Origin of the sequence: Capnocytophaga sp. ARDL2 (assembly GCF_041530365.1) — a bacterium.
In the GTDB taxonomy this organism is placed as follows: Bacteria; Bacteroidota; Bacteroidia; order Flavobacteriales; family Flavobacteriaceae; genus Flavobacterium.
Genome location: NZ_CP168034.1, coordinates 749729 through 865071 on the forward strand (window position 1 = coordinate 749729; position 115343 = coordinate 865071).

The following is a 115343-nucleotide window of genomic DNA, read 5'->3' on the forward strand; positions in this document are numbered from 1 at the left end:
TGGAATATTTGTAGTAAACTGTTTTTTTAGCTCCATAATTTCTTGAAAAGCACCTACACAATGCACGATGATTGGTTTATTTACCTGAATTGCCAAATCGATTTGTTGTAAAAAAACTTTTTTCTGAAGGTTAAAATCAACGGAGATTTTTTTATCCAAACCACATTCTCCTATTGCTAAACATTTTTCTTTTTTTAAATGTAGAAAAAGATTATGAAGATTTTCTTCAGAAAATTGATTTTCAATATACCAAGGATGAATTCCTATTGAATAGTTTTCCTTTGATGAAAAAACGTCTTTAGGATAATGATTAATCAATTGAAAATGATCACTGTTTTCAATAGGAAAATGTGTATGAATATTGTATTTCATTTTGAAATATTATTATAAAAATGATTTATTCTATCATTTTTTCTAAATCTTTCCAATCAATACCTCCGTAATTACCCGAACTCATAAATAACCAAACGATATTTTCGCCTTTTTGACTGTTGAGAAAATCGTACAATGGAGTTGGAGAGGTGAACACTTTCAAATCATTTCTTCCAAAGGCTTGATAAATTTCCTCTGCCGACATAGGTTCTAACTTTTTGATTTTTACGGTTTCGTCATGGAAAAATACGATAGGTAGATCTGCCTTGTCCAAGGCTCCTTTGTATTGCGAAATAAACTCTGGATTCAAACTCGAATAGGTGTGCAATTCCAAACAAGCAATGACTTTTTTGTTTGGATATTGAGCTTTTACTGCCTGAACAGTAGCTGTAACTTTACTTGGTGAATGTGCAAAGTCTTTGAAAATCACACTGTGAGTATTTTCTCCGATTTTTTCCAAACGCTTGGCAGCACCTGTAAAAGTGGCGATGGCTTCGTAAAAATCAGCTTCGTCTATACCCATGTTTTGGCAAATCCATTTGGCTCCTGCAAGGTTGCTCAAATTGTGTTCGCCAAATACCTCAATTGGCATTTCACCATCGGGAGTATGCAACAAGGTCTGACCGTTTTCTATGCTGTATTCAGGCAATTGATACGGCATTTTTCGGATAGGTTTGTCGGTATTTTCTACCAAATCTTTTACTTCGGCATCGTCGCTGTTGTAAACCAAAATACCACCGTTTATGATTTTGTCTATAAAAATAGCAAACTGCTCTTTGTAGTTTTCAAAAGTAGGAAATACATTGATGTGATCCCATGCAATACCGCTAATTAACGCAATATTAGGTTGGTAGAGATGAAATTTTGGTCGTAAATCCAAGGCTGAAGAAAGGTATTCGTCGCCTTCGATTACGATAAATTCGTTTTCGTGGGTTAGTTTTACCATATTGTCAAAGCCTGGTAATTGAGCCCCCACGAGATAGTCAACAGCTACACCGTGGTAATTCATCACATGGAGTATCATAGAAGTAATCGTAGTTTTTCCGTGCGAACCACCAATGACTACACGTGTTTTGTTTTGCGATTGTTGGAAAATAAACTCAGGATAAGAGTAGATTTTTATCCCCAATTCTTTGGCTTTTAGCAATTCGGGGTTGTCTGCTTTAGCATGCATTCCCAAAACGATAGCGTCTAAATCGGTTGTGATTTTTTCGGGAAACCATCCCATTTTTTGGGGCAATAAACCTTTGGCAGCTAAACGCGAACGCGAAGGTTCGAAGATTGCATCATCGCTTCCTGTGACGATTTCTCCTTTATCGTGAAGAGCCAAAGCCAAATTGTGCATTGCACTACCACCAATTGCTATAAAATGTATTTTCATGTTGTTTCTTTTTAGTGTTATTAAATTTTCAAACTCATAACCAGCATACTCAAAAAAGGCATGGCTTTTTGGTAGGTTAAAGTTTAGCATTCGAAATCATTTATTTTCTAAATACAATCAATTTTGCATTAATGAGCTGAGCAGGGTTATTCGGATTTTTTACTAGAACATTTGAAATATTAAGTGACGAGCTGACCAATTGCTCTATTTTATTTTTGCTTTCTGTAGGAAAACTTTGGTATTTCTCAGTCGGAATAATGACAACTAATTCAAATGTATTTGTAGAGGTTGTATACAAATAATTGAATACTTTTCGTGGGTTTTGTATTTGCCACATTCCTCGGATTCGCAAATTGGTAATTCCCAAAGGGTCTACGCGGTTTACTCGTCCCAGTTCATTGGTTTCTGCCAATTCTACATTTGGAATTTCATTGATTCCCGCGGTGATTTTCTGTTTGATAATCTGATAGGTTTCGTGAGTGGCGGCGTAAATCGTTCCGTAAACCATCCATAAAGATTTGAGGGCATCATCTGAGGTGTGTCCTACACAATATATTAAATCTTTTTCTGTCCATTCTTCGCAAGTTTTACAAGCCTGTGTTATCATTTTGCTATCGGCTTGAACACTGGCTTTGGGATAAGAGCTCTTAAGAGCTAAATCAGAATTGGCACTTTGTGTCTTTTTTACCTCAATAGCATCGCCTACTTTTATCATTATATTGGGGCGATGATTCTGATTGCCTAACTACGAAAATACTTGGTTGTAGGCTTTCATTTTTTCTTGTTTGTTTTCTACAAGAAAAGCATTGGCAAAGGCATCTTTTACAAAGGTTTCTAATGCTTCTCCTACATTATTCATTCGGTTTCGTCCTGAATAATGAGCTTTTAATATCATAAATAGGATGCTGAATAATATTTGCAATTGCTTCTAATATATTTGTTGTCATCATAGTACCTTTTCTAAAACTTGTTGTTTAGGTTCGTTGGCTTTCAATTGTTTTTTGATACTTTCGGCTAAAAAATAGGCCAAATTTACAGGCACTGCATTTCCAATCATTTTGTATCCTGCTGCGATGTTTTGGTAATGAAAAATGAAATCATCTGGAAAAGTTTGGATTCTTGCACATTCTCTCACGCTTAATCTTCGGTATAAATGTTCTTTTCCTGGAACAAAAATTCGCACATTCTGCTCTATAAATTCCATTTTCGGAGCTTGTGGATGGATGGGTGCGTGACGACCTCCTGCCTGAATGGTAAAGGATTGTTCTTCCCAACTTCTTACGCGGTTTCTCGACATATAAATGGTAGAAAATCCGCCAGTCATATATTCGTGATTTGGAAAAAAACAATCCGAGCCGTTAGTTTTATTGGTTTCTTTGGCTGGTAAAACATTTTCTTGTAAATCGAAAATCGTATCTTGAAGCGTCTGTTTAGGAAAATTGGGCTTTTCAAACTGATAGGTAAAGCCTAAATCTTTGCGTATTCCCACAAAAATAACTCGTTTGCGGTCTTGGGGGACATTGTAATCACAGGCATTGACCATCTCAAAAGACAATTCATAGCCAATACCTGCTTTTCTAAACAATTCTTTGATGTTTTCCAAGGCTTCGGAATGCCGACCGAGTAGCATTCCGCTCACATTTTCGGCAAGGAAAAATTTAGGTTGTTTGGCTTCTAAAATTCGGATAAAATCAAAAAATAACTGTCCTCTTTTGTCTTCGATGCCTTTCATAGCTCCTGCCTCGCTCCAGCTTTGGCACGGTGGTCCTCCGATGATTCCATCACAATCTGGTACTTCTTCTGAGGGAATGTTTACAATACTTCGCTTATCCAGTTGAGTATTTGGATGATTTTTTTGGTAAGTTTCCCAAATTTCTTTATCGTATTCATTTGCCCAAATGACATCAAACCCTGCTTTTTCAAATCCAAGGTCTAATCCTCCAGCCCCTGCAAAAAATGATACTATATTCATTGTAATTTATTCGTTTTTTTGAATGTTGAAAGACAATTGATTCTTTCTTTAAAAAGTTTCGCAATTTACGACTTTTTACTTGATGTGTTTCTTTAATTGTTTACCATCGCTTTTTTAACAGATTTTAGGAATTGAAAAAAAAATCAGTGCAAAAAAGTCCTAGAGTTGCAATGCCCCCAAACAGATTTACAGCAGGCTTTCACAAGATAAGAATACTTTAGGGTTGGGAAATTTTGCGTTTTTCTAACTCCCTTAAAACCATTTTTTCTCTGAAAAACAAAAAAAAATCAGTGAGTTACAGAGAAGACAGATTAAGTTTTTGAATGTACCTTTGTGTGATAATAGGATTATTGAGTTCTATTTTTCTGTTTTTACTGATTTGTAGATATTCTATTTCTTTCTCGATGCCTACGAATTTTCGGTTTAATAAATTGGCAGCAATGCCTGTGGTAGAACTTCCCGTAAAAGGGTCAAGAATCCACGCATCAGGGTGGGTAGACGCTAAAATCAATCGCGTTAAAACTGATAGGGGCTTTTGCGTAGGGTGTTTGCCACACGATTTTTCCCAAGGGGCAATGGCAGGGAGTTTCCAAACATCTTTCATCTGTTTGTTGCCGTTGAGTTGTTTCATCAGTTCGTAATTGAAATAATGTGGAATTTTTTCGTGTTTTCTCGCCCAAATGATTTGCTCTGTAGAATGGGTAAAGTAGCGACACGAAAAGTTGGGTGGCGGATTGGTTTTTTCCCAAGTAATGATATTGAGGATTTTAAAGCCCAATTCGGTAAGGATTTGCCCCACCGAAAAAATATTGTGCATTGTTCCGCTAATCCAAATGGTGGCATCATCTTTCATTTTATCACGAACGAGCGAAAGCCATTGGCGATTAAAATTGTTGATAAATTGAAAGCCTTGTGATTTGTCCCAACGAGAATTTTAATCTTTACAAACTTCTATTTCTTTTGAAACAAAGTCATCGGAATCCAAAACGATTTTCTCTTTTTTATAAAGTTTCTCAATTTTTTGTACTGCCTCTTGTTCGTCTTTTGCCTCAATCGAAACAATTCTTGATAAGGTTTCTTTTACTTCTATTTTATAGGTTTTCATAATTTATTTTTTTGTATTTTCCTCTTCCTGTAAATTCTATAATTCCTTTGTCTCTTAAAATTTGTAATTGCTGACGAATTTTATCTTTAATAAAATGATTATTAGGATATTTTAGTTGTAATTTTTCTTCAAATTGATAAACTTCTTCAAGTGTAAAATTATCTTTTTTTATTGAATCTACACAAGTCATAATATCTAAAATCCAACCTTTTGAAGCCTTACTTTGTTGGCGTAGAAAAAGGGTTTTATTGAATGAATCTTTTACAATTTTTTGATTGATTACTTGTGAATTTTTTACCAAAAATACTTTTCCAGCGTCTGAAACTTTTGAAATATCAATATTACAACCGACCCAACCCGCACGCCTTGCAGTGTCTTTTAAAGGCGGTCTTTTAATGATGATTTCTGATGTGAAAAATTGCTTTGGAATGATTAAAAAATCGTTTACTTTCCAGTCTTTTGTATATGTTAAAAAGAAAAAATTCGGATTATTTTCTGAATTAATGCGTTCAATCATAACAGAATATGCTCCATCAGTGATGCTATTCGTGAGTTTTCCCCTTTTGCTTTTTAGTTCAAATTCTTCGTTACATTTCTTGCAATAGAAATCCGCTACTGGACGATTGTTTTCAAACTCCATCAAAGGATTTTCTCCACAATTTGGACAATATGAATTGTGTAAAACCCAATTTTCTGTTAATACTCTTGCAATTTGGGAATTACTCGTATAGCCTTGAATTAAATTGGTATCGAATGATAAATTCATTTGTTTAAGTTACTTTTGTATGTTTGCTCAAAATCGCCACATAAAATTTCTACTTTCTGCAACGCCTCACTGACCGCCAAAAGATTTTCTGTATCGCAAATGGTGGGATTTTTGTAGCTTCCCATCGGTACATTAAATTCATTTTTACGATTTACACGATACAAGCCATTGAAACAAGTTCGGTTTAAGAAAATAAACAACGCCGACTGACTGGTTTTTTCTTCCTTTCGAGTATTGTACAAAGCTCTTTTGTCGTAATAATATTGTTTTTTCTTTTCGTCGTTTCCGTCTAAATCGTGGTACTCATTTTGCAAAATTTCGAGAGTAGAAATCAATTCGTTAGGATTCGAAGCTATTGTTTTGTAGGTATTGATAAGGTCTTGGTTAATATCATTAATCACCGCCTTTTTCAAATTCGGAAAATTGTTCAACATCCAAAACAAAACCGCTCCGCTCCCTACAAAAGGTTCGATATAGGTAAAATTACCTTGCACAAGTTTTGAAGGTAAATTTCTTTCTATTTCCGAAATCAGTTGCGTTTTGCCTCCTGCCCATTTTAGAAAGGGCTTGGCTGTTTTGGTATTTTGCATAGTGTCTCTCTATTGTGTGGGCAAAAATAGAACTTTTTGATAAATTTTAGGTTCATTCGCTTTTTAAAATAAAAGAATTGAAAGATATTCTTCCCTCCTTGGAAAAGCCCCCTCTACTTGGGAGAGGGTTGGAGAGAGGATTTGCAGGAGGCTTTTGCAAGATAAAAATACTCTGGGGTTGGGAGAAATTTCACATTTTTTCTAACTACTTAAAAATTAACCTGTTTTTTTTCTTCAAAAGAAAATGAATCTTTTGCTTGTTTGCAAAATTTTTTCAGAATAAATATTTTTGCCATTGCTCAACAAACTTGAAAAGTAGATAATGAAAGACAAAAACACAACCATCAAACCCTGCTTTTTCAAATCCAAGGTCCAATCCTCCAGCTCCTGCAAAAAATGATACTATATTCATTGTAATATTTTTTGATTGAATCAGCACCTCGCAATAAAGCAAGGTGATGGTTTAAATTCTACAATTTCTCAAAAAACTCTTGCAACATTCTCACACCAGTACCCGTTCCACCCTGTCCTTTGTAGTTTTCTGGAGATTCGGTAAAGGCAGGTCCTGCTATGTCGATATGTACAAACGGAGCTTTGGCAAAATGCTCTAAAAATTTACCAGCGGTAATCGTTCCAGCATAGCGACCGCCAATGTTTTTCATATCCGCCACTGTCGATTTTAGCAATTCTTTGTAATCGTCCCACAGGGGCAATTGTATCATACGCTCGTGAACTTTGGCTCCTGCATCAATGAGTTGCTTGTTTATCGATTCGTTGGCATTACTCATCATACAAGCCGTACGCGTTCCGCCTACGACTAAAGCCGCTCCAGTCAAAGTCGCTGCGTTGATAATCAATTTTGGATTGTAGCGAGTAGCATAGCTAATCGCATCTGCCAAAATCATACGACCTTCGGCATCGGTATTTAATACTTCGATAGTGGTTCCGTCCATCATCGTTATCACATCGCCAGGGGTATAAGCCTCACCACCAGGACGATTGTCCGTTGCAGGAATTAATCCGATAATGTGTACATCCAATTTATTCAACGCCGCAGCATACATTGCACCAGCCATCATAGCCGCACCTCCCATATCCGATTTCATCAAATCCATAGAACCTGCGGTTGGTTTCAACGAAAGTCCACCTGTGTCGTAAACCACACCTTTTCCTACCAATACAATTGGTTTTTCGTTTTTAGGTTTGGCTGGTTTGTATTCCAAAATTGTGAAAGTTGGCGGTGTAACCGATCCTTTGTTTACTGCCAATAATCCCCCCATTTTTAGTTCTTCGATTTCAGATTTTCCAAGAACTTTTACACTAAACTGAGCCTCAGCACCCAATTCTTCGATTTCTTTAGCCAATTGCGGAGCTGTTAAATACGAAACAGGTTCGTTTACCATATTTCTTGCCCAAAAAACCGCTTTGATGATATTGTTTAATTTGTTGATTTGCTCCTCACTAACATCTCCTACAATGCCAACTGTTTCCAAGGCATATTTTTTTTCATCTGCATCGGAAAAATATTTCAAAAATTGATAGTTTGACAAACACAAACCTTCAGCTATAGCTAAAACTTTTTCACCATTTCCAATGATTGAAATTTTCTTTACTTTCTTGTCGATTTTCGTGCGAATGTTGTGTCCTACCAAACGCATTTTTTCCAAACAATCCTGTTCTTTTATAAAAAAGTAGTAATCATTTCCAATTTTTACAAAATCTTCTTTGTCCTCCGAAGATTGAAATTGAGTGAAAGAATCTTTCAAAAAATCAGGTAAATCAATAGTAGTTGGTTCGTTTTGAAGTAAATATACTTTTACGCTTCCTTGAGCTTGTTGAAATTTATGTATCATGATAATTTTTTAATCAATAAAGTTAAAGCTACAAAAATAGTGAAAAATTAAAGTTGGAAATAAAGCGAAAAATAAAAAAGCTGTTTTTTTGTTGAAATTGAGTTGTTTAAAATATTTTTATTACCTTTGCATACTTTTTCTGGAGAATAAGGATTGAGAAAAGGTAGAACTATTCATTAAAATTAACAACTTCTATTTTCATTCTTCATTACAATCCTGCTGAAAATAGAATACAAATTAAATCAGACATGTCTGAACAAAACACAAACTCACAAGAGTTTTTAGATTCTTTCAACTGGGAGAATTACGAAAACGGAATTGAGGCAATCGATGTTCAAAATCTTAAAGAATTTGAAGATTTAGTAGAAAAAACTTTCATCTCTACAGACGAAGAAGAAGTTGTAGAAGGTGTAGTTGTAAGAATCACTGAAAGAGATGCAATCGTTGACATCAACGCAAAATCTGAAGGTGTAATTTCTTTGAACGAATTCCGTTACAATCCAAACTTGAAAGTCGGAGACAAAGTAGAAGTTCTTATCGATGTAAGAGAAGACAGAAACGGACAATTGGTACTTTCTCACAGAAAAGCTCGTACAATCAAAGCTTGGGATAGAGTATTGGCTGCTCACGAATCTGGAGAAATCGTAAACGGATTTGTAAAATGTAGAACGAAAGGTGGTATGATCGTAGATGTATTCGGAATCGAAGCATTCTTACCAGGTTCTCAAATTGATGTAAAACCTATCCGTGATTACGACCAATTTGTAAACAAAACTATGGAGTTCAAAGTTGTAAAAATCAACCACGAATTCAAGAATGTTGTAGTTTCTCACAAAGCATTGATCGAAGCTGATATCGAAGAGCAAAAACGCGAAATTATCGGTCAATTGGAAAAAGGTCAAGTATTGGAAGGTGTGGTTAAAAACATTACTTCCTATGGTGTATTCATCGACTTAGGAGGTGTTGACGGATTGATTCACATCACTGACTTGTCTTGGTCTCGTATCAACCACCCATCAGAAGTATTGGAATTAGACCAAAAATTGAATGTTGTAATCCTTGATTTCGATGACGAGAAAACTCGTATCCAATTAGGATTGAAACAATTGAACGCTCATCCTTGGGACGCTTTAGATGCTAACTTGAATGTTGGTGATAAAGTAAAAGGTAAAGTAGTAGTTTTGGCTGATTACGGTGCCTTCATCGAAGTAGCAGAAGGTGTAGAAGGATTGATCCATGTATCTGAAATGTCATGGTCAACTCACTTGCGTTCAGCTCAAGATTTCGTAAAAGTAGGTGATGAGGTTGAAGCTGTAATCCTTACTATCGACAGAGATGAGCGTAAAATGTCTTTAGGTGTGAAACAATTGACAAACGATCCATGGGCTGATATCGCTGTAAAATACCCAGTGGGATCTAAACACACAGGTACAGTTCGTAATTTTACAAATTTCGGTATCTTTGTAGAATTGGAAGAAGGAATCGACGGATTGGTGTACATTTCTGATCTTTCTTGGACTAAGAAAATCAAACACCCATCTGAATTTGTAAATGTAGGAGACAAATTGGAGGTTGTAGTATTAGAATTGGATGTAGAAGCTCGTAAACTTTCTTTAGGACACAAACAAACTACAGATAATCCTTGGGATGCACATGAGGCTGTTTACGGTGTAGGTTCTGTACACAATGGAACTATCGCTGACTTGAACGACAAAGGTGCAACTGTAAACTTTGAAGAAGATGTAGTAGCTTTCATTCCAACTCGTCACTTGGAAAAAGAAGACGGTAAAAAGTTGAAAAAAGGTGATGCTGCAGATTTCAAAGTAATTGAGTTTAATAAAGAATTCAAAAGAGTAGTAGCATCTCACACAGCTACTTTCCGTGAGGAAGAAGAAAAAGTTGTAAAAGCTGCTGAAGAGAAAGCTGCAACTACTGCAACTGAAAAGACTACATTAGGAGATATCGACGCTTTGGCTGAATTGAAAGCTAAAATGGAAGGTAAAAACTAATCAGTGAGTATAAGTTTTAAAACAAAGGCTGTTCCAATCGGACAGCCTTTGTTGTTTTATCCTTTATGTTGATTGAGCAATGCTGGGTTTGTATTTTGTGGATAGACAAAAAAGATTTTGTGATCTTCTACTTCTCCAAAGTTTGCTGGAGCAGTTGGGCTTGTATATGTTTCGTTTTTACTAAAATAGCGTAACCTTGTATAAGTAGTTTTTGGCTTGACTGATGACGGAATTGTCCATGAAAGTGTAACAAATCCGTTGTTAATGTCTTGATAGGTCAATTGTTTGGTTTGTCTTTCGCTTTCGTCAAAAACACCGTTTAGATTAAAATCTATCCAGCCTGAGATATAATCGTTGATTTCACCGTTTTTGAATGGAATATTTACGATGATTTGATTGTTCCAGGCTCTGATTTGATTGTTTGAAATTCTGATGAAGTTTTCTGGCCAAGCATCTTCTTCTTTTATACCAGCACTTCCTGTGATATTATCCCCCATAGCATCATCTGAATCATAAGTAACGTTGTCATGGTCAGGTGGACTTGAACCTAAATATTTTCCGTCTGTCAATTCCAAACCACCTGGATTATATTCTTTTGTGTTGATATTTACTGACGTATTTGTAACAGGAATTCCGTCGGATTTTATCTTTAAATTTTGAATCAAATGCATTGGGGATCCATATGATTGAGGAGCGTCTCCTAAATCAGATAAAGGGGTGAGTACACCTACAGCTAAAGCGGTTTTTCCAGAACCTTTTAAATTTACTTTAAACGAGACGCTAAAGTCATTGGCTGCATAGGCATCTTTTGTAAATTCTAAAATGGCAACTCCTCCTGTATTAGTGTTGTTTCCCTTCGAGAAAAATATTTGTTGCAAATTGTGAGTAATCATTTTTTTAGATATTAAATATTGATTAGAAGCTGTGTTTTTTCTAATATCGATAATATTCCAATTTCCAATAGCTTCTGCTTTTAAATGTTCGTTGGTAGGTGCTAATGATTCTGCATCTGCAAATGCTAAACCTGTCAAACGAATGGGGTTATTGTTTAAAGTAGCTTTGGCTGAAAAGGTAACTTCAATTTCATATTTTTCTAATCTGTTTACTATTCCTGCTATTAATTTATTATTTGCTCCAATTCCTCCAATGTTGTACAATTTGTCCATCGAGTCTCCAGTATATGTTCCAGGTTTGTAGCTTGCAATCAAATTGTTTTTTTGGGCAAGAGATAAATTAAAATTCGGTCTATTGATTTCGGTGATTTCAACTTCTATACACATATAGTTATTACCTTCTAAATGTAAAGAAGCTCTTGATTTGTCACCAATTTTGATAGGTTGCCCATGATTCCCATAAGGAAATTGAGAAACATTTGCTAAAGTAGAACCCCATGTAAGCCAAACAATGTCCTTCTTATAAGGACTGTCACCTCCTGTTGCATACGATGCTGTTACTACTTGATTTGGAAAACAAGGTTGAGAGTAATTTTTTGTTGAAAAAAGTGAAATTAACAAGAGATATGAAAATAAATTTTTCATAATAATTAGCTTTAAGGTTTTACAGCAAAAACAATATTCATAAACGAAGCATTGGTTGCATCTGAGGTTGCAATTACTTTATATCTTAGTTTTCCATCGTTGGTTACACTTACATTGCTGTAAACAGTGTTGTCAAAATAAGTGATGTAATAATCCAATTCATTGGCTGGTAAAACAGGTAATGTGGTTGTTCTGTTTGGGTTTGCAACGCTATTTGAACCAGTGAGTTCGAATTGCTCTTTGTAAATTTTATATAAATCTACCGTAAAAGTAGCAGTAGAATTATTGTAAGTAATTAGACTCGGATTTGTAATATGGTCAGGATGTAAAGGCAATACAACCGACGGCATATAGAAAAATTTTGGCATAGGTGTTTTCAGCGAATTTATCAAATCAGTCGAATTGATCAATCGAGTCCATTTTCCTGATGTCGTAGCTGTTGCTTTTTCCCAATAATAAAAACCTGGAGTAACGGTGGTATTTCCAGAGCCCGATGTTGTTGTGTTGTAAACAATCAGAGAGTTTGCTGTGTGAGTGGTATTATTTGGTATCCCTGAAATAGGTTGAAAAGTTGTAGTATTGATCAAAGCTACTCTTGGAAATAAAACCCCTTTTGAAGTTGAGGTCATATCTAAAACGGTAGCTTTGTTGGGTTTGTCGGTTCCAAAACCTTGTTGAGCATACGAATAGTGAGCACTTAAAAAAAGAGCTCCTATCCATAATACTCTATTATTTATGAAAGATTTTTTCATTGATAAAAATCATTTGTTAATTTCTACCTAATATAATCCAATTTGTCCCATTTGATTTGATAATCCAACCTTGGTATGGTAGAGAACCGTAAGTCAATATTTCGTTGTTGTATTTGATGTTTACATATCCATCAACTTCAACTGTATTAGTCAATTTGATATTGATTACTTGACCTTTTGCGGCTGTTGCAGGTGGTAAAACAATGTCGTAATCAGTATTAGTTGCCGTTGCCGAAATGTTTACTTCTTGTACATACGCAGAATAATCTGTGATAGAGACAACATTTAATGTGTTGCTTGTAGTAGCAGCTATAGATTGAGCTATAGTGCGAACTTTGTTTTCACTATCAACTACCAAAATGCTATTTTCTGTATCAACTTTTTGTAATCCAGCTAAAGCCAATGTATTTGTTGCATCTGTAATAATTGTAGTAGCTTTGTTTAATGTTCCACCCAATTCGATTATTGTTCCATTTTTGTTTAGACCATTGCTGGCAGTAACAGTGTTATTCAAAGCTGTTTGGTCAATCCATCGAACTATTCCGTCAGCACCTGTAACCAATACTTTTGAATTTCCAACAGATTTGATGTCTTCTGCTTGGATGGAGCCGTTGGTTATTTCAGTAGAACCGATCGATTTAGCTTTTATTTTGATGTGAGTGTCAATCAAAACAGCGTTTGCCAATGAAGAATCTTCATTGTTTCCAATAACGATTTTTCCGTCAGTTGTCAATGTTTTTCCCAATGAAGTAGAAAGTGTTTGGTAGGTAACATTTCCATTTGCGTCAGAAATTGCCACACGACCAGCTTCTCCTGTACCACCATCCAATTTTGTAGCTGTTACCGCTTTGTTTTCAATTTTAGCAGTTTTTACAGCGTTATCAGCAATTTTTTCTGCAGTAATACCGCTATCGCTAACTTTGATAGAAGCGTCTTTTAACACAGAACCATCGCCACCAGTAACAGTGATAGAAGTGTCTCCATTTGAAAGGTTTTTACCTGTAATGGTTTGGTTTTCGATAGCGTTGCTAATAATATCAGCTACATTTGCTTGTTTCAATGTTCCATCAGGATTCAAAACCATGATTTTGTCTGACCAAGTGTTAAAAGCACCAGTACCTGTCTTTGGCATATCTGTCAAACCTGTGATTTTGATAGAGCCGGTGTTTTGAACATTCAATGCAACATCACCAGCGATGTTTCCTCCTAAAGAGATTTGGTTTTCATTTTTAGTCAATCCGTCACCAACAACGATACCTTCAGCAATTACTTCGTTTGGGTCTACCCAAGTGGTAGTCAAAGTTCCGTTTGAGGTTTGTTTTGTAACCAAAACTTGATTGTTGGTTCCTGATTTTATTTGACTTGGATTTAATGAACCACCGATGTTTTGCAAATGTAAAGCACTTTCTACCACTTCTACTTTATATTCTGTATTGTTTGGGTTGTTTGTAGAAGTAGCAGATGTAACAGTGGTAGTTGTACTATTTACTACAGAGCTTGTTTTGTCAATGTTGCTCGACATGATGCGTACCCATTTGTTTGTTTCCCAATAGTAGAAACCTGGTGTAACGTCATTTGCAGTATTGGTGTTGTAAACCAATAAAGATTGAGCGGGCTCGGTTACAGGAGCAGCAACAGTTGTAGCTGTCAATTTCAATCGAGGGATGAGTAAACCTCTTTTTGTAGAAACGATATCTACAGCCGAAGATTTATCTGGGGTGTTTGTACCAAAACCATGTTGAGCAAAAGTTTCAGTAGAATATATTGTGAAAAAAGCTACTGTCGCCGTAAGTATAATTTTTTTCATAAAGTAAAATATGTGATATAAGAATTATTATTTGATTAAAATTTATTTACTATTCGCCATTGAGTACCATCGGAAACAAATTCCCATCCTGAAAAAGGAAGAGCCGTATATAATCCCTGAGGAACTCCAAATATATTACCTGTTACGGTAATGTAATAGTCTTCGTTTGTGTCTTCTTTTTTGATGATTAGTCTTTTGCCTTTATTGTTGATTGCACTTGGTAAAGTAAGGTTGACATTAGAAGTACTTGCGTTACCCAATAAAATACTATCTTCGAAAGACACAGTATAGTTGTTGTTGATGATTTTTATATTATTGATGTTTTCAATGTTCAAATCCAATTCTCCTGATTGACTAACTGAAATAGTAGGTGCGATTTCTTTTTCTTTTACTACACCATATTTTGCCGATTCGTTGTTGAGAGCACCTTTTGCAATGTCAACATTAGTTTTCCAGGTAGTGTGATTTAAATTGTTTGAATCTATGGCAGCAACAACTTGAGTGAAATTTCCATTTTCAAGAGCAATTGTTTTTTGATTTTCCAAAATCAATTGTTCAATAACTTCTGTAGAAACCTCGGTTTGAGTTATGATTTTATGCCATTTGTCCTCATACCAATAGTAGTATCCTGGAGAAATGTTTTCATTGTTGGTTGTATTGAAAACTAAAAGGCTATTTGCATAAGTACCATTGCTTGCAGTTTGTACAGTAGTAATATCTGTTGTGTCTTGAAGCGTTACTCTTGGTATTAAAATACCTTTATTGTATGCAACCACATCAAGTATGGCAGATTGATTTGGATTGAGTGTGCCAATACCCACTTGGGCATAAGTCCCCAAAGTCGTCATAATAAATACGATAACAAGTAAAGATTTTTTCATACGACTATTTAAAATGTTTACAATTAGTAAATTTCTGAGTGCAAAATTACTGATAAATAATTTAATTGAGGTGAAATGTTTAAAAAAAGTCAAAAAATATTTTTTAGCAATGACTTTTTTACTTTATTTTGAAAATTTATTGATAAAATCCTATATTTGCACACTAATTTAATTTCTCATTACAAAAGAAGTATGATAAAAGTTACACTACCTGACGGTTCTATAAAAGAAGTTGCCTTTGGAACTACTCCGCATGAGGTGGCTCTAAGCATTAGTGAAGGGTTGGCTCGAAATGTGATTTCGGCAAAATACAATGATATCATTGTAGAAACCAGCACTCCTTTGGTGACCGACGGAAGTTTGGTGTTGTTTACATGGAACGATAAAGAAGGAAAACAAGCTTTTTGGCATTCGACTTCGCATGTAATGGCACAGGCAATTCAAGAACTATTTCCTAATAGTCAATTGACTATCGGACCAGCGATTGAAACAGGTTTTTATTATGATGTGGACTTTGGTGATGACAAAATCACTGAGGCTGACTTCAAAAAAATCGAAGATCGCGTGTTGGAAATTGCAAAAGAAAAACACGATTTCAAAATGCGTTCGGCTACCAAAGCAGAAGCCTTGGAATTGTACAAAAACAATCCCTACAAAACCGAATTGATTCAAAATTTGGAAGACGGAACGATTACATTTTGTGATCACTCTACATTTACAGATTTGTGTCGTGGAGGGCATATTCCAAATACAGGAATCATCAAAGCATTCAAAATCATGAATGTGGCAGGTGCGTATTGGAGAGGAGACGAGAAAAACAAACAATTAACTCGCGTATATGGTGTTTCATTCCCTAAGCAAAAAGATTTGACAGAATATTTGCAATTGTTGGAAGAAGCTAAAAAACGCGACCATAGAAAATTAGGAAAAGAATTGGAATTCTTCCATTTCTCACAGAGAGTAGGGCAAGGGTTGCCATTGTGGTTGCCAAAAGGTGCCGCTTTGCGTGATAGATTGGAGCAGTTCTTGAGAAAAGCAGAAAAAAGCGGGTTACGAACAAGTAGTTACACCACATATCGGACAAAAAGAATTGTATGTAACTTCTGGACACTATGCAAAATATGGAGCCGATTCTTTCCAACCGATTCACACGCCAGCAGAAGGTGAAGAATTTTTGTTGAAACCGATGAACTGTCCTCACCACTGTGAAATTTTTAACGCAAAACCTTGGTCATACAAAGATTTGCCAAAGAGATACGCAGAATTTGGTACAGTATATAGATACGAGCAATCGGGAGAATTGCACGGATTGACGCGTGTAAGAGGATTTACTCAAGACGATGCACACATTTTCTGTACGCCAGACCAATTGGACGAAGAATTCAAGAAGGTAATTGACTTGGTGTTGTATGTGTTTGGTTCTCTTGGGTTTCAAAACTTTACAGCACAGGTTTCTGTAAGAGATTTAGACAATCCAGACAAATACATTGGTTCGGTAGAAAACTGGGAAAAGGCAGAAAATGCAATCATCAATGCGGCGAAGGACAAAGGATTGAACTATGTAATCGAATCGGGAGAGGCAGCGTTTTACGGTCCAAAATTGGATTTCATGGTAAAAGATGCATTGGGTCGTAGTTGGCAGTTGGGAACAATCCAAGTGGACTACAATTTGCCAGAGCGATTTGATTTGACATACAAAGGTTCAGACGACAAGTTGCACCGTCCAGTGATGATTCACAGAGCACCATTTGGATCAATGGAACGATTCATTGCCATTTTGTTGGAGCATACAGGCGGACATTTCCCATTGTGGTTGATGCCAGAACAAGTAATCATCTTGTCTTTGAGTGAAAAATATGAAAAATATGCTCAAAAAGTATTACATTTGTTGGAAAATAACGATATTCGTGCCGTAGTTGACGATAGAAACGAAACTATCGGTAAGAAAATCCGTGAAGCCGAGCTAAACAAATTCCCATATATGTTGATTATCGGAGAAGAGGAGGAAAACTCTCAAACAGTTTCGGTAAGAACACAAGGAAATGCAGGAAAGGCAAATACAACTATCAGTACAGTAGATTTCATCGATTTGATTCAAGAAGAAATCAATAAATCCTTGAAATCGTTTTAATAAGAAATAAATGTTTAACCGCTTGGAAACAAGCATAATACTTTATCACCATAGCTTTAAATAGTAGAAGAGGTAATAATCCTCGCGAAGAAAAGAAAGATTTGCATAGAATAAACAATGCAATCAGAGTTCCGGAAGTACGTCTTGTAGGCGACAATGTAGAACCAGGAGTTTACAAATTGGCTCAAGCCATGCAACTGGCAGATGAGCAGGAGTTGGATTTGGTAGAAATTTCTCCAAATGCAGAACCACCTGTTTGTAAAATTATCGATTACAAAAAATATTTGTACGAGCAGAAAAAACGCGAAAAAGTACTAAAAGCTAAATCAGCACAAATCACTGTGAAAGAAATTCGTTTTGGACCTCAAACGGATCAACACGATTATGATTTTAAAAAGAAAAATGCTGAAAAATTTCTGAAAGAAGGTTCGAAAGTAAAAGCCTATGTATTCTTTAAAGGGCGTTCGATTATCTATAAGGAACAAGGGCAAATTTTATTGTTGAAATTGGCTCAAGACCTTGAAGAATTTGGAAAAGTAGAGGCAATGCCTGTATTGGAAGGTAAAAAAATGACTATGTTCATTGCACCTAAAAAGAAAAAACAATAAATTTGCAAAATATTTTAGTAAGTAGAACATTAATAAAAGTAGGAAAAGATGCCTAAAATGAAAACTAAATCTAGTGCTAAGAAGCGTTTTACCGTTACTGGCTCTGGAAAAATCAAAAGAAAACACGCTTTCAAAAGTCACATCTTGACTAAAAAATCTAAAAAGCGTAAATTAGCTTTAACTCACTCTGGTTTGGTACACAAAGCAGATGAAAGAAGTGTAAAAGAACAATTGAGAATCGTTTAATCTTCAATTATTCTTTGGTTAACAAATTTTAATTAATAACCCTGGAGTGGGCGTGTAAAAACAAAAGTAGAGTCTTACTCTCGCCTTACTACAAAAAAAACAGAAAAATATGCCAAAAGCAAATAATGCAGTTGCCTCAAGAGCAAGAAGAAAAAGAATTCTGAAACAAGCTAAAGGTTTCTTCGGAAGACGCAAAAACGTTTGGACAGTAGCTAAAAACGCGGTAGAAAAAGCAATGCAATACGCTTACCGCGATAGAAAACAAAAGAAAAGAAATTTCCGTTCATTGTGGATCATGCGTATCAACGCAGGTGCTCGTTTACACGGATTGTCTTATTCTCAATTTATGGGTAAAGTAAAAGCTAATGGAATCGAGCTAAACCGTAAAGTTTTGGCTGACTTAGCAATGAACCACCCTGAAGCTTTCGCAGCTATCGTAAACAAAGTAAAATAAACCATTCGTTAAACCTGTTTCTGACTTACTAAATATACAAAACCACCTCGAAAGGTGGTTTTTTTGTCTCTAAGAATATTACTTTGCTACCGCCATACACAAGATGCTGACTTTGCAGTCGTTTTCACTTTGTAAAACATTTACAAAATGGGTCAATGTAGTACCCGTAGTCACTACATCGTCAATCACAATTACGTGTTTGCCATTCAAATCTATTTTGTTTTTTATTTCGAATAAATCTTTGTTTTTTAATCGCTCTTTTTTATTTCTCAACGCCTGAGCCATAGTGTTTTTTGTACGGATGATATGATTTTCTAAAATAGGAATATCAAAGTGTTGACTGATTTTTTTGGTAAAACCATCCAATTGATTATAACCTCTTTTTTTTAATTTATCAGGATGAAGTGGTATTTTGATTAGATAATCCGCTTGTTGAAAAATGGGGTGATTATCATACAGCTCAATCGTTTTGTCTGAAAACAGTTCTCCAATTTTTGGCAGATTTTTATACTTTAAATGATGAATAAGTATTTTAGAATTTTCATCATGATCATAAGTCATCAACCCTATCAAATATTCAAATGAAAATTTACCAAAAAAACGTTCTTTTAGATAGACGAGATTGTCGTTTGAAGACGGAATCCAATTAGATTCAGAATCACATTTAGGGCAAATAAACTTTTCATTAGCAAACAAATGATTGTCACAAATTATACAAGTATTTGGGAAAAATAAATCATGTATTATATGTAAAAAGCGGGCAATCATTGAACAATCATTTTTATATTGAAAAAAGAGATTTATAAAATTACTCAAAAAACGATTAATATTGTTGAAAATCCAAAGAAAAAAGACAGATACATTGCTTGTTGTAAAAAAAATAAATATATTTGTTCATTAAATATTTTGCAATAGAAAACGTTTATCTAATGAAATTTATAGTATCAAGTACATATTTGCTAAAACAATTGTCGGTTTTAGGAAGTGTAATCGCAAGTAATAATACATTACACATTTTAGATAATTTTTTATTTGAATTGAATGAAAATCAGTTGCATGTGTCTGCTTCAGATTTGGAAACAACGATGACAGCAACTTTAGAAATAGAATCTACAAGTGTCGGAAGTATCGCAGTTCCAGCAAAATTATTGTTGGAGACTTTGAAATCTTTCCCAGAGCAACCGTTGACATTTGTAGTAAACGAAGAGACAAATGATATCGAAATTAGTTCGTCTTTTGGTAAATATTCATTGAAATATTTGCCTGGAGATGAGTTTCCTAAAGCAGAAATTATCGAAGAGCCATTGAGAGCTACTATTTCTTCTGAGATTTTGGCTACAGCTATCAGCAAAACGATTTTTGCAACAGGAAATGACGATTTGCGTCCAGTGATGTCAGGGGTGTTTTTCCAGTTTTCACCAGCAGGAATGGTCTTTGTGGCTACTGATGCTCATAAATTGGTAAAATATTCAAGAAAAGATGTGGTTTCAGAGCATGAAACAAGTTTTATTATGCCAAAAAAACCATTGAATATTTTGAAAAATAATTTGGTTACTGAAGATGAAGTGGTGATAGAATACAACGAATCAAATGCGAGATTTTCATTTGACAATTACACATTGATTTGTAGGTTGATTGATGGGAAATATCCAAATTATGAAACAGTAATTCCAAAAGAAAATCCAAACAAAATGGTTATTACTCGTTCGCAATTTTTAGGATCAGTACGTCGTGTAGCAATTTATTCAAATAAAACAACTCATCAAATTCGTTTGAAAGTAGCAGGTAGCGAATTAAATATTTCGGCAGAGGATTTGGATTATTCAAACAAGGCAGACGAACGTCTCACTTGTAGCTACAATGGAGATGATATGCAGATTGGATTCAATTCAAAGTTTCTAATTGAAATGTTAAACAACCTACAATCAGACGATATCCAATTGGAAATGTCGTTGCCAAACAGAGCTGGAATTCTTACACCTGTTGACGGTTTGGACGAAGGCGAAGAGGTGTTGATGTTGGTAATGCCAGTGATGCTTAATAATTAACAATAAAAAAGCCTTGTGAAAAACTCACAAGGCTTCTTGTTTATATCCATTTTTTTATATGAAAAATATTATTGCAGCCAGTACCTCTACTGTATATGGGTCGGGTTATTTGGAATATTTGTTGCCAGAAATAGAGTGTCATTTTTCTGGAATAGATGAAGTGCTTTTTATTGCATACGCTCGTGCGGGTGGAGCTACTCATGATGAATATACTCAAAGGGTGCAAAATGCTTTGAATGTTATTGGAAAAAAAGTTGTTGGATTACATGAATTTCATCAACCAATAAAAGCAATTCAAAACGCACAAGCTATTTTTGTTGGAGGAGGAAATACATTTTTATTGGTTCAGCAATTGTATAAAAATGATTTGATTGCACCATTGAAAGAAAAATTAACATTAGGTACGCCCTATGTAGGATGCTCAGCGGGAAGTAACATTGTTGGTTTGACAATGGGCACCACCAATGACATGCCGATTGTTCAAGTGCCAAGTTATCAAACCTTAGGAATGTTGCCCTTTAATATCAATCCTCATTTTTTAGACAAACCGATTGATAGTAAGCATAAAGGAGAAACAAGAGAAGAAAGAATATTTGAATTTCACAAACATAATATTCAACCTGTAATTGGTTTGAGAGAAGGGAGTTGGATTGAAATAAAAGGAGATGAAATACAGTTGAAAGGCGAATTGACTGCCAAATGGTTTGAACAAGGAAAAGAACCTATTGAAATATCTCCTGGAAAAATCACTTTATAAGAATTAGAGATATGATCAAAGCAAAAAACATAAACAAGCACTTTGGAGACAATCAAATTTTAAAAAACATAGATTTGACGGTTGCAAAAGGAGAAATTGTCAGTATAGTAGGAGCGTCAGGGGCAGGAAAAACGACTTTGTTGCATATATTAGGAACATTGACCGAAGCAGACAAAGATACTCAGACAGCGTTGGAAATCAACAATCAATCAATAGTAGGATTATCAACAAAAGATTTGTCTGATTTTCGCAATAAACATTTGGGTTTTGTCTTTCAATTTCATCAGTTGTTGCCAGAGTTTACAGCATTAGAAAATGTACTTTTGCCAACGATGATAGCTGGAAGAGAACAAAAAGAGAGTAAAGAAGAGGCAATGAAATTGCTTGCTCATCTGGGATTGGAGCATAGAGCAAACCATTTTCCGGAGCAATTGTCGGGTGGTGAACAACAAAGAGTTTCAGTAGCAAGAGCGTTGATCAACAAACCAGCGGTGGTGTTTGCAGACGAACCATCAGGAAATTTAGATACACAATCGGCTGAAAAATTACATCAATTGTTTTTTGACCTACGCAATCAATTGGGTCAAACCTTTGTGATAGTAACACACAATGAAATTTTGGCTAATATGGCAGACCGAAAACTCGTAATGAAAGACGGTAGAATTATAGAAGAAGTAAGAAAATAAAAAACCTCCTAAAATAGGAGGTTTTTTAACGCACTAATAAACTAAGATAATAGGTTTTATCGTATTCTATCGGCAGATTTTACAAGATCTTCGTCCTTCTTTATGGCTCTGTTTGCAAAGGCTAACAGAAAGATAGAAACAAGAGGAAGAAGCATCCCAATACCCTTCTCAGAAACTTGTGTTTCTCCGGATAAATTTAGCGATCGAAATACAAACAATCCTAGTAAAATAAAGTTCAATATCATGTTCAATCTGTTTACCACAAATTGAGTCTGTCTCTTTTTATATTGTAAAATGGCATACATTGACAAAGCAGCCGAACTCGCAAATAGCAAAGTGTACCACGTATTCATTCCAGCTATATAACTAGTGCCATCTGCCAAAGTCCATAAAGGAATAACCAATGAAAGGCCTCCAGCAACAGCAAATGCCAAAAACATATAAACAGTTTGTATCCTTTGTATCATATTTTTTTGAATAGAGTGCAAATATATTATTTTTTTTGTGTAAATTGTGATAGATATGCAAAAAAATTGTAATATTGCAATGTAAATAAAACGGAAGCGATTTGTTTTGAGTTTTTTACATAATCAAAACTAATGTGATTAACGTAAAACAGACTTCTGTGTATAACTTCTATGTCAATTTTTAATCTGAATTTACTATAAAAATTTGATTTTGATAACTAAGGTCTTAATTAGACATGCTATTTTGTATCTAAAAGATAATTTTACCTAAAATATAGTTTAGTCAACTTTGATAGTTTTAAAGATAAATTGACTTCATAAAAAAGAAAAATAGTTCAATAATATATGTTTGATATATCAATATTAAATGATAAAAAACGCGATGAATTAAAAGAAATTGCGAAAGTGATGGGATTGAAAAACTTTCAAAATTTCTCAAAAAGCGTTTTGATAGATCTGATTACTAAAGCAGCAAACGAAAATTCTACGCAAACAGAGCAGAAGGTTGAAAAGGAAGAATCATCTTCTGAAAACCAGCGTCCTAAAAAAGAAAAACGCACAAGAATTAATCGTGAGCAAAAGACAGATACCAAGCGTCGAGTAAGAAAAGAAGCGGAAGAGAAAGAAGAACAAGAAGTAGAAGAAGAAAAAGCTTATGTCAGAAAATCATTACCTGTAGAAGAGGAAGATGAAAATGCTTTTGACGACATAGATGCTGATTTGTTTGATGTAGAGGAAGAGTCAGAGCAAGAAACAGACGACGATACTGAACATAATGACGAGGAACAAGAAGATCGCTTTGGTAAAAACCCAGTAAAAATCAATTATAGAGATTCAGCGTATGAGTTTGAAGGGCTTATTGAAACTGAAGGGGTACTTGAAATTATCAAAGACAAAGTGCAAAAAGACAAAGAAATAGGATTTTTGCGTTCTTCGGATTATAATTATTTTACTTCACCAGATGATATTTATTTGTCTCAATCTCAGATACGTAGAATGGGGTTGAAAAATGGAGATACAGTACGTGGTATCGTGCGTCCACCAAAACAAGGAGAAAAATTCTTCCCTTTATTGGAGGTAAAAACCATCAATGGACATGCACCTGATGTAATCAGAGATAGAATAGGATTTGAACATCTCACACCAATATTCCCCACGGAAAAATTCAACTTAGGAGCACCAGGAGCGTCGCTTTCTACACGAGTGATTGACTTATTTGCACCGATAGGCAAGGGACAAAGAGGAATGATTGTGGCACAACCAAAGACTGGTAAGACTACTTTACTGAAAGAAATTGCCAATACTATAGCAGCCAATCATCCAGAGGTTTATATGATTGTTTTGTTGATAGACGAGCGTCCAGAGGAAGTCACAGATATTCAAGAATCAGTAAAAGCAGAGGTAGTAGCATCTACGTTTGACGAGTCAGCAGAGCGTCATGTGAAATTAGCTGAAATGATTTTGGAAAAGGCAAAACGTTTGGTAGAAACAGGATTGGACGTTGTGATTTTGTTGGATTCGATTACGCGTTTAGCTCGTGCATACAATACGGTACAGCCAGCTTCTGGAAAAGTGTTGTCAGGAGGTGTTGATGCAAATGCGTTGCAAAAACCAAAACGCTTTTTTGGTGCCGCTCGAAATATAAAAAATGGAGGTTCCTTGACGATTATAGCAACAGCTCTTACAGACACGGGGTCTAAAATGGACGATGTGATTTTTGAAGAGTTTAAAGGAACAGGAAATATGGAGTTGCAATTAGACCGTAGAATTTCTAATCGTAGAGTATTCCCGGCGGTAGATTTGACATCATCTTCTACACGTAAAGATGATTTGCTGTTAGACAAAGAAGTGCTTGACAAAATGTGGATTATCAGAAAACATATTGCAGATATGAATCCAGTAGAAGCAATGAATTTGATTTTTGATAAATTGAAAAAATCTCGCACCAATGATGAATTTTTTCAAACAATGAATGAATAAATAATTAAACACAGACCTCCCAAAAAGGAGGTCTGTTTTTGTTTTATGTCAAGACGAAATTAATCGTGTTGCAAAATAGTTGACATAATGCACATAGGAAATTTATTGTTTGAATGAAAATATAATATAAAACAATTGTAATTTAACTTTTTACTATAAATTTTATCAATAATTTATTCAATAGGTAAAAGAACGAAATGTCCATTATAGATAATTTCGGTTAATGATTTTGTACTTATAATTTGAATTATTTTCTGAATAAGAGAATATTTTTCATATATTTGAAAAAACAATTATAGTCAAAAAAACAAACTCATGAAACGATTTCCTTTAATAGCTTTTGCTATGGTATTGGGAAGTTGTCTTTTTGAAACAGAAACCACACTTCCCGAGTATAAACCATTACTATTTTTTGAAGATTTTCAATATGAAAATGTTGAAAATTTTACCAATTCCTCTTGGGAGTCAATTTCTACTCAAGGTAGTAGAATGTGGACGTTCAAAACATTTTCAAACAATGGGTATGTAGAATTTTCAGCGTATAATAGTGAAGAAAATACAAACGAAGCTTGGCTGATTTCACCAGAAATAGAACTCAACCCTTCAAAAGAATATTTTTTAACCTTCAAAACAGCCCAACATCATTTAGTCGATACTACACAAAACGGCATACATTTATATATAGTACCCTCCGTAGAACAAGATTTACAACAAATTTCAGTAAAAGAAATTCCGTTCAACAAGCCATTGCCTGAAGATGCCAATTATCAATGGAAAGCATCAGGGATTATATCAATAAAAAATCATACAGGAAAAATTAAAATAGCTTTCAAAGCCACAGGGGGAACCTCTTCCACCATGTCTGGAGCCTATATGATAGATGAATTAAAATTGTTTTAACCATGAAAAAGCTAATATTTTTATTTTTTATCGTAGTGTCTATATTGTATAGTTGTCAAAAAGATGAGCAATATTCACCAGAAGGAATAGATTTTCAAGAATGGGAAACCAATTTTTCGATACAAGAACTCAATCAAAACGCTTCGGACACTATACAAACCGTTACAAATGATGTAATTATCTCTGGATACGTAATTTCTACGGACAAAGACGGAAGTTTCTATAAAACAATTGTATTACAAAACCAAGAAAAAACACATGGAGTTTCCCTGTCTGTAGATGCGTATAGTCTATATACGTACGTAGATTTTGGAAGAAAAATATATGTCAATCTCAAGGGGATGAGTTATGTAAAACAAAATGGAACTTTGCAAATAGGAACAGAAAATTCTGGTAAAATTTCTCCAATAGCAAGTGAAATTTTTCAGTCTCAAACAGCAATTTCAACTAAAAAAAAATCTCAAGAAGAGTTGATAAAAGTAGTCAAACTCTCAGATTTAAAGACAAATGAACATCTCAATCAACTTTTTAAAATAGAAGATGTACAATTTTCGGAAGAGTCGATAGGGCAAAAATATTACGAAGAATCCAAAGCTTACATGGGCTATCATACACATAAAATTGATCAAATAACCACAGAAGGAACCTCGTTTGTCAACACACAAATCAATCAATATGTCAAATTTGTAAACGAGACAGTGCCTATTCAGAGAGGGGAAATAGTTGGGGTACTTACCAAAAGAGGATCGTCATACAATTTTGTGCTCAATCAGTTGGAAGATGTACAACTCACACGAGGGCGGTATTATCCGTTTTCTATGTTAAAATCAGAAAATGAAGAGTTTGCAATATCAATCAACGAGTCATTCGAAACATATTTAAACAATCAAACACTATTTGCACCCTATATCAATGCCTATGTACACGGCGGAAAATATTGGCAGTTACGCAGTTATCAAGGCAATAAATATTTACAAAGCACAGCCTATGGCAATAGTGAGTCGATTACTGAGAGTTATTTCATTGTTCCAGTGTATTTTAATGGAAGCAATACCCTATCATTTCAGACCAAAGACGGCTATTATAGAGGAGATGTTTTAAAGGTGTATTACGTCAAAGCAGCCGAATTTCAATGTCAGCAACCTGTAGATTTTGAAAATTTGATAGAAATAACAGACCATTTTACCATCTCCAAAGACAACGAAAGTGGGTACGGAAGCACTTTTGTCGATAGTGGTACCTATCAATTTCCGTCGCAGTTGGTAGGTGAGGGCTACATAATGTTTACCTATAAAGGCAATCCCGAGCTGACCACGACAATGCAAATTGACAATATAATATTTCAGTAAGAAAAAGGTTATTTGGGCGTGCCACTCCGCCCGTTCCTCCTCGTACCTCGTCGGCACGAGCTAGGTGTCGCGTCGTCCGCTATATCTTTTGTGTCGGCATTCGCCACCACAAAAGGATGCCGCTCCCACCGCTCACGCAAATAGTTGCAAAAAGGAATATTTTTTTACAGTATATATTGTAGAGTTAAATCCAACTTCGCCAAAGTTGAAACCACTGAGTTAATATTTTGACGAAGTTTTTTTAATCCGATAGATACATAGACTACATAGGTTATTCTATACGCAAAGGTCTCTGTTTCCTCCAAAAGCATAGCATCTCTGTTTTTTTGTTGTAAAAAGAAAAGAAACAGCGACAATCCGTGTAATTTGCGAGAGAATTCACAAAGCGTATCGAAAGTATCCGTTGAAAACCAATTGTTTAAAAAATATTTCAAAATTTTTCTTCAAAACATTTGGAAGATAACAAAAACTTGTTCTATCTTTGCAATCCGTTCAAAGAGATAGGGGGCGATTAGCTCAGCTGGTTCAGAGCACCTCGTTTACACCGAGGGGGTCGGGGGTTCGAATCCCTCATCGCCCACGAAAGAAAAAAAACTAAAAAAAAGTTTTGTGTTTTAGAAAAAAAACTTTCTACTTTTGCATCCGCTTTAGAAACGAAGCGTTTTGTAAGTAGGGGGGGGGTAAAAACTTTAACAAATTTTTTAACAAAATAAATTTTGGTAGTTTTAAAAATTCTTTCTACTTTTGCACTCGCTTTCTGAGAGGGGAGTGAAAGTAAAACAAGAGACGATCATAGAAAATATTTTATTGAATTAACAGCATACCTGAGAGAACAAGTAAAGTTGGGATAAAACATCATTAATATAAAAAATATACGATGAAGAGTTTGATCCTGGCTCAGGATGAACGCTAGCGGCAGGCCTAACACATGCAAGTCGAGGGGTAGAGCTACTTTAGTAGTTTGAGACCGGCGCACGGGTGCGTAACGCGTATGCAATCTACCTTATACAGAGGGATAGCCCAGAGAAATTTGGATTAATACCTCATAGTATATTTGAGTGGCATCATTTAGATATTAAAGATTTATCGGTATAAGATGAGCATGCGTCCCATTAGTTAGTTGGTGTGGTAACGGCATACCAAGACGATGATGGGTAGGGGTCCTGAGAGGGAGATCCCCCACACTGGTACTGAGACACGGACCAGACTCCTACGGGAGGCAGCAGTGAGGAATATTGGTCAATGGAGGCAACTCTGAACCAGCCATGCCGCGTGCAGGAAGAATGTCCTATGGATTGTAAACTGCTTTTGTACGGGAAGAAAACGTGCTATGTATAGCAAACTGACGGTACCGTAAGAATAAGGATCGGCTAACTCCGTGCCAGCAGCCGCGGTAATACGGAGGATCCGAGCGTTATCCGGAATCATTGGGTTTAAAGGGTCCGTAGGCGGGATTATAAGTCAGTGGTGAAAGTTTGCAGCTTAACTGTAAAATTGCCATTGATACTGTAGTTCTTGAATTTTTGTGAAGTAACTAGAATATGTAGTGTAGCGGTGAAATGCATAGATATTACATGGAATACCAATTGCGAAGGCAGGTTACTAACAAAGGATTGACGCTGATGGACGAAAGCGTGGGTAGCGAACAGGATTAGATACCCTGGTAGTCCACGCTGTAAACGATGGATACTAGCTGTTTGGTTTTCGGACTGAGTGGCTAAGCGAAAGTGATAAGTATCCCACCTGGGGAGTACGCACGCAAGTGTGAAACTCAAAGGAATTGACGGGCGCGCACAAGCGGTGGAGCATGTGGTTTAATTCGATGATACGCGAGGAACCTTACCAGGGCTTAAATGTAGATTGACTTATTTGGAAACAGATATTTCTTCGGACAATTTACAAGGTGCTGCATGGTTGTCGTCAGCTCGTGCCGTGAGGTGTCAGGTTAAGTCCTATAACGAGCGCAACCCCTGTTGTTAGTTGCCAACGAGTGATGTCGGGAACTCTAGCAAGACTGCCGGTGTAAACCGTGAGGAAGGTGGGGATGACGTCAAATCATCACGGCCCTTACGTCCTGGGCCACACACGTGCTACAATGGCCGGTACAGAGAGCAGCCACTTGGTGACAAGGAGCGAATCTATAAAGCCGGTCACAGTTCGGATTGGAGTCTGCAACTCGACTCTATGAAGCTGGAATCGCTAGTAATCGGATATCAGCCATGATCCGGTGAATACGTTCCCGGGCCTTGTACACACCGCCCGTCAAGCCATGGAAGCTGGGGGTACCTGAAGTCGGTGACCGCAAGGAGCTGCCTAGGGTAAAACTGGTAACTGGGGCTAAGTCGTAACAAGGTAGCCGTACCGGAAGGTGCGGCTGGAACACCTCCTTTCTAGAGATGTCCGACTTTACCTCTCGCTGTTGGTTCAAATAAATGGATAAAATAGAAGGATATACAGAGTCTCGTAGCTCAGCTGGTTAGAGTACTACACTGATAATGTAGGGGTCGGCAGTTCGAGTCTGCCCGGGACTACTAGTATTAAATAGGAAATTCTAGAAGTTGAGCAGTTATGCGGTAGATAAGGCAAAACAAATAACTCGTAGAATGTATGGGGAATTAGCTCAGCTGGCTAGAGCGCCTGCCTTGCACGCAGGAGGTCAAGGGTTCGACTCCCTTATTCTCCACAAATCCGAGAGGAAGACAAGTTCATAGACATATTGGGAAAACACAAATAGATAGAAAAATAAAAAGCACGATTTTTTGTGATAGAGATATTACAAGAGATAAAAAGAGCACAATAAGCAAAATAAGGGCGTATGGGGGATGCCTAGGCTCTCAGAGGCGAAGAAGGACGTGATAAGCTGCGAAAAGCTACGGGTATTGGCACATACGATTAGATCCGTAGATATCCGAATGGGGCAACCCACTAGTTTGAAGAACTAGTATCCGATAGGAGGCGAACCCGCTGAACTGAAACATCTAAGTAGGCGGAGGAAAAGAAAACAAAAGTGATTCCGAGAGTAGTGGCGAGCGAAATCGGAAAAGCCCAAACCAAAGTTGTTTTGGCAATTTTGGGGTTGTAGGACCACGATATTTTAATCAAAGGGAACTAGAAGTATCTGGAAAGATACACCGTAGAGAGTGATAGTCTCGTATAGGTAAACGATGTATTAAATAGTGGTATCCTGAGTAGGGCGGGGCACGTGGAACCCTGTCTGAATCCACCGGGACCATCCGGTAAGGCTAAATACTCCTGAGAGACCGATAGTGAACCAGTACCGTGAGGGAAAGGTGAAAAGAACCGTGAATAACGGAGTGAAAAAGAACCTGAAACCATACGCTTACAAGCGGTCGGAGCCCATTAGTTGGGTGACGGCGTGCCTTTTGCATAATGAGCCTACGAGTTACCGTTGCTGGCGAGGTTAAGTGATTAAGTCACGCAGCCGAAGCGAAAGCGAGTCTGAATAGGGCGTTATAGTCAGTAATGGTAGACGCGAAACCGTGTGATCTACCCATGGGCAGGTTGAAGTTTGGGTAACACCAAATGGAGGACCGAACCGTTTGACGTTGAAAAGTCTTCGGATGACCTGTGGGTAGGGGTGAAAGGCCAATCAAACTCGGAAATAGCTCGTACTCCCCGAAATGCATTTAGGTGCAGCGTTTATTATAGTTTATTAGAGGTAGAGCTACTGATTGGATGCGGGGGCTTCACCGCCTACCAATTCCTGACAAACTCCGAATGCTAATAAATGATTATAAACAGTGAGGGCATGGGTGCTAAGGTCCATGTCCGAGAGGGAAAGAACCCAGACCATCAGCTAAGGTCCCGAAATGTATGCTAAGTTGAACAAACGCGGTTTGACTGCCTAGACAGCTAGGATGTTGGCTTGGAAGCAGCCATTCATTTAAAGAGTGCGTAACAGCTCACTAGTCGAGCGGTCGAGCATGGATAATAAACGGGCATAAGTATACTACCGAAGCTATGGACAGATATACTGTGGTAGGGGAGCATTCTAAACTGGGTAGAAGAAGTACTGCGAGGTATTTTGGACTGTTTAGAAAAGAAAATGTAGGCATAAGTAACGATAATGCGGGCGAGAAACCCGCACACCGTAAGACCAAGGTTTCCTCAGCTATGCTAATCAGCTGAGGGTTAGTCGGGACCTAAGGCACACCCGAAGGGGGACGTCGATGGCCAACGGATTAATATTTCCGTACTTCTTATAGTTGTGATGGAGTGACGCAGTGGTGAAAGTACCGCGAACTGACGGAATAGTTCGTTAAAGGTCGTAGCTATAGACTTTATAGTAAAATGCGTAGAGTTTGGCGAAAACTGATAGTACTCGGAATCTACGGATGATGAGATAGTGTACCTAAAGGCTGCCAAGAAAAGCTTCTAAACATAGATTATAAGAACCCGTACCACAAACCGACACAGGTGGTCGAGGAGAGTATCCTCAGGTGCTCGAGAGATTCATGGCTAAGGAATTAGGCAAAATAGACCTGTAACTTCGGGAGAAAGGTCGCCAGCGCAAGCTGGCCGCAGTGAAAAGGTCCAGGCGACTGTTTATCAAAAACACAGGGCTCTGCAAAATCGAGAGATGAAGTATAGGGCCTGACACCTGCCCGGTGCTGGAAGGTTAAGAGGAGATGTTAGATTAATCGAAGCATTGAATTGAAGCCCCAGTAAACGGCGGCCGTAACTATAACGGTCCTAAGGTAGCGAAATTCCTTGTCGGGTAAGTTCCGACCTGCACGAATGGTGTAACGATCTGGACACTGTCTCAGCCATGAGCTCGGTGAAATTGTAGTATCGGTGAAGATGCCGATTACCCGCAGTGGGACGAAAAGACCCTGTGCACCTTTACTATAGCTTAGTATTGTTCTTGGATAAGTGATGTGTAGGATAGGTGGGAGACTATGAACTGGGTTCGCCAGGATTCAGGGAGTCATTGTTGAAATACCACCCTTTGCTTATCTGAGGACTAACTCTTTTTTTAGAGAGGACATTGCTTGGTGGGTAGTTTGACTGGGGTGGTCGCCTCCAAAAGAGTAACGGAGGCTTCTAAAGGTTCCCTCAGCACGCTTGGTAACCGTGCGTAGAGTGCAATGGCAAAAGGGAGCTTGACTGCGAGACTTACAAGTCGAACAGGTACGAAAGTAGAGCATAGTGATCCGGTGGTTCCGTATGGAAGGGCCATCGCTCAAAGGATAAAAGGTACGCCGGGGATAACAGGCTGATCTCCCCCAAGAGCTCACATCGACGGGGGGGTTTGGCACCTCGATGTCGGCTCGTCACATCCTGGGGCTGGAGAAGGTCCCAAGGGTTGGGCTGTTCGCCCATTAAAGTGGCACGCGAGCTGGGTTCAGAACGTCGTGAGACAGTTCGGTCTCTATCTACTGCGGGCGTTAGAAATTTGCGTGGATCTGATTCTAGTACGAGAGGACCGAATTGGACTAACCTCTGGTGTATCAGTTGTGCCGCCAGGTGCATTGCTGAGTAGCTACGTTGGGAAGGGATAAGTGCTGAAAGCATATAAGTACGAAACCCACCACAAGATGAGATTTCTTTAGAAGGGTCGTTGGAGATGACAACGTTGATAGGCTATAGATGTAAAGGCAGTAATGTCAAAGTCGAGTAGTACTAATCACCCGTAAGCTTATGTGCTCTAAGAGTTGCTTTTATAAAGTATCAATAGAAGTGTTTTACAATATGTACGATATTCCTGCTAAATTAGATAATATAAATTAGCAGAACCGATTTAAGGTGGTTATAGCGTTGGGGCTCACCTCTTCCCATTCCGAACAGAGAAGTTAAGTCCAATAGCGCAGATGGTACTGCGTCATAGCGTGGGAGAGTATGTCGCCGCCTTTTTTTAGAAAGACAAGAGCAATCTTGTCTTTTTTATAACTTAAAAAATTATTTTTAATTAATGTAAATAAATTTAATGCTCATGAAAAATTTTAGAAAAATTGCCTTAGGGGTATTGTTGTCCGCTCAAGTGTTGACAACTTTTTATTCTTGTTCTTCGGATTCGTCTGTCAATCAAGAAAGTGAGTCGTTGTCAGTTGCTAATGGAAATTTTGAGGAGACTATTAGGGAAAGAAAAATATTTTCGTATAATAAAGAATTGCGTATTTTCTCAGATGATCAGCTCAAAAAAATAGGTGAAGACCATAATATTTTTTTGAAAGGGATTTTAATGAAGAATGACCAAGATAAAATATTAACTTTAGAGGAACTTAAAGAAAATGTCATTAGGAAGTATCCATTGTTAAGTAGTTATAAGGAATCTACGGATTTAGTTATAGACAATTCACATTCCTTAACTATAGATGATTTTAATTTGTTGATAGATAAGAATTCTAATTTAGTTAATAATGCTTGGGCTTTAAAGAGCTTTGTTTCTGAAACAATTATTTTAACAGAGGAATATACAGATTACGATAGTTTTGTTAGTTCACTTAATTTAATTAAAAATAAGGCGAAAAGAGATCTTATAGGGGTAGATTTAGATGCTTATTTAGTTTTTGTATCTGTTTTTGAAAATTCAGTAAAGTTTTGGTTTGAAGAGAATAATTATGTATCTTATTCTATATCTAGTAAACCTTCGAGAAGTGATGTTGCAAGAGCAGATGGACTTTCGGCTTCAATAGGTTTTCTTACATTGGCTGCAGTTACTTCTGGGGTTGCTATTGCAGCAGGGTCTGGAGGGCTTGCTACTCCTGCGATTGTAGTTGTAATGGAGCTTTTGGGGGTTGGTTTTGGAGCTGCTTTAAGTTCTGCAGCTGTGATTATAGGAGTGGGATAATATTTAAAATAACCTGTGTTCGAGATAAGAAAAACAAAAAAATATTGTAAAAAAAGATAATAACTGTCGTATTTAACGTTTTGAATATTAAGTATATAATCCGAATTAGGGGGTAGGTTTGGTATGAAAGTAATAATTTATATTTTATGCACTGTTTCTACTGTTTTGATGGTACTATTGGTGTTTATTGCATTGATTTTAATAGAACTAAATGAAAAAGGAGTATATAAAAAAGAGTTACTTATAGGTGATTTTAAGTATGCACTTTTGATTGTTTTTCCATTGGTTGTAATTCAATTTGTTATTTTGCAATTCATTCGTAGGAAAGATTATATGAAAATAAGAATGATACAAGAAAAAGTAGAATAAAGGTAATATAAGATGAAACTAATAGCGCCAATGGTACTGCGTAGTAGCGTGGGAGAGTATGTCGCCGCCTTTTTTTAAAAACAAGGGAAACCTTGTTTTTTAGAATCAAAAACATTATTTTAATTAAGTGTGAATAAATTGTTACTTTATTCTTTTATCATTTTTGTATTCTTAATAATTTGCTATCATTGGATATGTATTTTTGTTGTTGCTTTGCGTTGTCAATAAAGTGAATATATCCTTTGTGATATTTAGTTAAGAGTAAGTATTTGTATTAATTTTAAATTTATATATCATGAAAAATTTTAGAAAAATTGCCTTAGGGGTATTGTTGTCCGCTCAAGTGTTGACAACTTTTTATTCTTGTTCTTCGGATTCGTCTGTTAGAGAAGAAAGTGAATCACTATCTGTAAAAACATATAACAAAGGTTCTTTCTTTAATGATTTTTCAGATTATTGGACAATTGGTAGATTGCACAATGAAGGTTTAGAATATGTTTATTCTGAAATAGTTAGTAAAAATAATTTTACTTTGATGGATTTTTCTAATATGCTTACCGAGGTGAAGAAAGGTACTTATAATTTTACCAAGGGCATAGATTTTTCAAAACATATTTCCTATTCCGATTATTTATCTATTTATAGTATGTATGATAATGTTTTGTATTCTCAGTTTGTTGATATAAAAAAAGGAGATTATGATTTTAATATGGTAGATTCGATAAAAAAAGAAGTTTCTTTGACTTCTAAACAAGAAAAATATTTATTAGAGTTGGATACTGTAATTTCTAATTACGATTTAGATAGTATTCAACTTTTGGAAGAACTTTCTAAATTAAAAAGAGAAATAGTGACTCATTGCAGCAAAGAAGAACAATTTATACTTTTAGCATCTGTTTCAATCGCTATAAATTCTCTTGAATATTGGACTGTAAATTTAGATAAATGGATGTCTATTGGAAATAATAGAAATACTATATTAAGTAAAGGTAATAGAAATGATGAAGAATGGAGGTGGTTTAAGTCTACTATAAAATCAATGGGAAAATCTGATGTAGTAGGGGGAATTATCGGAGGAGCATCGGGGGCTTTAGCAGGTGGAGTAGGAGCCGCACCAGGTGCTGTTGGGGGAGCATGTTATGCTTCGGCAGGTAGAGCAATAGTAGCATTAACAGAAAGATGGGGATTATGGTAAAAAACAAAACTTTAGGTAAGTTTCTATTGCTATTGATGGTTTATTCTTTAGGCATGTTTCTTGGGGAATTTTTAATTGATATATTATTTAATATCAGAAGAGACCCTTTTTATAAAGAATTTCTAACAAGTTTTTTTATTGCTCTTATTTTAGCTTATGCTACAATGCGATTGATTAGAAAGAGTTGATTATAAAAATTTATTTTTCCCTTGATGATTGTTTTATTTTAGAGTTGTTTAAACTTTTCAAATAAAATTTATTACAAATCCTAAATACAATATTGTAATTCAAGTTGTATTTGGGATTATATTTTTTGTAATTTGTAGAAAAAATATGCCTTCTCTCTTTCAATGTTTAACTATATGATATATAATATCACAAGCAATATAGACCAATCGTTTTCTTATAACAATTGGTCTATATTTAATGACATTTTATTTCGAAATGATTTGAATGGTGTTTCTATTGATTTGTTGTAATAATATTTCTTTGTTTTTACATATTTTATCAATAGATTCTGACGTAAAATGACGTACAGTGTATAAATTTACATTTTTATTGTACGTTATTGCAAATTGATTTTTTAGTTCTGCATACAATATGTCAAAATTTTCAAATTTATCTTCAACACAAACTGAAAAACTTATTGCTGAGTTTTGAATAACCTGAACTTTTATTCGATATTTTGCAAATAATTTGAATATTTCACTAACTTGATTTTCTAGTATAAACGAAAAATCTTTTGATGAAAAGGATATCAACAATTGATTTTTCTTTACTATAAAACACGGAGTGTAAGGTACTAAATCCAAACCACGTGATACAGCAGTACCTGCTTTTTCTGGTTGTATAAATGATTTTACATACAGTGGAATTTCCTTTTTTTGCAACGGTTGTAACGTTTTTGGGTGTATTACTGATGCTCCGTAAAACGACAATTCGATGGCTTCTGTATAAGAAATTTGTTGCAATTGTATGTAGTCTTCAAAATAGCGTGGATCTGCATTGAGTACACCCGGTACATCTTTCCAAATGGTAAGACTTTTAGCATCCAAGCAGTACGCAAAAATCGCTGCCGAATAGTCTGAGCCTTCTCTTCCCAATGTAACCGAAAAGCAATTGGCGTCCGAACCAATAAATCCTTGGGTTACATAGATATCATTTCCTTTTATTTGTTGAATGTTTTCTTCAGTAAGTTTCCAATCTACGATGGCCTCGCGATAAGTATTGTCGGTTTTGATTAGATTTCTTGCATCTAACCATTGATTATTAAATTGAATTTCATTTAAATATTCACTCAGAATTGTAGTTGAAAGTACCTCTCCCATAGAAACAATTTGATCGTAAACAAAGTTGTATAAAGGAGATTTGTTATTGTCTAAAAACAATTTTAATTGAGAAAATAACATTGAAATTTTTTCAAAAACACGATGATTTTTATTCTCAAACAATTGATTGACTATTTCTAAATGATATTTTTCGACAAAGTCGATTTTTTCATTGAGTGTATTTTTATTATGAAAAATAGCAGCTACTACTTCCTCCAAGGCATTGGTGGTCTTTCCCATAGCCGAGGCAACAATTACCCCTTTTGTAAAGTTAGTTTGTTTTAATACATTGGCTACGTTTCTAATAGCATCTGCATCTTTAATAGATGCTCCACCAAATTTGTATATTTTCATAATGAATTTCTTTTTTCACAAAAATAAATAAGAAAAAATATATTTTCCACTGATTTGAAAAATATATCTGTTTTTTTTCAATAATTTTCTTTTATTTATGGATATTTGTAGCTTGATTATATTGTAAGGCGGTATGGTTTTTGAATACTTTAGTAACAATAGAATCGCTACAAAATACAAACACATAAAGGTTCACAATATATGGACAAAAAATTGATTAGTTTAGGGGAGTTTATCAAACAAAAATCTCTGTATAATACATGCAGTCAAAACGAATTGAACGAACTATTGACTGCTATTCGATTTGCTGCAAAACGAGTTTCTTTGAAAGTAAATCAAGCGGCTTTGACAGGAATAACTGGAGCTTTGGGGAGTGAAAACGTTCAAGGCGAAGAGCAACAAAAATTGGATGTAATCGCTGATGAAATTTTTATTAATACCTTGATCAATAGAGATGTAATCTGTGGTATAGCATCGGAAGAAAACGAAGATTTTATCAATATTCCAGGGTTACATAACGATAATTCCAATAAATATGTCATTATGATAGACCCTTTGGATGGATCGTCAAATATAGATGTAAATGTTTCGGTTGGAACGATTTTTTCTATTTACAAACGTGTTTCGCCTGTAGGAAGTCCAGTTACGATAGATGATTTTTTGCAAGAAGGAAATAAACAAGTAGTAGCAGGATATGTGATTTATGGAACTTCAACGATGTTGGTTTATACCACTGGAGAAGGTGTAAATGGTTTTACATTAGACTCAAGCTTGGGTACGTTCTTTTTGTCGCATCCCAATATGAAAATTGATGTAGATGGTAAAATCTATTCCGTAAACGAAGGAAACTATTCTGAATTTTCTAAAGGAGTCCAAGAATATATAGATCTTTGCAAGGATACTCTAAATAAAACAGCATATAGTGCAAGATATATAGGTAGTTTGGTAGCAGATGTACATCGTAATATTTTGAAAGGTGGTATCTACATGTATCCCGAAACACAATCAAAACCAAATGGAAAATTGAGATTGTTGTACGAATGCAATCCATTTGCCATGATTATTGAGCAAGCAGGAGGTAGTGCAACTGATGGTACACGAAGAATTATGGACATCAAACCCTCAGAATTGCATCAGCGAGTACCTTTTTATGCAGGTTCAAAAAATATGGTTGAGAAATTAAAGAATTTAAAAAATGAATAGATTATGAGAAAATTAAATCAATTACATTGGATGTTTTTTGCTTTAGCGTTTATTGCATTGTTTTCTGCTTGTACTAAGGAGGAAGTGATTATCAAACCCAAAGTAGAAATCATAAGTCCCACTCCTAATACGGTGTTTTATTATGGAGAAAAAGTAAAAATGAAGTTGTCTTTTGATGATACAGACGGTATTCAGGCTTATAGCTATGGGTTGATTCCTCAAAATTTGAATGGAACTAACTATGATTTTGAGAAAAAAATGTCATTAGGTGCTTTTGTAACCTATTTTGAAATCGAACATGAAATCGAATTGCCAAAAAAATATTCAGCTACTCAAAACTATGATGATGGCGAATATGTGTTGAGAATTATGGCAGAAGATTACAAAGCAAATCTCACAGTAAAAGATGTTTTGATTGTTATCAAAAATAAAGAAGAAGAATAGAAAAATGAAAAAAATACGGTTGTTCAATTATCGAACAACCGTATTTTTTCAATTATAATGAAAAAAATCAAAAAAATGAGGAAAATACTATAACCGACGGAAAGCCTATCATAAGAATATGTTATCATTATCATGAAAATGGAAAAGAAAAAAATGAGAATGGGATGAAATAAGTGCTGGTTTTTCTTTGACTATTCATTTTGATAAGAAAGGGTGGACAATCAAACAAGAAAACGAAACAACTGTTTATCTTATTGAATATGAAAGAGAAGATGAAAAGGGAAATTGGCAAGAATTTACGGAAATCGAAGATGAAATTTTTATTACAAAACATATAATAAGAAAATTGGAATATTATGAAAAGTAAAATAATAGTAGCAGGATTGTTTGTATGGATTAGTCAATTGGTTGTTGCCCAAACTGATTGGGAAAGATACGATTTGAAAGGAAAAGTACAATCTGTAACAGCTACCACCATCGAATATTCAGGTGGTTGTGAAATGACGATGAAATATTTTATAGATACGGTGGTTTCTGATTTTTCAGAAGATGGAAAATTGATACGAAAAGTTTGGAAGAGAGGAAATCAGATTTTTCAAATTCAGCATTTTTCTTATAAAAAAGGAAGAACCATTTTGACGGTAGAATTTTTTAAAAATGGAGTAAAGTCTGGAACCAAAACCTATAAATACAAACCACAAAAAGAGAAAAAAATATTTAAAAGAAGGGAATTAGAATCGTTTTCTAAAGAACGTTACGATTATAGTATTTTGCAACGTTCGGTTTATCTAAAATTGAAAGAAGACAAACAAGGAAATTGGACTACCAAAACAGACGAGCAATATCCTTTTTGCAAGCGTACCAATACTCGAAAAATAACGTATTATGAATAAACGATTTATTTTACTATTGATTTCGGAATAGGAGAGCCACCAGCTTTTTTGCCTCTGCATTTTAAAATAGATGGAAAAACTGGAGAAGCGGAAGAATATATTGATGAAACGGCGGATTTTACAATAAAAATGGTTAAATTAAAATCGTTTATATCAAAGTAAAAGTTTTTTATAAAATATCTCAGACAAACAATTTTTAGTAATTTTGTAGCTTTACAAAAATTTTGACTCACACCCTATTTGACCTAATTGGAAATATGGAATAATAAAATAGTTGACAATGCACTATAATCACAAAGAAATCGAAGCTAAATGGCAAAAATATTGGGCAGAAAACCAAACTTTTAAAGCCGAAAATAATTCTACAAAAGAGAAATTTTATGTATTAGATATGTTCCCATATCCATCGGGAGCAGGATTGCACGTGGGGCATCCGCTTGGGTACATCACATCGGATATTTTCGCACGATACAAACGTCACAAAGGCTTTAACGTGTTGCATCCGCAAGGGTACGATTCGTTCGGATTACCTGCCGAGCAATACGCCATACAAACAGGACAACATCCTGAAAAAACTACTCGTGAAAATATCGCTCGTTATCGCGAACAACTCGACAAAATCGGTTTTTCGTTCGATTGGAGTAGAGAAGTACGCACTTCCAACCCAGATTATTACAAATGGACACAATGGATTTTTATTCAATTGTTCAACTCTTGGTACAATCAAGAAACAGACAAAGCCGAAGATATTACAACCTTAGTAAAACATTTTGAAAAAGAAGGAAATACCAACGTTAAAGCAGTATGCGATGAAAAAACACCATCGTTTACAGCAACAGAATGGAATGCTTTTTCAGATGTGGAGAAGCAACAAATCTTATTGAATTATCGTTTGACATTTCTTGCAGAAACCGAAGTAAATTGGTGTCCTGCTTTGGGAACGGTGTTGGCAAACGATGAGATTGTCAATGGTGTTTCGGAGCGTGGAGGACATCCTGTTGTGCGTAAGAAAATGACACAATGGAGTATGCGTATCACAGCGTACGCTGATAGATTATTGAAAGGATTGGACACTATTGATTGGAGTGACTCTGTCAAAGAAAGTCAACGCAATTGGATAGGAAAATCAAAGGGAGCGAAAATTATTTTCCCCCTAGCCCCCGAAGGGGGAACAAATGCAGAGGCGGATAAATCGTCCAAGCAAGGGTATATGACAGGAGGGAATAATGCTCATCTTTTGGTTGAAAAAGCAAAAGATTTACGAAATAATATGACCCAAGCCGAAACTATTCTTTGGGAGGAGTTAAAATCTAAGAAATTAGATGATAAATTTAGAAGACAGCACGTTATTGGGGATTATATCGTTGATTTTGTATGCCTTGCCAAAAGGTTGATTGTAGAAGTCGATGGAGGATATCACAATGCTGAAAATCAACAGATTTTAGATAAAGAACGAACAGATTTTCTAAATGAATTCGGTTTTGAGGTTATTCGATTTACAAATGAAGAAGTTATTGCTGATTTAGAGAATGTTCTTCAAAAAATACAAGAAAAATTAGCTTCAAAAGTTGATGTCCGAGAAGAAATTAGTGTGAGTGCATCGGTTTGTCCCCCTTCGGAGGAACGGGGGATTGAGGTATTTACAACAAGACCAGACACCATTTTCGGTGTAACTTATCTCACTTTGGCTCCTGAACACGAATTGGTTTTACAAATCACAACCGAAGCACAAAAACAAGCCGTTTTGGATTATATCGAGGAGACATCTAAGCGTTCGGAAAGAGATAGAATGGCGGATACCAAAACCATTTCAGGTGTATTTACAGGGGCGTACGCCGAGCATCCGATTACCAAACAACCCATTCCGATTTGGATAGGCGATTATGTGTTGGCAGGTTACGGCACAGGGGCTGTAATGGCAGTTCCTGCGGGTGATGAACGTGATTATGCCTTTGCAAAACATTTTGTAGGTGTAGAAGGGATGCCTGAAATTATCAACATTTTTGATAAAGATATTTCAGAAAACGCATATACTGAAAAAGGCGGATTTGCTTTACAAAATTCAGATTTTCTCAACGGAATGGATTATAAAGAAGCTACCGAAAAAATTCTTTCCGAATTGGAAAAATTGGGCGTTGGAGAGGCAAAAATCAACTATCGTTTGCGTGATGCGGTGTTTTCGCGTCAAAGATATTGGGGAGAGCCATTTCCAATTTATTATGTAAACGGACTACCTCAAACCGTTGATACGCAATATTTACCAATCGAATTGCCAGAAGTAGAAAAATACCTCCCAACCCAAGACGGACAACCACCTTTGGGGAACGCCAAAGAATGGTATTGGGATACTAAAACAAATCGTGTTTGTTCCCCTCCTTCGGAGGGGCAAGGGGAGGCTGTTTATCCTCTTGAACTCAACACAATGCCAGGTTGGGCGGGGTCGTCTTGGTATTGGCTTCGCTATATGGACGCACACAACGAAAAGGAATTTGCCTCACAAGATAGCCTAAATTATTGGCAGAATGTAGATTTGTATATCGGTGGTAGCGAACACGCCACAGGGCATTTATTATATTCAAGATTTTGGAATAAATTCCTGAAAGATAGAGGTTTTATACAATCCGAAGAGCCTTTCCAAAAAATGATAAATCAAGGAATGATTTTAGGGACGAGTGCCTTTGTGTACCGATTGGAAGGTACAAATACTTTCGTTTCCAAAGGACAAATTGGCGACAAAAAAGTACAAGCCATTCACGCCGATGTTTCACTTGTAAATGCTTCATCGGAATTGGATATTGAAGGGTTTAAACAATGGCGACCTGATTTTGCCGATGCGGAATTTATTTTGGAGAATGGAATCCCCCTAGCCCCCGAAGGGGGAACTAAGGGCGTAAATGCTACAAATAGTTTGCCATCAACAGGCTCAAAAGCTCCCTCTCCTTCGGAGAGGGCGGGGGGAGAGGCTTATATCGTCGGACACGAAGTAGAAAAAATGTCAAAATCCAAATATAATGTCGTAAATCCTGATGATATTTGTGAGCAATACGGAGCGGATACGTTGCGTTTGTATGAGATGTTTTTAGGTCCGTTGGAACAAGCAAAACCTTGGAATACAGCAGGGATTACAGGTGTTTCGGGCTTCTTGAAGAAGTTTTATAACTTGTATTTCGATGGCGATGCGGTTTCCATTTCTGATGAAGAACCGACCAAAGAAGAATACAAAATCTTGCATACGCTCATCAAAAAAGTGGAATACGACATTGAGAATTTCTCGTTCAACACGTCGATATCAGCATTTATGATTGCGGTAAACGAATTGCAAAAAATCAAATGCAACAAACGAGCGATTTTAGAACCAATGGCAGTACTGATTTCGCCGTACGCACCGCACATTGCCGAAGAACTTTGGGAAGTTTTAGGTCATAATGAAAGCATTAGCCGAGTGCCGTTCCCAACCTTTGAGGAAAAATATTTGGTGGAAAGCACGAAAGAATATCCGGTGTCGTTCAACGGAAAAGTGCGTTTCAAAATCGAATTGCCTTTGGATATGCCCAACGAAGAAGTGGAAAAAATCATCTTGGCAGACGAACGCACCCAAGCCCAACTCGGTGGCAACCCTCCGAAAAAAATCATCGTGGTAAAAGGGAAAATCGTGAATGTGGTGGTGTAGGCACGAGGCAAAGAGGAGTTTAAACTATCTATATATTAGAAACTTTATTATTTTTGAGAAAATTTTTTCATTATGTCAGAAGAGTTAAACCAAAGAGATTTAATCCATAACCCTGAAAAAATAGGGGATTTTGACTTCCGAAATATTGGAAGCACTACGCTTATGCAGTTGAAGAACGCAGGGATTATCTCTGCAAAAAACTACAAAGATTTTGAAAAAAGGAAGCCCGATGCTATTATTTCTATTTCTAATGTGGTGAAATCCAGAATAAAAACTACTATTGGAATTGTTGAGCATAAAGATATTTCAAAATTTAAAACTCAAAAGCAAAAGAATTCTGCTATTCAACAAGGTTTGGAAGTTGCTGAAGTTTTAGAGGCAAAAATCTTAATAGTTACTGATACGAAAGAAACGATTTGGATTAATGCCTTGAATGGAGAGGAAATTACAGACGAAAAAGGGCGAATTGTAAAAGAAAATTTTGATAAAAACAATGCTGATTTAGCGATACTTATCGAAAAAATTTATGATAGTTTGGATAAAGAAAACTCACAAATTAGAGAACCTCGATTAAAAGACCCTACTCGATTGGCAAAAAGTATTTGGCAAGACCTTTGGATGGCGGCTGGGGCTACGCCTGAAAATTGTTTGTATTCGTTTGTAGAATTGTTTATTTTCAAGTATTTGAGTGATTTAGGAATATTAAAAAATCATTTGAGTTATGCCAATTTAATGCAAATCTACAATGAATCGAGTGATGCAGAGGAGACACTTAGTTATTACGCAGGAACTATTCGAAAGGAAATAAAAAAACTTTTCAAACCTTCTAAAAAAGATAATACTACAATTATCAATGGGACTATTTTTGTGAGTAAAGATGAGGAAGCTGTTAAAGGTTATGGAACAGTTTTTATAAAAATTTTAAAAAAATTTGGAGATGAAAAAGAAGGGGGTGGAGAGCTTAAAAATATTGACAGAGACTTTAAAAGTAAGCTCTTTGAAACTTTTCTAAAAGAGAGTATTAGTAAGAAAAATTGGGGACAATATTTTACACCTCTTAGGGTGGTCCGTGCCATTGCCAAGATGGCTCAAAATGAAATTAAACCAAATATAACGCTCTGTGATCCAGCCTGTGGTGTGGGGAAATTTTTGTTAGAACCGCTTTTGGTGGATAATGATTTAGATGATTTTTTTGTTGTCAAAAACGGAAAATTAGAAAGCAAAATAAAACTCATAGGAATAGATAAAGGCTTTGATAAGGAAGAGCAAAAAACTATTATTTTGGCAAAAGCTAATATGCTTATTTATCTTTCTGATCTTATCCGAAAAAATGGAGGCATTACTGAACAATTTTCAGAATTATTCAATGAAACTTTTGAGCTAAAAACCAAAAATATTTTGGGAACTTTGCGTGATGTTCAGTATGAAAACAAAATCGACTTGATATTGACCAATCCTCCGTATGTAACCACAGGGAGCAGTAATTTAAAAGACGAAATTAGCAAAGTTGATGAACTCAAAAAATTCTATACCGTTAATGGAATTGGCGTTGAAGGACTTTTTATGGAATGGATTATTCGTTCGTTAAAACCTGATGGAAAGGCTTTTGTAGTAGTTCCTGACGGAATTTTTAACAGGCAAGGCGACAAAAACCTACGCCAATTTATCTTGGACGAATGTATTATTGACGGAATTATTTCTTTACCATTAAAAACATTCTTTACGACTCCGAAAAAGACCTACATTTTTGCCATTACTAAAAAAATGAATAAGACGGAGAGACAGACTACCCCTGTTTTTACTTATTTGGTGAGTGAGATAGGTGAAAGTAGAGATACTTATCGTTTTGAAATAGAACAAGATGATTTGAAAAATGCTGTTGATTATTACAATTTGTTTAAAGGAAATAAATTAGGGTTTGCAAAAATCAACAATGATAAGCGTTGTAAAATTCAGCCAATAGAGGAATTTAAGCCTGAAAATTATTGGAGTATAGATAGATGGTGGACTAAGGAAGAGCAGATTGAATTAGGAATTGTAGAGGAAGGTAAAATCTTTAAAATAGAGGAATTTGCTGAGCTTGTAAGTGATATTTCTGAAACAATGAAAGATTATTCTGGTCTATTAAGAGAAGTATCTCAAAAAAAAAAAATAGTCAATAATTTTAGGGAAATTGCCTTATCTAATGAAAGATATTTTAGCTTATTTATAGGAAAAAGATTATTAAAGAAGGATCTGATTAAGATTTCTGGGAATATTCCTATTTATAGTGCTAATGTTAAAACTCCTATCTCTTATCATACAGAGAGTAATATTTCTGATTTTGCTAATAATTTTGTACTATGGGGGATAGATGGAGATTTTGAATTTAATTTTATTCCTAAAAATACCCCTTTTGTATCTACTGATCACTGTGGGGCAATTAGAATTTTAGAGGATAGTATATTGCCTGAATATTTGATGATTCAGCTTGATAAGGTCAAGCATAAATACGGTTTTGACAGAGGATTACGTTCTTCATTAAAGAATATGAAAACCGTATCGATAGAAATTCCATTTGATGAAAAGGATAATATAGATATAGAAAAACAGAGAGAAATAATAGAAAAGTATGAATATATAGCATCATTAAAATCCAAAATAACAGAATATCAAAAACAAATAGAGGACTTGAATGTAGGGGTTGGAGAAGAGTATCCTACCAAACTAAAAACAATTAATGAAATATTTGACTTAAAAGTAAAGACAAATACGAGTAAATTTACAAAGGCGTTTATAGAGGAAAATAAAGGAGACATTCCTGTATATTCAGCATCGAAAGATTTTGAAAGTGTTGATTATGGATATGTGAAAGATAATTTGCAAGGTATAAAATATTTTGAAAATTGTTTGACTTGGAATATAGATGGTTCTATTGGAAAAGCTCATTTCAGAGAAGGGAGATTCTCTTTATCAGAGAAAGTAATTCCCTTAATTTTGAAAGAAGAAGTAAAAGATTATTTGGATATTTTCTTTTTGAAGTACGCTATTGAAAGTGAATTTTCTAAGCATTCTTTTGGATATACGAATAAAGCAGGTAAAAGTAAAATACAACATATTAAAATCTCTATTCCAATCAATTCAAAAGGAGAATTTGATTTAGAAAAACAAAAAGAAATCGCTGAGAAGCACAGAAAAATGGAAAATATAAAGAGAAGTATTTCAGAAGAGTTAGAAAAAATATCAGGTGTAGAAATGGATTATGAGTAACTTATAAACCGCACCCAAGCCCAACTTGGTGGCAACCCTCCGAAGAAAATCATCGTGGTGAAAGGGAAGATTGTGAATGTGGTGGTGTAAAATAAAAAATAAATTATGAGTGGAGAAATTTCTAAATTAATAGGAGAAAGAGGAGAAGCAATAGCAAAATATATATTCGAAGAAATTTTTGGCTATGAGAACAATCTGTCAGGAAATGAAATAATGTGTCTTAATGGTGAAGAACATAAAAGAAGTGCTGCTAAAAAAGAAAGAACAACACACGGAATAGATGGCTTGATTGGCAATATAAGTCAGTTGTCAAATCGAGTTTTGGATATAGGTTACATATCTGTTAAAAAAACAGAAAAGATAGGGTATAACAAGACTGATCTTAGAAAACATATATCTGACATCTCTCAAGGATTAGAATGCTTTAATAAAAGTAAAGTGTTATCTGATTTTAAAAGAAGATATTCCAACATAAGAAGTTCTGAAGTTCTTGGGATTTTGGTTTGGATTTCAGATAAAGATGACATTTATGATTCTATCCAAAATTACATAAAAGATATAAGCATTACCTCCTCCTTAACTAACACTATTATCATTTTAGATAATAGAAGATTATCTTTTTTTATAGAAACTGTTTTACAAGATAAAAAAATATATAAGAAGGAAAAAGTTAAATTTGTATATCATAATTCAGGGTTAAATCCATCAATTCAATCATACTATGGAGAAAAATTACCTTTTTTCTATCTTTATTCAAATATCATAGCAGTAAGAATTGAAGATAATGACAATGTATTTTTAAAAATTTATTATTCTGAGGAATTTCAAGAAAATGTTTTTCGAGGAATGATGGATTTAGCAATAGACTATGATAAATTGGACTCTTTAGACAAGATAATCTTTTCGTTTCGTAATTATCAAAAATCTAAACACGAAAGAATGATAGATGAGATTTTGATAGAATACAATTCTTATATAAAAACGAGTAAAATAGAAATTTTAGGGCATATTCAAACATTGAAGAATTTATGATAAAGAAAGTTCCACAAGGTGATTTATTAAGGCAATACCTATTGAAAAGTTCTATAAATCAAAATCTTTTATTTACATTATTAAAAAATAGAGGGGTTTTACTGAAATCTAAGAAAAAAGAAACTACATTGCCGTATTTTTTAAAAACAATAGTTGATGCTGAGATTTTTGATGAAATCCAAATGAAAGATTCTATTAAAGAAAAGCGACCAAAATTTACAAATGCATCAATTAAACTTAAAGAAAATTTTGAAGTAGAAAGATTAACAGATTTAAAATTGAATTTACATTCAGATTTAATTGAAAATAAAGAGTTTAGATTAAATTATAGCTTTAAAAATGAACCTCAATTTTATGTTGATTTCGGAGAAGACAAACAGAAAAAAGTTTCATTAGACATTGAAATAACGATAGAAAATCCATTAGAAAATTTTGGTTCGACACAGGTGGATAGAACTGCTAAAATTGATATTGTACAAGAAGGAAATTCATTAATTATTAATAAAAATTATACGTCTCCTGAAACAAAAGAAATTATTGATTTTGTTGTAGGAAAGATTAGAACACATTTAAAACAAGAGGATTATATCAATAAAGAAGACGATTTTATTTCAATAAGATTTAATGATTTTGATAATAAAACGAGAGTTGAGTTTTTAAAATCGTTTAAATTTTTGAATGAAAAAATAAAATACAAATCTATTATAGATGCAGATATAGAGTGTAAGGAAAAGTATGATAACATCGACAAATTATTAGAAAGTATTTCTAATATGAAAATAAAAGGTAATTTAGAGAAACATCCTTTTTTAACTGATGAAGAGTATTATTCGAAAATAATTCTTTATTGCATAAAGATTGAATATGAATTCGATTTAGGTTTAGAAAAAGGAGAGTTTATTTTGGAATTATCTTTTCCTGAATTTGATTCTGAATCAGAAGAAGAGAATTATTCTAATCCTATCTTTCAATTTTCAATTAATGTAACTAATTGCAATAATAAAGACAATATTAATAGGATAACCAATAAATTAGCTTTGCTTGTTGAAAAATATAAAAATGAAGTTTATAATAGTATCATAGTATCCAACAGAAAAGACTGAGAAGATACGTTGCAATCAAGTAAAAAATATTATCAAAAATAATTTTATTAAAACCATTTCCCTATATTTGTGGCTGTTATGATTTCATAAATCATAAAGCGTAAGTAAAAGTATAGAATTATGAAAGCATAAAAACTCCAACGGAAATATGGGCGACCAATTATGAATGCATAATTAACTAAAAACAGAAGAAAACAATCCATTATGAATGCATAAATGTTTGGAAAGGGAACAAAGCAAGTATTTATGCAAACATATACCATAAAAAGTACAATCACTTAATTTTACCAATTATGAAAAATTTACATTTCAACTCCAGAGTTACCGAAGTAGGCGATGTAGCCAATCGATTGGCAGACCTTTACAAAGGTACTGCTACCTTGCAAGACGATGCTTTTTTGAAAACCTTTTTTAAAGAATTAAAAACCCAAGGCGATGCCATCACCGAAGCCGTAAAGCGCGACAAAGCCGTATCACAGCTCGAAGATGCCGATGCCCAAAGAGACGAAGCCATTCGCGTGTTGGACAAGCTCCTAAAAGGCTATGAACACATCCCTGTGCAAGAGCTCAACGCTCACGGCAAAAAACTCTCTGCCATCTTTAAGAAATACGGCGTGAAAATCACCGAGGAAAATTATTCCAGTCAGTCTAACCTTGTAGATTCGTTGCTCAAAGACTTGTCGGCGGCGGAGGTGCAAGATGCTATTACGGCACTTTTGGGCGTTAGCGAGGCAATAGCAGGGATTCGTACAGCACAAAACAATTTTAACAAAGTGCGTAGCCAGTACGAAAAGGATTTTGCACAGCAACAAAGCAAAGCCTCTGCCAGTAGCCTAAGAAAACCGCTTTTGCAACTTATCAACAAAAAACTGATTCCGTATTTGGTAGCAATGATGCTCGTTGATGAAGCAAAATACACCGCTTTTGTGAGTGAAACATCCAAAATCATCGACGATATGAACGAGGTGGTCAAAGCCCGAGGCAAGAAAAAATAATTGTATATAATCAAATGTTCATTTGACCCTTTTTTTTGTTTTGATAGAGGTAGAAAAATTGTAAACCACATAGAAATATAGAGTAAAATCTATGTATCTATGTGGTTTAACTATAAATAGTACCCAAAATAATATTTAACGTGTTTAACTTTTTCCGCTCATAATTTTCTTCTTTACATCATAATTTTGCAAGTACAGCTTTTCCGTTGTAAATTTGTCGAGGTTGAAAAGATAAGCACTTTGTCAAAGTTCGAAACCTTGACAAAGTATAAAAAATATGATAGTGAAATGAAACTAAAACAATTTCAATACGAAACGCAATCTTATCAGGAAGATTGTATCCGTAATATTGTGCAGATTTTTGAAAATTTGCACGAGCAAGATTCTTTTGAAAAAACACTTACCGAACACAAAAACAAAAATCAATACTCTTTTTCTGTACAAAATGCCAAAAACATCGATATACTGATGGAAACAGGTACAGGAAAAACCTTTACTTTCATCAAAACGATTTTTGAACTGAATCGAAATTTTGGTTACCAAAAATTCATTATTCTCATTCCCACGGTGCCCATTCGCGAGGGAACGAAAACCAATTTGGAAGATACCAAAGCCTATTTCAAAGGGTTGTATGCCAATGAAAAGGAAAAAGAAATAGAAGTGTTTACTTACGAGGGCGGAAACATTTCGGCGGTCAATAATTTTATTCATTCACAACATTTGTCGGTGTTGATAATGACGCCAAGTTCCTTTTCGAGCAAGGATAATATTTTGAACAGACCTTTGGAACGCGAAATCAATAATTTATTCACTTACCAAAATCCAATCCAAACGCCCAAAACCTATTTGGAGTGTCTCAAACAGCTCAATCCGATTGTGATAATGGACGAACCCCACCGATTTGACGGCGATGCATTTAAAAAGTATTTCGAAGGGTTTAATAATTATTACTTGCGTTTTGGGGCGACTTTTCCACGAAAAAAAGACAGCGTACAGCTCTCCAATGTGGCGTATATGTTGGATAGTATTTCGTCTTTTCGCCAAAATTTGGTAAAGAAAATCGTGGTCTATACCCAAGATATTGTAGAGCGTATAGATACACTTGTGGGGATTGAAAAAAAAGGTTCCAAAAACATCGCTTTGATTGACACACTTAGCAATGGAACCATTGTGCGAAGAGAAGTAGGCGTGGGCGGAACATTTAATGAGGTAACTATCAAGAAAATCAACAAAGACAATATCGTATTGGAAAATGATACTATTGAAAAAGTAGATTATTCCCTTACAGATGAGTCGCTCCGTGCGATGATTTCAAAAACTATTGAGATTCATTTTCAGAAAGAACAGATGCTTTTTGAGCAGGGTATCAAAGCCCTGTCCTTGTTTTTTATCGAAAGTGATACCCGCTTGTTTCGTGGCGATAATCCGAAAATTAAAATCATTTTTGAAGAAGAATTTAAAAAGAAATATGACGAGGTTATCGCTACCCTTGATGCCAATTCAGCCTACTATCACTATCTGAAAAACAGCTTTGATACGGACGGAAATTTGCAAGTGCATAAAGGGTATTTTTCGGGCGACAAAGGAAATACCGACCAAAAAGTAAAAGCAGGGGTAGATGAAATCTTGCGAGACAAGAAAAAACTTTTGTCCTTTGAGAGCCCTACGCGTTTTATTTTCTCCATTTGGGCGTTACAAGAGGGGTGGGACAATCCCAATGTATTTACCATTTGCAAACTCTCTAACCAAGGAAGCGAAATCTCTAAACTGCAACAGATAGGACGTGGGTTGCGTATCTGTGTGAACCAAAATCTGCAACGAAAAACTTTTAAAAATCTCAATAACAATCAAGAGGAATTTTGGAAAATCAACAATTTAGATGTTGTCGTATCGAGCAAAGAACAAGGATTTGTAGAAGGTATTCAAAAAGAAATTTTAAGTAATTCGTTTCTTGTTTCTGAAAATTTTACCGAAAAAGAAATCATTCATATTTTAAAAGAAAAAACCACTTTTGATGATGATACTATTGATTTTTTGATCAATGATGTTTTGCGAGGCGAAAAATTGATTGTGCGTAAAGCGATTATTGATGGAGAACGCATCTTCGAAAAAGCCGATAATTTTGTTACGCTACTCAAAGAGCAAAATCTTCCTGCCGAGCAAGAAAAAGCCCTGTTACATGTGTTTGTCTCACCTAAGGAGCTGAATACTTTTATAGATAATGGCAACAATAAATCAGGAGATAAGAAAAAAATATTCATCAAGCAAAACCATTTGCAGGAGTTCAAAACCCTTTGGAATACCATCAGCCAAAATGCCTTTTATGTATTGGATACATTGGACGAAAAAAGACAACAGCAACTCATTGAAAATATCAAGACCGATATAGAAAATTTGCAAATCCATCAAGTCTTGTTACAAACCAAAAGAGAAATTCTCAATGTAGATAAAATAGACCGAAAAGATGCCATTACTACCGAAATAGTGGGAGTGCAACAGCGTAAAAATCAAGTGGATATTTTGAGAATGGTACAATGGATAGCCAATAAAACCAAAACGCCACTTGCCTTTGTAGTACAGATTTTTAATGCGTTGAACGAGGTGTTTAAAACCCAAACCATAGCCAATAATCCTGCACAAGTGCAAAAGGAAATCGTAAAAATCATAGAAGACAATCTCATCAATACTATAAAAGCCCATATCCGATACGACGGCATCAGCGGGAAAGCCCTTGCCAATGTATTTCAAACGGAAAATGACAAAACCTATCTCAAAGAAGGGAGTGTAGGCAAATTCCAAAAGGATATTGATACAGATTTTGCCCTCAAAGAAAAATGGATTTTTGAGGAAGTCATCGAGTACGATAGCGATTTTGAATTGGAAGTGATAGAAAAAGACCCCAATATTTCGGAAATAGCCATTTTTGGGAAGTTGCCAAAACTCAAAATCAAAACTCCTTTGGGCGAGTACAACCCTGATTTTTGCTACGCCATTAAAGGCGAACAAGGCAATAAAGTGTTTTTGGTGGTAGAAGCAAAAGGCTATGAAACCTCTGGCGATATTTCTAAAAAGGAAAAAGCTAAAATCGATTTTGCTAAAAAATATTTTGAGAAACTCAATGAATATTACAAAAAACAAAATATAAAAATCTCCTTTAAAGAACGAATAAAAGGACAGCAATTATCGGCGTTAGTAAAAGGGTAAGTTTTGGCACTTTGTCAAAGTCTGAAAAATAGTAAAAAGAAAATGGAAAATCAAAATAAACAAATCATCATCTACCAAACCACCGAAGATAACCAACTGAAAGTCCGTTTGGAAGACGAGAATATTTGGCTCACACAACAACAATTAGTAGAGCTTTACCAAACAAGTAAATCGAATGTAAGTGAGCATATTAGCCATATCTTTGAGGAGGGAGAATTGCAGGAAAATTCAGTTGTTCGGAAATTCCGAACAACTGCCACCGATGGCAAAACCTACAATGTAACACATTACAACCTTGATATGATTATCTCCTTGGGTTATCGCATCAAATCGCACATTGCTACCAAATTCCGTATTTGGGCTACAGAGCGTCTCAAAGAATACATCGTAAAAGGCTTTACCCTCAATGACGAACGCCTGAAAAACCTCGGCGGTGGCAACCATTGGAAAGAACTTTTAGATAGAATCCGCGATATTCGTTCGTCCGAAAAAGTAATGTATCGGCAAGTACTGGACTTGTACGCCACTGCTACCGATTACGACCCCAAGAGCAAAGTGAGTCAAGATTTTTTCAAAATCGTGCAGAACAAACTCCACTACGCTGCACACGGCAATACGGCAAGCGAGGTGATTTATTATCGTGTAGATAGCGACAAACCCTTTGCTGGGCTAACGAATTTCAAAGGCTCACAACCCACACAAGCCGAAGCAATGATTGCTAAAAATTACCTCAAAGAGCAAGAACTCAAAGTACTCAACAATTTGGTAGCGGCGTATTTTGATTTGGCAGAGCTCAACGCCATCGAAGAGCGAGAAATGAAAATGGCAGATTATGCACGAGAGCTAGACAATATCCTCTCCTCCACAGGGCGAAAAGTACTGACCGATGCAGGAAAAATCTCCACCGAAAAAGCCAAAGAAAAAGCCCTCACCGAATACCGAAAATACAACGCCAAAACCTTATCAAGCGTAGAGGAAAGCTATCTAGAAACCCTCCATCAATTGGAAAAACAAGCCAAAAAAGAAAGCAGGAAGAAATGAACGACAAACAAACATAAACCAATACCCCTTTGAAAATGGAAAAGAATAAAATTATACAATACAAATCATTATTTGATGAAGTTGTACATTTCATTGAAAATGAAGTCAAAGAAAAAATAGAAGTGTGGTATGCTCGTGAGCTACAATCGGTGTTAGGATATGCACGATGGGAAAATTTTTTGGTTGCTATACACAGAGCAATAGACTCGTGCAAAACACAGAATATCAATGTGGATGACCATTTTCGTGACCTCACGAAAATGGTCTCTTTGGGAAGTGGCTCACAGAAGAATAATCATTTTTGTTCAAAACAAAAAACAAATCAAAATGAACGATAAACAAGCATTCATAAACCAAGGATTTTCTGTACTGAACACAGAAAATCAAGAAAACAAATTGAAACAATTCTTAAAAGAAAATTATCCGTCTGTGCTAAAAGACGGCGGACTAAACCTTGCCGAGCTCAAAAACGTTTTAGGCTTACCCATTGATGAAAAAGTAAATGGCTATGGGCTGAACTTTGTAGGGCGTGGCGTGGCTCGTGCCAAATACGCACAAGAAACCCAAAAAGAATTATTGCTGAACCGAACACTAAGCAAGAACATCGACACCACCCAAAATATGGTACTCAAAGGCGATAATCTCGACAGCCTAAAACTGCTAAAACCCCATTACAGCGGAAAGATAAAATGTATCTACATAGACCCACCCTACAACACCAGTAGCGATGAGTTTGTTTATCCCGATAAGTTTGACCGCCACGAAGCCCAAGTATTGGGTGTAGCCGACAGCCTCTCCGATGAGGATTTTGACCGAATGGAATTTTCCTTTAAAACCAAAAAAAGCCACAACGGATGGCTCACCTTTATGTACCCACGCCTTTTGTTGGCAAGAGATTTATTGGCAAAAGACGGCGTAATCTTTATCTCCATTGACGACAACGAACAAGCCAACCTCAAAATCCTTTGCGATGAAATCTTTGGGGAAGAGAATTTTATTGAACTTTTTTCTTGGGTTAAAACTGAAACACCCGCAAATTTATCATTAAAAACTAAAAAAGCTGTTGAATATATTCTTTGTTATCAAAAAAATAAAGATAATACCAAATTTAAGGGATTACAGAAAGATAGCAAGAGTAGTAATGGTCTTATGAATCAAACAAATAGTGTAAAAGAACTTATTTTTCCAGCAAATATTATAGATACTTCTTTAAAAGATGGTGTATATGAAAAAGGTGAATATGGAACAAAAAATTATAAGATAGAGTTATTAAAAGATGTTGAAGTTAGAAAAGGTTTTTTTATAACTCCAATTCATTTAGTAGGGAAGTTTAAATGGTCTCAACAAAATCTTAATAAAGAAATAGATTTAGGAACTAAAATATCAATAAAAACAATTGCTTTTTCTCCATCTTATGAAAGATTAGAATATGAACCTGAAACTCCTTGGAATTTAATAAATCCTGATTTTGGTGTTGCAACTAATGAAACTGCATCTATCCAACTGGAAGAGTTATTACAAGGTAAATATTTTGATTATTCAAAACCTATTTCTTTAATAAAGTACTTGATTGATTTTATTACCAAAGACAACGACATTATTTTAGACTTTTTCGCAGGTTCGGGAACCACAGGACACGCCGTAATGGCACTCAACGCCGAAGACGGGGGCAACCGCAAATTTATCCTTTGCCAAATCGATGAGCCTATCGCCGAGGGCAAACCCGCCTATCAGTTTTGTAAAGACAATGGTTTACCGCCCGTAATATCCAGCATCACCATCGAGCGTTTGAGGAGAGTATCCTCCCTAAATCCCTCCGAAGGAGGGACTTCCAATAAAGGAAAAGCTCCCTCTCTTTCGGAGAGGGCGGGGGGAGAGGAATTTGGGGAGGATACGGACTACGGCTTTAAAGTCTTTGACCACACCGACGCCCCACAACTCACCCAAGACGAAAACGGACAAATCCAGTTCCCTACCTTGCACCAAGATGCTTTGTCGCGTATCTATACGATGATTTTCAAAGTTGGTTTAGATGAGCCAAGCGAGGCTCCGCAAGAGGTTATAGAGAATTGTATCTACAAAATCGGCAACCATTATTACATCACCAATAGTGAGCAAATCACCAAAGATGATTTTGCCACCACTATCAAAGATGCTACCCAAAACAGTGGTAAAATCTTTGTAGATGGCTGGACGGCAAGTCTCAACGCCACGCTACAACATTACAAAGAAGAGGTGCAAATCGTGTTTTAACGTATAAAATGCATACATCCATTGTGATAAATAAGGTAAATCCGAACAATATTTAGCTCCTTTAAATAAATTTTATATGATAATCTTTTATAAAAATGAAATTTTATTCCTTTTAAAGGAACCTTTTTTAAGTTCGAAGCAATATTCAGTAAGGTTTGGAAAAAATCCGGAATTAGAACCTGTGAAATTCAAGTTTATCATTTAACAAAACAGAAGAGGTGAATTTAAAGCTCACCTCTTCATTATAAACACCTAAAATTAATCCTTAAAAATCCTATGTTTAGGTACTTATCCATTCGTTTTTGGACAAGTTTATTAGGCGAAATGTTTTTTGTCCCTTGTTTAGTTGAAAATGACAAATAGTAGATGATTTCTCTAAAAAGACAATCCTAAAGTGTGCGTTTTTTTTTTGATAAAAAAAAACTTTATGTTTTTTTTAAGGAGGTAATTCAGTAGTAAGTTGTATCTTTAGGGAAATTTAAAAAATATAACATTATGAGTAGAACAGGTAATACATTAGTAGCTATTTTAGCAGGAGCAGCTGTAGGAGCAGTTGCGGGTATTTTATTAGCACCAGAAAGAGGTTCTGATACGAGAAAGAAAATTTCAAAAGGGTTTAAAGAAGGAAAAGATGAGGTAGCATGCAAGATTGAGGAGTTGAAAAACCAATTAGTAGGTTTGATTTCTTCTAAAAAAGAAAATATAGAGGATACAATCGAATCTTTTGTAGCTGATTCAGGTGATAAGGCTGATGAAGTAATCAACAAATTGGAAGATAAAATTGCTCGATTGAAAGCAAAAGTTGAAAAACAAGCTTAAGAACAAATTTAAAAGAGAAAAGATGTCTTTGAAGGAGGAAATAAAAAACAATTTTTCAGAAATGCAAGCAGAGACAAGAGCCTTTGTCGATGCAAATATTAAATATTTTCAGTTGCTTGGTTTCAAGATTTCTGCGAAAGCATTTGGTTTGCTATTAAAAATATCGGCTATTACCCTAATGTGTGCTTTGGGGTTGCTTTTTTTGTCTTTTTCATTGGCATTTATGATTGGGCACGAGTTACAAAGCAACACCTTGGGATTTTTAATCGTTGCTGGAGTTTATTTTTTTATGGCATTAATGGTTTATGTTTTGAGAGAAACATTGATAGAGTTGCCTATTCTCAAAAAGCTTTCTGCAATATTTTTTAATAATTAATCATTATGAAAAAAGATTTTAACAATTTTGAAGAGCTTAATAATGAGTTGGAGATTTTAAAGTTGGAGAGAGAACTTCAATGGAGAAAGTTGACTCAAACATTTTCTAGTACTACTGAAAAATTGACTCCCAATAATTTTGCAAAAACTGCAGTTAGTAGTGCTCTGAGTGCATTTACACCCTCAGCTGGAAAATCTGTGATTGTTTCTCTCATTCTAAAGTTCATCATTAATAGACTTTTTAAAAGAAAATAGTTAAACGAAACAAAAAACCACGAGTTGAAAATTTCAACTCGTGGTTTTGTTTTTATCCTTTCCTTACAAAATAAAAATCCAATTGTTTCTTTATCAAATCGGTGTTTTTTACTTTCACGACTATTTCATCACCCAACTGTAATTTATTTCCGGTAACTTCGCCTACCATAGCATATTGCTTTTCGTCGAAAATATAATAATCGTCATCTAAATCGCGTACTCTAATCATACCTTCGCATTTATTTTCGATGATTTCTACATAAATACCCCATTCGGTAACGCCTGAAATCACACCCAAAAATTCTTGGTTTTGATGGTCTTGCATAAATTTTACTTGCATGTATTTGATGCTGTCTCGCTCTGCATTTACTGCCAAATTTTCCATTTGTGAGCAATGGCGACATTTGTCTTCAAACACCTCTTCGTTTGCCGACGCTCCACCGTCTAAATAATGTTGCAACAATCGATGAGCCATCACATCGGGATAGCGACGAATAGGCGAAGTAAAATGCGAATAATAATCAAATGCCAATCCGTAATGTCCAATGTTTTCGGTAGAATATTGAGCCTTGCTCATACTGCGAATGGTGAGCGTGTCCACCAAGTTTTGCTCTCGATTGCCTTTTACATCTATCAATAATTGATTGATAGACTGCGTCAGTGATTTTTTGTTTTTGAAATTCAATCCGTAACCAAATTTTGAAATGATTGATTGTAAGTTGAATAATTTATCTTGGTCGGGTTCGTCGTGTACACGATAGACAAAAGTTTTGTTTTGCTTTCCGATAAATTCCGACACTTTTCTATTTGCCAGCAACATAAATTCCTCAATCAAATGATTGGCATCTTTGGCAACTTTGAAATACACACCTATGGGTTCGTCTTGTTCGTTTAAGTGAAATTTTACCTCTGCTTTATCAAAAGAAATAGCACCATTTGCAAATCGTTTGTTTCTCAGTGTTTTTGCTAATTCATCCATCGTTTCCACCGCAAAAACGATGTCTTTTGAAAGCGTATAAGCCCCCTCGCGAATCGACACATCAGCTGGAATTTCTATAGAACCGTCTTTATTGATGATTGATCGGTCTTTGCTGTTTTCGATGATGTATTGAGCTTCTTCGTACGCCATTCGTTCGTCTGAATAAATTACCGTGCGACCAAACCATTTATTGACGATTTCAGCGTTTTTGTTCAATTCAAACACCGCAGAAAAGGTATATTTTTCCTCATGAGGTCGCAAGGAACAGGCAAAGTTTGACAATACTTCGGGCAACATAGGTATTACGCGATCGACTAGATAAATCGAAGTCGCACGATTGTATGCCTCTTGGTCTAAAATTGTACCCTCTTGTACATAATGTGATACGTCTGCTATGTGTACACCGATTTCGTAATTGCCATTTTCCAACACTTGAAACGACAAAGCGTCGTCAAAATCTTTAGCGTCTTTTGGGTCGATGGTAAAGGTAAGTGCCTTTCGCATATCACGGCGTTTGGCAATTTCTTCGGTTGTAATAGAAGTGTCGAGTTTTTGAGCAAAGGTTTCTACCTCGACAGGAAAATCTGTTGGTAAACCATATTCGGATAGAATAGCATGTATTTCTGTGCTGTGATCTCCTGGTTTTCCGAGTACTTTTTTCACTTTAGCATACGGATTGTTGGCACGAGTAGGCCAATCGGTCATTTCTACCAATACCACATCACCGTCTTTGGCACCGTTGATTTTTTCGATAGGCACAAATAAATCTACATACATACGAGGATTGGCACATACTACAAAACCAAAAGTTTTGTGCATTTGCAAAATACCAACAAATTCAGATTTGTTTCGTTCTACGATTTCAACGATTTCAGCCTCTGGGCGTTTGTTTTTGCGTTTGTTGAAAATATAGGCCTTTACTGTATCTCCGTGCAAGGCTTTGCTGAGGTTGTTTTGTGGAATAAATACATCCTCTTCCAAATCTTCGCAAACAAAATATGCCGTTTTTTTGGTGGTCATATCCAGCGTACCGATGTAGTATGATTGTTCTACAATGCTGTATTTACCGTGTTCTTTTTCTATGATTTTTTTCGTGGCACGGAGTTTTTGTAATTCTTTGATAATTTCATTTCTTCCGTGTGTATTATTGACATCAAGTGCAGAAGAAATTTGTTTATAATTGAAAGATTTAGTAGGATTTTTTGATAAGAAAATCAATATTTTTCCAGAGTAATCTTTTTTCTTCTTGTTTAGTCGTTTTTTCATTTTGAAAAGTTTTTATGATGCAAAAGTAAATCAATTTGATTACAATAAATCAATCTCCTAGGTTAATTAATTTTTATAAAATAATTTTTATTTAGATTATTTTTATATATTTGCAAACTGAAAAGTGCACTTGAATTTAGAAATAGTTCTTTTAAAATAAAAATTTTTTAATTCAATAAATTTATTTTTACATATGAAAAAACAATTACATTTTATCAGATTAGCCTTTGTTGGGGCAGTTTTATTTACCGTATCATCTGCTGTAGCACAAGAGGAGGTTGTTGTAAATATCCCTGATGAGAATATGAAACAGATTTTGGTTGAAAATTTAGAAATAAATACCAATGAAGATGATGAAATACAAATCTCTGAAGCAGTAGCCTATACAGGGGCAATTGATTTGTTGAATATGGGGATTCAGGATCTTACAGGAATCGAAGCGTTTGTAAATATTACAGAGTTAGATTGTTCTGAGAATCAATTAACTTCTTTGGATGTGAGTGCAAATACGGAACTGAAAAAGTTGTATTGTTATGACAATCAATTAGAAAGTTTAAATTTGAATCAAAACACACTTTTAGAGCTACTTTCTTGTGAGAATAATCAATTAACTTCTTTGGATGTGAGTGCAAATACGGAACTGAAAAAGTTGTATTGTTATGACAATCAATTAGAAAGTTTGAATTTGAGTCAAAACACACTTTTAGAGCTACTTTCTTGTGAGAATAATCAATTAACTTCTTTGGATTTAACTTATAATCCATCTTTGAAACAACTACACTGTGCAGAAAATCTTATCACTTTTTTTCAAGGTTTAGGAACGAATTTAGTTGAATTGATTTGTCAAGATAATAAATTGACTAGTTTAGATTTAAGTCATTGTACTTCTCTTAATAAACTTTTTTGTGAAAATAATGAATTGATTTCTTTAAATGTGAAGAATGGTAATAATACAAATTTTATAAATTTTTCAGCAATAGGAAATCCCTATCTTTCGTGTATAAAAGTAGATGATGCTCAAGGAAATTATTTAGCAAACTGGAACAAAGATCAAGGAGCAGAGTATAGTGAAGATTGTGAAAGTCTTACTACAGGAGATCAAGAAGCCGTTTTGTCGGGATTGTATCCAAATCCTGTATTGAGCAATCTTTCAGTGTTAGTCAAAAATTCCCAAAAAGGGGATTTATACGATGCAATGGGCAAGAAATTGCAAGAAATAGAACTTGTAGAAGGACTTAATCAGGTGAGTATGGAGTATTTGTCAGCAGGGATATATTTTCTTGTAGTAGGTAATCAGACCTATAAAATAGTAAAGCAATAGCTCTTTTGTTGTTATGAAAAAGAAAAAATATAGTTCTGAAAAATCAGAATAGTGCATTATCAAAAAAAAATAAAAAACAGTACACATAATAGAGATTTGTACTGTTTTTTTATATAAAAAAATTGATATTTATATAAATGAGAGTATCTTTGTTGTCTCATGTAGATTTTTTTATAAAAAATGAAAAGGAGAAAATTTTTAAAAATAGGGGGGGTAGCTTCCTTGGGGACATTAATGTTACCTGGAGAAGTTCAAGCAAATATATTGGGAGAAAGTGAAAAACCGCGTTTGACTGCTAAAAATCTGATTTTTATGGTGAGTGACGGAATGAGTAATGGAACACTTTCGTTGACCGATTTGTATGCTCGTAAACTATTGGGAAAGCCGACAGCTTGGATACAATCTTACTCAGATTCTAATGTAAAAAGAGCCTTGATGGATATGTCATCAGCAAATTCGTCTGTAACGGATTCGGCGGCAGCAAGTTCGTCGTGGGGCGGAGGGGTGCGTGTCAATAATGGAAGTCTCAATGTAGATCCTGAGGGAAATTTTATTACACCTATTTGGCAAAAATTTAAAGAAATGGGAAAAAAAGTGGGCTGTGTAACTACTGTTCCCATTACTCATGCTACACCAGCGGGTTTTGCTGTCGCTGTAAAAAAACGCAACGACCAGAGTTTGATAGCCGAGAAATACTTGGAAAAAGGCTACGATGTGTTGCTGGGAGGAGGTCAAAAATATTTTGATGGCAATTTGCGAAAAGACGGAGTAGATATGTATGCTAAATTTGCAGAACAAGGATATTTTGTGGCAAAATCAAAAGGGGAATTGCAAAAATTGTCGCCTAATCAAAAGGTTTTAGGTGTATTTGATACAGATGCATTGCCCTATTATATAGACACCAAACGCGAACAATCATTGACTGAAAATATTCCATCGTTGGCAGAAATGACCAAAATTGCTATACAACAAATGGAAAAACACGAAGACGGATTTGTCTTACAAATAGAGTCAGGTAAAGTAGATTGGGCAGCACATGGAAATGATATTGGAGCGTTGATACATGAGCAATTGCAATTTGACGAAGCATTGGAAGAGGTGTTGAAATTTGCAAGAGAAGACAATGATACGATTGTGATTTTTACGACAGACCATGGAAATGCTAATCCTGGATTGATTTATGGGAAAAATGTAGATGATTTTTACACACAAATTGCCAATTATAAATGTAGTAACGAACATTTGTTGAATCTGTTTTCGAAAAAAGACACTGTAAAAAGCATACAGTCAACAGTTGAAAAAATGATGAAAATAGAATTGACAGTAGAAGAGGCAGAGGAAATATTGTCGTATTATACAGGAATCAAAAAAGAAGACGATGGATTGTACAATTATAAAAAAGTACCGTTTAAATTGTTTTCAGAAATTCAAAGTAAGAGAAATAGAGTAGGGTGGATTTCGATGGATCATTCGTCAGATTATGTAGAGTTGGCGGTTTATAAACCCTGTCGAGTAAAGGATTTTATCAAAAAAGGATTTTATCAAAATATAGAATTACACCAGATGATGTTGAAAAATGTAATGGTTTATCATAATAAAAGAATAAAACACTATTATGAATAATTTATGCAATCAAAAAGTTGAATAATGTTGATGAAATAAGCGTAAAAAAAAACGTTTAACATAAAGTTAATTGTTTGACTTTGAAATAAAACAAACAATATTAAAAAGAATAAGTAAGACAAAGCAATGTTTTCAAAAGAGGATGTTTTTTCGATACAGACCAAAAAGCAATTTCACAAAATAGCCATGAAAGTTTTTCGATTTCAATACGAAAACAATCAAGTGTATAAAGAATTTTGTGATTTAGTAAAAAAAACGCCTTCTAATGTGTCAACATTGGAACAAATCCCCTTTTTGCCTATCGAATTTTTTAAAACAAAAAAAATCGTTTCGACCACTAAAGAACCTCAAGAGATTTTTACCAGTAGTGGAACCACAGGGCAGACGGTGAGTAAACATTACGTAAGTGATTTGTCGGTTTATGAAGAAAGTTTTCTCAATGGATTTCAGAGAATGTATGGAGCGATTGAAAATTATACAATATTGGCATTGTTACCTTCATATTTAGAGCGACAAGGTTCTTCCTTAATATATATGGTAGAGCGGATGATAAAAGAATCCGGCTGTCCTCACAGTGGGTTTTATCTGCACAATTATGATGAATTGGTTGAGAAAATCAATTTGTTGGAAAACGAAGAAAAAAACACACTGTTAATAGGGGTGTCTTATGCCTTGATGAATTTGATAGAAACCCATATCTTTGAATTACAACACACCATAGTAATGGAAACAGGAGGTATGAAAGGAATGCGAAAGGAATTGGTGAGGGAGGAGTTGCATGAACTATTAAAAAAAGGTTTTGGAGTCGAAAAAATACATTCGGAATACGGAATGACCGAAATGTTGTCACAGGGATATTCGTTGGGAGATGGAATATATGAGTGTCCGCCGTGGATGGATGTGATAGTACGAGATACGGAAGATCCTTTTAGTATCTTAAGTAATGAAAAAACAGGTGGAGTCAATATAATAGATTTGGCAAATTTTGAGAGTATATCATTTATAGCAACTCAAGATTTGGGAAGAAAGCAAGCCAATGGAACCTTTGAGATCCATGGAAGGTTTGATAATTCAGACATAAGAGGTTGCAATTTGATGGTGGTATAGAGATAAAAGAAAAAAGTTTGAAAAATATTTGTGAGATTTATATTTGTTTTATACATTTGCAGTCTGTTAGGAGAGGGTAAACTCTTTTGGCGAGTAAAAACATAGGCGGGGAGATACTCAAGTGGCCAACGAGGACGGACTGTAAATCCGTTGGGAAACCTTCGCAGGTTCGAATCCTGCTCTCCCCACAAAAATAGGCATACGCCGGCGTAGCTCAGCGGTAGAGTGCTTCCTTGGTAAGGAAGAGGTCACGGGTTCAAGTCCCGTCGTTGGCTCAATAAATTTTGAACACTAATTTATATAACTAAGATTAAATTTTAAATCATGGCAAAAGAAACTTTTGATCGTTCGAAGCCGCACTTAAACATCGGTACAATCGGACACGTAGATCACGGAAAAACTACAACAACAGCTGCTATTACTAAAGTATTAGCTGACAAAGGTTTGTCTGAAGTTCGTTCATTTGACTCAATTGACAACGCTCCGGAAGAAAAAGAGCGTGGTATTACAATTAATACTTCTCACGTAGAGTATCAAACAGCTAACCGTCACTATGCACACGTTGACTGTCCAGGTCACGCGGATTACGTTAAAAACATGGTAACTGGTGCTGCACAGATGGATGGAGCTATCTTGGTAGTAGCTGCTACAGATGGACCAATGCCACAAACTCGTGAGCACATCCTTTTAGGACGTCAGGTAGGTATTCCAAGAATCGTTGTATTCTTAAACAAAGTTGATATGGTGGACGACGAAGAGTTGTTAGAGCTTGTAGAAATGGAAGTTCGTGACTTGTTGTCTTTCTATGATTACGACGGAGACAATGGTCCAGTAATCAAAGGATCTGCATTGGGTGCTTTGAATGGTGAGGCTAAATGGGTTGATACTATCATGGAATTGATGGATGCTGTTGACAACTGGATCGAAGAGCCAGTGCGTGACAATGAAAAACCATTCTTGATGCCAATCGAGGACGTTTTCACTATCACAGGACGTGGTACAGTAGCTACAGGACGTATCGAAACTGGAGTTGCTAACACTGGAGACCCAGTAGAAATCATCGGTATGGGAGCTGATAAATTGACTTCTACAATCACAGGGGTTGAGATGTTCCGTAAAATCCTTGACCGTGGGGAGGCTGGAGATAACGTAGGATTGTTGTTGAGAGGTATCGACAAGTCTGATATCCGTCGTGGTATGGTTATCTGTAAACCAGGTTCAGTAAAACCACACGCTAAATTCAAAGCTGAGGTTTATATCTTGAAAAAAGAAGAGGGTGGACGTCACACTCCATTCCACAACAACTACCGTCCACAGTTCTATGTGCGTACAACTGACGTAACTGGTACTATCGTATTGCCAGAAGGAACTGATATGGTAATGCCTGGAGATAACTTGACAATCACTGTTGAGTTGTTGCAACCAATCGCATTGTCTGTAGGTCTTCGTTTCGCTATCCGTGAAGGAGGTCGTACAGTAGGTGCAGGTCAGGTAACTGAGTTGTTAGACTAATTTAATCTATAACTTTAAAGTCGGCATCCGTGCCGACTTTATCTACGGGTGTAGTTCAAGGGTAGAATAGCGGTCTCCAAAACCGTTGATGGGGGTTCGAATCCCTCCACCCGTGCAAAATAAAAAAAGCAATGGCTAAAAAAAGTAATTATATAGCAGATTCATTCAACGAATTAAAAACCAATGTGTCTTGGACTCCATGGTCAGAAGTGCAAAGATATACAATTATTGTAGCAATCTTTACAGTGTTGTTTTCTTTGGCGATTTGGGGAGTAGATACTGTATTCCAAAAAGCAATTGCAGGTTTTTTTAATATTATTAACGGCTAATATTTCTTGAATCATGGCAGAAAATAATGTGAAAAAATGGTATGTAGTAAGAGCTGTCAGCGGTCAAGAAAATAAGGTAAAAAATTATATAGAAACCGAAATTTCTAGATTGGGGATGTCTGACTATCTTTCTCAGGTTTTAGTACCAACCGAAAAAGTAGTTTACCAAAGAGACGGAAAAAAAATTACGAAAGAAAAAGTATATTTTCCAGGTTATGTAATGATTGAGATGAATCTTACAGGAGAATTGCCTCATATCATCAAATCAATCTCTGGTGTAGTAGGCTTTTTGGGAGAAACAAGAGGCGGAGACCCAGTACCTTTGAGACAATCAGAGGTGAACAGAATGTTAGGGAAAGTTGACGAATTGGCAACTACCGTAGATACAGGCTTAATACCATTTGAAATCAACGAAACCATCAAAGTAATCGATGGAACCTTTCAACGGATTCAACGGAGTGATTGAAAAAATCAACGAAGACAAGAGAAAGGTAGAAGTAATGGTGAAAATATTTGGAAGAAAAACACCATTGGAATTGAGCTATACACAAGTAGAAAAATTATAAATGTTACATATTCACATCAATCGCTTCCAATAGAAAGATGTGCTTAATTTTTTAAAAAATGGCAAAAGAAATTAGTAAAGTAGTAAAACTACAAGTAAAGGGAGGTGCTGCGAATCCATCGCCACCGGTTGGACCTGCTTTGGGGGCTGCTGGGGTAAATATCATGGAGTTCTGTAAGCAATTTAATGCAAGAACACAAGATAAACCCGGTAAAGTATTACCAGTACAAATTACAGTTTACAAAGACAAATCTTTTGACTTTGTTGTAAAAACGCCACCTGCTGCTGTTCAACTTTTAGAAGCTGCAAAAATCAAATCAGGTTCTGGACAACCAAACCGTAAGAAAGTAGCTTCAATCACCGAAGATCAAGTAAGAGCAATTGCAGAAGACAAGATGCCAGACTTAAACGCATTTGAGATCGAGAAAGCAATGTCTATGATTGCAGGAACTGCAAGATCAATGGGAATCACAGTAAAGTAACAGGAAAAGCTCCTTTTTTAAATTAAAGAGAAAATGGCAAAATTAACAAAAAAGCAAAAAGAGGCTGTATCAAAAATTGAGAAGAATAAATTGTATTCTTTGGCTGATGCTTCTGCATTGATCAAAGAGGTTGCTTCTGCAAAATTTGACGAGTCTGTTGATATTGCTGTACGTTTAGGAGTAGATCCGCGTAAAGCAAATCAAATGGTTCGTGGGGTTGTAACATTGCCACACGGAACAGGTAAAGATGTAAGAGTATTAGCTTTGGTTACTCCAGATAAAGAAGCAGAAGCAAAAGCAGCTGGAGCAGACCATGTAGGTTTGGACGACTATTTACAAAAAATCAAAGACGGTTGGACAGATGTTGATGTAATCATCACTATGCCAGCTGTAATGGGTAAATTAGGGCCATTAGGGCGCGTTTTAGGTCCTCGTGGATTGATGCCAAACCCTAAAACAGGTACTGTAACTATGGATGTTGCAAAAGCTGTACAAGAAGTAAAATCTGGTAAAATCGACTTCAAAGTTGATAAAACTGGTATCGTTCACGCAGCCATCGGAAAAGTATCATTTGACGCTCAAAAAATCGCTGAGAACGCTTCTGAATTAATTCAAACATTAATCAAATTAAAACCAACTGCAGCAAAAGGTACTTATGTGAAATCTATTCACATCTCTAGTACAATGAGCCCTGCGATTGCTTTAGATCCAAAAGCAGTATAATTGGTAGTTAAAATTATTTAGTATGACTAGAGAAGAAAAATCAATTGCAATACAAGATTTAACTGCACAGTTGGCTGATACAAAGGTTTTATATGTTGCAGATATATCTGGATTAAACGCTTCTACAACTTCAGACTTGAGAAGAGCTTGTTTCAAAGCAGGAATCAAATTGGAAGTAGTAAAAAACACTTTGCTTGCAAAAGCAATGGAAGCTTCAGAAAATGAGTACGGAGATTTAGCAACTGTTTTAAAAGGAAACAGTGCTCTTATGATTGGAGAAGTTGCAAATGGTCCTGCGAAAATCATCAAAGAATTACGCAAAAAAGCTGATAAACCAGTTTTGAAAGGAGCATTTATCAATGATGAAATCTATATCGGAGACAACCAATTAGATGCTCTTGTAGCAATCAAATCTAAAGAGGAAGTTATCGCAGAAATCATCGGATTATTGCAATCTCCTGCACAAAGAGTTATCTCTGCTCTTCAAAACCAAAACAAAGACGAAGAATAAAATCAAACCATCTTTGTTTTACAAAAGAGAACGCACAAATAAAAATTATAAATTTTACAAATCAAATTAAAAGATAGAAAAAAATGGCAGATTTGAAACAATTCGCAGAACAATTAGTTAACTTGACAGTAAAAGAAGTTAATGAGTTAGCAACTGTATTAAAAGAAGAATATGGAATCGAACCAGCAGCAGCTGCAGTAGTAGTTGCAGGTGGTGCAGGTGAAGCAGGTGGTGCTGCTGAGCAAACTGAATTTACTGTAGTATTGAAAGACGCAGGTGCTTCCAAATTGGCAGTAGTTAAAGCTGTTAAAGAATTGACAGGTTTAGGATTGAAAGAAGCTAAAGATTTAGTAGATGGTACTCCAGCAAACGTTAAAGAAGGAGTTTCTAAAGACGAGGCTGAAGGATTGAAAAAAGCTTTAGAAGAAGCAGGTGCAACTGTAGAGTTGAAATAATTTTACAAGCAAATTACAATAAGGTTTAGGCCCTGAGCTCGTCTCAGTGGCCTAAACCATTTTGCGTATAATTTTTTACGCATAAAAAAATCACAATATTCACCAATCAAAATTTATCCATTGATGATTACAAATCATACTGAAAGATTAAATTTTGCCTCAACAAAAAATACTCCAGTGTATCCAGATTTCTTGGATATTCAGGTAAAGTCATTTAAAGATTTTTTCCAATTGGAAACCAAATCTGACGAAAGAGGTAACGAAGGGCTTTACAAGACCTTTATGGAAAATTTTCCTATTACGGATACTAGAAATCAATTCGTATTAGAATTCTTAGATTATTTCGTTGACCCTCCTCGCTATACTATCGAAGAGTGTATCGAAAGAGGTCTTACATATTCTGTACCCTTAAAAGCTCGTTTAAAATTGTACTGTACAGATCCGGAACATGAGGATTTTGAAACCATCGTACAAGATGTGTATTTGGGAACCATCCCTTACATGACGCCAAGTGGTACTTTTGTGATCAATGGAGCAGAAAGAGTTGTTGTATCGCAATTACACCGTTCGCCAGGGGTGTTTTTTGGACAGTCTTACCACGCAAACGGTACCAAATTGTATTCAGCTCGTATCATTCCTTTCAAAGGATCTTGGATCGAATTTGCAACAGACATCAATAATGTGATGTACGCATATATCGACCGTAAGAAAAAATTACCTGTAACTACTTTATTCCGTGCGATTGGTTTCGAACGCGATAAAGACATCTTAGAAATCTTTGACCTTGCAGAAGAAGTAAAAGTTACTAAGGCAGGATTGAAAAAATACATCGGTAGAATCTTGGCTGGTAGAGTATTGAAAGTTACTTACGAAGACTTCGTGGACGAAGATACTGGTGAAGTAGTAACGATTACGCGTAACTCTATCATCTTGGAAAGAGATGTGGCACTTGACCAAGACAATATCGAAGAAATTATCGAAGCAGATGTGCAAACAATTTTGTTGCACAAAGAAGATAGCAGCCAAACAGATTATGCTATCATCCACAATACTTTGCACAAAGACCCTACAAACTCTGAAAAAGAGGCTGTAGAATACATATATAGACAATTGCGTAATGCCGAAGCTCCAGATGAGGAAACTGCAAGAGGTATTATCGACAAATTGTTCTTCTCTGACCAGCGATACAATTTAGGTGAAGTAGGTCGTTATAGAATGAACAAGAAGTTGAACTTGGATACGCCTATCGAAAAACAAGTGCTTACTAAAGAAGATATTATCACTATCGTGAAATATTTGATTGAGTTGATCAATTCAAAAGCAGAGATTGATGATATCGACCACTTGTCAAACCGTCGTTTGCGTACAGTAGGTGAGCAATTGTCAGCTCAGTTTGGTGTAGGACTGGCTCGTATGGCTCGTACCATTCGCGAAAGAATGAATGTGAGAGACAATGAGGTATTTACGCCAATCGATTTGATTAATGCAAAAACATTGTCATCAGTTATCAACTCGTTTTTTGGTACCAACCAGTTGTCTCAATTCATGGATCAAACCAACCCATTGGCAGAGATTACGCATAAGCGTCGTTTGTCTGCATTAGGACCAGGAGGTCTTTCGAGAGAGAGAGCAGGTTTCGAGGTGCGAGATGTACACTATACACATTACGGTCGTTTGTGTCCGATTGAAACACCAGAGGGACCAAATATTGGTTTGATTTCATCATTGGCAGTTTATGCAAAAGTAAATAGCATGGGATTCATCGAAACGCCTTACCGTCCAGTGAAAAATGGTAAAGTAGATTTCAAAACAGAACCTGTGTATTTGTCTGCCGAAGAAGAAGAAGGTAAATTGATTGCTCAAGCAACCATCAATGTAGAAAAAGACGGTACAATTACAGACGAAAAAGTTGTAGCAAAAGAAGATGCGGATTTCCCAGTGGTAGAACCATCTCAATTGGATTTTGCCGATGTGGCACCAAACCAAATTGCTTCTATCTCGGCTTCGTTGATTCCGTTCTTGGAGCATGATGACGCCAACCGTGCGTTGATGGGATCAAACATGATGCGTCAGGCAGTACCATTGTTGCGTCCAGAATCACCTATTGTAGGTACAGGATTGGAAAGACAGGTAGCTGTAGATTCGCGTGTGTTGATCAATGCGGAAGGAAGTGGTACAGTAGAGTATGTAGATGCTCAAAAAATCATTATCAAATACGATCGTACAGATGAGGAAAGATTGATTAGCTTTGAACCAGATGAAAAAGTGTACAACCTAATCAAATTCCGCAAAACCAACCAAAGTACTACAATCAACTTGAAACCAATCGTAAGAAAAGGAGATAGAGTACAAAAAGGACAAGTACTTTGTGAGGGATATGCTACTCAAAACGGAGAATTGGCATTGGGAAGAAACCTTCAAGTGGCGTTTATGCCTTGGAAAGGATACAACTTCGAGGATGCGATTGTAATTTCTGAAAGAGTAGTAAGAGATGATATCTTTACATCTATCCATATCGACGAGCATACATTAGAAGTTCGAGATACAAAATTAGGATCTGAAGAATTGACCAACGATATTCCAAATGTTTCTGAAGAGGCAACTAAGGAATTGGATGAAAACGGTATGATTCGCATCGGAGCCGAAGTAAAACCTGGAGATATTTTGATTGGTAAGATTACTCCAAAAGGAGAATCAGATCCAACGCCAGAGGAAAAATTACTTCGTGCTATCTTTGGTGACAAAGCAGGTGATGTAAAAGATGCGTCTTTGAAAGCGTCTCCATCGTTGAGAGGGGTAGTTTTGGATAAGAGATTGTTCCAAAAAGCTGTAAAAGACAAACGCAAGCGTCAAAAAGACAAAGAAGATATTGCAATTTTAGAAACTCAATTTGAAGTAAAATTCAATGAGTTGAAGGAAAAGTTAGTTGATAAATTGTTCCAGATAGTAAATGGAAAAACTTCGCAAGGAGTACAAAACGATTTGGGAGAAGAAGTATTGCCAAAAGGTAAAAAATACACTCACAAAATGTTGATGGCTGTTGAAGATTTTTCACATTTGACACAAGGACAATGGACATTGGATGATCATTCAAATGCCTTAATTACTGATTTGTTGCACAATTATAAGATCAAATTAAACGATTTGCAAGGATCGTTGCGTCGTGAAAAATTCATGATTTCTGTAGGAGATGAATTGCCATCAGGAATTTTGAAAATGGCGAAAGTTTATATTGCTAAAAAGCGTAAACTACGCGTAGGGGACAAGATGGCAGGTCGTCACGGAAACAAAGGTATCGTGGCAAAAATCGTTCGCGATGAAGATATGCCATTCTTGGAAGACGGAACACCAGTAGATATCGTGTTGAATCCACTTGGGGTACCTTCGCGTATGAACATTGGTCAGATTTACGAAACAGTATTGGGATGGGCTGGTAAGAAATTAGGTAAAAAATTCGCAACTCCTATCTTTGACGGTGCATCGTTAGACGAAATCAATGCATTGACAGACGAGGCAGGTGTACCAAGATTTGGACATACTTATCTATATGACGGAGGAACAGGAGATCGTTTCGACCAAAAAGCAACAGTAGGGGTGATCTACATGTTGAAATTAGGACACATGGTTGATGATAAGATGCACGCTCGTTCGATCGGACCATACTCATTGATTACACAACAACCATTAGGAGGTAAAGCTCTATTTGGAGGTCAGCGTTTCGGAGAGATGGAGGTGTGGGCATTAGAAGCCTACGGAGCATCGAGCATCTTGAGAGAAATCCTAACTGTAAAATCAGATGATGTAATAGGAAGAGCTAAAACTTATGAAGCAATCGTGAAAGGTGAACCAATGCCAGAACCAGGATTGCCAGAATCATTCAATGTATTGATGCACGAGTTGAAAGGTCTTGCTTTAGATATTAGATTGGAAGAGTAATCAACAATCGTAATTTATTGATGAAATTTCTGTCATTCAATTTTTGATTTTTTCAATGAAAATAATTTCATTTTGAATGGCAGAAATTTTCAAATCAATCGATTATTAAAAAAGATTTTATCGTTTGAAGCACAATATACTTTAAACCTCAAAATAATTTTTCAAATTATGTCAAACAAAAATAAACCAAGTAGATTTAACAAAATCTCTATTGGATTGGCTTCTCCAGAGTCTATCCTTCAAGAATCGAGAGGTGAGGTTTTAAAACCAGAAACTATCAACTATCGTACACACAAACCAGAAAGAGACGGATTGTTTTGTGAGCGTATCTTTGGTCCTGTAAAAGACTATGAGTGTGCTTGTGGAAAATATAAGAGAATTCGCTACAAAGGTATCGTGTGCGACCGTTGTGGGGTAGAGGTTACTGAGAAAAAAGTAAGAAGAGACCGCGTAGGACACATCAATTTGGTAGTACCTATTGCTCATATTTGGTATTTCCGCTCATTGCCAAACAAAATTGGTTATTTGTTGGGATTGCCGTCAAAAAAATTGGATGAAATCATATATTATGAAAAGTATGTGGTAATCCAGCCAGGTATCGCAAAAGGTCCTGAAGGCGAAGAATTGAAAATGATGGATTTCCTAAGAGAAGAAGAATATTTAGATGTTTTGGATTCTCTTCCTATGGAAAACCAATACCTTGATGATTCTGACCCTAACAAATTTATTGCAAAAATGGGGGCAGAATGTATCGTAGATTTGTTGAGCCGTATCGATTTGGAACAACTTTCTTACGAATTGCGTCATATTGCCAACAACGAAACATCTAAACAACGAAAAACTGAGGCTTTGAAACGCCTTCAAGTAGTAGAGGCATTCCGCGAATCAAACGAAAATAGAGAAAACCGTCCAGAGTGGATGATTTTGAAAGTAATTCCTGTGATTCCGCCAGAATTGCGTCCGTTAGTACCACTTGATGGAGGTCGTTTTGCAACTTCGGATTTAAACGATTTGTACCGTAGAGTAATCATCCGTAACAACCGTTTGAAACGATTGATTGAAATCAAAGCTCCTGAGGTAATCTTGAGAAACGAAAAGAGGATGTTGCAAGAGGCAGTAGATTCGTTGTTTGACAACACAAGAAAAGCTACTGCTGTAAAAACAGAATCTCAAAGACCATTGAAATCACTTTCAGATTCATTGAAAGGTAAACAAGGTCGTTTCCGTCAAAACTTGTTAGGAAAGCGTGTAGATTATTCAGCTCGTTCGGTAATTGTTGTAGGTCCCGAATTGAAATTATACGAATGTGGTTTGCCAAAAGATATGGCTGCAGAGCTATACAAACCATTTGTAATTCGTAAATTAATCGAAAGAGGAATCGTAAAAACGGTAAAATCGGCGAAGAAAATCATCGATAAAAAAGAACCAGTAGTATGGGATATTCTTGAAAATGTAATCAAAGGACACCCAGTATTGCTCAACCGTGCTCCTACGCTTCACCGTTTAGGTATTCAAGCATTCCAACCAAAATTGATTGAAGGTAAAGCGATTCGTTTACACCCATTGGTGTGTACAGCGTTCAACGCCGATTTCGACGGTGACCAGATGGCGGTTCACTTGCCACTTGGACCAGAGGCAATCTTGGAAGCACAGTTGTTGATGTTGGCATCGCACAACATTTTGAACCCTGCAAACGGAGCTCCGATTACCGTACCTTCGCAAGACATGGTATTGGGTCTGTACTATATGACCAAAATCAGAAAATCTACTCCAGAGCATATCGTAAAAGGAGAAGGTCTTACATTCTACTCTGCCGAAGAGGTAAATATCGCAATCAACGAAGGAAGATTGGATTTGAATGCAGCGGTAAAAGTAAGAGCTAAAGATTTCAACAAAGATGGAGAATTGGTTTATCAAATCATTGAAACATCAGCAGGAAGAATCTTGTTTAACGAGGTAGTTCCAGAACAAGCAGGATTTATCAATGAGGTATTGACCAAAAAATCATTGAGAGATATTATCGGAAAAATTTTAGCAGTAACAGATGTACCAACTACTGCAAAATTCTTGGACGATATGAAAGATATGGGATACGGATACGCATTTAGAGGAGGATTGTCTTTCTCTTTAGGTGATATTAAAATTCCAGAACAAAAACAATCGTTGATTGATGATGCAAATCAGCAAGTTGACGGTATTACCATGAACTATAACATGGGATTGATTACCAACAACGAGCGTTACAATCAGGTAATCGATATTTGGACTTCTACCAATGCACAATTGACAGAATTGGCAATGAGAAACATTAGTGAAGACCAACAAGGATTCAACTCGGTATATATGATGCTTGATTCAGGAGCCCGTGGTTCGAAAGAGCAGATTCGCCAGTTGACAGGTATGCGTGGATTGATGGCAAAACCTAAAAAATCTACTGCATCTGGAGGGGATATCATCGAAAACCCAATCCTTTCAAACTTTAAAGAAGGTTTATCGATTCTTGAATACTTTATCTCAACGCACGGTGCACGTAAAGGTCTTGCCGATACCGCATTGAAAACAGCCGATGCTGGATACTTAACGCGTCGTTTGCACGATGTAGCTCAAGATGTAATCATCAATACACATGATTGTGGTACATTGAGAGGTATCGAGTTTGAGGCATTGAAAAAGAATGAAGAAATCATTGAGCCCCTTGGAGAAAGAGTATTGGGTCGTGTAGCTTTGGAAGATGTAATCAATCCATTGACAAACGAGGTAATCGTTCACGCTGGAGAAGAAATCAAAGAAGTACACGTCAATGCAATCAACAAGTCACCATTAGAGAAAATCGAAGTTCGTTCGGCATTGACTTGTCAAGCAGATTCTGGAATCTGTGCAAAATGTTACGGTCGCAACTTGGCAACAGGTAAAATGGCACAAATTGGAGAGGCTGTAGGAGTAGTAGCTGCTCAGTCGATTGGAGAGCCAGGTACACAGTTGACGCTTCGTACATTCCACGTGGGAGGTACTGCAGGAAACATTTCAGAGGTCTCTACTATTACAGCCAAATTCAAAGGTCGCTTAGAAATCGAAGATTTGCGTACGGTAGATGGAGAAGATGCAGAAGGAAACAAAGTACAAGTTGTAATTTCGCGTTCTACAGAGTTGAAATTGGTAGATGTAAATACAGGAATCGTGTTGAATACACACAATATTCCTTACGGTTCGACTATCTATGTAAAAGACGGAGAAGTAATCGACGAAGGAACAATAATCTGTAAATGGGACCCTTATAATGGGGTAATTATTTCAGAATTTACTGGAAAAGTAGCTTATGAAGACATCGAGCAAGGACAAACCTTTATCGTTGAAACCGATGAGCAAACAGGATTCCAAGAAAAAGTAATTACAGAATCGAGAAATAAAAAATTAGTTCCAACCTTGTTGATTTACGACAAATCAGGAGAGTTGATTCGTTCGTACAACTTACCAGTAGGTGCACACTTGATGGTAAACGACGGAGATAAGATTTCATCAGGAAAAGTATTGGTAAAAATCCCTCGTAAATCTTCAAAAGCAGGGGATATCACAGGAGGTTTACCAAGAATTACCGAGTTGTTGGAAGCGAGAAATCCTTCAAACCCAGCGGTAGTATCAGAAGTAGATGGAGTAGTATCTTTCGGAAAAATCAAACGAGGAAACCGCGAAATCATCATCGAGTCGAAAACAGGAGAGGAGAGAAAGTATTTAGTAAAACTTTCGAACCAAATCTTGGTACAAGAAAATGACTTCGTAAAAGCAGGAACACCATTGTCTGACGGTGCCATTACGCCAGACGATATTTTGAGAATCCAAGGGCCATCTGCTGTACAACAGTATTTGGTAAACGAAATTCAAGAAGTATATCGTTTGCAAGGGGTAAAAATCAACGACAAGCACTTTGAAGTTGTGATTCGTCAGATGATGCGTAAAGTACAAATTGTAGAAGCTGGGGATACTTTATTTTTGGAAGAACAATTGGTACACAAAGATGATTTCATCCGAGAAAACGACCGTTTGTTTGGAATGAAAATCGTAGAAGATGCGGGAGATTCTCAAAATCTCAAAGAAGGACAGTTGGTGTCAACTCGTCAGTTGAGAGATGAAAACTCTATCTTGAAACGCGAAGACAAGAATTTGGTACAAGCAAGAGATGTAGAACCAGCAACGGCAACACCAATCTTGCAAGGAATTACCAGAGCGTCGTTACAAACAAAATCGTTTATTTCGGCGGCATCATTCCAGGAAACAACAAAAGTGTTGAACGAAGCAGCAGTAGCAGGAAAAGTAGATACTTTGATTGGGTTGAAAGAAAATGTAATCGTAGGACACAGAATACCAGCAGGTACAGGTATGAGAAAATACGACCATACAGTAGTAAGTCATAAAGACAAAGTAGCAACAGAAGAAAATGAAAATTAAGATTAAGTTATGAATGAGGAAAAGAAGCGTATTCAGGTAGATGTAGAACCTGAAGCAACCTTGGGAAAATATAGCAATTTGGTGATAGTAAATCATTCTACACACGAATTTGTATTAGATTTTGCCTCATTGTTGCCTGGAGTAGCAAATGCCAAAATACATTCCCGACTCATTTTGGCACCTACGCAAGCAAAACAATTGCTAAAGGCTTTGGAAGAAAACATCAAGAGATATAACCAAAATACAAATTCGAAAGAAATTGTAAAAGAAGTGTATCAATTGCCGTTTGAACCCAAAGGAGAAGCCTAATTTTGCAATATTGATAGAGCTATCAGCAATGATAGCTCTATTTTTTTTGTTTCAAAATAAAGGAGAAAGCACGGAAATAAAGAGGTTGAGAGGTAATGACTAAAAATAAATGTTAAATTTTAATAGGTAAGTTGAAAAACTAATGTAAAAATTTCTTACATTTAGAGCCTAATTTTAGAAATTAATAAATAGTATTTTGAGTATGAGAAAAATTACAAACAAAGAATTTAGATTCTTTAATCAAAAGAAAAGGAAATTGAGTAATTTCTTGTTCTTGTTGCTGTTTCTCTTCTCTGGTGGTTTATCTATAGCACAGATCAACTATCAGCAGAATTGGAATACAGTAACTAATTTAGGAGGTTGGGATGGAGGATGGGGTAGTACTTCTACTCTTCCATGTGAAGGACCGAATTCTATACGAAGAAATTTATGGGGGTCAGCAACAAGTTCGAGTGTTAGAACACCAAATATTGGACCGTCAAATGGAGGCATAGTGACAATTACTTATGAATATAAAGTGATAGACTATGATTGGCAAATGCCAACTGTTCCAACACCAGGAGGAGATTTTACCTTATATTGGGAATGGTCAACTTCTACAACAGGTCCTTGGACAGAGTTTGCACAGGTAGGAGGAGCTAATCACATTGTGTCTATGTCATGTGCCACTAAAACGCATACAGCAACTATTCCTGAAGTGTATTCTGATGAGTTTTATATACGAGCAAGAGGGGTAAGACATTCAGGAGATTTCTTTATGTATATTGATAATGTAAGTATTACTCAAGCAGCGTCAAGTTTGTGTATTCCACCTACGGGAGTTACATCGTCAAATATTACAAAAAATAGTGCGACAGTTTCTTGGAATACTGATATTTTTGAAGCAACCGCAACGTTTCCATGGGAATTGAGAACATCTGGTAATGCAGGCTCGGGAGCTGCAGGATTGGTTCAATCTGGAACTGCAACTGGAACTTCTACTGTAAACTTTACAGGCTTATCACCTGCTACAGAATATCAATTCTATATCAGAACTAATTGTACAGCCACAAACCAAAGTATTTGGGTTCCTGTACCTCATATATTTACAACTATGTGTAATTATCCAGAAGTATTAACGACAACAGTTGGTACAATTTGTGGGTATGGTACAACTAACTTAGCAGCAACTGCTGAAGCAGGTGGTACTTTATATTGGTTTGAAAATCCTAATGCAGAATATGTGCATACAGGAGCTACTTTCGATACTCCAACATTAGAGGAAAATACAACTTATTATGTAAAAGCAGGAGCGATAGCTCCTGGTGCAAATGTACAAGTAGGAAATGGGACAGCTATTTCAACAGCTCAAGGACAAAATCCATTTTACCATTCTTGGGGAGGATATAAACATCAATATATTTATACAGCTGAAGAATTATTAGCTGCTAATATTGCTCCAGGTCCGATTAACTCTGTTGGTTTCCAAGTTGTAACAGGAAGTTCTGTGGCAAGAAATAATTTTACTATTCATATAGGTTCAACAACTCAAGCTACAGCAACATCATCACATGTACAAGGGTTGACTCAAGTATATTCAAATCCTGCTCAATCTGTAACTGCAGGAGATAATATATATCAATTTGATGCTCCATTTGTATGGGATGGTACAAGTAATATTGTTGTTCAAGTAAACTGGAGTAATGAAAATTATGGAAACTTTGGAGCTTCTGGTACCACTTTGTATCATACGGCCCCTACAACTCAAACTACAGTAACTTTTGCAGATCAAAGAACAGCTCAACAATTATTGGAAACAGTAACAGGTGGAGTAATTAATGCTGCTGGACAATCAAGTGGAAATACTTCTACATCAGCTTTCCGTCCAAATACTTTATTTAATGCAACAGCTCTTTGTTTTTCACCAGCAACTGAAGTTGAGGTAACAATATCAACACCACCTACAGTTGCTCTGTCTGCAACAACAATAGATGCATGTCAAGGTTCAGATTCAGAGTTGGTGACTGTAACAGCAGGATTGGAAGACTATGATGAGTTTGAATGGATTCCAAATACTGGTGTTTCTGGTAATAAAGATACAGGTTGGATTTTCAATTTGCAAGATTCACAAACCTATTCATTAGTTGCTTCTCAATCAAATGGAGCTTGTGCTAAAAGATTAGATTTTGAAGTAAATGTAATCAAATTAGGTTACCAAGATTTGGAAGAAGAATACACAGTATGTGTAGATGATGTGGTTAAATTATCTATTTTAAAAGAAAATCCAGTTGATAATTTATTGCCTGGACAAACTGTTTTTACAACAGGTTTTGAAAATGGAATCACAGGATTATCATTGGAAGGTACTGGAGGTACTATTACAGAAATTACTAATTTAACAACAGAAGGTCAATCAGCCATCAGATGGACCCATGGATTCAATGCAAATAGTACATTGACAATCGATCAAACGTTTGATTTCTCTGATGCAGAAGGATTACAGATTACTTTTGATAATATTGCAATATTAGAAGCTACACAACCAACATTTAATTGGGATTATGGTCGTTTGCAATATAGTTTAGATGGAGGTGAATCTTGGTCAGACTTCCTTCCAGCTCATTATTTTGGAGGAAGTACAGCATTAACTCAAAATGTACGCTTTGCAAGATTTACTTATCCTGCTTGGGGAGGTTTGACTACTGCTGGTGATAATAATGATTTATGGCGTTCAGAGAAATTGATTTTGCCAAGACCTACTGGGAATGCATTTGATAATGTGAAAATTCGTTTTGTATTAAAATCAGATGGAATAACTAATGTAGACGCATGGTATTTGGATAATGTAAAAGTATCTAAAATGGTACCTACAACTAAAGTGTGGTCACCGGTAGATAAATTATACTTAGACGAAGCTAAGACTCAACCATATAATGGAGAGTCTGTAGGAGAGGTGTATTTCTCATCTGCTGTATCTGGAGAAATACCTGTAACAGTAACAATTTCAGATTCAGGTAATTTGTGTGAAACGATTGTTGAAACTACTGTTGTTGTACCAAACATAACATTCCCAGGTTTAGATACTGAGGCATATTGTACTACGACATCTGTTGACGATTTAGATTTCCAAAGATCTCCTGGGGTTACTTACGAATGGTATGCTACTATGGCATCTCAAACTCCAATTACTGAGATAGCAGCAAATGGTACTTATTTTGTGAAGTTGATTTCAGAATCGTGTGAAAGTGGAAAACAACCTGTTGATATTATTATTGTTGGAGGAGTAAACGTAACGGTAAATAACAATCAAGAATTCTGTGAAGGTGCTACAGTAGCAAATCTTTCAGTAAATTCATTTACCCCTGGTGCTACTGTTCAATGGTTTGATTCAGAAACGTCAACAACTCCTTTAGCATCAACAGCTACATTGCCAATCGGTACAAATACCTATTATGTAAATCAAGTATTGCATGGTTGTCAATCAACTAAAATACCTGTACAGGTTACAGTTTATGAAATGCCAACTCCGTTAACTCAAAGTGAAGTGGCAGTATGTTACAACACTACAGTTGGAACAGCTGTGTTGGATGGAACAAATAACTTGAGATGGTATACATCTGAGACGGCAGCTAATCCATTAGGGGCAAACATCGTGTTGACAAATGCAGTTTACTATGTTGAAAAAATCAATGGGGTTTGTGAAACAGAGAGAATGCCAGTTCAGGTTTCTATCTTATCTGAATTGAACGGATTCCAAGAAAATGTAATCGATATCTGTGGACCAGGTCAAGTTGGAGATTTAGAAGAGCATGTATCAGGAGTTGCTACAGGAGCAGTTGTAAAATGGTACAGTACTTCAAATGGTACTACGCCATTGGCTGATACTACACCATTGGCAAATGGAGTATATTATGGAGAGCAACAATTAGATGACTGTGTAAGTAATAGAAAAGCAATTGTGGTAAGAGTTAACAGTTCTGTAGCTCCAGTTATTGCACCGCAATCTGTTTGTCAAAATACAAGAATCGAAGATATTGTATTGCCAACTACAACAGGAATTTCGTACCAATGGTTTGCAACTCCTGCAACTGATGTAGCATTAGCCCCATCTACAGCTTTAGTGTCGCAAACCTATTATGTAAGAAGATTGCAAAATGGATGTTTGTCTGATGCAGCTTTAGTGTCAGTATCTGTAATTCCTACGCCAAGTGCACCAACAGGAGTTTCGCCTCAAGATTTGGAAGAAGGAAGCACAATTGCAGACATCGTAATGGAACAAGGAAGTATCGAGTGGTATATTACTGAAGAAGATGCACATACGGGAACTAATCTATTGATGCCAAATATGCCAATCGTTGATGGAACTGTTTATTATGCAGTAATCGTTACTCCGCAAGGATGTAGAAGTTTACCAACACCGATTGCAGTAAACGTAACAGTAGGAATCAATGATTTAGACGTTGCAAACTTGAAATTGTATCCAAACCCAACGGATTCAGTAATCAATATTTCTTACAAAGAAACAATTGATTCTATCGAAGTATATTCGATGACTGGTCAAAGATTGATGGTTCAAGATACAATATCAAATAATGTAACAGTTGATATGACAGAATTGCCAGCAGGAACTTACATGGTGAAGATTTCTGTAGGTCAAAACAGTCAAATCATCAAAGTTGTGAGAAAATAATTTCAAAATACTAAAATAATCAAAGGTTGTCAGAAATGGCAACCTTTGTTTTTTGTAAAAAAATAGGGTTCTATTAGTGAATGTTGTTAATTATCCTTATTTTTGTGGAAGAATATATTAAATACTTTATGAAACCAGATTTATTTCAAGCTCCAGATTACTATCACTTAGATGATTTATTAACAGAGGAGCATAAACTTGTAAGAGACGCCGCTCGTGCATGGGTAAAAAAAGAAGTTTCTCCAATTATTGAAGATTACGCTCAGAGAGCTGAATTTCCAAAACATTTACTTCCTGGATTGGGAGAAATCGGAGGATTTGGACCTTATATTCCTGTAGAATACGGAGGGGCTGGATTAGATCAAATTTCTTATGGATTGTTGATGCAAGAAATTGAAAGAGGAGATTCAGGAATTCGTTCGACTTCTTCGGTTCAATCTTCATTGGTAATGTATCCTATTTGGAAATACGGTAGCGAAGAACAAAAACAAAAATATTTACCAAAATTAGCAACTGGTGAAATGATGGGGTGTTTTGGTTTGACAGAACCAGACCACGGATCAAATCCCGGTGGAATGATTACCAACTTCAAAGATATGGGAGATCATTACTTGCTAAACGGTGCTAAAATGTGGATTTCAAATGCTCCTTTTGCTGATATAGCGGTAGTTTGGGCTAAAAACGAAGAAGGTCGTATCCATGGGTTAATTGTTGAAAGAGGTATGGAAGGTTTTTCAACTCCAGAAACTCACAACAAATGGTCTTTGAGAGCTTCTGCAACAGGTGAATTGGTATTCAACGATGTGAAAGTTCCGAAAGAAAACTTATTGCCAGGAAAATCTGGATTAGGAGCACCACTAGGATGTTTAGATTCTGCTCGTTATGGAATCGCTTGGGGAGCTATCGGAGCGGCAATGGATTGCTACGACACAGCGTTGCGTTACTCTCAAGAAAGAGAGCAGTTTGGAAAACCAATCGGAGCATTTCAATTGCAACAAAAGAAATTGGCTGAAATGATTACAGAAATCACTAAAGCTCAATTATTAACTTGGCGTTTGGGAGTTTTGAGAAACGAAGGAAGAGCTACTTCTGCTCAAATCTCGATGGCAAAACGAAACAATGTAAACATGGCATTGGAAATTGCTCGTGAAGCTCGTCAAATGTTAGGAGGTATGGGGATTACAGGTGAATACTCAATCATGCGACATATGATGAACTTAGAATCTGTAGTAACTTACGAAGGTACACACGATATTCACTTGTTGATTACCGGTTTGGATGTAACAGGATTCAACGCTTTTAAATAAGACTTTTAAAAATGCTTTTCTTTTTAGAAAGGCATTTTTAGTTTGAAAATGAGCTTAATTTCCAAACCTTCAAATCTTCAAATTTCCCAATCTCTTAATTTCTAAATCTTTCAATCTATAATAATGAACATCAATCAATCGATACAAAAACAAAAGACACAATTATTACACCATTCGTTGTATAGCAAAGTACAGAAAATTGAAGACTTGTACTGTTTTTTAGAAAATCATGTTTATGCTGTATGGGATTTTATGTCGTTGCTAAAAGCCCTGCAAAATAGTTTGACCTGCACTACTACACCTTGGCTTCCTGTAGGAAATCCAGAAATTCGTTATTTAATTAATGAAATTGTCGTAGCCGAAGAAACTGATTTGACAATCGACGGAAAACGCCAAAGTCATTATGAAATGTATGTAGATGCGATGAAGCAATGTGGAGCGTCAACAAAACAATTAGATGTTTTTATTTCATTAGTAGAGCAGTCAAAAAATGTTTTTCAAGCAATAGCTCAAAGTGAGTTACATCCAAAGGTAAAAGAGTTTTTAGAATTTACTTTTCGAGTGATAGAAAATGGAAAACCACACGAAATTGCCGCTGTTTTTACTTTTGGTCGTGAAGATTTGATTCCAAATATGTTTACAGAGATTTTGCGAAATTTTCAAGAAAATCTCACCGATATAGATTTGACTAAATTGATTTATTATTTCGAACGACATATCGAATTAGATGCTGACGAACATGGACCAATGGCGATGCAGATGATAAGTGAACTCTGTGGCGATTCTTCTCAAAAATGGAAAGAAGCTGAATGGGTGTCTATTGCAGCTTTGGAAAAACGCATCGGACTTTGGGATGCTATAGAAGAGCAGATAGATGGTAAATGATAACAATAAAACCTTCCATTTCGGAAGGTTTTATTGTTTTATAAATACAAAAATTATTTTTTGAATTTCGCGTATTTTGATTTGAATTTGTCGATACGACCTGCTGTATCGATCAATTTCGATTTACCAGTATAGAAAGGGTGAGATGTACGAGAAATCTCCATTTTGTAAACTGGATACTCTACTCCGTCCACTTCAATTGTTTCTTTTGTTTCTACTGTTGATTTTGTAATGAACACATCATCGTTTGACATGTCTTTGAATGCTACTAATCTGTAATTTTCTGGGTGAATACCTTTTCTCATGATAAATCTTTAATTTAATGACTGCTACCAGTTTCGAAGCTTTTATTGCTAAAAGGTGTAAACCAATCAACAGCCTTTTGTTATTGTTAATATTTTAAATTCAGTTGGCAAATTTACATATTTTTATTTTACCTGCAAATTTTGTAAGCCTAATTTTTTCGCAATTGCTTTTGGCACTGCATTTTTATGCAACATAATGTCGGTTGTTTTCAATTTTACATACTCTTTTGTCATGTACATATACCCTTTGTAGTCGTTGCTTGCTCCCCAAGAGTTTTTGATGATGTAATACTCTTTTCCGTTTTGGTCTTTCGCAATTCCTACAATGTGCATACCGTGGTCGTCTTGCGTTTCGTAGTTGTCAAAAGCCGCTTGTCTTTGCTCTTCTGTGGTTACTTTTTCAGGTTTTGGTCCGTTGAACATATCAGCTCTTTGCTCTGCTGTCATATCTGCATAATCGATTTCTGGCACATAAGCTACACCGTTTTTCCAGCTAAATCCTTTTTCAGAAACATCTCCTGCCCAAGCAACTGTATATCCGTTTTTCAAAGCAGAGTCAATGATTTCTATCAATTCATTCATGCGTACATTATATACCTGATCAAACGACCAGTTGTCTGGCACCAACAATACAAATTTTGAATAATATGGATATTCTTTGAATGATGAAATTTCAACATAATCATCCATATTCAATCCTACCACTTCTTTAGCAAATGTATGTGGAGTGTATTTTTTGCCTTCGTAAGTAAACTCAGCTGGATATTCTCCTAAATAACTGTCAATTACTGCTGTGTAGGCTTTTTCCCAGTTAGGTGTCAATTTTCCATTTGGATTTTTTACGATTGCTCCCAACATTGCTTCCAAAATCGCCGACATTTCTGCCATTTGATTTCTCTTTGTACCGTAATTCAATCCTTCATAAACCGAACGAGGCACTGTTCCATATTTTTTGAAAGTATTGGTTACATCGTGAAAGGCTCCACCTTCACCCAAAGTCAATGCTCCGTGCATACGTACATACATTTTTCCTTTTTCGATATAGGCATTTCTCGCAGTAAAAATTTGCGACAATTCCACTGGTTTTTTACCTGTACGAATCATTTCTGACTCTAAAAATGAATTGGCAGAATACGACCAACATGTACCAGACGAGCCTTGATCTTTGATAAATGTATTTTCCAAGTTGATTACATCTGTAAATTGGAAAGCTTCTTTACTGTTGGCACTCTGGTTGTTTTTTACTCTGTTGATTAGCTCGTCTTGAGCGTGTGTTGTTCCTACTGATGAAAGGGCAATAAATAATGCCGCAATCATTGCTTTTGTTTTTGCTTTAAACATAAAGTTTATTGTTATTTTAAATGTTAAATTTTAAATTAAGAAGTCATCTTGACTTTTTTTCTCACGCAGATTTCGCAGATAATCACAGATCTTTTTCTGAAATGATTAAAAAAAATGCACTTAAAAACGATTAAACCTACGGTCTAAAGCATATTACCGCAGATTTTGTTTTTTTTGATTTATCAGAAAAACATCAGCGAAAATCAAATCAACAGAAAAAATTATAAAAATCTGTCTTTATCAGCGTGAAATAAAACTAAATTTTAAAAGTCGGGATAACTTCTAAAGAATTTATGACTTAATATAAAACATTATTTTCTTAATTCAGGGATTTTTGCTTATTACTTCTGAAAAAAATGATTGCGATTGTATTTTTTTTCATCTAACACATCATAATACAAAGCATGTTTCCCTCTGAAAAATGATTTTTTATAAAGTCGATTTTTGGGTAAAAACTTTGAAAGAAAGTAAGGATTTTTTCTTATTTCTTTTTCAGCTTTTTCTACTTGTTCAATGATTTTCATAGAATAAATCGAACTAAAATTTCTGCGGTTCCAATTTTCAAATTACCTCGTAACCTCTTCGATTTTTGCGATGGTTTCGTGCAAATCTTCGTAAGTCAAAGCGTCGGTGATAAACCAAGTTTCGTAAGACGACGGAGCTATATAAATTCCCCTTTCCAACAAATCGTGGAAGAATTTTTTAAATTCTGGTGTATCGGCTTTCGCAGCATCTTCAAAATTTTCAACTTTTCCTTCGCAGAAAAAGATAGAAATCATCGAACCCACACGATTTACCACAAATGTTTTGTTGTTTTTGGTCAAAACTTCACGGATTCCTTTTTCTAAATATGCTGTTTTTGCTTCTAATCTATCGAATAATTCTTTGTCATTGTTGATAGATTGCAACATCGTTAATCCTGCTGCCATTGCCAATGGATTTCCAGACAATGTACCTGCTTGATAAACAGGACCAACAGGAGCTAAACAATCCATAATTTCATTTCTCGCAGCAAAAGCACCTACAGGCAAACCTCCCCCTATTACTTTTCCAAAACAAACAATGTCGGCATCAATACCAAATAATTCTTGAGCGCCACCTTTTGCCAAACGAAAACCTGTCATTACCTCATCAAAAATCAACAAGGCATTGTTTTCCGTACACACCTCTCTCAATTTTTTCAAAAAGTCGTTTACTGGTGGTACACACCCCATGTTTCCAGCTACTGGCTCGATGATAACACAAGCGATTTCGTCTTTGTTGGCTTCGAAAAGGGCTTTTACAGACTCGATGTCGTTGTAGTCAGACAATAAAGTGTCTTGTACTGTACCCTTGGTAACACCCGGACTTGAAGGCACGCCAAAAGTTGATAATCCACTACCTGCGGCAATCAAAAACGAATCGGAATGTCCGTGGTAGCAACCTCTAAATTTGATGATTTTTTCGCGTTTTGTATATCCTCTTGCCAAACGTACTGCACTCATACAAGCCTCTGTACCAGAGTTTACAAAACGGATTTTGTCGATGTTTGGAACCATTTCTACTGCCAATTTTGCAATTTCTGTTTCAATGGCAGTTGGTGTTCCAAACGAAGTTCCTTGTTTTGTTTTTTCAATTACTGCTTCAACCACAGGAGGAAACGCATGACCCAAAATCATCGGCCCCCAAGAGTTGATGTAATCAATGTATTTGCGGTCGTCTTCGTCGTAAAGATATGCTCCTTTGGCAGATTTTACATAAATAGGTGTTCCACCAACCGATTTAAATGCACGAACAGGTGAGTTTACCCCACCTGGAATATAGTTTGAAGCTTCTACGAAAAGCTCTTTACTTCTTTGGTATAACATAAGTTTTTTATTTTAAAATCCTTAATTTTTGCCCTACAGAAATGGTATTTCCAGAAATGTTGTTGGCACTGCGTACCTGTTCGATAGTAACGTTATATTTTCTTGAAATACTGTATAAGGTTTCGCCTTTTTGAACTATGTGAGAAATAACTATTGTTTCTACAATGTTATCTTCTTCATTGTAAATAGGTTTGTAGTTGTCTCCTAAAACGATTTCGTCGTATTTGTACAATTCATAGCGTTCGATAAGGCTGATCAATTTACTTGGATAATTTGGATCTGTTGCGTAACCTGCTCTCTTCAATCCTTTTGCCCATGATTTGTAATCGCCTGGGTCTAAAGAAAACAAGGGCTTGTAGTGTGCTCTTGAAGTTAAAAATAAAGAATGATCTTTGAAAGATTCGGCAGGTGAGTTGTATTTTCTAAAACATTCATCTACGGCATCGTCTGTATGTTTGATAGTTTCACCGTCCCAAACATTCTGACATTTCACACCAAAGTGATTGTTTGCCTGTGTAGCCAATTTTCCTCTACCAGCTCCAGATTCTAAGATAGCCTGAGCCAATTTGATACTTGCTGGGATACCATACACTCGCATATTTGCCATTGCGATATCCTTGTACTGTTCTACATAGTCTGAGATGTGATCGGGCTTTACTTTTACAGTGGTTGTTGCCGAAAGTACTTCTTTTTTAGGATTTTTGTTACTATTGATTCGTTCTCTAACTTTAGCTTGATGGGTAGCACCACATCCTACCATAAAATAAGCACAAACAATAATGCTGAAAATCTTTTTCATATTTTTTCTAAAATATTTGATTGTAACCCCTGCAGACCGCCGGTGTGAATTAGTAAAATTTGTGAGTTTTTTGGAAAATATCCCTTAGAAATTAAATCCATTACACCAAAAAACAATTTTCCAGTGTAAATCGGTTCCAAAGGTATTAAATTTTTTTGACTAAATGCCTTTATAAAGGTTGATAAATTTGCGTTAAACTTGGCGTATCCTCCAAAATGATAGTCAGTTATCAACTCCCAACGATTGTTTTTTGCATATTGAGCAATTTCGTCTTTTATAAAATCTCCTTTTAAAGCAGGAAAGCCCAATGCTTTTTGATGAGGTAGCAAACTGTTGATAATCCCAGAGATAGTTCCTCCAGTTCCTACGGCACAGCAGATGAAATCAAACGAATGGTCTTCTTCAGTAAGAATTTCCTCACAGCCTTTTACAGCAAATTCGTTAGTTCCGCCTTCGGGAATAAGGTAGAAATCGCCAAATTTTTCTTTCAATTCAGCTAAAAACTCTATTGAATATTTCTCTCTATATTGGGTTCTTGTGGCGAAATAAAATTGCATACAGTCTTCCGAAGCTTTTTTTAATGTAGGATTTTCTAAATATTTAGTAGCCAATTCGTCGCCACGAATTACCCCAATGGTTTCAAAATTTGCAATTCGTCCTGCGGCTGCCACAGCCGCAATGTGATTGGAATAAGCACCACCAAAAGTCAAAAGCTTGGTTTTGCCTTGTCGTTGAGCTTCCAACAGATTGTAATATAGTTTTCGAAATTTATTCCCAGATATTTCCTCGTGCAAAACATCTTCGCGTTTTACGAAAAGCGATATTCCATACGGATTTTCAAAGGATATTTTTTGGTTGTGTGAGGGGTGTTGTATAGGGAGCATATAATAGTATTTAATTTAAAAATTTAGAGCTCTAAGCATTGAGAAATTAAGTGATTCCCAACTCACAAACACCTCCAAAAAGCAAAAACCTTTCTTTTTTTTAAATAATGTAAATCGTTTTCGTGTTGATAGGCTTCTCTTTCAAAGGAAATATTTCTGTAGGCTTGATATGTATTTTTGTATTGGAAAAGGCGAATGAGAAATTCTATTCCATACCAAAGAAAAAACAAAATCCACAGCAATTCTATTTGCTGTTTTAGATGAATGGATTCGTGGTTGATAAGTATGCGGTCTTGCTTCAATCCTTTGTTTTTTAGTAGGATAAAAGGAAAAAATGCCATGGCATCATATCCTTTGGGGATGTATTTAAAAACTAACATTTTTTTCATAGGGATAAATAAAAAACGTTTAACAAAGTTAATCATATTTGCTAAACGTTTTATGCTAAAAGTATGTTTAATCGTTTCCAATAAATAGGCTAAATCCTAATCCTATTCCAAAACTACTTGACTTAAATCCGTCTTCTGTACCATAATTTAAATTTCTACTTATGTACGCTATATTGAAATTGGTACCGAAATTTTTTGTAATTGGTACTAATAATCCTCCTTCAAAAGCATAAGCAAGCCCTCCAATTCTGTCTGAACGATAACCTTGGTTTTCAAATAAAAAGGTGTAGCCAATCCCTGTTCCAAGGTATGGGCGTGCATTTGCATCTACCTCGGGATAATATTTTATCAATCCCAATGTGGTAAATTGAGTTTGTAAATAATTTTGAGTTGTTTTGTTTTCACTTTTAAAACCAAGAGCTAATCCAACTGAAAAATTGTTTGTTACAAAGTTTTCAACGCCAGCTTGTAATAGAATTTTCTTTTCAATGTCAATATTTGGTCGCTCTGAAGGCTCTCTTTTAGATTTCAGTTTTTCGTTTATGTAATTTACATCTGTACCTGCGGAAATAATCCATTTTCCTTTTTCTGTTTGTGCTATTGTTGAATAATTTATTCCTAAAAATATTCCTATTAAAAACCTGTTGTGCATTATGAAATAAAATAAAAAAAGTTGTTCATTTAACTGAAATTCAGTATATTTAGTTCGCTAAAACAAATAAAAAATGAACAACTTAGAGCAAATATACGAAAGAATTTTAGAAGTTTTAGAAGATTTTTTTCCTCATCAACTTTTACCTTATCAAAGGAGAAAGCCAAAAATGAGTGATTTAGAATTGGTGAGTTTAAATTTAACAGCAGAATATTTAAGTATTGATAGTGAATTACAACTCTTTAGAAAAATACCTAATTCTTTGAAAAACAAAATAGAAAGAAGTGTTTATAACAAAAGAAAACGAAATCTTTTTTATTATATAAATCAGATTAGGGAAAAACTTGCAATGTGTTTTAATAGAGAGGAGAGTTATTTTGTAATTGATAGTATGCCTTTGAAAATATGTGAAAATGCTAGAGCAATGAGAAGTAAAATTTGTAGAGACGAAAGTTTTTCATATCCTGATTATGGTTTTTGTGCTAGTCAGAAGTTACATTATTTTGGATATAAATTACACATAATCTGTTCAATAGAAGGTATTGTACAAAGTTTAGATATGACTCCAGCATCTGTTCACGATGTTCATTATTTAAAAGATGTTAGTTCTCAAATTCAAAATTGCGTTTTGATTGGTGATAGAGGTTATATATCGTCACAATATCAATTAGATTTGTTTAACACTGCTACTATTCAGTTAGATACACCTAAAAGAATAAATCAAAAAGATTACAAACCTCAATTTTATTTATTCAAAAAGAAGAGAAAAAGAATCGAAACTCTATTTTCTCAACTTTGTGATCAATTTATGATTAAAAGGAATTATGCTAAATCATTCAACGGTTTTAAAACACGAATTATCAGTAAAATAACTGCTTTAACCTTAATTCAATACATTAACAAATTTGTATTAAAAAAGGAAATAAATAAAATTAAAGCAAGTATAATTTAAAATGCACAACGGGTTATTAAAAGTATTTTTTTATAGTTTTTTAAAATCTTAAAATCATTTTTGCAATGGTAAAATAAATCAACAATCCAAAGATATCATTACTCGTAGTGATAAACGGCCCTGTGGCAATAGCGGGGTCGATTCCGTATTTGTTGAGCATAATCGGTACAAATGTTCCTATTAAACTTGATAAAATCATTACGGTAACCAATGCCAAAACAATCGTTGTTGAAATTTCGTAGCTCGTTCCCATAATGAAATGGGTGGCTAAAAGCAAAACAACCGCCAAAAAGGCACTGTTGAACAGCGAAAGCAACATTTCTTTGAGCAATCGGCGACCGATAGAGCCCATCAGTGTATTGTTGGCAAGACCTTGTACGATGATTGCCGATGATTGTACTCCTACATTTCCTGCCATTGCAGCAACGAGTGGTGTAAAGAAAAACAAAGTGGCGTATTTTTCCATCGCCTCGCTAAAACTTTGCGAAACATTTACCGCAACAAAACTTCCTATCAAGGCAAGTAATAACCACGGAAGTCGCGCTTTGGTAAGTTCCCAAATGCTGTCGTCGGCTTCAACATCTTTAGAGATACCAGCTGCTAACTGGTAGTCTCTGTCTGCTTCTTCTTTGATGACATCGACAATGTCGTCGATAGTAATTCTTCCTACCAAACGCCCCATTTCGTCAATTACTGGAATGGCTTCCAAGTCGTATTTTTGCATGATACGAGCTACTTCTACATCGCTGGTGTCGATTTTTACGCTATCTACTTTTGGAATGTAAATATCCTTGATTTGCGTAGTAGTCGATGAAGTAATCAAGTCTTTGAGCGACAAGCGACCTTTGAGTCGTTCCTCGTCATCTACCACATAAATCGAATGTACACGCGATACATTTTCTGCCTGTTTACGAATTTCTTGAATACAAGTGAGTACATTCCAGTTTTCGTTTGCCTGAATGTATTCTTTCGCCATCAAACCACCGGCTGTATCCTCGTCATAACGCAAGAGTTCGACAATGTCTTTGGCGTGTTCCACATCTTCCAACTCAGAGATTACCTCTTCTTTGATTTCTTGTGGAAGTTCGGCAATGATGTCCACCGCGTCATCGGTATCCATTTCGTCGAGCTCTTCTGCAATTTCTTTCGCCGAAAGGTTGGTTAAGATTTTCTCACGCACCTCTTCGTCGAGTTCCAAAAGAATTTCCGAACTGGTTTCTGTTTCGATGATGCTAAAGAGGTATCCCGCATCGTCGGCATCCAATTCGTTGATGAGTTCGGCAATATCGGCAAAGTGCACATCTGCCAACATTTTGAGCAATTGCTTTTCGCTTTTGTCGGCGATGAGTTTTTCTATTTCGTGGATGTATTCCTTACTGAGTTTGAATTCCATGAGTTTCAATTTTTTGAGTTAGTAAAATAAACTCTTCTACGCTCAATTGTTCGGGTCTTAGGTCAAATAATTTGTCTTCTTTGATACTGTCGTTGAGCAGGGATTTTAGGCTGTTTCTCAAGGTTTTTCTTCGTTGATTAAATGCTGTCTTTACAACTGTAAAAAACAGTGATTCTTTACAAGGAAGACTGTAATTTTCTTTTCTACGCATTCGCATCACCCCAGATTTTACCTTTGGCGGTGGGTTGAATACATGTTCCGAAACAGTAAAGAGGTATTCGGTATCGTAAAATGCCTGTGCCAATACAGATAAAATTCCGTAGGTTTTACTTCCTTTTTTCTCACAAATTCTTTCGGCAACTTCTTTTTGAAACATACCCGAAAATTCTGGAACCAAATCTCGTATTTCCAATACTTTGAAAACGATTTGCGAGGAAATATTGTAAGGGAAATTTCCAATCACAGCAAAAGGTTGATTGTCGAAATGCTCTTTAAAATTGTATTTCAAAAAGTCTTTTCCGATGATTTTTCCGTGAAGTTTTGGATAGTGTACTTGCAGATAATCAACAGATTCTGTGTCGATTTCCACTACGAAAGTTTCGGTGTCTTTTCCCAAAAGGTATTTGGTGAGTACGCCCATTCCAGGCCGATTTCCAATACTTTGTCATAGCCGTTTAGTGTAAGGGTATCGGCTATTTTTTTGGCAACATTTTCGTCAGTAAGAAAGTGTTGTCCTAAATGTTTTTTTGCACGTACTTTATCCATAAAGCTAATGGTATTTTTGAAATACAAAAATACAGTTATTTTATTAAAAAGTTTATTAGAAAAAAAAAATAACTAAACACTTTTTTATTCTAAATAAAAACAATATATTTGCAGTGTTTATTAAAATTGTATAACACAAAAATAATATTTATAAAACAAAGTATCTTTAGTGCAATTTTTATTGCCACAGTTGTTTTTAGTTGCAATACAGATGAAAAACATGATGTAGTTGCAAAAGAAAAGTACTAAACTTCAATAGCACAGAAGTCAAACTCCTTTAAAAAAATTGAAGCTATAACAGATGAAGCTTTTGTATTTGGAGTAAAAAACTTAAAAATGAAAAATGAAAACACTGGAATCGTATACTCCGCTGATGTGTTCAAACATTTTTATTTTAGAGGGCAAAAAGTGTTTTTAAGTGATTTTATAGTTAAACGATATGATGATACTATAATATTAAATGAAAGATATTCTATTGAGAAAAAGGTTAATGGGGAAATTTTCATTAAGACTCCTTCATATGTAGGAAATTTTAAAGAAATGCCTGTAGAATACAAAAAAGACTTAAATGTGTTCATATTAGAATTTTACTTAAATGAAATCTATTCTACTGACAAATCAACTTTTAATGATAAAACAAAAAATAATAATGGTAGTAGACCGTGCAGTTTTTGGAACACATATTATTGTGTAGGTGTAGGTTTGACCCAATCTGCCGCAATTGCAGAAAGCACAGCTAGTGGAGATTTAATTAATTGTGAAAAACTTGGTCCTGCTGAAGCTGTTCCTTTTACAGAAGGTACTGTTTGGGCTACTGCTTATTGTTGTAATAAATAAAAATATGATTCCTTTAAGTTTAATAGGTCCCTATCACATAATCCTATTTTTGGCTGTATATATTGTATTATTGGGATATACCATTTATAAAATATATAAAAACGAGGAAGGATGGAAGTATGTGCTTTGGTTGATAATATGTTTATTTTTTCCATTTATAGGAATATTGTTATATTTTCTTTTTGGGAACAGAAAACGATAAAAAAAGGAATGAGTTCGTCATTGAATTCGTTCCTATATTTTATATTTTTCGACAAATGGGAATAATTTCCCCTTGGGCTAAACAATATTTTTTTATTTCTTCTGTAGTAAATTGCAAGGTATAATCTACTTCCTCTACTTGAAAACCTACGTTTCGTAATCGGTCGAAATAATCTCTGCCATACACACGCACATGGTCGTATTGACCGAAAATCTCTGTGCGTTGTTTTTTGTCGATAATACTATTGTCTTCAAATGTAGTGGCTCTGTTCAAATCTTGAGGGATTTGCAAAATAGCCGTTCCTTTGGGTTTCAATACGCGGAAAATTTCTTTCATCGCCTGAATATCATTGGGAATATGTTCCAACACATGATTGCAAAAGACCCAATCAAACGAATGGTCTTCAAAAGGCAAATCGCAAATATCTGCTTTTACATCAGCCAAGGGCGAATGCAAATCTGAAGTAATGTAATTCAGATTTTTCATTTTTCTAAACATGCTAAAAAAGGCCTGTTCAGGGGCAATGTGCAAAACCTTTGCAGGTGCTGTAAAAAAGTTAGTTTCTCTTTGCAGATACAACCACAACAAGCGATGTCTCTCTAACGACAAAGTGCTTGGCGACAATACATTACTTCTTTGTTTATTGTATCCGTACGGCAAAAAACTACGAAACGAACGCCCATCAATTGGGTCGGTGAAAGTGTTTCCCTTCAACCACCACGCAATTATGGGTTGTACGATATAACTCAACCTTATCAACAAAGGACGAGGAATGTGGTTTAGTATAAATTTGAAAAGTGATTTCATAGTTTTAGCATTTTGTAAAAAGTAAAATGTATATTGTAAAGTGCATTGAAAGATAAAACAATCTTTACATTATACAATATACATCCCTACTATTTTACTTTATTTTATAACACCAACGGATTTTTTCTAAACTCGTCTTCTTCGTTTGAAGTAATTCCCAACGCTTGATAAATGTATCCAAAAGTTGAAAGCAATTCTGGTTTTCCGTCCACGATGGCTACATTGTGTTCAAAGTGTGCCGATGGTTTTCCGTCGCGGGTAGCAATTGTCCATTTATCGCTCAGGGTTTTGGTGTTTTTTGTACCCATATTTATCATCGGTTCGATGGCTACAACTTGTCCTTCGATGAACTTTTTTCCATATCCTTTTCTACCGTAGTTTGGCATTTGAGGTTCTTCGTGCATAGTGCGACCAATACCGTGTCCTACCAAATCTCTCACTACAGAATAACCATGACCTTCGCAGAACTTCTGAATCGCATGTCCTACATCTTCTACACGATTTCCTACTTTGTATTGTCTGATTCCTATATAAAGCGATTCTTTGGTAACATCTAATAATTTTTTCACGGCAGGATCAATTTCCCCAACCTCGAAAGTATAAGCGTGATCGCCATAAAAACCTTCAACAATAGCCCCCAAATCACAAGAAACAATATCACCTTCTTGCAAAGGTTTGTCAGTTGGCAATCCGTGTACAATGTGGTCGTTTACCGATGCCAACAAGGTTGCAGGACAATCATACAAACCTAAAAATCCCGGAATTGCTCCATTGTCGCGAATGTATTGTTCCGAAAGGTCGTTCAATCTTTTGGTAGTGACCCCCGGTTTTATTTCAGATGCCAACATACCCAAAGTTTTTGAAACCATTAGGGCAGCTTTACGCATAATTTCTATTTCTTCTTTCGTTTTTGGAATAATCATAAATGACTAAATTTTTATTAAAGCTGCAAAGGTACAATAAAACTGAAAATAATTGACGATGAAATTCTATCCTAATGAGGCTAACTGCAATTTTTGTAGAAAAAAACTTTAATATGACTTTCATCATAAAATCTATTCAATTAAGTTTCTTATCTTTGCACCAAATCTCTCCATTTGAGGTTTTTTAATCAACAGGTAAAATATTTTTTTTGAATTCATTTTTTTGTTTCACGCAGATATTAAAAGATTTTTGGATTTAGCTGATGTTTTTTTGAAATTTCAAAAAAAAAACAAAATCTGCGAAAATCTGCTTTAAACCGTATTACACGAAATAGAAAAAATCTGTGAATATCTGTCTAATCTGCGAGAGAAAAAAATACAAAGATTTTATTTTAACCTAATTTTCTAACATAAATAGTTTATAGCATGCAACTGTACAACACATTGAGCGCCGAAGAGCGTGCACAGCTTATAGAAGAAGCTGGTCAAAAGCGTATTACCTTGTCTTTTTATCAATACGCAAAAATCGAAGATCCACAAAAATTTAGAGATGATTTGTTTTTGGCTTGGTCAAAATTAGATGCATTGGGGCGTACTTATGTAGCTCACGAAGGGATTAATGCACAAATGTCTGTTCCTTCCGAAAATTTCGAAGCTTTTAGAGATACACTCGAGGCTTATGACTTTATGAAAGGCATTCGTTTGAATGTTGCCGTAGAGCAAGATGATTTGTCGTTTTTGAAATTGACGGTAAAAGTTCGTAAAAAAATCGTTGCCGACGGACTAGACGACGCTACTTTTGATGTAACCAATAAAGGAGTACACTTGAAAGCGAAGGAATTCAATGAAATGTTGGAAGACCCAAATACGATTGTAGTAGATTTTAGAAATCATTACGAGTCAGAAATTGGTCATTTCGTAGGAGCAATCACACCAGATGTGGATACTTTCCGCGAGTCTTTGCCTATCATCAACGAGCAATTGCAACCATATAAGGAAGATAAAAATCTATTGATGTACTGTACTGGTGGTATCCGTTGTGAGAAAGCCAGTGCATATTTCAAACACCAAGGGTTTAAAAATGTATTCCAACTTGAAGGAGGAATCATCGAATATACACGCCAAATCAAAGAGCAAGGTTTGGAAAGTAAATTTATCGGAAAAAACTTTGTATTTGACCATCGTTTAGGAGAAAGAATCACAGACGATATTATTGCACACTGCCACCAATGTGGAAAACCATGCGATACACATGTAAACTGTGCCAACGAAGGTTGTCATTTGTTGTTTATCCAATGTGATGAATGTGCCGAAACGATGCACGGATGTTGTTCGGACAACTGTTTAGACATCATTCAATTGCCAATCGAAGAGCAAAAACGCTTGAGAAAAGGTGTGAAAAACGGAAATTTGGTTTTCAAAAAAGGAAAATCAGAAGCCTTGAAATTCAAAAAAGAACGAAATGTGTTTGAAAGCGTAGTACCTGTAAAAGTGGCAAAAGTAACTGAAATTCGCAAGAAGAAACACGAAAGAAAATTGTTGGTTGCCAAAGGAGAACATTTCTTTTCAAAAGCAGGTGTGGCACAATTTAGTATAATCAACCCACAATTGAAACCAGGAGATACGATTTTGATAGCAGGACCAACTACAGGAGAGCAAACTTTAGAAATGCCAAACTTTAGAATCAATGGTAAAGAAGGAAACGAATTGAAAGAAGCTGATAAAATTACTTTTGAAGTACCTTTCAGAATTCGTTTGTCTGATAAATTGTATGTGATTCAGAAGGAAAATTGATATTTTACAATGAACAAAATTTTTTACCTCAAAACCTGCGATACTTGCAAAAAGATATTGAGTCAAATTGAAAATATCGACCGTTTTAAATTGATTGAAATCAAATCCAATCTGTTGAACCAGCAACAATTGGAGGAAATTTATCAGAAAGTTGGAAATTATGAGTCGCTGATCAACAAACGAGCTACTTTGTACAAAGAAAGAGGATTGAAGAACAAAAATCTTTCGGAAAACGATTGCAAAGAATTGCTCTTGGAGCATTATACCTTTTTGGCTCGACCTGTAATTATTTACAACGAACACATTTTTGTTGGTAATAGTAAAAAAGTAATAGAGCAAATGTTAGAAATTGTAAATCAGTAAAAAATAAGATATGTTTACATTCCTATTTTTAAGTTTGCTTTCGATGATTTTTATTGTCATCGCTTATTTGATACGATTTGAAAAAAATACAATCTAATGGCAGGGGATATACGGATTTTGATAAAAAAGACGAACAGAAAATAAAATTCAAAGCCAATTTATTGGCAGATTCTACCTTTTTCTTTGCTTTTTTATTGTTTGTATTTTCAACACTAAATCTTGTGGTAGATTGGTTTAATTTTCTGTATGATGAATTTGATGGAATGTTTATTATCATCACATCACTGATAATTTCTACTTTGTTTTTATAGTGTTTTGTACCTTATAAGGAAATAAAAAAACAATGGTAAATGAATCGTTCATTTACCATTGTTTGATTATAGACTTTAGGTTTTCTTTCAAAAGTTCGGGGCATTCTATAGGAGCAACATGTCCGCAAGGCAACGAGATAAATTGCGTTTCATTTTCAAAAGTTTCTTCTTCTACAGCCTTTGCAGACAAGATAGGGTCTTTTTTTCCTACGATGATACATTTTGGATAAGGTGAAAAATGCAACAAAACTTCACGGTCGTTTCGCTCTTTCATTCCTTCCGAAGCGGCAATAACTCCTTGCGTTGGCGTTTCTAATGCCTGTTGTGTAAATTGTTCAACTTTATCAGAAATAGTGTCTAATATTTCGGTGTCAAACAAATTTTGGATAGCCATGCGAATAAAAAGATTTTTGTTTTTTTTGACCATTTCTATTGCACGATTTCGATTTTCTTTTCGTTCGTCCGAATCGGCACGAGAGGTAGAATTGACCAACACCAAACCTTTCACATTGTCTGCATACAATTCGGCAAAAGCCAAAGAAACATATCCACCCATCGAATGACCAACCAAAATCACTTTTCTGATTTTTAGGTGAGAAAGCAAGGCGTGTAGCATATCTGCTTGGTCTTCCATCGTGTGAATATAGCCGATACAATCACTCTTTCCGTGACCTAATAAATCTAAGGTAATAATGCGATGTTTATGCGAAAAATCTTGAATGATTTCGTCCCAAAGGTGCAGATTTTCCAAAAAACCATGGAGAAATACCACACAAGTACCCTTGCCTGTATCGGTATATCGTATGCTTGAATTTTTGTATTGAAAGTGTTTCATTTATTATAATGGATTGTTGTAAAATGTAATACAATATACTTAATACTTTGTACTTAAATCTGACATTATCCAAACAACAATTTCTCTACTACAATTGGAAAAAACTTGTATTCCAATTCGTGAACTTTTTGAGCAATTTCGTCAGCAGTAGTACAATTTTCGATATTGGTTTTTTCTTGTAAAATGATTTCACCTTTATCGTATTGCTCGTTTACATAATGAATCGTAATTCCTGTAAATGCCTCTTTATTTGCCAAAACAGCTTCGTGTACATGATGTCCATACATGCCTTTTCCGCCATAATTTGGCAATAGAGCAGGATGGATATTGATGATTTTATTAGGGAAATCTTTCACTACATCGGCAGGAAAAAGCAATAAAAATCCGGCTAAAACAATCAAATCGGGTTGAAAATTTTTCACAAATTGAGCAAAATCTCCGTTTTCAAATCTCGATTTTGGGTAGTAATGAGCAGGAATTTGCAATCTTTTGGCTCTTTCAAACACACCAGCGTCTTTTTTATTGGCAATCACTTCAAAAGAAATATCATGAGAAGTAGTAGCAAAATAATTGATAATGTTTTCTACATTAGAACCTGAACCTGAAGCTAATAAAAGTACTTTTTTCATAAATTAGGAAGGAATATAACTAAATTAGTTGTCTGCAAAATTCTAAAAAAAAAAGCATATACAGAAAAAAAATAATACATTGTTTCTGAAAATATATTGTACATAGGAGTAAAAAACATAGGGTATTATTTAAAAAAACCCGTTGTGCATTTTAAATTATACTTGCTTTAATTTTATTTATTTCCTTTTTTAATACAAATTTGTTAATGTATTGAATTAAGGTTAAAGCAGTTATTTTACTGATAATTCGTGTTTTAAAACCGTTGAATGATTTAGCATAATTCCTTTTAATCATAAATTGATCACAAAGTTGAGAAAATAGAGTTTCGATTCTTTTTCTCTTCTTTTTGAATAAATAAAATTGAGGTTTGTAATCTTTTTGATTTATTCTTTTAGGTGTATCTAACTGAATAGTAGCAGTGTTAAACAAATCTAATTGATATTGTGACGATATATAACCTCTATCACCAATCAAAACGCAATTTTGAATTTGAGAACTAACATCTTTTAAATAATGAACATCGTGAACAGATGCTGGAGTCATATCTAAACTTTGTACAATACCTTCTATTGAACAGATTATGTGTAATTTATATCCAAAATAATGTAACTTCTGACTAGCACAAAAACCATAATCAGGATATGAAAAACTTTCGTCTCTACAAATTTTACTTCTCATTGCTCTAGCATTTTCACATATTTTCAAAGGCATACTATCAATTACAAAATAACTCTCCTCTCTATTAAAACACATTGCAAGTTTTTCCCTAATCTGATTTATATAATAAAAAAGATTTCGTTTTCTTTTGTTATAAACACTTCTTTCTATTTTGTTTTTCAAAGAATTAGGTATTTTTCTAAAGAGTTGTAATTCACTATCAATACTTAAATATTCTGCTGTTAAATTTAAACTCACCAATTCTAAATCACTCATTTTTGGCTTTCTCCTTTGATAAGGTAAAAGTTGATGAGGAAAAAAATCTTCTAAAACTTCTAAAATTCTTTCGTATATTTGCTCTAAGTTGTTCATTTTTTATTTGTTTTAGCGAACTAAATATACTGAATTTCAGTTAAATGAACAACTTTTTTTATTTTATTTCATAATGCACAACAGGTTTAAAAAATAATTATCAAAGCTCAAGGAGGGTAAATGTGAAATTTTGTTTAGAAAATTATTTATAATTCCTTGTTGATAGTAGGAAATTACCATAGAGACAAACAAAATACATACTGTTTTATTGAATAAAAAATAGTGTATTTTAATTTGTTGATTATGATTTTTGTTAAAAAAAGGATTTTTTTTGATTTTCTGATTTTTTTTGATTTTTTTTGAAAATTATTAATCAATATATCATATATGTATGCGTAGAAGAAGTTTGTTAGGCTTTTTATTAATTAGCCTATTTTCCTGTCAAAACGAGTTTTCTTTAGATGCCAAAAGCAGTGAAACCGAAAACTTGGAAACTGCTGTTAGTACTGTTGTTACTATTGATCAAGCCAAAAAATCTGCTGTTAATTTCTTGAATAGAAAAACAAACCAAGCAAAAGGCTTACCAGTTTTTTCTGTTAATGAAATCGAAGAGGTACAAACCATTGAAAACGACAGAGGAGTTCCTATTATGTATGCTATAAACCTTGCTAATAACAAAGGTTTTGTGGTACTATCTGCTTCTATATTTGAAAAGCCTATATTGGCGTATAGTAATTTTGGAAAATTTGATTTTGAGAATATAGAAGAGTACGGAGGGGTTGTAGATTGGGCATATACTAAGTATTTGAAGATTGATAATCTTATTACAAAAAATGTGAGACCAAATGCAGATGTAATCGCTCAATGGAATGTTGTAAATCCAGAACTCTCTATTGGTATAGCAGATAGCGATGGAAACATAATTTCTTTACCACCTTTATCACCAATAGAAATTGTGAATCAGGAGGATGTGACAGAAACTTATGGACCTCATCTAACAACAGCTTGGGGACAAAGTTTAAGTACAACACCAGGATTTAGTATTATTGGATATAACAACTTTGTTAGATTCAACAATTGCCCTCAAGGGACTGCTCCTACAGGTTGTGTAGCAACTGCTGTAGCACAGATTATGAAATACTACAATCATCCAAATATTTACGAAATCAACAATATGCCTAATGTGGTAACAGAACAAAATTATACTACTTCCGAGGCTCATAATGTTGCATATTTTATGCAAGATATTGGTGCTAAAGTTTCTATGAGTTATTCTTGTACAGGATCAGGAGCTTATTCTTCTGACGCAAGAAATGCATTAGTTACTCATTATAGCTATAATGCTTCTAATGTTATGAACTTAAACACTGATGATTTAGTAAATGATTTAATAAATTCTAAACCTGTTTATTTAGATGGCTGTGGAATAAGAAAGATAAAAACGAGACCTAAAAAAATAGGTGTTTTTGGATGGACAATAGGTAAGACAACATATTCATATGAAAATTGTCATGCTTGGGTAGCTGATGGGTATGAAGCTATTTATCGAACTACCACATATAATAATGGCTATACCGATACAATAAAAATAGCAAGCGTGATAAATATGAATTGGGGGTGGAATGGACAATATAACGGTTGGTATGATTATGAAAATTGGAATGAATCTAACGGAGATCCTTCGTTAAATTATATTTATCAACAACATATGATTAATAACATAAATCCGAGATAATTATGAAAAAGTTAGTTTATTTATTTATGAGTTTATTTGTTTTCGTTGGGTGTAATACATCTGATGAAAAAACCAGCGAAGAAAATTTTGATTGTAATTTTCTACATTTAAGTTTTTTAGATGAACAGGGAAATGATTTGTTTCAAACAAATGTTTACAAAGAAGAAAAGCTTAGTGTAATTGTGACGGATGAAAATTGGAACGATTTATATTTTACAAGCGGTCGTCGCAATGGTCAAAAAATGGAAAATGTAGAAGGGTATGCAAAGGTTCATTATATAGGGAATTCAACTCCAAAAGTGATAATATTAATGTTGATTTATGAACATTTGCTAGAAAACAACGAGGTAACTTCTTATTACAAATTGCAATATGATGATAATAAATTTGATTATATAAAGATTATTGCAGAAAAGGGAAAAAGATCTTTTTATATTCGAAAGGTGTTTTATAATGGGGTAGAATATGATATTCATGAAGCAGAGAATGGTATTTTGAAAATAGTTAAATAATTTTTGAAAAAAAACTGTCTGAGTTTTTTCTTAGGCAGTTTTTTTGTACAGAGCAAACTACATTAAACCTTTTTGAAGATGAGGCATTTCGAGCTTTGATGCTAAGCGAAAATAGATTTTGCAACAAAATAAAGGAGAAAAAAAATAGTGCAGATAGAAAAAAAAATACTTTTGCACTAAAGAAAATTAAAAAAAAAGTGAGGGGATTGTATAAAGTTTTATATTTTTGCCCCGTTAAATTTAAATTTAAAGATTATGTCAGACATTGCATCAAGAGTAAAAGCGATTATCGTTGACAAATTAGGAGTTGACGAAAATGAAGTAACAAACGAAGCAAGCTTCACAAACGATTTAGGAGCTGATTCATTGGACACAGTAGAGTTGATTATGGAATTCGAAAAAGAATTTGATATTCAAATTCCAGACGACCAAGCAGAAAACATTTCTACTGTAGGTCAAGCTATTTCTTATATTGAAGAAGCTAAAAACTAATAACTTCATAAAAACACCTTTCATTGCATTTGTGATGAAAGGTGTTGTTATACTCTATTATCTTTAAATAAAGAACTGTATAAAAATTTTTGTAATAAATATTATGTCATTCAAAGTAAAGAAAGTTAATTTATTAAATATTAAAAGGTTTCATTATTTGTAGAAATGACAAAAATACTTTTGTATGATCGCAATTATTTTACATAAATTAAATAATTTATTTAGGACATTTCTCTAGAATGATTGAAATGTAAAAAGTTTTTCTTATTTTTGAGAAAAATTTTTGTTTTAATAAAACATAGTATATAAATATATGGCATTACGAAGAGTTGTTGTTACAGGATTAGGGGCTCTTACCCCGATAGGAAACAATATCGAAGAATATTGGAACGGCTTGATTAACGGTGTTAGTGGAGCGGCACCTATTACATATTTTGATGCGTCAAAATTCAAAACTCAATTTGCTTGTGAGGTAAAAAACTTTAAAGCGGAGGATTTTATCGACAGAAAAGAGGCAAGAAAAATGGATAGATATACTCAGTATGCAATGGTTACAGCAACTGAAGCTATGCAGGATGCCAACTTTGACTTAGAAAAAATAAATTTAGATAGAGCAGGTGTAATTTGGGGATCTGGAATCGGTGGTTTGCAAACTTTTCAAGATGAGGTGACAAGTTTCAATAACGGAGATGGTACACCAAAATTTAACCCATTCTTTATTCCAAAAATGATTGCTGACATCGCAGGTGGTTTGATTTCGATGAAATACGGCTTGCGTGGTCCAAATTTTACTACAGTTTCGGCTTGTGCGTCTTCTACAAACGCTATCATCGATGCATTCAATTATATTCGTTTGGGTATGGCTGATGTAATGGTTACAGGTGGTTCGGAAGCTGCAGTTACGATGGCGGGTATTGGTGGATTTAATGCTCTTCACGCACTTTCTACAAGAAACGATGATCCAAAAACAGCATCAAGACCAATGGATAAAGACCGCGAAGGTTTTGTATTAGGAGAGGGTGCAGGTGCTTTGGTATTGGAAGAATATGAACACGCAAAAGCTCGTGGTGCAAAAATCTACTGCGAAATCGGTGGTGGAGGTATGTCGGCAGATGCTCATCACATTACCGCTCCTCATCCAGAAGGATTGGGTGCTAAAAATGTAATGATCAACTGTTTGAAAGACGCTGGATTGCAACCTACAGATGTAGATGTACTAAATCTTCACGGTACTTCTACACCTCTTGGAGATATTGCCGAAACAAAAGCTATCAAAGAAGTGTTTGGAGAACATGCCTATACAATGAATCTAAATTCAACAAAATCTATGACAGGTCACTTGTTGGGTGCTACAGGTGCGATCGAAGCTATTTCTTGTATCTTGGCAATCCAAAGAGGAATTTGGCCTCCGACAATCAATCATTTTACAGATGATGAAAACATTGATTCAAAGTTGAACTTTACTTTCAATCAAGCTCAAAAACGCGATATTAAAGTGGCTATGAGCAACACTTTTGGATTTGGAGGACACAACGCTTGTATATTGATGAAAAAAGTAGAAAAATAATGTATTTTCTAAAAAAAATATTTTTCAAAAACGAATCCCGTTCTAAAAAGGACGGGATTTTTTGTAATGAAATTTACAAACGCATTGGTATAGTTCCCAGAAAAGAACATTTTTACAAACAAGCCTTTACACATCGCTCTGTAAACAAGGTAGACGCAAAGGGAAATAGTATCAATAACGAACGATTGGAATTTTTGGGGGATTCGGTATTAAACTATATCACTGCCATTTATTTGTACGACAATTTACCTTCTAAAGACGAAGGTAGCCTGACAAAAATGCGTTCAAAACTCGTGAGTCGTGAGCATCTCAATCAAATTGGAAAAAAACTGGAAGTACTCAAACTACTCGATACCAAAACAGATATCAATCGCTTTAACGACAATGTTGAAGGAAATTTGATCGAATCTCTCATCGGTGCGATCTATCTCGATTATGGGATAGAAATGTGCCGAAAAGTAATTGTAAAATATATAATAAACAATTTCAGTAGCTTAGAATCTTTAGAAGGGAAAATAGCCAGTCATAAAAGTTATATGATCGAATACTTTCAAAAGAAAAAATGGTCGTTTCAATTTATAACTTATGAAGTCAAAAACCACAGACCAAACGAACAGTTTTTTGAAAGCAAACTGGTTGTCAACGAAAAAGAATTGTCAAAAGCCACAGCAACAAGTAAGAAAAAAGCCGAAGAAAAAGCTGCTCAGCGATTGTATTACAAAATGAGACACAAAATGAAATAAACATGGCAAATGCAATGTTATTTTACAATTAACATTTTCAAAAAAGAATGAAATTTTTCCTAAATAAACGTATCTTTGAACGAAAATAATTCAAATTCTACAAGCAAGTATGTATAAATTAGTATTAGACGATTTTTATTACGATGATTTTGTCTTGATTGCTATGACAACTTCGTTAGAAGATTACAAACTTGCCTATTTGATCAATCAGGTCATACAAGTACATCTTTGTAGAGAACGAGATGATGTAAAAATTATAAACAAAACAGGTACGTTTCCATTTTCGCATTATGTATTCAAAGATGATCAATCTTGTATTTGGCGATTGATTACCAATAAATCGTTTGTTACAAATGAAAAAAGTGGTGAAACATTTGATCTGTTTGGGGAGATTCAATCGGTTTGTTATTTTTCATTCGATTACAAAACAGTAGATTTTTGGCTTAAAATCGAAAATGTTGATGATTCTTTTCAGGTCGATCAACTGTTGAAAAAACTAAATTTTATTAAACATATTTCCATGGCTTATCAAGTTGAAATGGAAGATGTAAAAAATATCAATAACTTTATTTTATAATGAGAGCAAGAAAAAAAACAAAAATCATTGCAACCTTAGGGCCTGCATGTAGCTCTAAAGAAATCATCCACCAAATGATTGAAAATGGTGTGGATGTATTTCGTATCAATTTTTCACATGCAAACTATGATGATATTGCTGAACGTATTCGTATAATTAGAGAATTAAACGAAGAATATAGTTATAATACTTCGATTTTAGCCGATTTACAAGGTCCAAAATTGAGAGTAGGTGTGATGGAAGAAGGTGTTTTTGTAAATCCTGGCGACATCATTACTTTTTCTACAGAAAAAGAGTTTGTAGGAACTGCCGAAAAAGTGTATATGAATTACAAGCAATTTCCCAAAGATGTAAAAGCAGGAGAAGTTATTTTGCTCGACGATGGGAAATTGATTTTTGAAGTGATTTCTACCGATCTAGTTCATGAGGTAAAAACTCGTGTAATCCAAGGAGGTGAGTTGAAATCTAAAAAAGGGGTGAATCTTCCCAATACAAACGTATCCCTTCCAGCCCTGACAGAAAAAGACCGTCAAGACGCTGTATTTGCAATTGAAAATGAAGTCGATTGGATTGCTCTTTCATTTGTGAGAAGTAGTGAAGATTTGGAAGATTTGCGTAAATTGATTACTCAATATGCACCATATAAAATTCCTATTATTGCCAAGATTGAAAAACCAGAAGCGGTAGAAAATATAGACGAAATTGTCTCTCACTGCGATGGTATGATGGTAGCTCGTGGAGATTTGGGGGTTGAAATTCCTGCTCAAGAAGTGCCATTGATTCAGAAAAAGTTAGTTCACAAGGCAAAATACGCTCGTATTCCAGTAATTATTGCAACACAAATGATGGAAAGTATGATTACGAGTCTTACGCCTACACGTGCAGAGGTAAATGATGTTGCCAATTCTGTAATGGACGGTGCGGATGCTGTAATGCTTTCTGGAGAAACTTCCGTTGGAAATTACCCTGTACAAGTGGTAGAAAAAATGAGTTCGATTTTGCAAAGTGTAGAAAATTCGGAATTAATCAAATTACCGTTAAATGATCCAAAAATCAGAACAAAGCGTTTTATAACCAAATCTATCTGTCTACATGCTGCGATAATGTCCAACGATATCGAGGCAAAAGTAATTAATACCTTGACCAATTCGGGATATACAGCTTTCCAAATTTCTGCTTGGCGTCCCAAAGCACATATTTTGGCGTTTACATCCAATAAACGAATGCTCACACAACTCAATTTATTATGGGGAGTAACGGCGTATTGGTATGACAAATACGAAAGTACAGATGTCACCATTGAAGATATCAACCGTATTGCTGAAGAAAAAGGTTATGTAGCCAAAGGAGATTTTACACTCAATTTGGCATCGATGCCAATCAAAGAAAAAGGAATGGTAAACACAATAAGAGTTTCGGAAATATGAAAAAAATAATTGCACTATTAGGAATTGCCGTGTTGAGTATATCTTGCGGAAAAAAAGAAAAAACAGTGTCGGCTACAGCCAATGTCTCTCCAGAAGAACTTTTGGTGATTGAGGGAAAGGCCTTGTTTGAGAGCAATCGTGCGGCTTGTGCCTCTTGTCATAAACCCAACCAGAAAATCATTGGACCAAGTATCAAAGAAATCGTAAAAGTTTACGAAGAGCAAAATGGTGATATGATTGCCTTTTTGAAAAAAAAAGCAAAACCGATTGTAGATCCTGAACAATATAGCGTAATGGAAACCAATTTTGCAATTTTAAAGACTATGACAGATAGAGAGTTAGAGTCTTTGGTAGCATATATGTACAGTGAAAAATAATAAAAAACGAGGCAAACGCCTCGTTTTTATTTCCTTTTCATCGCCTCTATAGGGTTGAGAGAATGAATGATATATGATGGTACGATTAGAATCAAATAACAGAGGATGACAAATAGTAAATTGACCATTGCGATTTGAAAAATATCAAAATGCACAGGAGCTTCTTTTACATAGTACTGTGCTGGGTCGAGTGTAATTATACCCCATTGATATTGGATAAATAATAGACCTAATCCTATTAAATTTCCCCAAAACAATCCGTTGAGTAAAATATAAGTTGTTTGAAATAAAAATATTTTTCGTATAGATGAAATTCTCATTCCCAAGGCTTGCAAAGTTCCAATCATTTGAGTTCGTTCAATAACCAAAACCAATAAAACTACAATCATATTGATAGCACCAACACCAATCATCAATGATAAAATGATATAAATATTAATGTCAAAGATTTTCAACCATTCAAAAATATTGTAAAATTTATCAGTGATAGGCACAGCATTTAATTCAGACGGAATGTTTTCATAGATTTTTTCTGAAATAAAATCAATTTTTTTAAAATCATCAATCAAAACTTCAAAAGCACCAATTTCGTTTTCGCTCCATCGGTTCAATCGTTGGATGTGCTTTAAATCGCCGTACATAAAATTTTTATCCAATTGTTCGATGCCCGAAGTATAAAGACCTACAACAGTAAACCCTCTTACAATGGGTTGTTCGTGCGAATCATTTCTTAGGAAATAAGTTTGTACTTTATCTCCAATTTTTATGTTTAATCGATTGGCAATGTAATCTGAAAGAATGATTTCGTTGGTCATGCCTTCGTTTTCAAATTGAGGTAAGCGACCTTGTGTGAGATAGTCTTTTATTTTTTTCCAATAAAAATCCTTGTCCACACCTTTGAAGATGATGCCTTCAAAAGATTCGTTCGTGCGAATGACACCTGCTTTGGTAGCGATGGGGTGTACAGAAATTATTCCGCTAATTTGTTGAAATATAGGATAAGACGCCTGTTTTTTTTCAATCGAAGTAGTAGTAACTTCGGAATGGTTGTTGTCGTAATTGGATATGGTGATATGTCCTGCAAAGGATGTAACTTTATCTCGTAGTTTCAATTGCAATCCCGTTCCTGTCGAAAAAGCAATTAGTATCATAATCATAGCCAAAGAAACCGCTGCAATGGCGATTTTTACAATGGGAGCCGACACGCTGTTTTTATAATTGCGTGAAGATATTAATTTACGAGTTACAAATAATTCAACTTTCAAAATGATTTATTTTTTAAATACTAACTAAAATCTCGGTTATAAAATAGAACTTTCTAATTTTTGTACCGTACTCCGTATGGGAGTAGACACCTCTGTTAATTTACCAAAGCTGACACATTGGGTTATGTATGGTTCAACTCTATCAAGTTGCTTTGCGGAACTTCGACATCAATCAGTTGGCGACACGGAGTGTCAAACTATGCGTAACCCCAAGTGTAAACTTGGGGGGTAAGTATAGATCACTCAAAAAAAACGACTCGGAGAGTCGAACAATTCTAATCTTTTTCGTTTCTTTTTCTATTTTTACAAAATCAAAATTTTTGATGAAATTGAGTAAATAACTACCTTCTTTTATATTAGATTTTTGTGTACTCTTGTTTTAATTTTGATTTTATATTCTCCAAAAATAATAAATCTTTTTTAATTTGTCAAAAAGCCATTTCATCTATTATAAATAACGGTTTCTAATGTTGTGATTTTTGTCTATCGAAAAGAATCTTTATATTTACCCTATACTATAAAATATAGAACAATCCAAACATTCGAAAAAAAACAAAATCTAAATTTCATGACAAAAAAACATACATTTTTTATCACATTAGCTCTTATGTATTTAGGAGTAAATTTTTCTTGCAATGCTCAACCTAATTCTTCAACGGTTGAAAAAACTGTTGAAATATCCGAAACTCCTATTCGCACGGGAGCTGATCGTTCTGAACTTTATTTACCTTTATTGAAAGAAAAAAAAGTGGGCATTCTTACCAATCAATCGGGGAATGTTTTCATTACTACAAAATCTGTAATTTCAAATGATAGTATCGCTTGTAAATTGACAATCGAACAAAAATCGCAAAGTTTGGTAGATTTTTTACTTGAAAAAGGTGTTTCGGTACAAAAAGTTTATGCTCCCGAACACGGTTTTAGAGGTACTGCTGATGCGGGCGAACTCATAAAAGACGGAAAAGATACCAAAACGGGACTACCTATTATTTCGTTGTATGGAAATAATAAAAAACCTACCGAAAAACACTTGGAAAATATTGATGTTATGTTGTTTGACTTACAAGATGTTGGGGTGCGTTTTTATACCTATATTTCGTCTTTGCACTATTTGATGGAAGCCTGTGCCGAGCAAAATATTCCTGTAATTGTATTAGATAGACCTAATCCTATTGGTAGCAAAATCGATGAACCTATACTGGATATGAATTACAAAAGTTTTGTGGGAATGCACCCAATTCCCGTTTTACACGGAATGACGATTGGGGAATATGCACAAATGATTAACGGTGAAAAATGGCTAAAAAATAGTATCCAATGCGATTTGACAGTGATTCCTTGTGAAAATTACACCAAAAATAAAAAATATAGTTTACCAGTAAAACCTTCGCCAAATTTACCTAACGACCAATCGATACAATTGTATGCGAGTTTGTGTTTTTTTGAAGGAACTAATGTGAGCGTAGGAAGAGGAACTTCAACACAATTTCAAGTGTATGGTTCGCCATTTTTGAAAAATATGCCCTACAAATTTACTCCACAACCCAACGAAGGAGCAAAAAGTCCGATGCATCAAGGGAAAGTGTGTTATGGGGAGGATTTGACCCAATACGACAAACAACCAGGATTGGACTTGCAATGGGTCATTAAAGCCTATAAACATACGAGTGATAAAAAAGTGTTTTTCAATAAGTTTTTCAATACATTGGCAGGATCAGGCGTCTTGAGAAAGCAAATAGAGCAAAACCTTTCGGAAAAAGAAATCAAAAAATCATGGGAAAAAGGATTGGAAGATTTTGAAAAAACTAGAAAGAAATATTTGATTTATGAGGAGTAATGGAAATTGAATGAAGAAATTTTTCACAGAGTTTTTAGTTTAAAATATTTTCTCATAAAGAAAAATTGTTATAAATTTGCATGCAATTCAACTATAATTGCAAATGAAAGCACATACTTCAAAAATAGTAGGTCAGGGGCTTACCTATGACGATGTACTTCTTATTCCGGCTTATTCGGAGGTTTTGCCACGAGAAGTAAATATTCAAACAAAATTTACAAAAAATATTACACTAAACGTTCCTATTATTTCTGCTGCGATGGATACAGTAACAGAAAGTGATATGGCGATTGCGATGGCTCGTGAAGGAGGAATCGGTGTTTTGCATAAAAACATGACCATCGAGCAACAGGCATTGGAAGTGAGGAAAGTGAAAAGAGCAGAGTCGGGGATGATTATCGATCCTGTGGTTTTGCCTTTGGACGCTACGGTTGCCGATGCAAAACAAGCTATGAGAGAACATGGAATTGGTGGTATTCCTGTAGTTGACGAAAATAAAGTATTGAAAGGAATTGTTACCAACAGGGATTTGCGTTTTGAAAAAGATGGAAAACGCTCTATTGAAGAGGTGATGACTTCGGGGACAATTGTTACTGCTTTGGAAGGAACTACTTTGGAGGATGCTGAACATATTTTACAAGAAAACAAAATCGAAAAATTGCCAGTGGTGGATGCTGACAATAAATTGGTTGGGTTGATTACTTTCCGTGATATTACCAAATTGACTCTTAAACCCAATGCAAACAAAGACAAATTTGGTCGTTTGAGAGTCGCAGCGGCGATTGGAGTTACAGCAGATGCTGTAGAAAGAGCTTCGGCATTGGTTGCAGCAGGTGTAGATGCTTTGATTATCGACACAGCTCATGGACACTCAAAAGGTGTAATCGGAACTTTAAAAGCGGTAAAAGCTCAGTTTCCACAAGTAGATGTGGTGGTAGGAAATATCGCTACAGCAGAGGCGGCTCTTTATTTGGTAGAGGCTGGAGCTGATGCAGTAAAAGTGGGAATTGGTCCAGGTTCTATTTGTACTACTCGTGTAGTTGCTGGTGTAGGATTTCCACAGTTTTCGGCAGTAATGGAAGTTGCTGCTGCCTTGAGAGGAACAGGAGTGCCTGTAATTGCAGACGGTGGATTGAAATACACAGGAGATATTCCTAAAGCTATTGGAGCAGGTGCTGACGCTGTAATGTTGGGTTCTATGTTGGCAGGAACGAAAGAATCTCCAGGTGAAACAGTAATCTTTGAAGGAAGAAAATTCAAAACTTACCGTGGAATGGGGTCTGTAGAATCTATGAAACACGGTTCGAAAGATCGTTACTTCCAAGATGTAGAAGACGATGTAAAAAAATTGGTTCCAGAAGGAATCGAAGGTCGTGTACCTTACAAAGGAGAATTGATTGAGTCTATGACGCAATTCATCGGAGGATTGAGAGCCGGTATGGGATACTGCGGAGCAAAAGATATTACTACGCTACAAGAAACAGCAAGATTTGTACAATTGACAGTCTCTGGTATTGGTGAATCTCACCCTCATGGTGTGACCATTACAAAAGAAGCTCCAAATTATTCAAGATAATCGAGTGATATAATGATAAAAACCGCCTTTTTGGCGGTTTTTTTTATTGAAAATTATTTCCCATCAATCAAATGAAACAATTCCATAGCTTTTCCGTCAGTGAGTAGCGAAATAAAACTACAAACCGTGAGTAGTCGAGTGTAAAGACATTCGCTGTCGCTATGGTATTGTTTGGGTAACAAACGCAAAATCAAATCGTCGTAATGAGTTGTTGTTCCTTCAAAACGATGATTGACCGCTGTGATGAATTTTTTCAAAAGCGTGTGTAAAACTTTGTAACCTACAATTTCTTTTTCCACCACTTCTTTGCTTTCGTACACATTGGATTTGCTTATGTTGATGATGTCTTTCATCTGAGCAACAAAACTACATTTATCTGTAAGTGAATGAGCAAATTCACCTGTCAAAATGGCTTCTTCGTTTTCCATAAACACTCGTACCACATCGTTGATTAAACTACCAATGGCTAATGCTCTCAAATAACTCACGCGTTCTTGAGTGGTTTGTAATTCTGAGTATTTACTTGGGTTGATGTAGTCTTTTACGATTTTTAACAAATATTCCAAAGCGTGTTCTTCGGCAATCCAACCGAGATTGATACCGTCTTCAAAATCAATAATAGTGTAGCAAATATCATCTGCAGCTTCTACCAAAAACGCCAATGGATGACGGTGGTAAGCAATTTCATCTCCCTCTTTGCGAATGAGTTGTAATTCTTCTGCGATTTCTTGAAAATGTTCTTTACTATTTTGGAAAAATCCGTATTTTTTATCAGAAATATGTAGGGAAGGGCGGTGGGGCAAACTCTCTTTCGGATATTTCATAAACGCTCCCAAAGTAGCATACGATATACGTAATCCACCTTCGCTGCCTGTTCTTGAATTTGTCAAAATGTGAAAACCATTGGCATTTCCCTCAAAGGTGATTAAGTCTTGCCATTGAGCAGGGGTGAGGTCGAGCTTGTATTTTTCTCCTGCACCAAATTTAAAGAAATCGCCAATTGCTTTTTCCCCCGAATGACCAAAGGGAGGATTTCCAATGTCGTGGCATAAACAAGCAGCAGCTACAATCGCTCCGAAATCGTTGATGGTATATCCAGCATCTACCAATGACGGATATTTTTCCAACAATTGAGTTCCTGTTGCACGACCAATCGAACGACCAACCACCGAAACCTCCAAACTATGTGTCAATCTCGTGTGTACAAAATCGGTTTTAGAATGCGGAATTACTTGAGTTTTGTCTTGCAAACTGCGAAAAGCATTGGAAAATATGATACGGTCATAATCTACTTCAAAGCCGATGCGCGTGGGGTTTTCGTCTGTTCTGTTGCGAGTATGAGTATCGCCGTGTTTTTTCAACGATAGTAAATGTTTCCAACGAATATCGTTTGTATTCATATATTATTGTTCTAATTGTTGGTTGATAATAGCCTGTTTTACTTGCTTGTAAAAATCGTCTTTTGCTTGGGCATACGACACATTATATATATTTTTTTTTGGGTGAAATTTCTCTGGAATATCCTTTTTCAAAATATTGTATAATTCGTCCAATTGTTCGTTTACAGGTGCTTTGTATTGAATTTGCCATTCAAAACGGCGTTTCAAAGCATCGTCTATCATGTGAATTTGGTTGGTTGCAGCAATGAGAATTGATTTTTGAGGAAAATAATCCATCAGTTGAATAATCGCATTTACTACGCGTTTCATTTCCGAATTGTCGTTGTTGTCATAATCTCTGATTTGTCCCAATGAATCAAATTCATCAAGCAATAAAACCATACTTTCGTATTGAGCTTCTTTGAAGAGTTGTTCGAGATTTTTGGAAGTTTCGCCCAATTTAGAAGAAACGATAGTCGAAAGGTTTACAATCACCAATTTTTTATTGAGATGATTGGCGATTACTTTGGCAGTCATTGTTTTACCACAACCGCTATCGCCGTACAAAAGCAATTTGTTGGCTACGGGAATTTTGTATTGTTCAAATAAATGTTTGAATTGTTGCTCGTGCAAAAATGCTTTTAGATGTTGTTTGATTTCGTTCGAAGCAATAAAATCTTCAAACGAAATCTTACTTCTATCGATATAATAAAAACTCATAATCTGAAAGTGAAATTCGGTTCAAAGTTACGAATATTATAGAAAGAAAATTGTAATTGATAAGGAGAAATTGGTAAAATTGAGAAGTAGTATAATAAAACTCAAGGCTGTCAATATTTTTGACAGCCTTGTTCATTAATAATAAAAAATCATAAATTATGAAAAGCTTTTAAACATTAATTGTTTTTCACTGGATTCCATACTACTTGATAGTTTGTTTTTGGAATTTTTACAATGTAAAAAGGAGTAGAAGTTGCCGTTGTGTCAAATCTTTCAAGTTTTTTTCTATCTACATAGATTTTGTTGTTTTCTTGAGATACTTTTACAATGTCTATACTTCGTGTAGTACTCTATTTTTCAACGGTTGCCAATACAGTGTAGGCATTGAAATCAATGTTGACTTCTTAAAACTCTACAATAGCATTGAGTGTAAATTGTGATAAAAATGAAATCCACTCTTGTTGAGAATTG

At 35.3% G+C, this 115343-nt stretch carries 93 protein-coding genes, 6 tRNA genes, 3 rRNA genes and 6 pseudogenes (2 of these 108 running past the window's edge); 71 read left to right on the top strand and 37 right to left on the bottom strand.

What is annotated here, in order from left to right:
• The 10 genes and pseudogenes from AB4865_RS03725 to AB4865_RS03770 all read right to left on the bottom strand — a co-directional run.
• Positions 1-372, bottom strand: partial view of a TatD family hydrolase gene (locus AB4865_RS03725; protein WP_372474410.1) — the 5' portion only. The gene continues 267 nt to the left of window position 1, outside the view; 372 of the gene's 639 nt are visible here — the first part of the coding sequence; it begins with the start codon at positions 370-372; its stop codon lies off the left edge, out of view.
• Between the two features lie 25 nt (positions 373-397).
• Positions 398-1753 carry a UDP-N-acetylmuramate--L-alanine ligase gene (gene murC, locus AB4865_RS03730; RefSeq protein WP_372474411.1) on the bottom strand — a complete coding sequence of 452 codons (1356 nt, stop codon included), beginning with the start codon at positions 1751-1753 and terminating at the stop codon, positions 398-400.
• 100 nt (positions 1754-1853) lie between these two features.
• Positions 1854-2648 (bottom strand): annotated as a pseudogene (locus AB4865_RS03735) (NgoPII family restriction endonuclease).
• Between the two features lie 51 nt (positions 2649-2699).
• Positions 2700-3725: a DNA cytosine methyltransferase gene (locus tag AB4865_RS03740; RefSeq protein WP_372474412.1), complete on the bottom strand. Its 1026-nt coding sequence runs from the start codon at positions 3723-3725 to the stop codon at positions 2700-2702.
• Between the two features lie 295 nt (positions 3726-4020).
• Positions 4021-4650, bottom strand: a pseudogene (locus AB4865_RS03745) (site-specific DNA-methyltransferase); the annotation flags it as partial.
• 9 nt (positions 4651-4659) lie between these two features.
• On the bottom strand, positions 4660-4830 hold the full coding sequence (locus AB4865_RS03750) for a DpnD/PcfM family protein (protein ID WP_372474413.1): 171 nt from the start codon (positions 4828-4830) through the stop codon (positions 4660-4662).
• Positions 4817-5596: a DpnI domain-containing protein gene (locus AB4865_RS03755; protein WP_372474414.1), complete on the bottom strand. Its 780-nt coding sequence runs from the start codon at positions 5594-5596 to the stop codon at positions 4817-4819. Before AB4865_RS03755 ends, AB4865_RS03750 begins: the two co-directional genes overlap by 14 nt.
• A 20-nt stretch (positions 5597-5616) precedes the next feature.
• A pseudogene (locus tag AB4865_RS03760) lies at positions 5617-6186 on the bottom strand (DNA adenine methylase); the annotation flags it as partial.
• Between the two features lie 274 nt (positions 6187-6460).
• Complete coding sequence (locus tag AB4865_RS03765) at positions 6461-6598, bottom strand: DNA cytosine methyltransferase (RefSeq protein WP_372474415.1); 138 nt, start codon at positions 6596-6598, stop codon at positions 6461-6463.
• Positions 6599-6656: 58 nt separating this feature from the next.
• Positions 6657-8039, bottom strand: a complete 1383-nt coding sequence (locus tag AB4865_RS03770) for a M17 family metallopeptidase (protein WP_372474416.1) — start codon at positions 8037-8039, stop codon at positions 6657-6659.
• Positions 8040-8287: 248 nt separating this feature from the next.
• On the opposite strand from AB4865_RS03770, the gene rpsA reads away from it, so the two are divergent.
• Positions 8288-10048: a 30S ribosomal protein S1 gene (rpsA, locus tag AB4865_RS03775; RefSeq protein WP_372474417.1), complete on the top strand. Its 1761-nt coding sequence runs from the start codon at positions 8288-8290 to the stop codon at positions 10046-10048.
• Between the two features lie 56 nt (positions 10049-10104).
• Here the strand turns inward: rpsA and AB4865_RS03780 are convergent, their stop codons facing one another.
• The 4 genes from AB4865_RS03780 to AB4865_RS03795 are packed head-to-tail and all read right to left on the bottom strand — an operon-like array spanning position 10105 to position 15026.
• Complete coding sequence (locus AB4865_RS03780) at positions 10105-11586, bottom strand: CshA/CshB family fibrillar adhesin-related protein (protein WP_372474418.1); 1482 nt, start codon at positions 11584-11586, stop codon at positions 10105-10107.
• 11 nt (positions 11587-11597) lie between these two features.
• Entirely contained in the window at positions 11598-12338 is a 741-nt protein-coding gene (locus AB4865_RS03785; protein ID WP_372474419.1) for a hypothetical protein, read from the bottom strand.
• A gap of 16 nt (positions 12339-12354) precedes the next feature.
• Entirely contained in the window at positions 12355-14145 is a 1791-nt protein-coding gene (locus tag AB4865_RS03790) for a hypothetical protein (RefSeq protein WP_372474420.1), read from the bottom strand.
• Between the two features lie 35 nt (positions 14146-14180).
• Complete coding sequence (locus tag AB4865_RS03795; protein WP_372474421.1) at positions 14181-15026, bottom strand: hypothetical protein; 846 nt, start codon at positions 15024-15026, stop codon at positions 14181-14183.
• Positions 15027-15218: 192 nt separating this feature from the next.
• On the opposite strand from AB4865_RS03795, the pseudogene thrS reads away from it, so the two are divergent.
• From thrS to rplT, 4 genes and pseudogenes are all read left to right on the top strand, one after another.
• Positions 15219-17157 (top strand): annotated as a pseudogene (gene thrS / locus AB4865_RS03800) (threonine--tRNA ligase).
• 101 nt (positions 17158-17258) lie between these two features.
• Positions 17259-17765: a translation initiation factor IF-3 gene (gene infC / locus AB4865_RS03805; RefSeq protein WP_372474422.1), complete on the top strand. Its 507-nt coding sequence runs from the start codon at positions 17259-17261 to the stop codon at positions 17763-17765.
• Between the two features lie 48 nt (positions 17766-17813).
• On the top strand, positions 17814-18011 hold the full coding sequence (gene rpmI / locus AB4865_RS03810) for a 50S ribosomal protein L35 (RefSeq protein WP_372474423.1): 198 nt from the start codon (positions 17814-17816) through the stop codon (positions 18009-18011).
• Positions 18012-18120: 109 nt separating this feature from the next.
• Complete coding sequence (rplT, locus tag AB4865_RS03815; RefSeq protein ID WP_372474424.1) at positions 18121-18465, top strand: 50S ribosomal protein L20; 345 nt, start codon at positions 18121-18123, stop codon at positions 18463-18465.
• Between the two features lie 78 nt (positions 18466-18543).
• Here the strand turns inward: rplT and AB4865_RS03820 are convergent, their stop codons facing one another.
• On the bottom strand, positions 18544-19233 hold the full coding sequence (locus tag AB4865_RS03820) for a ComF family protein (RefSeq protein WP_372474425.1): 690 nt from the start codon (positions 19231-19233) through the stop codon (positions 18544-18546).
• A 161-nt stretch (positions 19234-19394) separates the two neighbouring features.
• On the opposite strand from AB4865_RS03820, the gene dnaN reads away from it, so the two are divergent.
• From dnaN to AB4865_RS03835, 3 genes are read left to right on the top strand one after another with little or no spacing between them, the layout of a single operon-like run.
• Complete coding sequence (gene dnaN, locus AB4865_RS03825) at positions 19395-20513, top strand: DNA polymerase III subunit beta (protein WP_372474426.1); 1119 nt, start codon at positions 19395-19397, stop codon at positions 20511-20513.
• Between the two features lie 58 nt (positions 20514-20571).
• Positions 20572-21270, top strand: a complete 699-nt coding sequence (pepE, locus tag AB4865_RS03830; protein ID WP_372474427.1) for a dipeptidase PepE — start codon at positions 20572-20574, stop codon at positions 21268-21270.
• A gap of 11 nt (positions 21271-21281) precedes the next feature.
• Entirely contained in the window at positions 21282-21956 is a 675-nt protein-coding gene (locus AB4865_RS03835; RefSeq protein ID WP_372474428.1) for an ABC transporter ATP-binding protein, read from the top strand.
• 56 nt (positions 21957-22012) lie between these two features.
• On the opposite strand, the gene AB4865_RS03840 is transcribed toward AB4865_RS03835, so the two are convergent.
• A complete protein-coding gene (locus tag AB4865_RS03840; RefSeq protein WP_372474429.1) occupies positions 22013-22423 on the bottom strand; it encodes a DUF4293 domain-containing protein in 411 nt (136 codons plus the stop codon).
• A gap of 345 nt (positions 22424-22768) precedes the next feature.
• On the opposite strand from AB4865_RS03840, the gene rho reads away from it, so the two are divergent.
• The 3 genes from rho (at position 22769) to AB4865_RS03855 (ending at position 26652) form a co-directional block, all read left to right on the top strand.
• Positions 22769-24403, top strand: coding sequence for a transcription termination factor Rho (gene rho / locus AB4865_RS03845; protein WP_372474431.1), 1635 nt, complete (start codon positions 22769-22771; stop codon positions 24401-24403).
• Positions 24404-24718: 315 nt separating this feature from the next.
• Positions 24719-25303 (top strand): choice-of-anchor J domain-containing protein, encoded by a 585-nt coding sequence (locus tag AB4865_RS03850; RefSeq protein WP_372474432.1) that lies wholly within the window; start codon positions 24719-24721, stop codon positions 25301-25303.
• A gap of 2 nt (positions 25304-25305) precedes the next feature.
• Entirely contained in the window at positions 25306-26652 is a 1347-nt protein-coding gene (locus AB4865_RS03855) for a DUF5689 domain-containing protein (protein WP_372474433.1), read from the top strand.
• A gap of 164 nt (positions 26653-26816) precedes the next feature.
• Here the strand turns inward: AB4865_RS03855 and AB4865_RS03860 are convergent, their stop codons facing one another.
• Positions 26817-27086, bottom strand: a complete 270-nt coding sequence (locus AB4865_RS03860) for a hypothetical protein (protein WP_372474434.1) — start codon at positions 27084-27086, stop codon at positions 26817-26819.
• Positions 27087-27157: 71 nt separating this feature from the next.
• Between AB4865_RS03860 and AB4865_RS03865 the strand changes: the two genes are divergently transcribed.
• The 9 genes from AB4865_RS03865 (at position 27158) to AB4865_RS03905 (ending at position 35027) form a co-directional block, all read left to right on the top strand.
• Positions 27158-27232 (top strand) — tRNA-Val (locus tag AB4865_RS03865).
• A gap of 294 nt (positions 27233-27526) precedes the next feature.
• Positions 27527-29042, top strand: a 16S ribosomal RNA gene (locus AB4865_RS03870).
• A gap of 67 nt (positions 29043-29109) precedes the next feature.
• A tRNA-Ile gene (locus AB4865_RS03875) sits at positions 29110-29183 on the top strand.
• A gap of 78 nt (positions 29184-29261) precedes the next feature.
• Positions 29262-29335: transfer RNA gene (locus AB4865_RS03880), tRNA-Ala, on the top strand.
• 111 nt (positions 29336-29446) lie between these two features.
• A 23S ribosomal RNA gene (locus AB4865_RS03885) occupies positions 29447-32320 on the top strand.
• A gap of 94 nt (positions 32321-32414) precedes the next feature.
• Positions 32415-32526 (top strand): 5S ribosomal RNA (rrf, locus tag AB4865_RS03890).
• Together the 16S, 23S and 5S rRNA genes with 3 tRNA genes alongside form the textbook arrangement of a ribosomal RNA operon.
• 79 nt (positions 32527-32605) lie before the next feature.
• The gene (locus tag AB4865_RS03895) at positions 32606-33463 is read left to right on the top strand and encodes a hypothetical protein (RefSeq protein WP_372474435.1); all 858 of its coding nucleotides are present in this window, start codon (positions 32606-32608) and stop codon (positions 33461-33463) included.
• 123 nt (positions 33464-33586) lie between these two features.
• Positions 33587-33832: a hypothetical protein gene (locus tag AB4865_RS03900; protein ID WP_372474436.1), complete on the top strand. Its 246-nt coding sequence runs from the start codon at positions 33587-33589 to the stop codon at positions 33830-33832.
• Positions 33833-34127: 295 nt separating this feature from the next.
• Positions 34128-35027 (top strand): hypothetical protein, encoded by a 900-nt coding sequence (locus AB4865_RS03905; protein ID WP_372474437.1) that lies wholly within the window; start codon positions 34128-34130, stop codon positions 35025-35027.
• A 434-nt stretch (positions 35028-35461) separates the two neighbouring features.
• On the opposite strand, the gene AB4865_RS03910 is transcribed toward AB4865_RS03905, so the two are convergent.
• Positions 35462-36709, bottom strand: a complete 1248-nt coding sequence (locus tag AB4865_RS03910; protein ID WP_372474438.1) for an aspartate kinase — start codon at positions 36707-36709, stop codon at positions 35462-35464.
• A gap of 201 nt (positions 36710-36910) precedes the next feature.
• Here AB4865_RS03910 and fbp point away from each other — a divergent pair, with 201 nt between their 5' ends.
• The 16 genes from fbp to AB4865_RS03990 all read left to right on the top strand — a co-directional run bounded on the left by fbp (position 36911) and on the right by AB4865_RS03990 (position 57245).
• The gene (gene fbp, locus AB4865_RS03915; protein WP_372474439.1) at positions 36911-37912 is read left to right on the top strand and encodes a class 1 fructose-bisphosphatase; all 1002 of its coding nucleotides are present in this window, start codon (positions 36911-36913) and stop codon (positions 37910-37912) included.
• Positions 37913-37915: 3 nt separating this feature from the next.
• The gene (locus AB4865_RS03920; protein WP_372474440.1) at positions 37916-38356 is read left to right on the top strand and encodes a DUF4625 domain-containing protein; all 441 of its coding nucleotides are present in this window, start codon (positions 37916-37918) and stop codon (positions 38354-38356) included.
• A 187-nt stretch (positions 38357-38543) separates the two neighbouring features.
• Positions 38544-38723 carry a hypothetical protein gene (locus AB4865_RS03925; RefSeq protein WP_372474441.1) on the top strand — a complete coding sequence of 60 codons (180 nt, stop codon included), beginning with the start codon at positions 38544-38546 and terminating at the stop codon, positions 38721-38723.
• Positions 38713-39249: a hypothetical protein gene (locus AB4865_RS03930; RefSeq protein WP_372474442.1), complete on the top strand. Its 537-nt coding sequence runs from the start codon at positions 38713-38715 to the stop codon at positions 39247-39249. Before AB4865_RS03925 ends, AB4865_RS03930 begins: the two co-directional genes overlap by 11 nt.
• A 280-nt stretch (positions 39250-39529) precedes the next feature.
• Positions 39530-42919 carry a leucine--tRNA ligase gene (locus AB4865_RS03935; protein ID WP_372474443.1) on the top strand — a complete coding sequence of 1130 codons (3390 nt, stop codon included), beginning with the start codon at positions 39530-39532 and terminating at the stop codon, positions 42917-42919.
• A 255-nt stretch (positions 42920-43174) separates the two neighbouring features.
• Positions 43175-46168, top strand: coding sequence for an N-6 DNA methylase (locus AB4865_RS03940; protein ID WP_372474444.1), 2994 nt, complete (start codon positions 43175-43177; stop codon positions 46166-46168).
• A gap of 105 nt (positions 46169-46273) precedes the next feature.
• Positions 46274-47200 (top strand): hypothetical protein, encoded by a 927-nt coding sequence (locus AB4865_RS03945; protein ID WP_372474445.1) that lies wholly within the window; start codon positions 46274-46276, stop codon positions 47198-47200.
• A complete protein-coding gene (locus AB4865_RS03950; RefSeq protein ID WP_372474446.1) occupies positions 47197-48303 on the top strand; it encodes a hypothetical protein in 1107 nt (368 codons plus the stop codon). Before AB4865_RS03945 ends, AB4865_RS03950 begins: the two co-directional genes overlap by 4 nt.
• 293 nt (positions 48304-48596) lie before the next feature.
• Positions 48597-49298, top strand: a complete 702-nt coding sequence (locus tag AB4865_RS03955; RefSeq protein ID WP_372474447.1) for a DUF6261 family protein — start codon at positions 48597-48599, stop codon at positions 49296-49298.
• Between the two features lie 288 nt (positions 49299-49586).
• Positions 49587-52502, top strand: a complete 2916-nt coding sequence (locus AB4865_RS03960; RefSeq protein WP_372474448.1) for a DEAD/DEAH box helicase family protein — start codon at positions 49587-49589, stop codon at positions 52500-52502.
• 42 nt (positions 52503-52544) lie between these two features.
• Positions 52545-53543, top strand: coding sequence for a virulence RhuM family protein (locus tag AB4865_RS03965; protein WP_042344633.1), 999 nt, complete (start codon positions 52545-52547; stop codon positions 53541-53543).
• A 35-nt stretch (positions 53544-53578) separates the two neighbouring features.
• A complete protein-coding gene (locus AB4865_RS03970; protein ID WP_042344634.1) occupies positions 53579-53881 on the top strand; it encodes a hypothetical protein in 303 nt (100 codons plus the stop codon).
• Entirely contained in the window at positions 53871-55796 is a 1926-nt protein-coding gene (locus tag AB4865_RS03975) for a site-specific DNA-methyltransferase (RefSeq protein ID WP_372474449.1), read from the top strand. Before AB4865_RS03970 ends, AB4865_RS03975 begins: the two co-directional genes overlap by 11 nt.
• A 495-nt stretch (positions 55797-56291) precedes the next feature.
• Positions 56292-56615: a YtxH domain-containing protein gene (locus tag AB4865_RS03980; RefSeq protein WP_372474450.1), complete on the top strand. Its 324-nt coding sequence runs from the start codon at positions 56292-56294 to the stop codon at positions 56613-56615.
• Positions 56616-56637: 22 nt separating this feature from the next.
• Positions 56638-56991 (top strand): competence protein, encoded by a 354-nt coding sequence (locus tag AB4865_RS03985; protein WP_372474451.1) that lies wholly within the window; start codon positions 56638-56640, stop codon positions 56989-56991.
• A 5-nt stretch (positions 56992-56996) separates the two neighbouring features.
• The gene (locus tag AB4865_RS03990) at positions 56997-57245 is read left to right on the top strand and encodes a DUF6327 family protein (RefSeq protein WP_372474452.1); all 249 of its coding nucleotides are present in this window, start codon (positions 56997-56999) and stop codon (positions 57243-57245) included.
• A gap of 52 nt (positions 57246-57297) precedes the next feature.
• On the opposite strand, the gene rnr is transcribed toward AB4865_RS03990, so the two are convergent.
• Positions 57298-59490, bottom strand: coding sequence for a ribonuclease R (rnr, locus tag AB4865_RS03995; protein WP_372474453.1), 2193 nt, complete (start codon positions 59488-59490; stop codon positions 57298-57300).
• Between the two features lie 193 nt (positions 59491-59683).
• On the opposite strand from rnr, the gene AB4865_RS04000 reads away from it, so the two are divergent.
• The 19 genes and pseudogenes from AB4865_RS04000 (at position 59684) to AB4865_RS04090 (ending at position 83667) form a co-directional block, all read left to right on the top strand.
• On the top strand, positions 59684-60811 hold the full coding sequence (locus tag AB4865_RS04000) for a T9SS type A sorting domain-containing protein (protein ID WP_372474454.1): 1128 nt from the start codon (positions 59684-59686) through the stop codon (positions 60809-60811).
• Positions 60812-60991: 180 nt separating this feature from the next.
• A complete protein-coding gene (locus tag AB4865_RS04005; RefSeq protein WP_372474455.1) occupies positions 60992-62434 on the top strand; it encodes an alkaline phosphatase in 1443 nt (480 codons plus the stop codon).
• Between the two features lie 126 nt (positions 62435-62560).
• Positions 62561-63541: an acyl transferase gene (locus AB4865_RS04010; protein ID WP_372474456.1), complete on the top strand. Its 981-nt coding sequence runs from the start codon at positions 62561-62563 to the stop codon at positions 63539-63541.
• 107 nt (positions 63542-63648) lie between these two features.
• Positions 63649-63729: transfer RNA gene (locus tag AB4865_RS04015), tRNA-Tyr, on the top strand.
• A 15-nt stretch (positions 63730-63744) separates the two neighbouring features.
• A tRNA-Thr gene (locus AB4865_RS04020) sits at positions 63745-63816 on the top strand.
• Positions 63817-63865: 49 nt separating this feature from the next.
• On the top strand, positions 63866-65053 hold the full coding sequence (tuf, locus tag AB4865_RS04025; protein ID WP_372474457.1) for an elongation factor Tu: 1188 nt from the start codon (positions 63866-63868) through the stop codon (positions 65051-65053).
• 44 nt (positions 65054-65097) lie between these two features.
• A tRNA-Trp gene (locus tag AB4865_RS04030) sits at positions 65098-65168 on the top strand.
• A gap of 16 nt (positions 65169-65184) precedes the next feature.
• Positions 65185-65382 (top strand): preprotein translocase subunit SecE, encoded by a 198-nt coding sequence (secE, locus tag AB4865_RS04035; protein ID WP_372474458.1) that lies wholly within the window; start codon positions 65185-65187, stop codon positions 65380-65382.
• A 13-nt stretch (positions 65383-65395) separates the two neighbouring features.
• A pseudogene (gene nusG / locus AB4865_RS04040) lies at positions 65396-65948 on the top strand (transcription termination/antitermination protein NusG).
• Between the two features lie 58 nt (positions 65949-66006).
• Positions 66007-66429 (top strand): 50S ribosomal protein L11, encoded by a 423-nt coding sequence (rplK, locus tag AB4865_RS04045; protein ID WP_372474459.1) that lies wholly within the window; start codon positions 66007-66009, stop codon positions 66427-66429.
• Between the two features lie 33 nt (positions 66430-66462).
• Positions 66463-67152: a 50S ribosomal protein L1 gene (gene rplA, locus AB4865_RS04050; RefSeq protein ID WP_372474460.1), complete on the top strand. Its 690-nt coding sequence runs from the start codon at positions 66463-66465 to the stop codon at positions 67150-67152.
• A gap of 22 nt (positions 67153-67174) precedes the next feature.
• The gene (rplJ, locus tag AB4865_RS04055) at positions 67175-67663 is read left to right on the top strand and encodes a 50S ribosomal protein L10 (RefSeq protein ID WP_372474461.1); all 489 of its coding nucleotides are present in this window, start codon (positions 67175-67177) and stop codon (positions 67661-67663) included.
• An 83-nt stretch (positions 67664-67746) separates the two neighbouring features.
• Positions 67747-68118, top strand: coding sequence for a 50S ribosomal protein L7/L12 (gene rplL, locus AB4865_RS04060; protein WP_372474462.1), 372 nt, complete (start codon positions 67747-67749; stop codon positions 68116-68118).
• A 123-nt stretch (positions 68119-68241) separates the two neighbouring features.
• Positions 68242-72054, top strand: coding sequence for a DNA-directed RNA polymerase subunit beta (gene rpoB / locus AB4865_RS04065; protein WP_372474463.1), 3813 nt, complete (start codon positions 68242-68244; stop codon positions 72052-72054).
• Positions 72055-72222: 168 nt separating this feature from the next.
• Positions 72223-76497 carry a DNA-directed RNA polymerase subunit beta' gene (gene rpoC / locus AB4865_RS04070; protein WP_372474464.1) on the top strand — a complete coding sequence of 1425 codons (4275 nt, stop codon included), beginning with the start codon at positions 72223-72225 and terminating at the stop codon, positions 76495-76497.
• 9 nt (positions 76498-76506) lie between these two features.
• Entirely contained in the window at positions 76507-76806 is a 300-nt protein-coding gene (locus AB4865_RS04075; protein WP_372474465.1) for a DUF3467 domain-containing protein, read from the top strand.
• A gap of 202 nt (positions 76807-77008) precedes the next feature.
• Positions 77009-81475, top strand: a complete 4467-nt coding sequence (locus AB4865_RS04080) for a T9SS type A sorting domain-containing protein (RefSeq protein WP_372474466.1) — start codon at positions 77009-77011, stop codon at positions 81473-81475.
• Between the two features lie 128 nt (positions 81476-81603).
• Positions 81604-82782 (top strand): acyl-CoA dehydrogenase family protein, encoded by a 1179-nt coding sequence (locus AB4865_RS04085; protein WP_372474467.1) that lies wholly within the window; start codon positions 81604-81606, stop codon positions 82780-82782.
• Between the two features lie 123 nt (positions 82783-82905).
• Positions 82906-83667, top strand: coding sequence for a DUF3050 domain-containing protein (locus AB4865_RS04090; RefSeq protein ID WP_372474468.1), 762 nt, complete (start codon positions 82906-82908; stop codon positions 83665-83667).
• A gap of 53 nt (positions 83668-83720) precedes the next feature.
• Here AB4865_RS04090 and AB4865_RS04095 read toward each other — a convergent pair whose 3' ends face one another.
• The 7 genes from AB4865_RS04095 to AB4865_RS04125 form a co-directional block, all read right to left on the bottom strand.
• Positions 83721-83972, bottom strand: coding sequence for a type B 50S ribosomal protein L31 (locus AB4865_RS04095; RefSeq protein ID WP_372474469.1), 252 nt, complete (start codon positions 83970-83972; stop codon positions 83721-83723).
• A 123-nt stretch (positions 83973-84095) separates the two neighbouring features.
• Positions 84096-85313, bottom strand: a complete 1218-nt coding sequence (locus tag AB4865_RS04100) for an aminopeptidase C (protein WP_372474470.1) — start codon at positions 85311-85313, stop codon at positions 84096-84098.
• 566 nt (positions 85314-85879) lie between these two features.
• Positions 85880-87160 (bottom strand): glutamate-1-semialdehyde 2,1-aminomutase, encoded by a 1281-nt coding sequence (hemL, locus tag AB4865_RS04105; protein WP_372474471.1) that lies wholly within the window; start codon positions 87158-87160, stop codon positions 85880-85882.
• Positions 87161-87167: 7 nt separating this feature from the next.
• Entirely contained in the window at positions 87168-87959 is a 792-nt protein-coding gene (locus AB4865_RS04110) for a glucosaminidase domain-containing protein (protein WP_372474472.1), read from the bottom strand.
• Positions 87956-88843 carry a 1-aminocyclopropane-1-carboxylate deaminase/D-cysteine desulfhydrase gene (locus AB4865_RS04115; protein ID WP_372474473.1) on the bottom strand — a complete coding sequence of 296 codons (888 nt, stop codon included), beginning with the start codon at positions 88841-88843 and terminating at the stop codon, positions 87956-87958. The genes AB4865_RS04110 and AB4865_RS04115 overlap by 4 nt, the downstream gene beginning before the upstream one ends.
• A 62-nt stretch (positions 88844-88905) precedes the next feature.
• Positions 88906-89223 carry a hypothetical protein gene (locus tag AB4865_RS04120; RefSeq protein ID WP_372474474.1) on the bottom strand — a complete coding sequence of 106 codons (318 nt, stop codon included), beginning with the start codon at positions 89221-89223 and terminating at the stop codon, positions 88906-88908.
• 76 nt (positions 89224-89299) lie between these two features.
• Positions 89300-89884: an OmpW family outer membrane protein gene (locus tag AB4865_RS04125; protein ID WP_372474475.1), complete on the bottom strand. Its 585-nt coding sequence runs from the start codon at positions 89882-89884 to the stop codon at positions 89300-89302.
• Between the two features lie 73 nt (positions 89885-89957).
• Here AB4865_RS04125 and AB4865_RS04130 point away from each other — a divergent pair, with 73 nt between their 5' ends.
• Positions 89958-90836, top strand: coding sequence for an IS982 family transposase (locus tag AB4865_RS04130; protein WP_372472445.1), 879 nt, complete (start codon positions 89958-89960; stop codon positions 90834-90836).
• 40 nt (positions 90837-90876) lie between these two features.
• Here the strand turns inward: AB4865_RS04130 and mgtE are convergent, their stop codons facing one another.
• Both mgtE and rsmA read right to left on the bottom strand, forming a co-directional pair.
• Positions 90877-92229 carry a magnesium transporter gene (mgtE, locus tag AB4865_RS04135; RefSeq protein WP_372474476.1) on the bottom strand — a complete coding sequence of 451 codons (1353 nt, stop codon included), beginning with the start codon at positions 92227-92229 and terminating at the stop codon, positions 90877-90879.
• Positions 92210-92994: pseudogene (rsmA, locus tag AB4865_RS04140) on the bottom strand (16S rRNA (adenine(1518)-N(6)/adenine(1519)-N(6))-dimethyltransferase RsmA). Before rsmA ends, mgtE begins: the two are co-directional and overlap by 20 nt.
• A 336-nt stretch (positions 92995-93330) precedes the next feature.
• Between rsmA and AB4865_RS04145 the strand changes: the two are divergent.
• Together AB4865_RS04145 and AB4865_RS04150 are read left to right on the top strand one after the other, a co-directional pair.
• Entirely contained in the window at positions 93331-93831 is a 501-nt protein-coding gene (locus AB4865_RS04145; RefSeq protein ID WP_372474477.1) for a hypothetical protein, read from the top strand.
• A 4-nt stretch (positions 93832-93835) separates the two neighbouring features.
• Positions 93836-94033, top strand: coding sequence for a PLDc N-terminal domain-containing protein (locus tag AB4865_RS04150; protein WP_372474478.1), 198 nt, complete (start codon positions 93836-93838; stop codon positions 94031-94033).
• 39 nt (positions 94034-94072) lie between these two features.
• Here AB4865_RS04150 and AB4865_RS04155 read toward each other — a convergent pair whose 3' ends face one another.
• Together AB4865_RS04155 and map are read right to left on the bottom strand one after the other, a co-directional pair.
• Positions 94073-94840 (bottom strand): class I SAM-dependent methyltransferase, encoded by a 768-nt coding sequence (locus AB4865_RS04155; RefSeq protein ID WP_372474479.1) that lies wholly within the window; start codon positions 94838-94840, stop codon positions 94073-94075.
• A gap of 104 nt (positions 94841-94944) precedes the next feature.
• Positions 94945-95763, bottom strand: coding sequence for a type I methionyl aminopeptidase (gene map / locus AB4865_RS04160; protein ID WP_372474480.1), 819 nt, complete (start codon positions 95761-95763; stop codon positions 94945-94947).
• A 426-nt stretch (positions 95764-96189) separates the two neighbouring features.
• On the opposite strand from map, the gene AB4865_RS04165 reads away from it, so the two are divergent.
• From AB4865_RS04165 to AB4865_RS04175, 3 genes are all read left to right on the top strand, one after another.
• Positions 96190-97557: a rhodanese-related sulfurtransferase gene (locus AB4865_RS04165; RefSeq protein ID WP_372474481.1), complete on the top strand. Its 1368-nt coding sequence runs from the start codon at positions 96190-96192 to the stop codon at positions 97555-97557.
• A 9-nt stretch (positions 97558-97566) separates the two neighbouring features.
• A complete protein-coding gene (locus tag AB4865_RS04170; protein WP_372474482.1) occupies positions 97567-97920 on the top strand; it encodes an arsenate reductase family protein in 354 nt (117 codons plus the stop codon).
• Positions 97921-97997: 77 nt separating this feature from the next.
• A complete protein-coding gene (locus AB4865_RS04175; protein ID WP_372474483.1) occupies positions 97998-98231 on the top strand; it encodes a hypothetical protein in 234 nt (77 codons plus the stop codon).
• A gap of 52 nt (positions 98232-98283) precedes the next feature.
• Here the strand turns inward: AB4865_RS04175 and AB4865_RS04180 are convergent, their stop codons facing one another.
• From AB4865_RS04180 to AB4865_RS04190, 3 genes are all read right to left on the bottom strand, one after another.
• Entirely contained in the window at positions 98284-99066 is a 783-nt protein-coding gene (locus tag AB4865_RS04180; protein ID WP_372474484.1) for an alpha/beta fold hydrolase, read from the bottom strand.
• 65 nt (positions 99067-99131) lie between these two features.
• Positions 99132-99695: a phosphoribosylglycinamide formyltransferase gene (locus AB4865_RS04185; protein WP_372474485.1), complete on the bottom strand. Its 564-nt coding sequence runs from the start codon at positions 99693-99695 to the stop codon at positions 99132-99134.
• Positions 99696-99846: 151 nt separating this feature from the next.
• Positions 99847-100725, bottom strand: coding sequence for an IS982 family transposase (locus AB4865_RS04190; protein WP_372472445.1), 879 nt, complete (start codon positions 100723-100725; stop codon positions 99847-99849).
• Between the two features lie 331 nt (positions 100726-101056).
• Between AB4865_RS04190 and AB4865_RS04195 the strand changes: the two genes are divergently transcribed.
• From AB4865_RS04195 to AB4865_RS04230, 8 genes are all read left to right on the top strand, one after another.
• Positions 101057-102400, top strand: coding sequence for a C10 family peptidase (locus AB4865_RS04195; protein ID WP_372474486.1), 1344 nt, complete (start codon positions 101057-101059; stop codon positions 102398-102400).
• A 2-nt stretch (positions 102401-102402) separates the two neighbouring features.
• Positions 102403-102912: a hypothetical protein gene (locus AB4865_RS04200; protein WP_372474487.1), complete on the top strand. Its 510-nt coding sequence runs from the start codon at positions 102403-102405 to the stop codon at positions 102910-102912.
• A gap of 255 nt (positions 102913-103167) precedes the next feature.
• Positions 103168-103404 carry an acyl carrier protein gene (locus AB4865_RS04205; protein WP_372474488.1) on the top strand — a complete coding sequence of 79 codons (237 nt, stop codon included), beginning with the start codon at positions 103168-103170 and terminating at the stop codon, positions 103402-103404.
• Positions 103405-103717: 313 nt separating this feature from the next.
• A complete protein-coding gene (gene fabF, locus AB4865_RS04210) occupies positions 103718-104971 on the top strand; it encodes a beta-ketoacyl-ACP synthase II (RefSeq protein WP_372474489.1) in 1254 nt (417 codons plus the stop codon).
• Positions 104971-105714 carry a ribonuclease III gene (gene rnc / locus AB4865_RS04215; RefSeq protein WP_372474490.1) on the top strand — a complete coding sequence of 248 codons (744 nt, stop codon included), beginning with the start codon at positions 104971-104973 and terminating at the stop codon, positions 105712-105714. The genes fabF and rnc overlap by 1 nt, the downstream gene beginning before the upstream one ends.
• A 109-nt stretch (positions 105715-105823) precedes the next feature.
• Complete coding sequence (locus tag AB4865_RS04220; RefSeq protein ID WP_372474491.1) at positions 105824-106291, top strand: IPExxxVDY family protein; 468 nt, start codon at positions 105824-105826, stop codon at positions 106289-106291.
• Positions 106291-107718, top strand: a complete 1428-nt coding sequence (gene pyk / locus AB4865_RS04225) for a pyruvate kinase (RefSeq protein WP_372474492.1) — start codon at positions 106291-106293, stop codon at positions 107716-107718. The genes AB4865_RS04220 and pyk overlap by 1 nt, the downstream gene beginning before the upstream one ends.
• On the top strand, positions 107715-108095 hold the full coding sequence (locus AB4865_RS04230; RefSeq protein WP_372474493.1) for a c-type cytochrome: 381 nt from the start codon (positions 107715-107717) through the stop codon (positions 108093-108095). The genes pyk and AB4865_RS04230 overlap by 4 nt, the downstream gene beginning before the upstream one ends.
• A 26-nt stretch (positions 108096-108121) precedes the next feature.
• On the opposite strand, the gene AB4865_RS04235 is transcribed toward AB4865_RS04230, so the two are convergent.
• Entirely contained in the window at positions 108122-109360 is a 1239-nt protein-coding gene (locus AB4865_RS04235; protein WP_372474494.1) for an ABC transporter permease, read from the bottom strand.
• 568 nt (positions 109361-109928) lie between these two features.
• Here AB4865_RS04235 and AB4865_RS04240 point away from each other — a divergent pair.
• Both AB4865_RS04240 and guaB read left to right on the top strand, forming a co-directional pair.
• Positions 109929-111197, top strand: a complete 1269-nt coding sequence (locus AB4865_RS04240; protein ID WP_372474495.1) for an exo-beta-N-acetylmuramidase NamZ domain-containing protein — start codon at positions 109929-109931, stop codon at positions 111195-111197.
• 103 nt (positions 111198-111300) lie between these two features.
• A complete protein-coding gene (gene guaB / locus AB4865_RS04245; protein ID WP_372474496.1) occupies positions 111301-112773 on the top strand; it encodes an IMP dehydrogenase in 1473 nt (490 codons plus the stop codon).
• 53 nt (positions 112774-112826) lie between these two features.
• On the opposite strand, the gene dgt is transcribed toward guaB, so the two are convergent.
• The 3 genes from dgt to AB4865_RS04260 all read right to left on the bottom strand — a co-directional run.
• Positions 112827-114173, bottom strand: a complete 1347-nt coding sequence (dgt, locus tag AB4865_RS04250; RefSeq protein ID WP_372474497.1) for a dGTP triphosphohydrolase — start codon at positions 114171-114173, stop codon at positions 112827-112829.
• Positions 114174-114176: 3 nt separating this feature from the next.
• Positions 114177-114872 (bottom strand): AAA family ATPase, encoded by a 696-nt coding sequence (locus AB4865_RS04255; protein WP_372474498.1) that lies wholly within the window; start codon positions 114870-114872, stop codon positions 114177-114179.
• A gap of 404 nt (positions 114873-115276) precedes the next feature.
• A protein-coding gene (locus tag AB4865_RS04260) for a hypothetical protein (protein WP_372474499.1) crosses the window boundary here: on the bottom strand, positions 115277-115343 show its 3' portion. Its footprint extends 149 nt past the window's final position; only the last 67 of its 216 coding nucleotides appear in the window; its start codon lies off the right edge, out of view; it ends in the stop codon at positions 115277-115279.

Excerpts from the sequence above, each read along its gene's own strand:
- AB4865_RS03765 (WP_372474415.1), bottom strand. The coding sequence starts at position 6,598 with ATGAATATAGTATCATTTTTTGCAGGAGCTGGAGGATTGGACCTTGGA.
- AB4865_RS03960 (WP_372474448.1), top strand. The coding sequence starts at position 49,587 with ATGAAACTAAAACAATTTCAATACGAAACGCAATCTTATCAGGAAGAT.
- AB4865_RS04130 (WP_372472445.1), top strand. The coding sequence starts at position 89,958 with ATGAACAACTTAGAGCAAATATACGAAAGAATTTTAGAAGTTTTAGAA.
- AB4865_RS03795 (WP_372474421.1), bottom strand. The coding sequence starts at position 15,026 with ATGAAAAAATCTTTACTTGTTATCGTATTTATTATGACGACTTTGGGG.
- AB4865_RS04075 (WP_372474465.1), top strand. The coding sequence starts at position 76,507 with ATGAATGAGGAAAAGAAGCGTATTCAGGTAGATGTAGAACCTGAAGCA.
- AB4865_RS03985 (WP_372474451.1), top strand. The coding sequence starts at position 56,638 with ATGTCTTTGAAGGAGGAAATAAAAAACAATTTTTCAGAAATGCAAGCA.
- AB4865_RS04080 (WP_372474466.1), top strand. The coding sequence starts at position 77,009 with ATGAGAAAAATTACAAACAAAGAATTTAGATTCTTTAATCAAAAGAAA.
- AB4865_RS04115 (WP_372474473.1), bottom strand. The coding sequence starts at position 88,843 with ATGCTCCCTATACAACACCCCTCACACAACCAAAAAATATCCTTTGAA.
- AB4865_RS03980 (WP_372474450.1), top strand. The coding sequence starts at position 56,292 with ATGAGTAGAACAGGTAATACATTAGTAGCTATTTTAGCAGGAGCAGCT.
- AB4865_RS04195 (WP_372474486.1), top strand. The coding sequence starts at position 101,057 with ATGCGTAGAAGAAGTTTGTTAGGCTTTTTATTAATTAGCCTATTTTCC.
- AB4865_RS03945 (WP_372474445.1), top strand. The coding sequence starts at position 46,274 with ATGAGTGGAGAAATTTCTAAATTAATAGGAGAAAGAGGAGAAGCAATA.
- AB4865_RS03820 (WP_372474425.1), bottom strand. The coding sequence starts at position 19,233 with ATGATTGCCCGCTTTTTACATATAATACATGATTTATTTTTCCCAAAT.
- rpsA (WP_372474417.1), top strand. The coding sequence starts at position 8,288 with ATGTCTGAACAAAACACAAACTCACAAGAGTTTTTAGATTCTTTCAAC.
- AB4865_RS03910 (WP_372474438.1), bottom strand. The coding sequence starts at position 36,709 with ATGAAAATATACAAATTTGGTGGAGCATCTATTAAAGATGCAGATGCT.
- AB4865_RS04100 (WP_372474470.1), bottom strand. The coding sequence starts at position 85,313 with ATGTTTAAAGCAAAAACAAAAGCAATGATTGCGGCATTATTTATTGCC.
- AB4865_RS04220 (WP_372474491.1), top strand. The coding sequence starts at position 105,824 with ATGTATAAATTAGTATTAGACGATTTTTATTACGATGATTTTGTCTTG.
- rpmI (WP_372474423.1), top strand. The coding sequence starts at position 17,814 with ATGCCTAAAATGAAAACTAAATCTAGTGCTAAGAAGCGTTTTACCGTT.
- AB4865_RS04230 (WP_372474493.1), top strand. The coding sequence starts at position 107,715 with ATGAAAAAAATAATTGCACTATTAGGAATTGCCGTGTTGAGTATATCT.
- AB4865_RS03930 (WP_372474442.1), top strand. The coding sequence starts at position 38,713 with ATGAAAAGTAAAATAATAGTAGCAGGATTGTTTGTATGGATTAGTCAA.
- rplL (WP_372474462.1), top strand. The coding sequence starts at position 67,747 with ATGGCAGATTTGAAACAATTCGCAGAACAATTAGTTAACTTGACAGTA.
- AB4865_RS03840 (WP_372474429.1), bottom strand. The coding sequence starts at position 22,423 with ATGATACAAAGGATACAAACTGTTTATATGTTTTTGGCATTTGCTGTT.
- rplT (WP_372474424.1), top strand. The coding sequence starts at position 18,121 with ATGCCAAAAGCAAATAATGCAGTTGCCTCAAGAGCAAGAAGAAAAAGA.
- rplA (WP_372474460.1), top strand. The coding sequence starts at position 66,463 with ATGGCAAAATTAACAAAAAAGCAAAAAGAGGCTGTATCAAAAATTGAG.
- AB4865_RS03975 (WP_372474449.1), top strand. The coding sequence starts at position 53,871 with ATGAACGATAAACAAGCATTCATAAACCAAGGATTTTCTGTACTGAAC.
- AB4865_RS04205 (WP_372474488.1), top strand. The coding sequence starts at position 103,168 with ATGTCAGACATTGCATCAAGAGTAAAAGCGATTATCGTTGACAAATTA.
- hemL (WP_372474471.1), bottom strand. The coding sequence starts at position 87,160 with ATGTTATACCAAAGAAGTAAAGAGCTTTTCGTAGAAGCTTCAAACTAT.
- AB4865_RS03750 (WP_372474413.1), bottom strand. The coding sequence starts at position 4,830 with ATGAAAACCTATAAAATAGAAGTAAAAGAAACCTTATCAAGAATTGTT.
- AB4865_RS04190 (WP_372472445.1), bottom strand. The coding sequence starts at position 100,725 with ATGAACAACTTAGAGCAAATATACGAAAGAATTTTAGAAGTTTTAGAA.
- pepE (WP_372474427.1), top strand. The coding sequence starts at position 20,572 with ATGAAAAATATTATTGCAGCCAGTACCTCTACTGTATATGGGTCGGGT.
- rplK (WP_372474459.1), top strand. The coding sequence starts at position 66,007 with ATGGCAAAAGAAATTAGTAAAGTAGTAAAACTACAAGTAAAGGGAGGT.
- AB4865_RS03900 (WP_372474436.1), top strand. The coding sequence starts at position 33,587 with ATGAAAGTAATAATTTATATTTTATGCACTGTTTCTACTGTTTTGATG.
- tuf (WP_372474457.1), top strand. The coding sequence starts at position 63,866 with ATGGCAAAAGAAACTTTTGATCGTTCGAAGCCGCACTTAAACATCGGT.
- map (WP_372474480.1), bottom strand. The coding sequence starts at position 95,763 with ATGATTATTCCAAAAACGAAAGAAGAAATAGAAATTATGCGTAAAGCT.
- AB4865_RS04000 (WP_372474454.1), top strand. The coding sequence starts at position 59,684 with ATGAAAAAACAATTACATTTTATCAGATTAGCCTTTGTTGGGGCAGTT.
- AB4865_RS03950 (WP_372474446.1), top strand. The coding sequence starts at position 47,197 with ATGATAAAGAAAGTTCCACAAGGTGATTTATTAAGGCAATACCTATTG.
- AB4865_RS03835 (WP_372474428.1), top strand. The coding sequence starts at position 21,282 with ATGATCAAAGCAAAAAACATAAACAAGCACTTTGGAGACAATCAAATT.
- AB4865_RS03855 (WP_372474433.1), top strand. The coding sequence starts at position 25,306 with ATGAAAAAGCTAATATTTTTATTTTTTATCGTAGTGTCTATATTGTAT.
- AB4865_RS04145 (WP_372474477.1), top strand. The coding sequence starts at position 93,331 with ATGAAAAATGAAAACACTGGAATCGTATACTCCGCTGATGTGTTCAAA.
- AB4865_RS03895 (WP_372474435.1), top strand. The coding sequence starts at position 32,606 with ATGAAAAATTTTAGAAAAATTGCCTTAGGGGTATTGTTGTCCGCTCAA.
- AB4865_RS04165 (WP_372474481.1), top strand. The coding sequence starts at position 96,190 with ATGCAACTGTACAACACATTGAGCGCCGAAGAGCGTGCACAGCTTATA.
- AB4865_RS04185 (WP_372474485.1), bottom strand. The coding sequence starts at position 99,695 with ATGAAAAAAGTACTTTTATTAGCTTCAGGTTCAGGTTCTAATGTAGAA.
- AB4865_RS03955 (WP_372474447.1), top strand. The coding sequence starts at position 48,597 with ATGAAAAATTTACATTTCAACTCCAGAGTTACCGAAGTAGGCGATGTA.
- AB4865_RS03905 (WP_372474437.1), top strand. The coding sequence starts at position 34,128 with ATGAAAAATTTTAGAAAAATTGCCTTAGGGGTATTGTTGTCCGCTCAA.
- fabF (WP_372474489.1), top strand. The coding sequence starts at position 103,718 with ATGGCATTACGAAGAGTTGTTGTTACAGGATTAGGGGCTCTTACCCCG.
- mgtE (WP_372474476.1), bottom strand. The coding sequence starts at position 92,229 with ATGGAATTCAAACTCAGTAAGGAATACATCCACGAAATAGAAAAACTC.
- AB4865_RS03755 (WP_372474414.1), bottom strand. The coding sequence starts at position 5,596 with ATGAATTTATCATTCGATACCAATTTAATTCAAGGCTATACGAGTAAT.
- AB4865_RS04110 (WP_372474472.1), bottom strand. The coding sequence starts at position 87,959 with ATGAAAAAGATTTTCAGCATTATTGTTTGTGCTTATTTTATGGTAGGA.
- AB4865_RS03935 (WP_372474443.1), top strand. The coding sequence starts at position 39,530 with ATGCACTATAATCACAAAGAAATCGAAGCTAAATGGCAAAAATATTGG.
- pyk (WP_372474492.1), top strand. The coding sequence starts at position 106,291 with ATGAGAGCAAGAAAAAAAACAAAAATCATTGCAACCTTAGGGCCTGCA.
- fbp (WP_372474439.1), top strand. The coding sequence starts at position 36,911 with ATGGACAAAAAATTGATTAGTTTAGGGGAGTTTATCAAACAAAAATCT.
- AB4865_RS04255 (WP_372474498.1), bottom strand. The coding sequence starts at position 114,872 with ATGAGTTTTTATTATATCGATAGAAGTAAGATTTCGTTTGAAGATTTT.
- AB4865_RS03785 (WP_372474419.1), bottom strand. The coding sequence starts at position 12,338 with ATGAAAAAATCTTTCATAAATAATAGAGTATTATGGATAGGAGCTCTT.
- rnr (WP_372474453.1), bottom strand. The coding sequence starts at position 59,490 with ATGAAAAAACGACTAAACAAGAAGAAAAAAGATTACTCTGGAAAAATA.
- AB4865_RS04170 (WP_372474482.1), top strand. The coding sequence starts at position 97,567 with ATGAACAAAATTTTTTACCTCAAAACCTGCGATACTTGCAAAAAGATA.
- AB4865_RS03990 (WP_372474452.1), top strand. The coding sequence starts at position 56,997 with ATGAAAAAAGATTTTAACAATTTTGAAGAGCTTAATAATGAGTTGGAG.
- AB4865_RS04090 (WP_372474468.1), top strand. The coding sequence starts at position 82,906 with ATGAACATCAATCAATCGATACAAAAACAAAAGACACAATTATTACAC.
- murC (WP_372474411.1), bottom strand. The coding sequence starts at position 1,753 with ATGAAAATACATTTTATAGCAATTGGTGGTAGTGCAATGCACAATTTG.
- AB4865_RS04155 (WP_372474479.1), bottom strand. The coding sequence starts at position 94,840 with ATGAAATCACTTTTCAAATTTATACTAAACCACATTCCTCGTCCTTTG.
- rho (WP_372474431.1), top strand. The coding sequence starts at position 22,769 with ATGTTTGATATATCAATATTAAATGATAAAAAACGCGATGAATTAAAA.
- AB4865_RS04240 (WP_372474495.1), top strand. The coding sequence starts at position 109,929 with ATGACAAAAAAACATACATTTTTTATCACATTAGCTCTTATGTATTTA.
- rnc (WP_372474490.1), top strand. The coding sequence starts at position 104,971 with ATGTATTTTCTAAAAAAAATATTTTTCAAAAACGAATCCCGTTCTAAA.
- AB4865_RS04005 (WP_372474455.1), top strand. The coding sequence starts at position 60,992 with ATGAAAAGGAGAAAATTTTTAAAAATAGGGGGGGTAGCTTCCTTGGGG.
- AB4865_RS03780 (WP_372474418.1), bottom strand. The coding sequence starts at position 11,586 with ATGAAAAATTTATTTTCATATCTCTTGTTAATTTCACTTTTTTCAACA.
- guaB (WP_372474496.1), top strand. The coding sequence starts at position 111,301 with ATGAAAGCACATACTTCAAAAATAGTAGGTCAGGGGCTTACCTATGAC.
- AB4865_RS03920 (WP_372474440.1), top strand. The coding sequence starts at position 37,916 with ATGAGAAAATTAAATCAATTACATTGGATGTTTTTTGCTTTAGCGTTT.
- AB4865_RS04125 (WP_372474475.1), bottom strand. The coding sequence starts at position 89,884 with ATGCACAACAGGTTTTTAATAGGAATATTTTTAGGAATAAATTATTCA.
- AB4865_RS04085 (WP_372474467.1), top strand. The coding sequence starts at position 81,604 with ATGAAACCAGATTTATTTCAAGCTCCAGATTACTATCACTTAGATGAT.
- rplJ (WP_372474461.1), top strand. The coding sequence starts at position 67,175 with ATGACTAGAGAAGAAAAATCAATTGCAATACAAGATTTAACTGCACAG.
- AB4865_RS04200 (WP_372474487.1), top strand. The coding sequence starts at position 102,403 with ATGAAAAAGTTAGTTTATTTATTTATGAGTTTATTTGTTTTCGTTGGG.
- AB4865_RS04180 (WP_372474484.1), bottom strand. The coding sequence starts at position 99,066 with ATGAAACACTTTCAATACAAAAATTCAAGCATACGATATACCGATACA.
- AB4865_RS03790 (WP_372474420.1), bottom strand. The coding sequence starts at position 14,145 with ATGAAAAAAATTATACTTACGGCGACAGTAGCTTTTTTCACAATATAT.
- rpoC (WP_372474464.1), top strand. The coding sequence starts at position 72,223 with ATGTCAAACAAAAATAAACCAAGTAGATTTAACAAAATCTCTATTGGA.
- AB4865_RS04095 (WP_372474469.1), bottom strand. The coding sequence starts at position 83,972 with ATGAGAAAAGGTATTCACCCAGAAAATTACAGATTAGTAGCATTCAAA.
- AB4865_RS03740 (WP_372474412.1), bottom strand. The coding sequence starts at position 3,725 with ATGAATATAGTATCATTTTTTGCAGGGGCTGGAGGATTAGACCTTGGA.
- AB4865_RS04010 (WP_372474456.1), top strand. The coding sequence starts at position 62,561 with ATGTTTTCAAAAGAGGATGTTTTTTCGATACAGACCAAAAAGCAATTT.
- rpoB (WP_372474463.1), top strand. The coding sequence starts at position 68,242 with ATGATTACAAATCATACTGAAAGATTAAATTTTGCCTCAACAAAAAAT.
- secE (WP_372474458.1), top strand. The coding sequence starts at position 65,185 with ATGGCTAAAAAAAGTAATTATATAGCAGATTCATTCAACGAATTAAAA.
- AB4865_RS03965 (WP_042344633.1), top strand. The coding sequence starts at position 52,545 with ATGGAAAATCAAAATAAACAAATCATCATCTACCAAACCACCGAAGAT.
- AB4865_RS03770 (WP_372474416.1), bottom strand. The coding sequence starts at position 8,039 with ATGATACATAAATTTCAACAAGCTCAAGGAAGCGTAAAAGTATATTTA.
- dnaN (WP_372474426.1), top strand. The coding sequence starts at position 19,395 with ATGAAATTTATAGTATCAAGTACATATTTGCTAAAACAATTGTCGGTT.
- AB4865_RS03970 (WP_042344634.1), top strand. The coding sequence starts at position 53,579 with ATGGAAAAGAATAAAATTATACAATACAAATCATTATTTGATGAAGTT.
- AB4865_RS03850 (WP_372474432.1), top strand. The coding sequence starts at position 24,719 with ATGAAACGATTTCCTTTAATAGCTTTTGCTATGGTATTGGGAAGTTGT.
- AB4865_RS04150 (WP_372474478.1), top strand. The coding sequence starts at position 93,836 with ATGATTCCTTTAAGTTTAATAGGTCCCTATCACATAATCCTATTTTTG.
- dgt (WP_372474497.1), bottom strand. The coding sequence starts at position 114,173 with ATGAATACAAACGATATTCGTTGGAAACATTTACTATCGTTGAAAAAA.
- AB4865_RS04120 (WP_372474474.1), bottom strand. The coding sequence starts at position 89,223 with ATGTTAGTTTTTAAATACATCCCCAAAGGATATGATGCCATGGCATTT.